The 115343-nt window shown below is 44.6% G+C and carries 101 protein-coding genes and 2 pseudogenes; 60 read left to right on the top strand and 43 right to left on the bottom strand.

Annotation, left to right across the window (positions count from 1 at the left end; genetic code table 11):
• The first annotated feature begins 64 nt into the window (after positions 1-64).
• Positions 65-1099, top strand: coding sequence for an alcohol dehydrogenase AdhP (adhP, locus tag BWI96_RS15700; RefSeq protein ID WP_106637496.1), 1035 nt, complete (start codon positions 65-67; stop codon positions 1097-1099).
• Positions 1100-1181: 82 nt separating this feature from the next.
• Here the strand turns inward: adhP and BWI96_RS15695 are convergent, their stop codons facing one another.
• Positions 1182-1571: a DoxX family protein gene (locus BWI96_RS15695; RefSeq protein ID WP_106637495.1), complete on the bottom strand. Its 390-nt coding sequence runs from the start codon at positions 1569-1571 to the stop codon at positions 1182-1184.
• Positions 1572-1690: 119 nt separating this feature from the next.
• Between BWI96_RS15695 and BWI96_RS15690 the strand changes: the two genes are divergently transcribed.
• The 5 genes from BWI96_RS15690 to BWI96_RS15665 all read left to right on the top strand — a co-directional run bounded on the left by BWI96_RS15690 (position 1691) and on the right by BWI96_RS15665 (position 7018).
• A complete protein-coding gene (locus BWI96_RS15690; protein ID WP_106637494.1) occupies positions 1691-2029 on the top strand; it encodes a helix-turn-helix domain-containing protein in 339 nt (112 codons plus the stop codon).
• 391 nt (positions 2030-2420) lie between these two features.
• Complete coding sequence (locus BWI96_RS15685) at positions 2421-3716, top strand: metallophosphoesterase (RefSeq protein ID WP_106637493.1); 1296 nt, start codon at positions 2421-2423, stop codon at positions 3714-3716.
• 307 nt (positions 3717-4023) lie between these two features.
• Positions 4024-4905 carry a dienelactone hydrolase family protein gene (locus BWI96_RS15675; protein ID WP_106637491.1) on the top strand — a complete coding sequence of 294 codons (882 nt, stop codon included), beginning with the start codon at positions 4024-4026 and terminating at the stop codon, positions 4903-4905.
• A gap of 569 nt (positions 4906-5474) precedes the next feature.
• Positions 5475-5678, top strand: coding sequence for a hypothetical protein (locus BWI96_RS15670; RefSeq protein ID WP_157830389.1), 204 nt, complete (start codon positions 5475-5477; stop codon positions 5676-5678).
• 245 nt (positions 5679-5923) lie between these two features.
• Positions 5924-7018 (top strand): ferredoxin--NADP reductase, encoded by a 1095-nt coding sequence (locus tag BWI96_RS15665; protein ID WP_106637489.1) that lies wholly within the window; start codon positions 5924-5926, stop codon positions 7016-7018.
• A 63-nt stretch (positions 7019-7081) separates the two neighbouring features.
• Here the strand turns inward: BWI96_RS15665 and BWI96_RS15660 are convergent, their stop codons facing one another.
• Together BWI96_RS15660 and BWI96_RS15655 are read right to left on the bottom strand one after the other, a co-directional pair.
• Positions 7082-7843, bottom strand: a complete 762-nt coding sequence (locus BWI96_RS15660; RefSeq protein WP_106637488.1) for a GLPGLI family protein — start codon at positions 7841-7843, stop codon at positions 7082-7084.
• Between the two features lie 28 nt (positions 7844-7871).
• Complete coding sequence (locus BWI96_RS15655; protein WP_106637487.1) at positions 7872-10700, bottom strand: outer membrane beta-barrel protein; 2829 nt, start codon at positions 10698-10700, stop codon at positions 7872-7874.
• A 295-nt stretch (positions 10701-10995) separates the two neighbouring features.
• Between BWI96_RS15655 and BWI96_RS15650 the strand changes: the two genes are divergently transcribed.
• Positions 10996-11262: a hypothetical protein gene (locus BWI96_RS15650; RefSeq protein WP_106637486.1), complete on the top strand. Its 267-nt coding sequence runs from the start codon at positions 10996-10998 to the stop codon at positions 11260-11262.
• Positions 11199-11567: an outer membrane beta-barrel protein gene (locus tag BWI96_RS15645; RefSeq protein ID WP_106637485.1), complete on the top strand. Its 369-nt coding sequence runs from the start codon at positions 11199-11201 to the stop codon at positions 11565-11567. Before BWI96_RS15650 ends, BWI96_RS15645 begins: the two co-directional genes overlap by 64 nt.
• A gap of 51 nt (positions 11568-11618) precedes the next feature.
• Here BWI96_RS15645 and BWI96_RS15640 read toward each other — a convergent pair whose 3' ends face one another.
• The gene (locus BWI96_RS15640; protein ID WP_106637484.1) at positions 11619-13523 is read right to left on the bottom strand and encodes an ATP-dependent DNA helicase RecQ; all 1905 of its coding nucleotides are present in this window, start codon (positions 13521-13523) and stop codon (positions 11619-11621) included.
• A gap of 237 nt (positions 13524-13760) precedes the next feature.
• Here BWI96_RS15640 and BWI96_RS15635 point away from each other — a divergent pair, with 237 nt between their 5' ends.
• The 7 genes from BWI96_RS15635 to gpmI all read left to right on the top strand — a co-directional run bounded on the left by BWI96_RS15635 (position 13761) and on the right by gpmI (position 22758).
• The gene (locus tag BWI96_RS15635) at positions 13761-16391 is read left to right on the top strand and encodes a T9SS type A sorting domain-containing protein (protein ID WP_157830388.1); all 2631 of its coding nucleotides are present in this window, start codon (positions 13761-13763) and stop codon (positions 16389-16391) included.
• Positions 16392-16430: 39 nt separating this feature from the next.
• Entirely contained in the window at positions 16431-17735 is a 1305-nt protein-coding gene (gene dacB / locus BWI96_RS15630; RefSeq protein WP_157830387.1) for a D-alanyl-D-alanine carboxypeptidase/D-alanyl-D-alanine-endopeptidase, read from the top strand.
• Positions 17736-17837: 102 nt separating this feature from the next.
• Positions 17838-18509: a uridine kinase gene (gene udk / locus BWI96_RS15625; protein WP_106637481.1), complete on the top strand. Its 672-nt coding sequence runs from the start codon at positions 17838-17840 to the stop codon at positions 18507-18509.
• Positions 18510-18665: 156 nt separating this feature from the next.
• The gene (gene eno / locus BWI96_RS15620; RefSeq protein WP_106637480.1) at positions 18666-19946 is read left to right on the top strand and encodes a phosphopyruvate hydratase; all 1281 of its coding nucleotides are present in this window, start codon (positions 18666-18668) and stop codon (positions 19944-19946) included.
• Positions 19947-20055: 109 nt separating this feature from the next.
• Positions 20056-20352, top strand: a complete 297-nt coding sequence (locus BWI96_RS15615) for a septum formation initiator family protein (RefSeq protein WP_106637479.1) — start codon at positions 20056-20058, stop codon at positions 20350-20352.
• Between the two features lie 125 nt (positions 20353-20477).
• Entirely contained in the window at positions 20478-20981 is a 504-nt protein-coding gene (locus tag BWI96_RS15610) for a low molecular weight protein-tyrosine-phosphatase (RefSeq protein WP_106637478.1), read from the top strand.
• A 250-nt stretch (positions 20982-21231) separates the two neighbouring features.
• Positions 21232-22758 carry a 2,3-bisphosphoglycerate-independent phosphoglycerate mutase gene (gene gpmI, locus BWI96_RS15605; protein WP_106637521.1) on the top strand — a complete coding sequence of 509 codons (1527 nt, stop codon included), beginning with the start codon at positions 21232-21234 and terminating at the stop codon, positions 22756-22758.
• A 123-nt stretch (positions 22759-22881) separates the two neighbouring features.
• Here gpmI and BWI96_RS23405 read toward each other — a convergent pair whose 3' ends face one another.
• From BWI96_RS23405 to BWI96_RS15595, 3 genes are read right to left on the bottom strand one after another with little or no spacing between them, the layout of a single operon-like run.
• Entirely contained in the window at positions 22882-23145 is a 264-nt protein-coding gene (locus BWI96_RS23405; protein ID WP_369804188.1) for a hypothetical protein, read from the bottom strand.
• Positions 23146-23201: 56 nt separating this feature from the next.
• A complete protein-coding gene (gene gldG, locus BWI96_RS15600; protein ID WP_369804187.1) occupies positions 23202-24545 on the bottom strand; it encodes a gliding motility-associated ABC transporter substrate-binding protein GldG in 1344 nt (447 codons plus the stop codon).
• Between the two features lie 9 nt (positions 24546-24554).
• Positions 24555-24878 (bottom strand): hypothetical protein, encoded by a 324-nt coding sequence (locus BWI96_RS15595; RefSeq protein WP_106637477.1) that lies wholly within the window; start codon positions 24876-24878, stop codon positions 24555-24557.
• Positions 24879-25206: 328 nt separating this feature from the next.
• Between BWI96_RS15595 and BWI96_RS15590 the strand changes: the two genes are divergently transcribed.
• From BWI96_RS15590 to BWI96_RS15580, 3 genes are read left to right on the top strand one after another with little or no spacing between them, the layout of a single operon-like run.
• Positions 25207-25716: an RNA polymerase sigma factor gene (locus BWI96_RS15590; protein WP_106637476.1), complete on the top strand. Its 510-nt coding sequence runs from the start codon at positions 25207-25209 to the stop codon at positions 25714-25716.
• A gap of 18 nt (positions 25717-25734) precedes the next feature.
• A complete protein-coding gene (locus BWI96_RS15585) occupies positions 25735-26649 on the top strand; it encodes a HEAT repeat domain-containing protein (RefSeq protein WP_106637475.1) in 915 nt (304 codons plus the stop codon).
• Between the two features lie 4 nt (positions 26650-26653).
• The gene (locus BWI96_RS15580) at positions 26654-27664 is read left to right on the top strand and encodes a hypothetical protein (RefSeq protein ID WP_106637474.1); all 1011 of its coding nucleotides are present in this window, start codon (positions 26654-26656) and stop codon (positions 27662-27664) included.
• Between the two features lie 45 nt (positions 27665-27709).
• Here the strand turns inward: BWI96_RS15580 and BWI96_RS15575 are convergent, their stop codons facing one another.
• Positions 27710-28237, bottom strand: a complete 528-nt coding sequence (locus BWI96_RS15575; RefSeq protein WP_106637473.1) for an NADPH-dependent FMN reductase — start codon at positions 28235-28237, stop codon at positions 27710-27712.
• Between the two features lie 643 nt (positions 28238-28880).
• Here BWI96_RS15575 and BWI96_RS23400 point away from each other — a divergent pair.
• Positions 28881-29006 (top strand): hypothetical protein, encoded by a 126-nt coding sequence (locus tag BWI96_RS23400; protein WP_369804186.1) that lies wholly within the window; start codon positions 28881-28883, stop codon positions 29004-29006.
• Positions 28997-29581, top strand: coding sequence for a DNA alkylation repair protein (locus BWI96_RS15570; protein WP_369804185.1), 585 nt, complete (start codon positions 28997-28999; stop codon positions 29579-29581). The genes BWI96_RS23400 and BWI96_RS15570 overlap by 10 nt, the downstream gene beginning before the upstream one ends.
• A gap of 591 nt (positions 29582-30172) precedes the next feature.
• Here the strand turns inward: BWI96_RS15570 and fbaA are convergent.
• A complete protein-coding gene (gene fbaA / locus BWI96_RS15565; protein WP_106637472.1) occupies positions 30173-31258 on the bottom strand; it encodes a class II fructose-bisphosphate aldolase in 1086 nt (361 codons plus the stop codon).
• Between the two features lie 439 nt (positions 31259-31697).
• Here fbaA and accD point away from each other — a divergent pair, with 439 nt between their 5' ends.
• Both accD and BWI96_RS15555 read left to right on the top strand, forming a co-directional pair.
• Entirely contained in the window at positions 31698-32552 is an 855-nt protein-coding gene (gene accD, locus BWI96_RS15560; protein ID WP_106637471.1) for an acetyl-CoA carboxylase, carboxyltransferase subunit beta, read from the top strand.
• A gap of 172 nt (positions 32553-32724) precedes the next feature.
• The gene (locus BWI96_RS15555) at positions 32725-35289 is read left to right on the top strand and encodes a family 20 glycosylhydrolase (RefSeq protein ID WP_106637470.1); all 2565 of its coding nucleotides are present in this window, start codon (positions 32725-32727) and stop codon (positions 35287-35289) included.
• A gap of 52 nt (positions 35290-35341) precedes the next feature.
• Here BWI96_RS15555 and BWI96_RS15550 read toward each other — a convergent pair whose 3' ends face one another.
• From BWI96_RS15550 to pruA, 3 genes are all read right to left on the bottom strand, one after another.
• Positions 35342-36607 carry a T9SS type A sorting domain-containing protein gene (locus tag BWI96_RS15550; RefSeq protein ID WP_106637469.1) on the bottom strand — a complete coding sequence of 422 codons (1266 nt, stop codon included), beginning with the start codon at positions 36605-36607 and terminating at the stop codon, positions 35342-35344.
• A gap of 82 nt (positions 36608-36689) precedes the next feature.
• Entirely contained in the window at positions 36690-37538 is an 849-nt protein-coding gene (gene mazG / locus BWI96_RS15545; protein WP_232793760.1) for a nucleoside triphosphate pyrophosphohydrolase, read from the bottom strand.
• A 103-nt stretch (positions 37539-37641) separates the two neighbouring features.
• The gene (pruA, locus tag BWI96_RS15540; RefSeq protein WP_106637468.1) at positions 37642-39273 is read right to left on the bottom strand and encodes an L-glutamate gamma-semialdehyde dehydrogenase; all 1632 of its coding nucleotides are present in this window, start codon (positions 39271-39273) and stop codon (positions 37642-37644) included.
• Positions 39274-39620: 347 nt separating this feature from the next.
• Between pruA and BWI96_RS15535 the strand changes: the two genes are divergently transcribed.
• The 4 genes from BWI96_RS15535 to BWI96_RS15520 all read left to right on the top strand — a co-directional run bounded on the left by BWI96_RS15535 (position 39621) and on the right by BWI96_RS15520 (position 42088).
• Positions 39621-40244: a sigma-70 family RNA polymerase sigma factor gene (locus BWI96_RS15535; RefSeq protein ID WP_106637467.1), complete on the top strand. Its 624-nt coding sequence runs from the start codon at positions 39621-39623 to the stop codon at positions 40242-40244.
• Positions 40245-40496: 252 nt separating this feature from the next.
• Positions 40497-40796 carry a phosphohydrolase gene (locus tag BWI96_RS15530; RefSeq protein ID WP_106637466.1) on the top strand — a complete coding sequence of 100 codons (300 nt, stop codon included), beginning with the start codon at positions 40497-40499 and terminating at the stop codon, positions 40794-40796.
• Positions 40797-40945: 149 nt separating this feature from the next.
• A complete protein-coding gene (gene gmk, locus BWI96_RS15525) occupies positions 40946-41518 on the top strand; it encodes a guanylate kinase (protein ID WP_106637465.1) in 573 nt (190 codons plus the stop codon).
• Positions 41519-41593: 75 nt separating this feature from the next.
• Entirely contained in the window at positions 41594-42088 is a 495-nt protein-coding gene (locus tag BWI96_RS15520; RefSeq protein WP_106637464.1) for a hypothetical protein, read from the top strand.
• A gap of 153 nt (positions 42089-42241) precedes the next feature.
• Here the strand turns inward: BWI96_RS15520 and BWI96_RS15515 are convergent.
• Both BWI96_RS15515 and BWI96_RS15510 read right to left on the bottom strand, forming a co-directional pair.
• Positions 42242-43296: pseudogene (locus tag BWI96_RS15515) on the bottom strand (UDP-glucose--hexose-1-phosphate uridylyltransferase).
• A gap of 29 nt (positions 43297-43325) precedes the next feature.
• On the bottom strand, positions 43326-44504 hold the full coding sequence (locus BWI96_RS15510) for a galactokinase (protein WP_106637463.1): 1179 nt from the start codon (positions 44502-44504) through the stop codon (positions 43326-43328).
• A gap of 175 nt (positions 44505-44679) precedes the next feature.
• On the opposite strand from BWI96_RS15510, the gene BWI96_RS15505 reads away from it, so the two are divergent.
• The 3 genes from BWI96_RS15505 to BWI96_RS15495 all read left to right on the top strand — a co-directional run bounded on the left by BWI96_RS15505 (position 44680) and on the right by BWI96_RS15495 (position 46657).
• The gene (locus tag BWI96_RS15505; RefSeq protein WP_106637462.1) at positions 44680-45690 is read left to right on the top strand and encodes a LacI family DNA-binding transcriptional regulator; all 1011 of its coding nucleotides are present in this window, start codon (positions 44680-44682) and stop codon (positions 45688-45690) included.
• Positions 45691-45796: 106 nt separating this feature from the next.
• Positions 45797-46294: a GAF domain-containing protein gene (locus tag BWI96_RS15500; protein WP_106637461.1), complete on the top strand. Its 498-nt coding sequence runs from the start codon at positions 45797-45799 to the stop codon at positions 46292-46294.
• Positions 46295-46432: 138 nt separating this feature from the next.
• Complete coding sequence (locus BWI96_RS15495; RefSeq protein ID WP_106637460.1) at positions 46433-46657, top strand: hypothetical protein; 225 nt, start codon at positions 46433-46435, stop codon at positions 46655-46657.
• A 160-nt stretch (positions 46658-46817) separates the two neighbouring features.
• On the opposite strand, the gene BWI96_RS15490 is transcribed toward BWI96_RS15495, so the two are convergent.
• Positions 46818-47267 (bottom strand): hypothetical protein, encoded by a 450-nt coding sequence (locus BWI96_RS15490; RefSeq protein ID WP_106637459.1) that lies wholly within the window; start codon positions 47265-47267, stop codon positions 46818-46820.
• Between the two features lie 4 nt (positions 47268-47271).
• Complete coding sequence (upp, locus tag BWI96_RS15485) at positions 47272-47916, bottom strand: uracil phosphoribosyltransferase (RefSeq protein WP_106637458.1); 645 nt, start codon at positions 47914-47916, stop codon at positions 47272-47274.
• Between the two features lie 103 nt (positions 47917-48019).
• On the opposite strand from upp, the gene BWI96_RS15480 reads away from it, so the two are divergent.
• The 7 genes from BWI96_RS15480 to BWI96_RS15450 all read left to right on the top strand — a co-directional run bounded on the left by BWI96_RS15480 (position 48020) and on the right by BWI96_RS15450 (position 56197).
• Complete coding sequence (locus tag BWI96_RS15480; protein ID WP_106637457.1) at positions 48020-49732, top strand: capsule assembly Wzi family protein; 1713 nt, start codon at positions 48020-48022, stop codon at positions 49730-49732.
• Positions 49733-50094: 362 nt separating this feature from the next.
• Positions 50095-51531: an MOP flippase family protein gene (locus tag BWI96_RS15475; RefSeq protein ID WP_106637456.1), complete on the top strand. Its 1437-nt coding sequence runs from the start codon at positions 50095-50097 to the stop codon at positions 51529-51531.
• Positions 51532-51568: 37 nt separating this feature from the next.
• Positions 51569-52678 carry an acyltransferase gene (locus tag BWI96_RS15470; RefSeq protein ID WP_106637455.1) on the top strand — a complete coding sequence of 370 codons (1110 nt, stop codon included), beginning with the start codon at positions 51569-51571 and terminating at the stop codon, positions 52676-52678.
• A gap of 23 nt (positions 52679-52701) precedes the next feature.
• Positions 52702-53499, top strand: coding sequence for a glycosyltransferase (locus BWI96_RS15465; RefSeq protein ID WP_106637454.1), 798 nt, complete (start codon positions 52702-52704; stop codon positions 53497-53499).
• A 24-nt stretch (positions 53500-53523) separates the two neighbouring features.
• On the top strand, positions 53524-54288 hold the full coding sequence (locus BWI96_RS15460; protein WP_106637453.1) for a glycosyltransferase: 765 nt from the start codon (positions 53524-53526) through the stop codon (positions 54286-54288).
• A 60-nt stretch (positions 54289-54348) separates the two neighbouring features.
• The gene (locus BWI96_RS15455; protein ID WP_106637452.1) at positions 54349-55542 is read left to right on the top strand and encodes a glycosyltransferase; all 1194 of its coding nucleotides are present in this window, start codon (positions 54349-54351) and stop codon (positions 55540-55542) included.
• 7 nt (positions 55543-55549) lie between these two features.
• A complete protein-coding gene (locus tag BWI96_RS15450) occupies positions 55550-56197 on the top strand; it encodes a DapH/DapD/GlmU-related protein (protein WP_106637451.1) in 648 nt (215 codons plus the stop codon).
• On the opposite strand, the gene BWI96_RS15445 is transcribed toward BWI96_RS15450, so the two are convergent.
• On the bottom strand, positions 56160-57356 hold the full coding sequence (locus BWI96_RS15445; protein ID WP_106637450.1) for a glycosyltransferase: 1197 nt from the start codon (positions 57354-57356) through the stop codon (positions 56160-56162). The two genes, BWI96_RS15450 and BWI96_RS15445, sit on opposite strands and share 38 nt — an antisense overlap.
• A gap of 756 nt (positions 57357-58112) precedes the next feature.
• On the opposite strand from BWI96_RS15445, the gene BWI96_RS15440 reads away from it, so the two are divergent.
• The 8 genes from BWI96_RS15440 (at position 58113) to BWI96_RS15415 (ending at position 65615) form a co-directional block, all read left to right on the top strand.
• Positions 58113-58502, top strand: coding sequence for a response regulator transcription factor (locus BWI96_RS15440; RefSeq protein WP_106637449.1), 390 nt, complete (start codon positions 58113-58115; stop codon positions 58500-58502).
• 66 nt (positions 58503-58568) lie between these two features.
• Positions 58569-59750: a sugar transferase gene (locus BWI96_RS15435; RefSeq protein ID WP_106637448.1), complete on the top strand. Its 1182-nt coding sequence runs from the start codon at positions 58569-58571 to the stop codon at positions 59748-59750.
• Positions 59751-59831: 81 nt separating this feature from the next.
• Entirely contained in the window at positions 59832-60548 is a 717-nt protein-coding gene (locus BWI96_RS15430; RefSeq protein ID WP_106637447.1) for a TolC family protein, read from the top strand.
• A 73-nt stretch (positions 60549-60621) separates the two neighbouring features.
• Entirely contained in the window at positions 60622-61281 is a 660-nt protein-coding gene (locus tag BWI96_RS22520) for a Wzz/FepE/Etk N-terminal domain-containing protein (RefSeq protein ID WP_232793759.1), read from the top strand.
• 41 nt (positions 61282-61322) lie between these two features.
• The gene (locus BWI96_RS15425; RefSeq protein WP_232793758.1) at positions 61323-62771 is read left to right on the top strand and encodes a hypothetical protein; all 1449 of its coding nucleotides are present in this window, start codon (positions 61323-61325) and stop codon (positions 62769-62771) included.
• Between the two features lie 12 nt (positions 62772-62783).
• The gene (locus BWI96_RS15420) at positions 62784-63950 is read left to right on the top strand and encodes a glycosyltransferase (RefSeq protein ID WP_106637446.1); all 1167 of its coding nucleotides are present in this window, start codon (positions 62784-62786) and stop codon (positions 63948-63950) included.
• Positions 63951-63959: 9 nt separating this feature from the next.
• Positions 63960-64109, top strand: coding sequence for a hypothetical protein (locus tag BWI96_RS21955; protein ID WP_198555269.1), 150 nt, complete (start codon positions 63960-63962; stop codon positions 64107-64109).
• Complete coding sequence (locus tag BWI96_RS15415) at positions 64110-65615, top strand: O-antigen ligase (protein ID WP_232793757.1); 1506 nt, start codon at positions 64110-64112, stop codon at positions 65613-65615.
• A gap of 2 nt (positions 65616-65617) precedes the next feature.
• Here the strand turns inward: BWI96_RS15415 and BWI96_RS15410 are convergent, their stop codons facing one another.
• Positions 65618-66529 (bottom strand): glycosyltransferase family 2 protein, encoded by a 912-nt coding sequence (locus BWI96_RS15410; protein ID WP_106637445.1) that lies wholly within the window; start codon positions 66527-66529, stop codon positions 65618-65620.
• A gap of 61 nt (positions 66530-66590) precedes the next feature.
• Positions 66591-67427, bottom strand: a complete 837-nt coding sequence (locus BWI96_RS15405; protein ID WP_106637444.1) for a glycosyltransferase family 2 protein — start codon at positions 67425-67427, stop codon at positions 66591-66593.
• A gap of 227 nt (positions 67428-67654) precedes the next feature.
• Here BWI96_RS15405 and BWI96_RS15400 point away from each other — a divergent pair, with 227 nt between their 5' ends.
• Positions 67655-71089: a carbohydrate-binding protein gene (locus BWI96_RS15400; RefSeq protein ID WP_106637443.1), complete on the top strand. Its 3435-nt coding sequence runs from the start codon at positions 67655-67657 to the stop codon at positions 71087-71089.
• Positions 71090-71144: 55 nt separating this feature from the next.
• Here the strand turns inward: BWI96_RS15400 and BWI96_RS15395 are convergent, their stop codons facing one another.
• Entirely contained in the window at positions 71145-72332 is a 1188-nt protein-coding gene (locus BWI96_RS15395) for a glycosyltransferase family 2 protein (protein WP_106637442.1), read from the bottom strand.
• Positions 72333-72527: 195 nt separating this feature from the next.
• On the opposite strand from BWI96_RS15395, the gene BWI96_RS15390 reads away from it, so the two are divergent.
• From BWI96_RS15390 to BWI96_RS15380, 3 genes are all read left to right on the top strand, one after another.
• A complete protein-coding gene (locus BWI96_RS15390) occupies positions 72528-72776 on the top strand; it encodes a hypothetical protein (RefSeq protein ID WP_157830385.1) in 249 nt (82 codons plus the stop codon).
• Between the two features lie 146 nt (positions 72777-72922).
• Positions 72923-73993 (top strand): NAD-dependent epimerase/dehydratase family protein, encoded by a 1071-nt coding sequence (locus tag BWI96_RS15385; RefSeq protein ID WP_106637440.1) that lies wholly within the window; start codon positions 72923-72925, stop codon positions 73991-73993.
• A 165-nt stretch (positions 73994-74158) separates the two neighbouring features.
• Entirely contained in the window at positions 74159-74923 is a 765-nt protein-coding gene (locus BWI96_RS15380; protein WP_106637439.1) for a glycosyltransferase family 2 protein, read from the top strand.
• 111 nt (positions 74924-75034) lie between these two features.
• Here BWI96_RS15380 and BWI96_RS15375 read toward each other — a convergent pair whose 3' ends face one another.
• The 5 genes from BWI96_RS15375 to BWI96_RS15355 form a co-directional block, all read right to left on the bottom strand.
• The gene (locus tag BWI96_RS15375) at positions 75035-76690 is read right to left on the bottom strand and encodes a glycosyltransferase family 39 protein (RefSeq protein WP_106637438.1); all 1656 of its coding nucleotides are present in this window, start codon (positions 76688-76690) and stop codon (positions 75035-75037) included.
• 136 nt (positions 76691-76826) lie between these two features.
• Positions 76827-77930: a nitrilase-related carbon-nitrogen hydrolase gene (locus tag BWI96_RS15370; protein ID WP_106637437.1), complete on the bottom strand. Its 1104-nt coding sequence runs from the start codon at positions 77928-77930 to the stop codon at positions 76827-76829.
• Between the two features lie 207 nt (positions 77931-78137).
• Positions 78138-79070: a type II CAAX prenyl endopeptidase Rce1 family protein gene (locus BWI96_RS15365; protein ID WP_106637436.1), complete on the bottom strand. Its 933-nt coding sequence runs from the start codon at positions 79068-79070 to the stop codon at positions 78138-78140.
• A 73-nt stretch (positions 79071-79143) separates the two neighbouring features.
• Entirely contained in the window at positions 79144-79371 is a 228-nt protein-coding gene (gene rpmB / locus BWI96_RS15360) for a 50S ribosomal protein L28 (RefSeq protein WP_106637435.1), read from the bottom strand.
• A 175-nt stretch (positions 79372-79546) separates the two neighbouring features.
• A complete protein-coding gene (locus BWI96_RS15355) occupies positions 79547-80635 on the bottom strand; it encodes a mechanosensitive ion channel family protein (RefSeq protein ID WP_232793756.1) in 1089 nt (362 codons plus the stop codon).
• Between the two features lie 253 nt (positions 80636-80888).
• Here BWI96_RS15355 and BWI96_RS15350 point away from each other — a divergent pair, with 253 nt between their 5' ends.
• Positions 80889-82556: a glycosyltransferase family 39 protein gene (locus BWI96_RS15350; protein ID WP_157830384.1), complete on the top strand. Its 1668-nt coding sequence runs from the start codon at positions 80889-80891 to the stop codon at positions 82554-82556.
• Positions 82557-82614: 58 nt separating this feature from the next.
• Here BWI96_RS15350 and BWI96_RS15345 read toward each other — a convergent pair whose 3' ends face one another.
• The 3 genes from BWI96_RS15345 to ileS all read right to left on the bottom strand — a co-directional run bounded on the left by BWI96_RS15345 (position 82615) and on the right by ileS (position 86914).
• On the bottom strand, positions 82615-82815 hold the full coding sequence (locus BWI96_RS15345) for a helix-turn-helix transcriptional regulator (RefSeq protein WP_106637433.1): 201 nt from the start codon (positions 82813-82815) through the stop codon (positions 82615-82617).
• Between the two features lie 19 nt (positions 82816-82834).
• Positions 82835-83350 (bottom strand): hypothetical protein, encoded by a 516-nt coding sequence (locus BWI96_RS15340; protein WP_106637432.1) that lies wholly within the window; start codon positions 83348-83350, stop codon positions 82835-82837.
• Positions 83351-83512: 162 nt separating this feature from the next.
• Entirely contained in the window at positions 83513-86914 is a 3402-nt protein-coding gene (gene ileS, locus BWI96_RS15335) for an isoleucine--tRNA ligase (protein WP_106637431.1), read from the bottom strand.
• Between the two features lie 462 nt (positions 86915-87376).
• Here ileS and BWI96_RS15330 point away from each other — a divergent pair, with 462 nt between their 5' ends.
• Complete coding sequence (locus BWI96_RS15330; protein WP_106637430.1) at positions 87377-88450, top strand: acyltransferase; 1074 nt, start codon at positions 87377-87379, stop codon at positions 88448-88450.
• Between the two features lie 138 nt (positions 88451-88588).
• On the opposite strand, the gene BWI96_RS15325 is transcribed toward BWI96_RS15330, so the two are convergent.
• Genes BWI96_RS15325 through recG form a run of 3 tightly spaced genes read right to left on the bottom strand, consistent with a single transcriptional unit; the run spans position 88589 to position 91308 of the window.
• Complete coding sequence (locus BWI96_RS15325) at positions 88589-88915, bottom strand: type II toxin-antitoxin system PemK/MazF family toxin (protein ID WP_106637429.1); 327 nt, start codon at positions 88913-88915, stop codon at positions 88589-88591.
• The gene (locus BWI96_RS15320; RefSeq protein WP_106637428.1) at positions 88903-89148 is read right to left on the bottom strand and encodes an AbrB/MazE/SpoVT family DNA-binding domain-containing protein; all 246 of its coding nucleotides are present in this window, start codon (positions 89146-89148) and stop codon (positions 88903-88905) included. Before BWI96_RS15320 ends, BWI96_RS15325 begins: the two co-directional genes overlap by 13 nt.
• Before the next feature lie 57 nt (positions 89149-89205).
• Entirely contained in the window at positions 89206-91308 is a 2103-nt protein-coding gene (gene recG, locus BWI96_RS15315; protein WP_106637517.1) for an ATP-dependent DNA helicase RecG, read from the bottom strand.
• 292 nt (positions 91309-91600) lie between these two features.
• Here recG and BWI96_RS15310 point away from each other — a divergent pair, with 292 nt between their 5' ends.
• Positions 91601-93970, top strand: a complete 2370-nt coding sequence (locus tag BWI96_RS15310; RefSeq protein WP_232793755.1) for a gliding motility-associated C-terminal domain-containing protein — start codon at positions 91601-91603, stop codon at positions 93968-93970.
• A 10-nt stretch (positions 93971-93980) separates the two neighbouring features.
• Entirely contained in the window at positions 93981-94760 is a 780-nt protein-coding gene (locus BWI96_RS15305; protein ID WP_106637427.1) for an amidohydrolase, read from the top strand.
• A 186-nt stretch (positions 94761-94946) separates the two neighbouring features.
• On the opposite strand, the gene gatC is transcribed toward BWI96_RS15305, so the two are convergent.
• On the bottom strand, positions 94947-95234 hold the full coding sequence (gatC, locus tag BWI96_RS15300; RefSeq protein WP_106637426.1) for an Asp-tRNA(Asn)/Glu-tRNA(Gln) amidotransferase subunit GatC: 288 nt from the start codon (positions 95232-95234) through the stop codon (positions 94947-94949).
• 76 nt (positions 95235-95310) lie between these two features.
• Entirely contained in the window at positions 95311-96096 is a 786-nt protein-coding gene (locus tag BWI96_RS15295; RefSeq protein ID WP_106637425.1) for a 1-acyl-sn-glycerol-3-phosphate acyltransferase, read from the bottom strand.
• A gap of 283 nt (positions 96097-96379) precedes the next feature.
• Between BWI96_RS15295 and BWI96_RS15290 the strand changes: the two genes are divergently transcribed.
• The 6 genes from BWI96_RS15290 (at position 96380) to BWI96_RS15265 (ending at position 103606) form a co-directional block, all read left to right on the top strand.
• Positions 96380-99013 carry a valine--tRNA ligase gene (locus BWI96_RS15290; protein WP_106637424.1) on the top strand — a complete coding sequence of 878 codons (2634 nt, stop codon included), beginning with the start codon at positions 96380-96382 and terminating at the stop codon, positions 99011-99013.
• A 162-nt stretch (positions 99014-99175) separates the two neighbouring features.
• The gene (locus tag BWI96_RS15285) at positions 99176-99799 is read left to right on the top strand and encodes a hypothetical protein (protein ID WP_106637423.1); all 624 of its coding nucleotides are present in this window, start codon (positions 99176-99178) and stop codon (positions 99797-99799) included.
• Positions 99765-100469, top strand: coding sequence for a YjjG family noncanonical pyrimidine nucleotidase (locus BWI96_RS15280; protein ID WP_106637422.1), 705 nt, complete (start codon positions 99765-99767; stop codon positions 100467-100469). The genes BWI96_RS15285 and BWI96_RS15280 overlap by 35 nt, the downstream gene beginning before the upstream one ends.
• A 13-nt stretch (positions 100470-100482) precedes the next feature.
• Complete coding sequence (locus BWI96_RS15275; protein WP_106637421.1) at positions 100483-101181, top strand: NUDIX domain-containing protein; 699 nt, start codon at positions 100483-100485, stop codon at positions 101179-101181.
• 93 nt (positions 101182-101274) lie between these two features.
• Positions 101275-102105, top strand: a complete 831-nt coding sequence (prs, locus tag BWI96_RS15270) for a ribose-phosphate diphosphokinase (RefSeq protein WP_106637420.1) — start codon at positions 101275-101277, stop codon at positions 102103-102105.
• Positions 102106-102112: 7 nt separating this feature from the next.
• On the top strand, positions 102113-103606 hold the full coding sequence (locus BWI96_RS15265; protein ID WP_106637419.1) for a nicotinate phosphoribosyltransferase: 1494 nt from the start codon (positions 102113-102115) through the stop codon (positions 103604-103606).
• On the opposite strand, the gene BWI96_RS15260 is transcribed toward BWI96_RS15265, so the two are convergent.
• The 8 genes and pseudogenes from BWI96_RS15260 to bshA form a co-directional block, all read right to left on the bottom strand.
• Positions 103603-103950: a hypothetical protein gene (locus tag BWI96_RS15260; protein ID WP_106637418.1), complete on the bottom strand. Its 348-nt coding sequence runs from the start codon at positions 103948-103950 to the stop codon at positions 103603-103605. The genes BWI96_RS15265 and BWI96_RS15260 overlap by 4 nt on opposite strands.
• Positions 103947-104630: a DUF433 domain-containing protein gene (locus tag BWI96_RS15255; protein WP_106637417.1), complete on the bottom strand. Its 684-nt coding sequence runs from the start codon at positions 104628-104630 to the stop codon at positions 103947-103949. The genes BWI96_RS15260 and BWI96_RS15255 overlap by 4 nt, the downstream gene beginning before the upstream one ends.
• A gap of 51 nt (positions 104631-104681) precedes the next feature.
• A complete protein-coding gene (locus BWI96_RS15250; protein WP_106637416.1) occupies positions 104682-105839 on the bottom strand; it encodes an AIR synthase-related protein in 1158 nt (385 codons plus the stop codon).
• A gap of 532 nt (positions 105840-106371) precedes the next feature.
• A complete protein-coding gene (gene lptB / locus BWI96_RS15245) occupies positions 106372-107106 on the bottom strand; it encodes an LPS export ABC transporter ATP-binding protein (RefSeq protein WP_106637415.1) in 735 nt (244 codons plus the stop codon).
• A 30-nt stretch (positions 107107-107136) separates the two neighbouring features.
• Positions 107137-108854, bottom strand: a pseudogene (gene recJ, locus BWI96_RS15240) (single-stranded-DNA-specific exonuclease RecJ).
• A gap of 128 nt (positions 108855-108982) precedes the next feature.
• Positions 108983-109639, bottom strand: a complete 657-nt coding sequence (locus BWI96_RS15235) for a sterol desaturase family protein (RefSeq protein WP_106637414.1) — start codon at positions 109637-109639, stop codon at positions 108983-108985.
• Between the two features lie 92 nt (positions 109640-109731).
• Positions 109732-111069: an NAD(P)/FAD-dependent oxidoreductase gene (locus BWI96_RS15230; RefSeq protein ID WP_106637413.1), complete on the bottom strand. Its 1338-nt coding sequence runs from the start codon at positions 111067-111069 to the stop codon at positions 109732-109734.
• Between the two features lie 45 nt (positions 111070-111114).
• The gene (gene bshA / locus BWI96_RS15225; protein WP_106637412.1) at positions 111115-112266 is read right to left on the bottom strand and encodes an N-acetyl-alpha-D-glucosaminyl L-malate synthase BshA; all 1152 of its coding nucleotides are present in this window, start codon (positions 112264-112266) and stop codon (positions 111115-111117) included.
• Between the two features lie 159 nt (positions 112267-112425).
• Here bshA and BWI96_RS23395 point away from each other — a divergent pair, with 159 nt between their 5' ends.
• Together BWI96_RS23395 and BWI96_RS23390 are read left to right on the top strand one after the other, a co-directional pair.
• Positions 112426-112797: a UbiA family prenyltransferase gene (locus BWI96_RS23395; protein ID WP_255400701.1), complete on the top strand. Its 372-nt coding sequence runs from the start codon at positions 112426-112428 to the stop codon at positions 112795-112797.
• Positions 112797-113300 carry a UbiA family prenyltransferase gene (locus BWI96_RS23390; protein ID WP_369804191.1) on the top strand — a complete coding sequence of 168 codons (504 nt, stop codon included), beginning with the start codon at positions 112797-112799 and terminating at the stop codon, positions 113298-113300. Before BWI96_RS23395 ends, BWI96_RS23390 begins: the two co-directional genes overlap by 1 nt.
• Here the strand turns inward: BWI96_RS23390 and BWI96_RS15215 are convergent.
• Together BWI96_RS15215 and BWI96_RS15210 are read right to left on the bottom strand one after the other, a co-directional pair.
• Positions 113297-114208 carry an LD-carboxypeptidase gene (locus BWI96_RS15215; protein WP_106637411.1) on the bottom strand — a complete coding sequence of 304 codons (912 nt, stop codon included), beginning with the start codon at positions 114206-114208 and terminating at the stop codon, positions 113297-113299. The two genes, BWI96_RS23390 and BWI96_RS15215, sit on opposite strands and share 4 nt — an antisense overlap.
• Positions 114209-114212: 4 nt before the next feature.
• The gene (locus tag BWI96_RS15210; protein WP_106637410.1) at positions 114213-114998 is read right to left on the bottom strand and encodes an SDR family oxidoreductase; all 786 of its coding nucleotides are present in this window, start codon (positions 114996-114998) and stop codon (positions 114213-114215) included.
• Positions 114999-115343 lie beyond the last annotated feature (345 nt).

Genomic DNA, 115343 nt, shown 5'->3' with positions numbered 1-115343 from the left:
TTACTTTGAGGATCGTTATTAAGTACTCTTATTGATTTCCACCATTCTTTAAACAGCCTTCTTTATGCTACCTACTACTATGAAAGCGGCGGTTGTTCGTGCCTTTGGTCAACCCCTAACTATCGAAGAAATGCCCGTTCGGCGACCCGGTCGTAACGAAATTCTGGTCAAAGTAATTGCCAGTGGCGTTTGCCATACCGATCTGCACGCTGCTGACGGCGACTGGCCCGTAAAGCCCAAGTTACCCCTCATTCCTGGCCATGAAGGCGTAGGATATGTAGTTGCTCTGGGGCCGGATGTGAAGAATGTAAAAGAGGGTGATGCCGTGGGTGTCCCCTGGTTATACAGTGCCTGTGGCTGCTGCGATCATTGTATTACGGGCTGGGAGACGCTTTGCGAAAGCCAGCAAAACGGAGGGTATAGCGTAGATGGAGGGTATGCCGAATACGTCATTGCGGATGCTCGTTACGTGGGGAAGCTGCCTTCCCACGTAAATTTCGTTGAAATGGCTCCGATTCTCTGTGCAGGTGTAACGGTGTACAAAGGCTTGAAAGAAACTGAAACCAAACCCGGTGAATGGGTCGCTATTTCGGGCATTGGTGGGTTGGGGCACGTAGCCGTGCAGTACGCTAAAGCCATGGGTATGCACGTAGCTGCTATTGATGTAGCCGACGATAAACTAGAATTAGCCAAACGCCTTGGAGCCGACTTAGTGGTTAATGCCAAGAATCAGGATCCCGGTGAATATTTACAGAAAGAAGCAGGAGGCATGCACGGCGTGCTGGTTACTGCTGTTTCTCCCATTGCGTTCCGGCAGGGAATTTCAGCTCTCCGCCGCAAAGGAACGATTGCCCTTAACGGGTTACCCCCCGGAAGCTTTGATTTACCTATTTTCGAAACGGTGCTTAAACGTATTACCGTTCGCGGTTCTATTGTGGGCACGCGGAAAGATTTGCAGGAAGCCATTGATTTTGCCGTCGAAGGTAAAGTCAAAGCTACGGTTCACACAACGCCGCTTGAATCCATCAATGAAGTGTTTGACCAGATGAAAAAAGGAGCTATCGAAGGTCGGATGGTCATGGAAATTGCTTCTGCTTAATGCTTTCTTCCCTCTTTTTTATAGAAGTACAAACAGGCGGCTTTCAGTCGCCTGACTTGTTTTATGAATACCTCTTATTTCATCAGGTAGTTTTTAGATAACGACCCCAAGCAACAAACAGGGCTAATAAAGCAAAAACGGCATTAAACCCAACGGAAGAAGTTTCTCCTCTGGTCACGTGAAAAACAATAGCACTTATCATTAAGGCGACCACTCCGGCGGCAGTGAAAGCTATAAGCTGAGGTTTAGTCTGGAATAAACCTGGTACAATCAAACCTAGTCCTCCTAACAAATCAATACAGGCCGTCAGTTTTACAAATTCAGGAGATACGTCTCCCGTCCACGGCCACATGGTTGCTAATTGATTGATCGGCTGAACCCATTTCATTGTCGCCGCCCAGATCAGGGTAACTGCCAGTAAGATTTGAACCATCCACAAACTCATCTTTAATAGCTTTGATTGTTTTTTCATGCCTAGTTATTTTAGAACAGGCTAAAATTAGGTATCATCGCTTTCCGTTAGATAGTACTATCCCATTGGATAGCACTATCCGATGGGATAGTAACGACTAATTACATTTATACCTTGACATGCTCAACGGAACCCCTTGTCCTAAAACCTATTTATCCATCAAGGATGCTTTGGAAGCACTGGAAGGTCGCTGGAAGTTATTGATCTTATTTGCTTTATCTGCCGGCCCCCGGCGGTTTAAGGAATTATCGAGAGACGTACAGGGAATTACGGATAAGACGCTTTCGAAGGAATTAAAGGCTTTAGAGCTAAATCAGTTAGTTAACCGGGAAGTCAAAGATACCTTTCCGCCAACGGTAGAATATTCCATTACTGAACACGGTCTTTCGCTGGAGAAATTAATGGATGAACTGCATTACTGGGGACTGGCTCACCGGGAGAAGATTATGGGGAAATGATTCTGGATTATTTATCTTATTTGAGTTGAAAGAGGCTTTGTTGCATGGCTCAGTAGTACAGACTGGGTAAAACCTGCCTATGATTGCACTCGTAACCTTGGAATCACCCAATAAAAGGTACTTAAGTTGTCTATGTCGACCCCATTGAGAAGCCTGTTTGGGTCTAAAATGTGTGTTTCCAGAGCTATGCAACAAAGCCCTTCTTAGGCTAAAATCTCTAGTTGCCGAAAGTTACCCTATTGGCAATTCATACTAGTCAATAACCGCAAGGTTAGCACCAATAGACCCTACAATCGGCAATCCAGCCGCTCATCCCAAAAACATAGGCTTTTGAACTATCTCGGCTGGTACGCTTGTTTCACTCTTTAGAACTGATTCTTACTACTTCCCGATGAATAGAAGTCTTACACTCCTCATAACATTAGCCGTGTTGCTGGTTGCTGACTGGTATGGCTTTCAAGCCGTGAAAACGGCTACCCAACACGCTTCGCCCGGCTGGCAACGCTTCGCCCGGATTTTGTACTGGAGTTTTCCAGTAGTAGCCTTATTCATGTTACTTACTTCGGTTACCCTGGGTAGCGATTTTTGGGGCAAGTTCAGACTTTTGCGGGGCTTTCTCTTTAGCTATATTCTGATTGGGTATCTGGGAAAGATTTTCATGATTCCCTTCTTACTACTCGACGATCTGGGTCGCGGGTTTCGCTGGGTTATGGCTCACTTCAATTCGTCTTCGCCCGTAGACAGCTCGGAAACGCAACAGGCCGTTATCGCTCCTGATCCACATCCACAAAAGGATACCATTACCCGAACAGAGTTTTTAAGCAAAGCGGCTTTGGCGGCTTCGGCCATTCCGGCAATTGGTTTTACGTACGGAATTGTTTCCGGTGCTCACGATTACCGCATCCGTCGCATCCCACTGGTGCTTAAAAACTTACCCCGCGAATTCGACGGACTACGGATAGCCCAGATTTCAGACATCCATTCGGGAAGCTTTTTCAATAAAACAGCCGTCAAAGGTGGAATTGAAATGTTGATGGGCGAAAAGCCCGATGTGGTCTTCTTTACAGGTGATTTAGTAAACGACCGGGCCATTGAGGTAAAAGATTACAAAGACGTTTTTGATAAAGTAAAGGCTCCTCTGGGCGTATTTTCAACGCTGGGTAATCATGACTATGGCGATTATACCCAGTGGAATAGCCTTCAGGAAAAACGTCAGAACCTTTTAGATCTCGAACGGGTCCATAAGGAAATGGGCTACGATTTATTACTTGACGAGCATCGTTTTCTGGAAATGAATGGCGAAAAGCTGGCCATCATTGGTATTCAAAACTGGGGTACGGGCGGTTTTGCTCAGTACGGTAACCTGAAAAAAGCCATTGCGGGTACGGAAGACGCTCCCGTGAAGCTGTTACTTTCCCACGATCCCAGCCATTGGGATGCTCAGGTCCGCACGCAATTCCCAGAGGTAGACGTGCAGTTTGCAGGTCACACGCATGGGATGCAATTTGGTGTAGAAACCAAGTACTTCCGCTGGAGTCCTGTTCAATATCGCTATAAACAATGGGCCGGTCTTTACGAAGAAGGCAATCAGAAATTATACGTAAACCGAGGTTACGGTTATATTGGTTACCCTGGTCGGGTTGGTATGCCCCCTGAGATTACCATTTTTGAGCTGAAAAAAGGGTAATGCTTTTTTGTTTAGTGTTTAGAGCTGGTACTGCCTCTGTTGCTTCCGGCCAACTTCTGTTATCATCAGAACTTTGGGTTATCGAAATTTATTGACTTATTAACTAGGTTACTCTTGCTGTCAGCTCTAAAGCTGATAGCAGACTTTAAAAAATAGCTGGCCTTTCTGCCAGCTATTTTTTTTGGGATACCAAACTCCAAACATCGAAACCAAAACTCCAAACTCCCACAGAACATCTTTTATACTTAGCAGTTTTATACTAGTAACACACCTCGTTGTCGAGGGCTTTCCTAAAAAATAGAAACGCATGAAAAAGCTACTCCTTGCCATTACTTTGGTTGCTAGTGGATTGAGCTCTTACGCTCAAAGTTGCTGCGAACAGGCTGACGCTGCTTGTCACGATACGAAAAAAGAAGCCATGCGTCCTGATGAAATGCAGTTGATGGCCTCTACGAAAGAATTCCAGGCGATGCACGCCGAACCCCGGCCTTTCACCTTCACCAGTAAAGCAGGTGGTGAAATGATTAAAATGGATGCACCCGACGGTCAGGCGGCCAGCGGGTTTTTAATTAAAGCGAAAAACCCTTCCAACAAGTATCTATTAGTATATCAGGAATGGTGGGGCCTCAATGATTACATTAAGCAGGAAGCCGAAAAATTCTATAATGAGCTGGAAGGTCAGGTAAACGTGCTGGCTTTGGATATGTATGACGGGAAAGTAGCCACCGCCCGCGAAGATGCCGGTAAATACATGAGTCAGGCGAAGCCGGAGCGTTTGGAGGCAATCATGAAAGCCGGAATTAATTACGGCGGGGCCAAAGCCAAATTCGCGTCTATCGGCTGGTGTTTTGGTGGGATGTTATCCCTGAAATCTGCAATGCTGGAAGGTTCTAAAGCCGTAGGCTGTGTGATGTATTATGGCCGCCCCGAGCAAGATATCGACAAACTGAAAACGTTGAAAACGGACGTGATTGGCTTTTTTGGTTCAAAGGATAAGGGCATTCCCCCTACCCTTGTAGAACAGTTTGAGAAAAACATGAAAATGGCAGGCAAACAAATTGACATCAATATGTATGATGCCGACCACGCCTTCGCCAACCCCAGTAACCCGATCTATGACGAAAAAGCTACCAAAGACGCCTTCGAAAAAGCCTCGGATTACCTCAAGAAAAAGCTTTTGAGCGAATAGATTTGAAGTTTTGAGCTAAATTATAGCTGCCGTGGCTAGTGTCCTCACAACCATTATTCTTTAGCAGACTGGCTGGTGAAGACACCAGCCAGGGGCGAAAAAAGCTTTTGAGCGAATAGGTTTGATGTTTTGAGCTAAATAAAGCTACCGTGGTTTGGTGTCCTCACAACCATTATTCTTTAGCAGACTGGCTGGTGAAGACACCAGCCAGGGGGAAAGGTCCATCCAGACCGGGGCCAATTCCGGCATTCTCCCCGGATTATCATCCGGGGCTATCCATATAGAACCCCTCCGGGGTTATGATTCCCTTTCCAACTGTCTATCTTACCTTTATGGGTTTTCTCTTTCCAAACTGAAAACTGAAAACTGAAAACTGAAAACTGAAAACTGAAAACTGAAAACTGAAAACTGAAAACTGAAAACTGAAAACTGAAAACTGCAGCGGCGGCCGCTCAAAACTGAAAACTCAAAACTCAAAACCGTAGCGACGGTCGCTCAAAACTCAAAAACGACAATAAGAAATAAAACAGGCGTAACTTGCGTTAATACTTTATAAACTAGACAATCTGATGAAAAAGCTTCTTCTCACACTCTTGATTGGAGCCATGGTGTTACCCGAATACGCCTCGGCATCTACCTATTCATCCGGTACGACGGTTCAGATGGAACAGGCCAGTGCCCGCCGACGCAAATCCTATCGTAAGAAAAAAGGATTCATGTGGGGATTGTTCAAAAAGAAAAACAAAGGCTGCGGCTGCCCTAGCTATAAATAAAGTTATTATGTTTTGAGTTTAGGGTTACAGAGTTTTACTACGATTCATTAACTCAAAACAACAAAACGTTTACATTTTTAACTGAAGACCGTAAACCAAGAACTGTAAACTTCTAAACCCGTCCCGGATGGACGGGTTTTTTCGTAGGCTCTCTTACCTTTGTAACACTTTCCTAAGGAAAGCATCCGATTTAGTCTTTTTTCCTTATTAATAACCAGTAAAAGCCCTGGTTATGATCCGATACAATGAGCAAGTATTTTCATTTAACGGTTAAAGAAGTCGTTCGTGAAACGGAAGATACCGTTACCATACATTTCTGGCATCCGCCGCATGCAACCATTCCATACAAGGCTGGTCAATTCCTGACGTTAATCGTAACCGTTGAAGGGAAGAAACTTCGCCGGGCTTACTCGATGTCCAGCTCTCCAACGAAAGATGCGTCCATTGCGGTGACGGTGAAGCGTCTGCCTAACGGACAGGTTTCGAATTACCTCAACGATCACGTAAAAGCGGGGGATGTCATCGAAGTCATGGAGCCCATGGGTCATTTCGTCTATGAACCTAAGCCTGCTAAAAGTAAATCGTTGTTTTCTTTTGGGGGTGGCGACAAAGGACGTCATTTAGTCTTTTTCGGAGCAGGCAGTGGCGTAACGCCTTTGATGTCAATGCTAAAAACGGCATTACCCGCCGAGCCTCAGGCGAAGGTTACGCTTTTCTACGGCAGTCGCACCGAAACGAATATCATCTTCCGCGATCAGCTTTCGCAGTTACAGGAAGAATACGGCAACCGTCTGGAAGTAATTCACATCTTAAGTCAGCCCAAAAGCTGGTCTGAACGTACGGGTCGTATCAATCAGCAGGCGGCCATTCGTCTACTCGATGAAACGGGTATTAAAGTTCCCGCTGCGGAGTATTACCTCTGTGGCCCCGACGGTATGATGGAAGAAGTTCAGAACGCCTTAACGATTCTGAAAGTCCCCAAAGAACAAGTACATAAAGAAAGTTTTGCACCTTCAAAAGACACCCATGGCGAAGTGGTAGAAGAGGAAGATGACAGCAAACTCAAAGCTCGCGAAGTAACTATTATTTACGAAGGAGCGGAATATAAAGTAGAGGTAAAACCACACCAGACCATTCTGGAAGCGGGCCTTGAAATGGATATTGACCTGCCCTATTCCTGTCAGGCGGGTATGTGCACGGCCTGCATGGGTCGTTGTCAGTCGGGCAAAGTAATGATGGACGAAGAAGACGGCCTTACCCCTCAGGAAATTGCCTCGGGTTTTGTGTTAACCTGCGTGGCACACCCGCTCAGCGATGGAGTCGTGGTAGAAATCGAATAATTACGAAAAAGAGCAAAGTCAAATGGCTTTGCTCTTTTTGTATCCTTAACTGAATTTACTGACTTAATTCCACAGGTTAACTCCCCAGTAAGGATTTCGCCTGGCTCCTATGCTGTCTTTGATATGCTCTTTAATGATGCGATCGTGATCGGCCATATTGATTTTCTTCCCTTTCATTTTCGGTAAAGCTAGCTCTTTAGGATCGACTTTCTTCATTTCGACTTTAGTAGCCGTGATCACGCTCACGCCATCGTTATAATCCAGTTCCAGAATAATTCCGGGTAAACCGTACATCCGCTCAGGGCCTACTGATACAGGAATATCGTCGGCAAACCAGGCAATAATCTTCTGGTTTTTCACAAGGTCTTCCGTTTCTGCCTTCATGCAAATGTGGCCCGCGATGTCTTTCAACTGGTTCAACACTTTCCACTTGGGGGCTTTTAGGGAATCCTGAATGATATAGGTTTTACCCGCAAATTCCTGAAGCTCTGTTAAGGTTTGCTTTTCGAAATTTCGCTGAATAACGTAATCAGACTGCCGCCAGGACCATCGACCGTCATCCGTCTCCCCTTGTTCTCCGATGTAGGTGTAGAGGCTTTGATCGGGTGTAAACGTCAATTTCATTTTCTGCTTATCCCCCTCTTCATTCCCCCACATCATCTTCGCCCGATCTTTTTCTTCCTGACTCAAATAAGGGAGTTTAGCGACCATTTTCGTATAACTCGTACTTCGCTCGTAAGTCACGGTTCCCTCCAGTTCCTGAGCCTGTGCATACGTACACATGACCATGAGCCAACCGAATACAACCAGTAATTTCTTTTTCATCGACAGATTTGGTTAATGTGTAATCTGATTAAAATCCATTATTGCGACGCATATTCGCCTTCACACCCCGCATGTTGTAGGTGTAGCTTAGCATGAAATAACGGGTAATCGTTTCCACCCGCGTCTGCGTGAAGTAGTTACCCGAAGCTCCCTGCGTAATGCCCAAGTTTCTGCGGAACAAGTCATATGCCGAAAGACGTACTTCTGACTTCTTAGCCTTACCCAGTAACTTATATACCGCCAGATTCAGAATCGGAATGTTCTGATTTAAACCGAAACGATCATTCTTATAAAGCCGGTAGTCAAACGTAGCATTGAAGTACGCCTCCCAGGGCAGTTTTACGTTCATTTGACCGCTATAACTCTGATTCCAGATTTTTTGATTCTGGGTAGTATTAATCGAATACCTCACATTGCTATAACTCCAATTGGCATTCCCATAGAACGTAAACTTCTCGCTTGGCGTTAATTCCAGATTCGTACCCCAATTATAGCTATTGTTATTCGTCCGGTTTTCTATGTCGTTAATCAGGGTATAATTACGATTAAAGTTAATGTTGGTGTTGAAACTGATGTTGGCCTTATTTTTCTTGAGCGGAAAACCTACATTCAGATACGTTCCAAATCGCTGTCCTCCCGATACGTTAGCTGGGCGGGTTCTGGTGACCAGCAGAGAATCAATGGTCTGGTTATAAACGACTTGATTTACTGCATAGTTGTAATTGATATTGCCAAAGAACCGTGTAAACGAAGAAGGATTAAAATACTGATATCCCGCGTAGGCTTCATGGTTGACCGTTGGTTTCAAATTAGGATTTCCCTGCGAGATGTACAAAGGATTCGAGTAGTCGATAATCGGCTGCAAATCCCGAATGGAAGGCTGCTCCACGTTTCCGGCGTACTCGGCGTATAAGTACCGATTGTTTTTCATGTCCATATTGAAACTTACACCCGGCACCACGATGGTATAATTCCGGTTGACTTCCATGACGTTCGGAGAGCTCTGATCGGCTGAAAATTTACCAGCGATATTCATATTGATAGCCGCAAACCCTGCACTGATATTGGTGCCTTTGTAATTATAACGAAGCCCCGAACCCGCCCGGTTATGCATAATTTGGTTCGTGTAATAACGGCTCAGAGAATCATTACGAAGATTTCCTTCCAATTGGTTAAACACGTCACGGTCTACTTTATCACTACGAACACCGAAGTTGTAGAAACTCTCCCAGAATACCCGCTTACTAATGGGCTGTACGTATGATAAACTGCTACGAATCTGATTCTGACGGTTGCGGTTGGCATTAAGCAGATTGAGTTGGCGGGAAAATAAAGGTGTACCCGTGGTTGGGTCAAAGAACTCGTTCAGCGAACGCTGTTCTGCATCCGAATTGCCGTTATTTAATAGATAAGAAACACTGGCAGCGAAGCTCTTGCCTTTGGTTTTGAACTTCCGGCGGTACAAGGCCGAGCCGGAAAGATTCAACGTCAGGGCTGAGTTACCGTTATCCTGAGTAGTTCGGTTGGTTAACTGCGTAGCCGAACGACGGTTTTGCTGCGATAAGTCCTGTGAGTAAGAAGAATTGTTAATTGTTCCGTTTGCCAGGACGATCAGCGTATTAAGCGAATCCAGATTATCCTCGTAACGTACCTGAACTTTGTGGTTATCATTCTGGGTATGTTCGTTGGAACGGCTGTCGGTTTCAAAGGCGTTATCCGACAAAATACTCTGGCGGTTAATGATTTGATTGGTCCAGTTGCGACGCTGATTGAAGTAATAATTCGACGTAAACTTCCGCTTTTTAGTTTCGAAATTATAGTTAACCCCACCCGAATACGTATTATTAAAACCACGGTCATTACCGCCGCCGCCGTTCATAATGATAATGTTCCCCCCCTGCATGATGATTCCATCACCGCTGTTACCGCCACTGGTGATACCGCCCCCAAAACCAAAATCGGTTTCATCCCAGCGGAACAGCGAGCTACCATAAAAATCCTGACGATCATCCCAGGACATACCCGACTGATTGATGTTATTGCCCGAAGCCACGACAGCGAACTGCTGCTTATCGTTGAATTTATTATAGTTTCCCCGCACATCTACCCGCTGGTCAGTACCTACACCAGCTTTAATTTTACCAAAGCCGCCTTTTTTGAATTCTTCTTTCAAAGCCAGGTTCACCGTTTTTTCCTTCTTGCCATCGTCAATACCGGTGGCTTTTGCCTGCTCGGTTTTGCTGGTATAGACCTGCACTTTATCAATGGCTTCGGCATTCAGGTTCTTGGTAGCCGTCTTGGGATCGCCGCCGAAGAAATTTTTTCCATCCACCGTCACCCGTTTTACTTCCTGTCCCTGAGCCCGGATGCTTCCATCCTGCTCGACCTGGAAGCCGGGTAATCGACGTAATAAATCTTCCACCGTTGATCCGGGTGGCACTTTGAAGGAACTGGCATTATATTCTATCGTATCGCCCCGAATATTCAGCGGAGCTTTCGCCGTTTTCACCACGACTTCAAAAAGCTCTTTGGAAATAGGCTTCATTTTCAAATCACCTAAATCCGTTACGGCTCCTTCGGCGGGAGTTACTTCCGTCTGAAAGGGTAAGTAACCCGTGTAGGACATTTTCAGAAGGTACGTGCCACGTTTGGCATTTTTTAATTCAAAACGACCATTTTCATCCGCCCGGGCATAACTTACCAGAGCCGAATCTTTGGGCGTTAATAACATAACGGTGGTAAAAGGCAGGGCTGTGCTGGTGGTATCTACGGCTCGCCCCTTGATGGATAATCGGGTTTGAGCTTCAACCATACAGGCACAAAGAATGAAGCAGGCACTCAGTAGAAGGTGTCGCATGCGGAAAGGATAGGTTGTGAAGGACAGCGTACTCGTTATTTGAAACGAATATATTAGTTTATTAACTAAAAGATTCGTTAAAATGTGTTAATAATTTCTTATCTATTGTATCAGGCACTGGCTAAAGACGCTAAGAAGGAGTTTAGTGTTGCATTTAACCAAAAGAATATTTTCTATTAAGTACAGATCAAGGCTTACGTCAGCTACAGGTGAAAATAATGATTTTTATATTTTTCTATCCTCTGATTAATACTTTTTCGTACATACTTCCGTCAACCAATCTTTATCTTTCTTTATGAAGTTTTTTTCGAAAGTAGTTGCTCTATTTCTGTTTTCAGTGAGCATTCAACATGTACAGGCTCAGTTACAGGTAGGCGTGCATGGTGCCTATGCAATTCCTACCCCTAAAGAAGTAGGGGCCAAAAACAGTTTCGGCGGAGGAATACAGGCCCGGTATTTCCTTTCACCCAACCTGGCAGCGGGGTTGGAGGCGAGCTTATTGACCTCAAAGCTACGCTGGATTATGGCTGGGCCGGCACTTACACGGTTAAGGAGAGGTTAATTCCATTTACACCCAAAATCGAATATTTTTTTATCGATGGTCCGCTTCGGCCTTATGTAGGGTTGAAAGCAGGTTTATACTTAGCAAGCGTTTCGGTCAATAAGCAATCGGAGTCTGAATCATTTTTTGGCTTTGCTCCTAAGATGGGGGTTCAGTATAAGCTCCCACAAAATCTGGCTGTTTTTCTGGAAGGAGATTATAATTTACTACTGAACAAAAAAGGAGCTCGTGATTTAGGGGGAGATACCTTTGGTTCAAAGTTCATTCAGTTTAACCTAGGCATTGCTTATACCTTAGATTTATAACTCAGGAAAAAGCATCTATAAAAACGAGGCCGTTCATGAACGGCCTCGTTTTTATTTTAGATACAAATTACCCAAAGCGTCATAGCCAATGAGTTCATCACTAACCAATTCACGAACGGTTAACAGAAATCCATTTTCGTTTTTAGGAGCAAAATGACTGACTAATTGCTGAATTGTAATGGCTCCGTTGGCTAAATAGTCGAGAATTCTTTGTTTTTCCTGCGAATCTCCCGTTCTAGCTTGCCGGGCTTTCTTTCGGGCCAGGCAATGATCGCAAATGCCGCATTCGTAATCCGTTTTTTCATCGAAATATTCCAGTAAAACCTGGGTTCGGCAACGGTTGGTATGGTAAGCGTAATTAATAACGGAATGTACCTTATCTAAGTCCCGATCTTTTCGGGCCGCAATATCCTTTTTGGAAAGTGGTAAAGCCGCTGCGTCATAACGAGCCGTTAAAAACGTGAGTTGAGGCTTCGTTTTTTGAGGATCATATTCAATAATGTTCATTTCTGCCAGCCGATACAGCAGGTTTCGTACTTCGGCTTCAGTTACCAGAAATACCTTGGCAATAGCGGTTTCCGAAATGATTACATAATCAGTGAAAATACCCCCGCCGTACATCCGAAGTAACAGCTTGGTAAAGGCATCAAAGCGTTCGTTCCGAACCTGGAAATCGTATAACTCCCGACTGTTAATCAGAAAATGTAAGCGTGAAGGATTATTATAGGATTCGCTCATCTGAATAAATCCTTCGCTTTCCAGCAACTTTAGAGCATAATACGTATCCGTCGTAGCCAGTCCGAACGTAGACTGAAAATCAGTCAAATCAAAATCATAGCTACTCCCCTCACCCACGCCAATGGCCAGCCGGAAGTAGTTAGCCAGGCACTGATACACCCGCCGCACAAAATCCAGATCAGGGTATTGCTGTTCGACTTGCTTGATGAGTTCTTTCCCATCCGCCGGGGCCACTAAAGCTACGGCATAGGCCTTTTCCCCATCGCGTCCAGCCCGGCCTGCTTCCTGAAAATAAGCTTCCAACGTGTCCGGTAAATCGACGTGAATAACCGTACGTACTTCGGGCTTGTCGATTCCCATTCCGAAGGCATTTGTCGCCACCATTACCCGTACCCGACCCTTTACCCAGGCATCCTGTCGCGTATGCCGATCCGACGTACTTAAGCCCGCATGGTAAAAGGTTGCCGAAATTCCCTGTCGCATTAACTCATTGGCGATCAACTGCGTCCGGCGGCGATTGCGAACGTAGATAACGGAACTTCCAGACACATTGTCCAGAATTTTCTTCAGTCGCACTTCCTTATCTTCCGTCATAATCACCGAATACGATAAATTAGGGCGAGCAAAGCTCTGCTGAAAAACCCGCTCGTTCTTTAACGTCAGTTTTTGAATAATATCGGCCTTCACTTCCCGCGTGGCCGTGGCGGTTAAGGCGATCAGTGGAACGTTTGGAAACATCTCCCGGAACTCGGCGATTTGGAGATAGGGCGGACGAAAATCATACCCCCAGGCAGAGACGCAATGGGCTTCATCGACAGCGATGAGGTTAATCTTCATCATTTTAGCCCGTACCCTGAATAGCTCCGTGCGAAGGCGTTCGGGCGAAACGTAGAGAAACTTGACGTCATTATAAATGCAGGCATCCAGTGTATGATCAATCTGACGGTAACTCATGCCCGAAAACACTGCCTGAGCATTAATGCCCCGTTTGCGAAGATTCTCGACCTGATCTTTCATTAGGGCAATTAATGGCGAAATAACCAAACAGAGGCCTTCCCGGGCCAAAGCCGGAACCTGAAAACACAGAGACTTTCCACCACCCGTCGGCATTAAAGCCAGCACATCGTGCCCCTCCAAAACGGACGTTACTATGTCCCGCTGCAAGGGCCGGAATTCGTCATATTCCCAAACCTGTTTTAGTATCTCGTCAATCGTCATACTTCTGATAAAATCAACGCTGGTGGCGTTTCAATCCATTATTGTGCTCAAAAATAACAAAACCTGAGTCGGGTTTCACGGCTGGCTGAGCTATTTCAAATTGCTTTAGTTATGAGTAGTTATTTAATCGGAATACACCTTTGTTCCGAACCCCTTTTAGTCCATGACTTTATTTTAAGGATTTCCTATTATTCCATACTGCATTTTGTATTTTTACTTGATTACGATCCTGTCGCTATGAAAAAACTTTTACTAATACCTTTTCTTTTGATTGGCAGTTTAACCTGGGCCCAGAAGGAATTGCCTCAACCGAAAAATATTCGCACTAAATCTTCTTCAGATCTGATTTTTTTACCCGCAGATAAGACGGTTTGTTACTCCACAGGGCAGGCCGATAGCCGCATTGGCCCCCCACCCGAATTTTTAAGAAAACGCGGAGGCCGCACCACCGCTACTACGTCCGAGTTTACGGTGGAATACGTGGGTTTTTCGGATAGTGCCCGCGTTGCTTTTCAACAAGCCGTTGAAATCTGGAAATCCATCATCATTTCGCCCGTGCCTATTCGCGTGTATGCCGTCTGGACGGATTTAGGAAGTGGCTCCAACGGCTCGATTATACTGGGTGGAGCTCGCCCCTATTCATACGTGACTGGATTTCAGGGAGCCACTAAAACCAACACCGCTTACCCCATTGCTCTGGCTGAAAAACTGGCCCGGCAGAGCCTGAACGGGAACCAGCCTGATATTTACTGTGAGTTTAACAGCAATAAAGCCGTAAACTGGTATCTGGGAACGGATGGAGCCACGAATGGTTCGGCAGGTCGGCAGGATTTTGTTACTGTAGTAACGCATGAGTTGGGGCATGGACTGGGTTTTACCAGCTCTTTTTATGCCAACAATAGCCTGGCCATGTGGGGAGATGATTCGAATTATGGCTATCCCCGTGTTTTTGATCATTACATCAAAAATGCGAACAATCAGCAACTGATTAATACGAGTGTTTTCAGTAATCCATCGACCCAGTTATACAGTCAGGTAACGGGACGAAATCTCTTTTTTGACAGCCCGATTGCTAATGCTCAGAACGGAGGTACCAAGCCTAAGTTATACGCTCCGACTTCTTACAGCGTAGGTTCCAGTATCTCACATTTGGACGAAACCACCTATCTAACGGGCACTTCCAATGCGTTAATGACGCCGAATTTGGCCCGTGGAGAAGTCAACCAGAACCCTGGCCCGATTGTACGAAACATGTTCACGGAAATGGGCTGGAAATCAACATCCATTCTGCATAATCGATTAACGGATTCGGAAGATTTACTCGGACAACCCATTGCATTTACGGCTCAGGTGGTCAGTGATACATCGGTCGTAGGCCCCGTCCGCCTTTCCTATACCATTAACGACACGACTCGGGCCAACGCCACTACGGTTCCCATGACTCAATCAGGAAACACCTATACGGCAAACCTCCCGGCTTCGAGTCAGGCCCGGACGATTCGTTACTGGATTTCAACGACGGAAGCGGGTTATCCTAACCGCACCTTTAGCAGTCCCGCCGAAGCTCCCAGCCGGGCTTTCTGGACATTCAAAATTGGTACTGATAATACGCCTCCCACCATCACGCACGCTCCGCAAACATCCATTTTATCTTCTACAGACTCGCTGATTGTTGATGCAGATGTATTTGATGATTTTAGTTTTGGCATTGATACCACTTACATTGAATATCGGGTGAATGGTGTGGCTCGCCCTTCAGTGCCAATGCCCCGGTTGGGTTATTACGTAACCAATGGTATTCGTTCCAATAACATTTACGCCGTAGGAGCCATGACCTTCGGAGCGGGGAGTTTGAAGGGCGGTGATAAGATTGAATACCGCATCGTAGCCCGTGATCGTTCGAAAGCCCGCAACGTGGGTTACGCTCCTTCGACGGGTTATTATACAGTGAACGTAGCGGGAATTTCGGCAGCCGTAACCGAGTATGTCAATGACTTTAACGCCACTACAGCCAGTAGCGATTTTACAGGTACGAATTTCAGCATCGCCACCCCTACGGGTTTCACCGACGGAGCCATTCACTCGGATCACCCTTACAAAGACGGGCCCGAATCTCAGGGTTATGAGGCTAATTACACTTATACCTTACTCAAACCCATTCGCCTGAGTGATCAGGATCCGTTCATTCGTTTCGATGAAATCTGTCTGGTTGAACCCGGCGAAGACGGTTCCGTTTTTGGCAGTAGCAGTTTCTATGATTACGTAGTGGTGGAAGGCTCCAGCGATGGCGGAAAAACCTGGAGGCCTTTTCAGGATGGCTGGGATGCCCGAGCTAATAATCAATGGTTAACGGGTTATAATTCCAAAACAGAGCAAGTTAATGTCAACGGAACAAACGTAACCAACTCCACTTTTGCCGGAACAGCAGGACTCTACAAAAGCCGCGAGATCAACATGGTTGGATCGGGTTACTTCAGCCCCGGCCAGCAGGTATTGGTTCGATTCCGCCTTTTTGCCGATCAGCTTTCACACGGCTGGGGCTGGGCCATTGATAACCTATACATTCAGAAGACAAAACCCATCATTACTTCGACCGAACCAACCCTTACGCAAACCACTATTCAGGTTTCCCCCAACCCCAGTCAGTACGGTCGTTTCCTGATCGATGCCGAGTTTCCGGCTTCGGTTAAATCGGTCGATATCAGTGTGACAAACATCATGGGACAAGCCGTTTATCAGAAAACCGCCAAGCAACCGGGGTCGTTACGGGAAAGACTGGAGCTAACTTCAATGCCCGCCGGAACGTATTTGTTACGCTTTGTTTCCGAATCTGAAGTCATTACCAAACGCATCGTTATTACTCAATAAATGAATCGGGGAAGTCAGTGGCTTCCCCTTTCTGTTCCTATGAAGTTACTAGTCATTATCAGTTCGGTAGTCCTCACGCTTTCGCTGACTTCCTGTTCCGTGAGCAAGCGAACCTCTTCCCTGAAAAACCTGGATTCACTCTGGACTTCGGTTACGTTTGGAAATCACCACGCTGGGCTTATGCTCTACGACCCCGACCGAAAGCAGACGCTTTATGCCCACAACGCCGAACGTTACTTTGTCCCCGCTTCCAATACCAAACTTTTTACTTTTTATGCCGGACTTAAAACGCTGGGCGATTCGGTAGAAGCTCTGCGGTACCTCGTTCGAAATGATTCTCTGATTTTTTGGGGAACGGGCGACCCGACATTACTAAACGTCAATGTTCCCAGCAGTAAAGCTCTGGAATTTTTAGCCCGCCGCCCGGAAAAGCTGTTTTACTGGCCGGGTCATTTCCCTCAAAGACCCTTTGGTAGCGGCTGGGCCTGGAATGATTACCAGGATTATTACCAGCCCGAAATCAGTGCCTTATCCGTCTATGGCAACGTGGTTCGTTTCTTGGCTTCCGATAAACTAGCGATTAACGTTATTCCCCAATCATTCATACTTGAAAAAGACACCAGCCATGCTACATTCCAGGTTCGTCGTGACTGGATGAGTAATCAGTTCACGGGTACTTCTGGTGTAGTGCCTGCTCATTTTGAACAGCACGTACCTTTTCAGACTTCGTCTGTATTAACCACTCAACTCGTAAGCGATACTTTGCATAAACGGGTAACTTTATTACCCTCATTTTCTACCAAAGTGTATCAAAGTCTTTCCTCCATTTCGGTGGATACGCTTTACAAACACATGCTGCAACCTTCCGATAACTTCGTGGCTGAGCAAATTCTCATGCTTGTTTGTTCGAAAATAGAGCAGCCTTTTCAAAGCAAAACCGCCATTGATTACGTCCTCAAAAATCACCTGACCGATTTACCTGATCGCCCCAACTGGGCCGATGGCTCCGGGCTTTCGCGGTATAACCTCTTTACGCCCAGAAGCATCATTCGTCTGTTGGAAAAAATGTACACCGAATATCCAACCGAGCGAATTTTCCCTTTACTAGCCATTGGCGGCCAGGCCGGATCCATAAAAAATGCGTATAAATCCGCCGACGGGAAGCCCTTCATTTTTGCCAAAACAGGTTCTTTATCAGGCATTTATAACCTGAGCGGATACTTACTGACTAAAAGTGGGAAGACGTTGTTATTCAGTTTTATGAACAATAACTTTAACCGCCCTACCAGCGAAATTCGCCGCGATATGGAACGAATTTTGACCCAGATTCGGGAAAAGTATTAAGTGCACGGAATCTGAAAATCAGGGTTATAAAACCAGCTTTTCAAATGCTGTCGCGTGGCTTATGTAAATGTTGCGTATTTTTGCACCGGAAATCCACAATACATGCAGTCGCAAAAACCTTTCATTGTTGGCATTACTGGTGGTAGTGCGTCAGGTAAAACGTTGTTTTTGAAAAGCCTTTTATCGGCTTTTCCACAGGAAGAAATCACCTTAATTTCTCAGGATAATTACTATCGCCCGCGGCACGAAATTCCACTGGACCGCCACGGGGTTCATAATTTTGACTTACCCGAGTCCATTGATTTTCAACAATATGCCCAGCATATTCACGACTTACGGGAAGGCAAGGACGTTCAGAAATTAGAATACACCTTTAATAATCCCGACCTTATTCCGGCGATGCTGACGTTCAAGTCTACGCCGATTATTGTGGTAGAAGGTATTTTCGTTTTCTATTTCGAAGAAATTGCGAACATGCTTGATTTGAAGGTATTCATTGATGCTAAAAATAAAATCAAGCTCAACCGCCGGATTCGCCGGGATTCGGAAGAGCGGGGTTACGACATTAATGATGTATTATATCGCTGGGAACACCACGTCAAACCAACGTACCAGAAGTATATCAAACCTTTCCGGGCTCAGGCCGATCTGGTTATTCCTAATAATGATCATTTTCAAAAGGGACTCGATATGCTGGTGCATTATTTGAAAATGCTGATTTCGAATCAGACAGGCCCAAATTCGGTGGACATGCCTTCCAATTCAGAGCATTAAAAAAGCTTCCTGGGAAAATTGATTTTTCAGGGCTTTCAGACCACTGGCAAAATGCGTTACTTTGCAACGCATTTTGCGGAGTAAAGAAAGAGCATCCGATTACCTTTCTTTCATTCCTTTTTTAGACAGGAAATAACCATAAACTTTTCTTTATCTATGAGTACGATTCAGTACGTACACGCCCGCCAGATTCTGGATTCGCGTGGAAATCCGACCGTTGAAGTTGACGTTCGCACTGAAAATGGCTTTTTAGGCCGTGCGGCGGTTCCCTCTGGAGCTTCTACGGGCGTACACGAGGCCGTTGAACTTCGCGATGACGATAAGTCAGTATACCTGGGTAAAGGTGTATTGAAAGCCGTTGAGAATGTCAACGAACTGATCTACCCTGAAATTCTTGGTATTTCTGTATTCGAGCAAAACATGATTGATAAAATCATGATTGAACTCGACGGTACGGCAAACAAAGGCAAATTGGGAGCTAACGCCATCTTAGGCGTATCTTTAGCCGTTGCTAAAGCGGCTGCTCAGGAAGCAGGTCTGCCCTTGTTCCGTTACATCGGCGGCGTAAACGCGAACACGTTGCCCGTTCCGATGATGAACATCATCAACGGTGGTGCTCACGCGGATAACGCTATTGACTTCCAGGAGTTCATGGTCGTTCCTGCTAAAGCAGAAACGTTCTCGCAATCCCTCCGTATGGGAACGGAAGTATTCCATGCCCTGAAAAGCGTATTAAAATCAAAAGGTTACTCTACGAACGTGGGTGATGAAGGTGGTTTCGCTCCTAACATCCAGTCAAACGTAGAGGCACTGGAAACGGTATTACAAGCCATCGAAAAAGCGGGTTACCGTCCAGGAGAAGACGTATTCATCGCTATGGATGCGGCTGTATCTGAGCTTTACAACGCTGAAACGGGTAAGTATATCTTCAAAAAATCAACGAAAGAAGAATTAACTTCTTCTGAGCTGGTTTCTTACTGGACAGAGTGGGTGAACAAATACCCCATCATCTCCATTGAAGATGGTATGGCCGAAGACGATTGGGCTGGCTGGAAAGCTCTGACTGACAGCATCGGTTCTAAAACGCAGTTAGTGGGTGACGATTTATTCGTAACAAACGTGAAGCGTCTGGAAATGGGTATCGAGCAGGGTGTAGCGAACGCCGTTCTGGTGAAAGTAAACCAAATTGGCTCGTTAACCGAAACGATTGATACTGTTAACTTAGGCAAGCGTAACAGCTATAAAAACATCATGTCTCACCGTTCAGGTGAAACGGAAGATGCAACTATCGCTGACTTAGCAGTTGCTCTGAATACGGGTCAAATCAAAACGGGTTCTGCTTCTCGTTCTGACCGTATGGCAAAATACAATCAATTAATCCGCATCGAGGAAGAATTAGGCGATTCAGCTTACTTCCCCGGTATTAAAGCGTTTTAATTAGAATACCTGAGAAGGGCTATGGATTTGAGCATTGGCTTAAACCCATAGCCCTTTTTTTCGTTTACAGAGTAAGTAACGCTTTCATTTTTAACTTTCTGAGCAGCCTATGTTTCGCGTCTGGCCTCCCAAATTTCCCGTCATAGCGATCACCATCTGGGTCGTTTTGATTGCCCTGAGTGATTATAATCCGCTGAAAAAATATCAGATGAGCCACGAGCTTTCGGAGCTGGAAGCTCAGAAAGAGTTCATGGAAAAGGAAATCGTCCGTGTCCATAAAGAGCGGCAGGAAATCACCGAATCCGACGCATCCCTGGAAACCTTCGCCCGCGAGAAGTACATGATGAAGAAAGATAACGAAGAAGTTTTCGTACTCGTAGACGAAGAGGGGAATCCTGTAGAATAAGTTGGCAATGTTTTGAGTTTAGGGTTTTGAGTTATTATGCTCGCAATAATCAGTATGGTTAAAGCCTTTAGTCTCAACATCTATTTGCTAACTCAAAACCCAAAACTCTAAACCTAGAAACGCTTATGGTTAAAGTCCTTTTTGTTTGTTTAGGTAATATTTGTCGGTCTCCGCTAGCGGAGGCTTTGTTTAAGAAAGCAGTAGAAGATCGCGGCCTTACGGATCAGATTTACTGCGATTCGGCAGCGACGAGTACCTACGAGATTGGGAATCGTCCTGATCGCCGGACGTGTGCTAATGCTGAATCACACGGACTAAAGCTAGACCACCGGGCCAAGCAATTGCGAAAATCAGACTTTACGGATTTTGACTATATCATCGGCATGGATGACTCGAATTTCGATAACATTCACGCCATGTCGCACCGATTCAGTGGGTCGTATCCTTCGCACGAACAGGTTTTTCTATTGCGAAAATTTGATCCCTTTGTGGAGGTTTCACGCGGTATTCCTTCCCTGCCCGATCCGTATTACGAACCAGATGAGGCTTTTGAAGAGGTCTACCAGATTGCCAAACGCAGTACCGAAAAACTGCTGGACTGGATCATTAAGAAACACCATTTAGAGTAGAGACGTCGATTGTATCGCGTCTTTTTTTGTTTGAGTAGAGGTGCTCTCGGCAGTCGCTCGGTTTTGCCGAGTGACTGCTGGGTTGGATTACCACGATTTCTAGCCCAGACGCGACTAATCGCGTCTCTACGGGTTGGGGTTTCTAATGCTTTTTTAGCCTTTTCTAAACTTCTGCTTCGATTCTAACGGCTTCGGTTTAACTTTGTCTGTACCAACATTGTACCTGATTCATTCTCATTCCCGAAATATCGTGAGCAAAAAAGTTCTGTTAGTTATCCTCGACGGTTGGGGCATTGCCAAACAAGGCGAGGAAGATCGTTCGGCCATCATTGCCGCTCAGACCCCCTTTTACGATTCGTTATTCGCGAATTATCCACACTCTACGCTGGTGACTTTCGGTCCCGAAGTAGGTTTGCCCGAAGGTCAGTTTGGTAATTCCGAAGTAGGTCACATGAACCTCGGAGCGGGTCGTACCGTCAAACAAAGTCTGGTTCGTCTCAATGACGCTATCGAGCAAGATACCCTTCGCCACGAACCTGTACTGGTAGAAGCTCTCGAATTTGCTAAGGCTAATCATAAACCCGTTCACTTCCTGGGTCTGGTTTCTGATGGGGGCGTTCACGCTCACATCAATCACCTCAAGGCTCTTTGCAATGTGGCGAAAGACAATGGTCTGGAGAACGTATTCATCCACGCCTTCACCGATGGACGCGACACCGATCCTAAATCTGGTGTAAAGTATTTGTCTGACTTACAGGCCTTCCTTCCTACTTCAGTGGGTAAAATTGCCAGCGTAACCGGACGGTATTATTCCATGGATCGTGATAATCGCTGGGAACGTATCAAACTGGCTTACGATGTGATGGTGAAAGGGATTGGTCAACCCGTTGAGGCCAGCCAGTTAATTTCTACGCTTGAAACGTCGTATTTGCAAGGGGTTACCGATGAGTTCATCCAGCCCATCGTTATTACCGAAAACAACCTGCCCGTTGCAACCATTCAGGAAGGTGATGTAGTGATTTGCTTCAACTACCGTACCGATCGTCCACAGGAAATTACCAAAGCTCTTACGCAGGAAAACTTCCCGGAATATGGCATGAGCAAGTTAGATATTCGTTACCTGACGATGACGAATTATAACAAGTCATTCACGGGTGTAAACGTCATTTTCGATGATTCGAACCTGCCTTATACGTTAGGAGAAATCATTTCCAAAGCGGGCAGAACGCAGATTCGTATCGCTGAAACCGAGAAATATCCGCACGTAACCTTTTTCTTCTCAGGAGGCCGTAACGAACCCTTCGAAGGCGAAAACCGAATTCTGTGCCCTTCGCCTAAAGTGGCTACGTACGATCTCAAACCCGAAATGTCGGTATATGACGTTCGTAATGCCCTGGTTCCTGAACTGGAAAAAGGATCGGCAGATTTCGTGTGTCTAAACTTTGCCAACCCTGACATGGTAGGCCATACGGGTAGCTTTGAAGCCGTAGTAGCCGCTTGTGAATCAGTTGACGTATCGCTGAATGCCGTAGTGACGGCAGCTCGTAACAGTCACTATTCCGTTATTGTATTAGCAGACCACGGTAATGCCGATTACATGATTAACGACGACGGAAGTCCAAACACTCAGCACAGTCTGAACCTGGTTCCCTGTATTCTGCTGGATGACGACCATAAATCCATTAAAAACGGAAAGCTCGGCGACATCGCACCAACGATTCTGGCCTTAATGGGCATCGAAAAACCCGAAATCATGACTGGCGACGTTTTGGTTTAGTTGTTGTTAGTTATACAAATAAAAGCCGTCCGAATAAGAAATTCAGACGGCTTTTTATCTATTAAGTCAGGTTATTATCCAGGAACTAATAACCAACAACTATTAACCCCTAAACATTAACCATTAACTGAACTGCTTCTGTCGCCAGAAATACCAGCCACCGCCTAACAGAACAATGAAGACTAGTGGACCTAACAAGTTTAATACTTGCCAGACCATTTTGTTTTCTTCTATTTCTACTTTGTCCAGCGGCCGTAACTTGAATTCTTTCGTTCGGGCCGTAATTACTCCGTTGTCATCGAGCAGATAATCCACTGCATTCAGGATAAAATCTTTATTGGCATAGATGTGGCGATCGGGGCTGAAGCGGTCAAAACCCAAGGGCAAAGGTACCTGACGTTTCGGATCGAAATCGTTGAGAGCTAAATCCCCGTCAGCTACTACTACAATTTTGGACGGTTTATCCTGAACGGCAAACCCTTTCGAGCGAGGGTCTCGGGTAATAATCGATTGCGGAATAATGACGAAAACTTACCCTCCAGCAAATAGGCCACCGCTTTGGGCCCACCCGTATACTGCGTTGGATCAGGTTTGCGGCCCGCTTCGTTGTAAGGAATAACGGCCGGAGCCCGTAGGGTTTGGGTATAGGCGGAGGTAAATACCAGCGGCGTTTTTCGAATGCCTTCCGCCGCTACGGTATCGAGTGAACCTACGTAACGCCCGTATAAAGCATCCAGATTACGGGTAATGGGTGATTTACCGTACGAATTCAGCAAAGGATAAAACCGCCAGGGCATGAGCTGAATGTTAGCCTTATCGCCCATCGTTCCGACGTTTAGCGGAATTTGAGCCGAGAGCATATCCTTCACGACTACCGAGTTAGCCCGGAGCCCATAACGGAATAATAACTCATCAATTTTCAGATTCGTTGGCTGAGCATACACACCTTCGCGTCCTACCGAATCGGTCTGCACAGCATCCATGAAGAACAGAGCTTTACCTCCGTGCACAATAAACTGATCGAGCTTTAACTGATCGTCCTCCGAAAACTCCTGATCGGGTTTGATGACCAGTACCGCATCCAGCCCATCTAGATTAGGCGAGGTTTGCAGGTTCACCTGAAAAATATCGTAGTTCTTTTGCAGAGCCACAATCAAATCCGAAATCCGCACGGGATTCAGTTTTTTGGAGAGTGTAGATAATAACCCAATCCGCTTTTTTTCTTTCTGGGTTAACTCCCGCAAAGCCGTAGCCAGCGAGTATTCCACGTTTTCAGCCGAAAGATTCAGATTTTCCTGAGCCGACTGCGAGATATTTCCTTTCAGTAATTGAACCGAAGTCTCCTTATTCTGAAAGGTTAATAAAGCTCCCGGCCACACCAGCTTCTGCGAGCGACTGTCTTGGCCCCCTTCTACTACATTCGTAGGGATTAAACCTTTCTCAGTCAAGGCTTCGTATAAGGCATTTCGCTTCTTGGCATCTGTTTCAGCCGAAGGATCAATAAATCGATAATCGAGGTGACCACCGGAATGAGCTTTAAATTCTTCCAGCGTTTCTCGAATGGATTCCCGCAGATGCCGAAAACCAGGGTTCAAATCACCGTCGAGGTATACTTTCACGTACACCTCGTCATCGAGCTGGTCAAGTATATTTCGGGTGGCATCCGAAAGACTGTAGCGGCGGTCTTCCGTTAAATCGAGACGGAAATAGAAAAAACCGGCCAGCACATTCAGGGCTACCACTCCAATCACTAATAGCAGGGGACGCAGGTACTTGGATTTCATCATATTCTAGGCTCAGAACAAGCTGAGATAGTCACTAAAAACAAAAGTCCGGTTTCTTGAGAATCCGGTTAATTCTTTCAATATGCCTAATTTCTCAAAATCAGCGGTTAACTCTCCCGCAGCTTTAGGGCTCAAATGACAGATCGTCTGTACATCTTTCACCCGAATAACCGGATTTTGAAATAAAGCTGACATCAGCGTTAGCCCTGATGTGAATTTGCGGCCTAGTGTAGTTCGGATTTCAATTTCGTATTTTTCTTTTAACCCTAAGATTTTACCTAACGTATCGCAAGCCGTTTTACTAGTCTTTTCTATTCCAACGAGAAAATATTTCAACCATTGTAACAGATCATTTTTATCTCTAACCCTGGTCAGGTTATCGTAGTATAGGGCTTTATTTTCCTCAAAAAAGGAAAATGACTTGTCCGAGTAACCCGCTGATAAGAGGTATAAAGTAAAATATAGCTGGCTATATTTTACTTTAAGCCCGTAAAGTAAAATATAAAATTCTATAGTTTACCTTAAGGCCTAAATCATAGGAGGTCAATTTCATGGTAGAGTGCTGCTCGCAAGCCTTCTAAAAATTTTCTTTCCCTAACTTGTAACCTTTCGCTTTTCCCGAAGTACCCTTTTACAAAATCAACCATCTGTTAACCCCGCTTCCATGACCGACGAACAGGCCATGCAGGCCGTAAGTGAAGGAGACCTCGACAAAGCCGCCATTTTGTACGAACGTTACAAAAAGTCGTTGCTGAATTTCTTTCTCTATCGGCAATCATCCCGGGATATTGCCCGCGATCTCACCCAGCAGGTATTCCTGCGGTTGTTGCGGTATCGGCATACCTTCCGGGAAGGGGCAGTTTTTCGAACCTGGATCTATGAGTTGGCCCGAAACATCTATAACGACCATCTGAAAACGCTGCGGCATCACACGAACGAATTTCCTGATATCCTGCTGGAAGAAGATGAAAGCGAAGCCTATCACCAGCGGTTACATCAGGCTCTGGAGCTTCTCCCTGATTCATACCGGGAAGTGTTGCTGCTCAGCCGCTTTCAGAATATGAGTTACGAAGAAATCGGGCAGGTACTGGGCCTTTCCGTAGCTAATGTAAAGGTGCGGGCCTTTCGGGGACTCCAGAAATTACGTGAATTGTATTTCCAGATCAATGATTAATTATTCCCTGTTCATGTCATGGAAAAAGATACTTTATTAATTGACTATCTGCTGGGCAGGTTATCCGAACCCGAGCGATTGGCTTTTGAAGAGATGCTTGCCAGCGATTTACCCCTCCGCCAGGAAGCCGAAAGTCTCGAAAAAATCTGGCGGGATGTTCAGCGTTACGAGGTAGAACCAGATGCAGGATTAGACACGGCTTTTTACGCTTTGCTGGATCGGGAAAAGGAGAATCAGACGCTTGAAAGTCAGCATCAACAGGAGGCAAACGTTATTCCGCTTCCTAAAAAGCGAGTTTACTGGCCTTATGCCGCCGTTCTGGCTGCTTTTGGAATCATGTTCTGGCTGGGACGAATGACAGTAGCTCCCGAAATCAAGACGCAGACCGTAACCATCGAAAAGCCCTCTTATCGACCTTTGGAAACACCACCTGCGGAGGAAGTGGCTCAGCTAGAGCCCTCTACCAAAGAGGAAACGAAAGACGTTTCCATCAAAAAAGTACAACAGGAAGTAGCCACGCTCCGCAAAGAATTAAAAGTTACCCAGGAATTAGTGGTGCTCGGCTTACTCCGAAAAGAGTCAGCAGCCGAGCGGTTGAAAGGACTGCAATACGCCAGTAATATGCCCTCTCTCCCACCCGATTTATTACAAGCACTGGCTCAAACCCTTCGCAAGGATGAAAACATTAACGTTCGCCTGGCCACGCTGGAAACGTTAAAGAGTTACGGCAAAAATCCATCGGTTCGGAAAGCCTTACTGGCCCGGCTGAATGCCGCCTCGGAGTTACCCGAACAGATAAGCGTAATGGAAACGCTTGTCATCAACAAAGAAACAGCGGCCTTACCTCGCCTGAAACAACTAGCAGAAGACGAAGCCGCTGACCCCATCATTCGCAAACAAGCTCAACAGAGTATTCAACTACTAACGATCTAACGTCATGAAAAAGGTTTTCATACTTACACTGCTTCTTTCGGCATATTCGGCATTGGCTCAGGAAGAAAAAGAGACCAAAACATACCGTATGCCTCTTAAAACGAAGAAAGTTTCTTTTCTGATCAGTAATGCAGAAGTAGCCATTCAGGGATACGAGGGCACTGATATTGTTATTGAAGCCAAGGGCATTACGCCCCCACCTAAAGAAGCGGAAGGGCTAAAGGCTGTGGGGGCCGGAGGTACGGATAATACCGGTATTAACCTTTCCTCGCAAACGGAAAATGGGGTAACTATTTTTAAAACGGCTCTTCGGCAGGACGAGGTCTCGTATGTCATTCGTCTACCTAAAAACACTGATTTACTCTGGAAATCGGGTAATAATTTCTTTGCCAATGATGACGAATTAACAATTACGGGTATTGAGGGAGAAATTGAAGTTCGTACGGCCTCTACGAATATCAATCTGAAAGACATCACAGGTCCGGTTATTGCTTATTCAACGATGGGAAAAATCAGTGCTCAATTTAGTAAGGTAAATCAGAATAAGCCGATTTCCCTGTCTACGAGTCATGAGGCCATTGATGTAAGTCTCCCATCGGACACCAAGGCCTCCGTCATTCTGGATGCTTCGCAGGGTAATGCTTTCACAGATTTTGACCTACTGCCTTTGCCTGAAAAAGAAGCCAAACAAAGTGAGTCCCAAAGTGTAGATGGGTTAGTCGTAGTGGGTTCTGGTTCCAGAAGAAAAGACAGTGAAAATCTAGCCAAAGGAGCAACTAGTTCTAAAAATAATTCGGCTTCTAATTCATCTGCCTCTTCCATAAGCATTAGCACGAAAGATGTAAACATTCAAACGGATAATAATCAAATTCTTAGCTTCGCCAGTGCAAAGCCATTTACCATTAACAACATTTATATCAACGGTAACGCAACCAAAGGTATCATTAATGCTCCCGGCGTTTCAATTACCTTAAAATCTTCGATGGGTAATATCTACCTCCGAAAGCGAAAATAATCAGCTTAATGAAAAAGAGCAGGCTACTAAGTCTGCTCTTTTTCGTTAAGGAAGTTTCACCAGCATTTCAATTTGTTGCTTCAGTAAGGTTTTGATAAACTCATCCTGAATCTCACCTTCTACCCAGTTCTTTTTCAGAAAAGGAATCTTAACCCGTAAGCCTAAAACCGTGGCGTTCATAAAACTTAGGATATCCGTCAGGTGACTCATACCCAAGGGATTTCCACTTCCCCCATCCGAAATACCGACCAAGGCTACCATCTTGCCGCTCAGCTTGCTGGGATAGTGAAAGCCGTCTATAAAAGCCTTCAGCACGCCGGGAAACGAACCATTATATTCAGGCAAAACAAAGACCAGTTTGCTGGCTCCTTCCACCAGATCACGCACAGCATTGAAGGCATCGTGCTTGCCAAAATTCCCGTAAAGGGCCGATTCAATAAAATCAACGGGCAAATCTGCTAGGTCTACTACGCGGGCATCCGCCCCTGCCGCCTGTATTTGCTGACGGTAATATTCAGCCACCTGCCTACTACGGGAGTTTTTCTGATTGGTCGAGGAAACGATGGTAATCATGGATACTATTATCTTTTCTGAGTGTCAATTCAATACCTATTTCTAGGGTAGCAGGAATGCTTGATACTAATAAATAATAATCAGCAACCTGCATTTGAAATTTAAAGTTGCAGTCTTTCTCTAAACTTTTCTATAGCAATTTATTCTATCATTGTTCGCAACTAAGTAACCGCTCTTTCGGATTTATAATCCGAAAGCTATCTGTCAGGGATTTGTAATCCTACGCAGCAACCATAACCGCCTCTACCCAGACGCGACTTCATCGCGTGTCTAAATTTTTTATCCCTATTAAACCACTACCCACTTTTATGCTGGTAGCCTGAGGGACGCCATGAGTCCTACTGGTAGCGAAGTTACCTCAAATCCTAATAAGGTTCTTCGCTTTGCTCTGAATGACAGGGAGGGGTGCTTGCAGTTGTTAATATCTCTTTTCTTTACCTGATCAATCTCTCGAACGCAAGAGCAGATCTTGCCTAATAATGAATCGAAAGTTGAGGAAATAAAGGTAATAGTGGCTGGCAGCATGAGCTATGCGATCAGCAAAAAAGCGGGTAGTGTCTTTGTCGAACTATATCCCTAGTCCGAGAAAGAAATTGCTTGCAGATAACGTTTACCTTTGCTTTTCCTTCATTCTACCTCCATCATGTCTCATCAGGACGTTATTCAATCACTTCAGATTCAGGCTAATCCTGAAAAAGCTGCCTTCGTCGCTCGTTACTTCAAAACCGGGCCGGGCGAATATGGGGAAAATGATCGTTTTTGGGATTAGCCGTCGGCGAAGTTCGGAGCATTGCCAAGAAGTTTCGCTTTTTGCCTCTGGAAGAAGTTTCTCAACTCATCCAAAGCCCTTACCATGAATGCCGGGCCGCGGCCCTGTTCATTTGGGTAGATCAATATAAAAAGGGAGACTTGAGTCAGAAACTGGAAGTTTTCGAAGCATATTTAGCTCATTTGGAATACGTCAATAACTGGGATCTCGTCGATGTTTCTGCCCGGGATATTGTCGGGGCTTTTCTTCACACCCAGGATCGGCAGTTACTTTACGATTTCGCCCGTTCCGAGCGAATTTGGACGGTTCGCGTCGCTATCATCGCTACCTTATATTTTATCAAAAAGAAAGAATACAGCGATACACTGGCGATTGCTGAATCTCTGCTTTCTCACAAACATGATCTGATTCACAAAGCCTGCGGCTGGATGCTCCGTGAAGTAGGTCAGCAGGATCTGGAAGTGTTACGGGAATTTTTAAACGAACATACCCTTGCCATGCCCCGCACCATGCTTCGGTATGCCCTTGAAAAATTACCCGAATCCGAACGACAGTATTATTTAAAGCTGAAGTAATGCAGGACACTAAGTAGTTGATAGTCAACTTAACCTTAGCATTTCCTGCGGAACTTAGCAGAATAGTAGCTTTTGGTATAAAACGTCGTTTGAAACGCTATCAACGAAACTGGAAATTACGGTGGTGAAATAATAAATGTAGAGACGTCCATTCATGGCGTCTTGCTGAGGATGGAATTCCAAACAGTGGATAACCAATATCGCCTTTTACCCAGAAGCGATAAAGTCGCGTCTCTACATTTCTAAACCCTAATAAAACTGCTCTTTCGGATTCATAATCCGAAAGCTATCTGTCAAGGGTTTATAATCTCAAGCAGCAAAACGGGCAGAGAACCCTTCCCTATCATTTAGAACGAAGAACTCACTGGGGTTTGAGTTGAGAAACCTGCTGCCAGCAGAAAAGCTGGCAGCAGGAGCTATGTAACGGAAACGCTTCCCAGTCACTCTTACCTTTATTTTCTCAACTTTCGCCTCATTGTCAGTCAAGTAACAACGAAAAATCAAAAAACGCTGACAGAACTAAATCTGCCAGCGTTCTCTAAAGAGTTAAGGTTCAGTAACTCAACACACCAAACCCAAAACTCCAAACTACTATAAGTATTGGTTTACGTTAACCGCGTTCAGATCTTCGAAAGCCGCTTTCAGACGAGCAATGAAAGACTTCTCACCTTCGCGTAACCATACGCGGGGATCGTAGAACTTCTTGTTCGGAGAATCTTCACCCGTTGGGTTACCAATCTGAGCCTGTAGGTAGTCTTCTTTGGATTTGTAGAAACCTAAGATACCATCCCAGTATGCCCACTGTAAATCCGTATCAATGTTCATTTTGATAGCACCGTAGCTGATTGCTTCGCGGATTTCTTCGCGAGAAGAACCTGAACCACCGTGGAATACGAAGTTCACGGGTTTCTCAGCTTCCAGATTATACTTCTCACGAATGTATTTCTGAGAGTTATTCAGGATTACGGGTTGCAGTTTCACGTTACCGGGTTTGTATACACCGTGAACGTTACCAAAAGCTGCTGCTACCGTGAAGCGAGGAGAAATAGCATTCAGTTTCTCGTAAGAATAAGCTACTTCTTCAGGCTGCGTGTACAGACGAGAAGAATCAACGTCAGAGTTATCCACGCCGTCTTCTTCACCACCCGTTACCCCTAATTCAATTTCCAGAGTCATGCCAATTTTTGACATACGCTCGTGGTATTTTGAAGAGATTTCGATGTTTTCTTCCAGAGGCTCTTCTGATAAATCGAGCATGTGAGAAGAGAACAGAGGCTTGCCATTTTGCTCGTAGAATTTCTCCCCTGCTTCCAGCACGCCATCAATCCAGGGAAGGATTTTCTTGGCACAGTGGTCCGTGTGAAGAACTACCGCAACTCCATATTTTTCAGCCAGCAGGTGGATGTGCTGAGCACCTGAGATCGCACCCGCAATAGCGGCTTGTTCGTTTTCGTTTTTCAGGCCTTTACCCGCGTAGAACTGCGATCCGCCGTGCGAAAACTGAATGATTACAGGGGAATTCAGATCACGAGCCGTCTCCAGAACCGCGTTTACGGTGCTGCTTGAAATTACGTTTACGGCTGGAAGTGCAAATTGATGTTTTTTGGCGAGTTCGAATAACTCCTGCACAGCGTCTCCAGAAAGAACACCTGGAGCAATTTTAGTTGCATTGGCCATACCAATCGTTGAAATGAGAGATTATGATATAATTTTTACTCGTATCAAAGGAAGTCTTGAATCACTGGTTTTAGAGTAGGTGCACTCTTCCATTATTGACTCTTAACATCTCATGCTGATGAAGAAGAGGTGCTGCTTTCCGATTCTGAAGAATTGAAAATCAACTGTTGCAAACTTATGCATTTTTCCAGGGATCATCAGTACATCTCTATAAATAAGCTGGATTATGGGGTAGTTCGTTCAATTTTAGGTCTAAAAAATCCAATATTCTGTAAAAATTGGATTAATGCTGCCTTGAAAAGTACAAATTCTCGGTCTATCCCACGCATACAAGTCAGGAATGATCTATCTTTGATGTCCTAAATCAAGTGCTGAATGGCTTGACTTGAGGATACCCTCCTCCCTTAACCTTTCAGACTTCAAAACAAGAAGCAGAAATATGTCTTGGTTCACCCGGAAAGACAAGGGTATTCAAACGCCCACTGAAGCCAAACGGGAAGCCCCCGACGGGCTCTGGTACAAGTGCCCCGAGTGCGGTAACATCATGCATACCCGCGAGCACAAAATGCAGGCTTACACCTGCTCGAAATGTAATTACCACGAAAAAGTAGGTTCTCAGGAATACTTTGAACTACTCTTCGACGATACCCTTTATACTGAACTCGACGCCACGATGACCTCGGGCGATCCGCTTCATTTCAAGGATACCAAAGCGTATCCCGATCGTATCAAAGCCACGGAGAAAAAAACAGGTCTGAAGGATGCCGTTCGCACGGGTCACGGCAAAATCAATGGTATTGATCTGGTGGTTGCCTGTATGGACTTTGGCTTCATCGGTGGTTCGATGGGTTCTGTAGTAGGTGAGAAAATTGCCCGGGCGATGGATTACTCCCTCAAAAACCGGATTCCCTTCCTGATGATCTCAAAATCGGGCGGTGCCCGGATGATGGAGGCAGGTTTCTCGCTGATGCAGATGGCCAAAACTTCGGCTAAAATTGCCCTGCTCGACGAAGCAAAGATTCCTTATATCTCCTTATTAACGGATCCTACAACGGGAGGCGTGACGGCATCTTTTGCGATGCTAGGCGATTTCAATATCTCCGAACCTGGTGCCTTAATTGGTTTTGCAGGTCCCCGCGTCATTCGGGAAACCATCGGTAAGGATCTTCCTAAAGGTTTCCAAAGTGCTGAATTCGTTCAGGAACACGGTTTCCTTGATTTCATCGTGGATCGTAAAGAATTAAAAGATCGGCTGAGTAAGTTACTTGAAATAATTTGGGTACAGCCTTCTTAACGTACTAGTGAATGCATGAAAAGCCTGGGTGGAAATCCAGGCTTTTTTTGTGGGTACTTAGATGGGATGAGCACATTCTAAGGGTTAACCTCTATTATTCTATTTTAAATCTTTCAAGTCTAGTATCTTTAGCCACTTGCTTAATCGTAAACATTGATAATCCTGTTGCTTTATGCGTCGTAGCTTACTTGCCGCTTTTCTTCTGCTAAGCGTCTGGGTATGCCTGAGCTGTAAATCTTCCGAAAAAACTTCGGGAGAATCGAGCGTGGCCATTTCCTGGAAACTCCTTACTAATTTCCCGAAAGATACCACAGGCTTTCAGGCCCAGTTTGTCTTAACCAATAAAGGTGAAGAAACCTTAACCAATAAAGGATGGACGCTGTATTTCAGCATGTCGCCCCGAACGATTCTGGCTTCAACTACCCCCGTTCCCGGCACCGTCGAGCACATTAATGGCGACTGGTACAAACTCACGCCCACTGAAAGCTTTGAGTTAAAACCCGGAGCTTCCATAACTATTCCTTACGCGGGGACAATCCCCATCAATAAAATGATCGACGCTCCGGTCGGACTTTATTTTGTTTTTGGAGAAGGCGAAAACGAACGCATCGAAACGGTAACGGAATATACCCCAGAGCCGATGACGGAAAAAGAACAGATCCTTCGTGGTCCGAACGACCAGATGCCTTTGCCCACAGCGGCGTATCATTACCAGCAGAATTCGGCTTTATCTTTACTCTCTCCCGAGCAGTTACCCGCTCTAACGCCGATGCCCGTTCAGGTAACCAAAGGTCAGGGCAATGTGAGTCTGAGCAGCCAATGGCCCATTTATTACGCTAAAGAATTACAAAAAGAAGCTACTTTCCTCAATAACCGTCTGCAATCCTTAACGGGTACTTCCTACCCACTGAAAGAAGCGACGACGGCGGCAAGCAAAGGAATTTTACTAAAGATTGCCCCCGTTACGGTAAACGGTATTTCGAAAGAAGCCTATCAATTGAATGTGAGTAATGAAGGCATTACCATTACGGGTAATGATCCCGCTGGCGTATTTTATGGCGTTCAGAGCTTACTGGCTTTGGCTCCTGTCGCGGCTTATAACAAACCTGCGGCTTCGCTTACGTTACCCGCTCTGCAAATTCAGGATGCCCCACGTTTTGGCTTCCGCAGCGTTCATCTGGACGTTTCGCGTAACTTCCAAACCAAGGAAAGCGTCCTGCGAATGCTGGATTTATTAGCTTTCTATAAAATTAACAATCTGCTCTTCTACATTACTGAAGATGAAGGCTGGCGTTTGGAAATCAACGGATTACCTGAGCTTACCGAAGTGGGCTCACACCGCCAGCATGTGAAGAATATCAAGGATAATGCCTTACCTCCGGCTTATGGTTCTGGCCCAACCGCAAACGCCAAGGACACGTACGGAAGCGGTTACTATACCCGCAAAGATTTCATTGAAATTCTTCAATATGCGAATGATCGTCACATTCGTATTATTCCTGAAATAGGCTTTCCCGGCCACTCGCGTGCGGCTATTAAGTCGATGGAAGCTCGTTACGAGCGTTTCATGAAAGAAGGCAATAAAAAGGCGGCGGAAGAATTTCGTCTGATTGATCCTGATGATAAATCCGTATACATCTCGGCTCAGGCGTATTCAGATAACGTGATTTGCGTAGTTCGTCCTTCGGCGGCTCATTTCTTTGAAACGGTGGTGAATGATGTCGTTAAAATATACGACGAAGCCGGTCTGAAACTCAACGCTCTGCACGTCGGTGGTGATGAAGTTCCGATGGGTGTCTGGACGAAATCTCCCCTGGTGGATGCTTTTCTGAAACAACATCCTGAAGTGAAAGGCCCCCGGTATCTACAGAGTTATTTCTTCGGTCAGATGTTACCCAAGCTGAAAAAGCATAATTTGGAAGTACACGGCTGGGAAGAAATAGGCTTGAATGTGGACGCGAACGGTACATACGTAGCAAACCCCGAGTTTGCCGGGAAAGGGGTCATTCCTTACATCTGGAATAACGTCTTCGACCTGGATTTGGGGTACCGCATGGCAAATGGAGGTTACCCCATTGTGCTCTGTAACGTTACGAACCTGTACATGGATTTGGCTTACAACAATGACCCCGCCGAGCCCGGTCTGTACTGGGGCGGTTATGTGGGGCCTCGCAATGCCTGGACGTTCGCTCCTTACGATTATTTTAAAACGACGTATGTGAATTCGCTGGGTAAGCCTCTGGATTTTTCAGGCAAAGAGAAGCTTCAGAAACGTCAGAATATTTTAGGACTGGAAGCTCAGCTCTGGACGGAAACCGTTCGCGGTCGGGACATGATGGAGTATTACGTTTTACCCAAACTGATGGGTTTTGCAGAAACAGCCTGGTCAGCGGAACGGAAATGGGAAACCATTGAAAATAAAGCCCTCCGCGAGCAAGCTATTTCAGAAGGCTGGAACGTTTTTGCAAATAACCTGGCTCAACGCGAGTTACCTCGTCTGCGTTACCTGAACGGGGGCTATAACTACCGCGTTCCCACGCCCGGAGCAATTCTGGAAAAGGGTATGCTAAAAGCCAATACGGAATACCCAGGCCTGCAAATTCGCTATACCACAGACGGTTCCGAACCTACCGTACAATCGAGCTTATATTCAGCTCCGGTAGCCGTTAAAGGCCCCATAAAGTTGAAGTGTTTTGATACAACGGGGAAAGCCAGTCGTAGCGTTACGGTTCAGTAAGCTGATTTTATAAAGTAAAAGCGGTTAGAGTCCTCCCTCTAACCGCTTTTTGTTAAGGAATAATAATTCGCTGGCTGGAAGTCTGATTCCCGACACTAGCTCGAAGCACATACATACCACTTTCCAGCATGGCCATGGGTGAAAGTAGGGTCTGTTCGCTGGTGAGTTGATCTACTTTCAAAGGAACGGGTTGCCCGGATTTTGAAAACAACTCGTAACTCATTTGTTGAATGGCTTGAACGTAAATGGCTTTAGCAGAAACGGCGGGATTACCCATCACCTGCCATTCAAATGTCGGCCTATTCCTTACAACAGATACCGTCCGACAGATGTATTGGGTTCCGTCTTCATCCACTTGCCGGAGGCGGTAATAACTTGTTCCGCTTAATGGATCTTCATCCACCGCTGAATACTCATTCCGCTGCGTCGTCGTACCGGATGCCTCATAGGTTCCGATTACTTCAAAAAACTCGGCATCTTTACTCCGCTCTACTACGAAAGATTTAGCATTTTTCTCCTGACTGGTAGCCCAGTTCATTCTCACTTTAGTCCCAACAGGAGTGGCTTTGAAATACACTAATTCCACAGGCATTGGGCCCATGCTTCCCTTAATTTTCAGATTATCAAAAGTGACGGTGCCATTACTGTTGTTCCAGATGAACTTGAAATCAGTAGGCATAACGCCCGTAGATAATTCACTGGCTTCATCAAATTCCAGTGAATTATCTACCCAGATGTCCATTTTATTAGCTTCCAGCGTGCCAATCCGGCCTTCGTCATCGTTGTAAGAGGTCGAAGCATTAGAGACGTTCATAATCCAGGTAACCGTTTTCGTACCCGAATAAGGGCCTTTGTTTACTGAACCGCCTTCCTGTACATGTAATTGAAAAGAGTTACCCAGGGTATTAAAGTGAAAACCTAAACGAGCAAAGACCGAAGCATTCGCGGGCAAGCTGCCGTTGTCATTGAGATTACCCACATAGAGGTAATTGTAGGGCGTTGTCGCGTTGGAAGTTTCAGTAATGTTGGCCGAAATCGTGAACTGAATGTAAAGAATCGTTGGCGTTTGAGTAAACAGATTGTCCGTTTTAGAGAACCGAACCTGACTTCCGGCGGCCTTATTAAGCGTTAACTTTTGCGAAGAAAGATCAATCGTGGAGGAGCCATTGGCAATGAGCTCCGTGAATTTATTGGGGCCACCGCCTTTGTAATCAGCAGCATTGGAAGAGCTACTAAAGTCCTGCTCAAAGTACGTAGTTACTTGAGCATAGGTTAGGTTTACCCCGCAGAGCAGAAGAAAGGAATAAAGATATTTCATAAATAAGGTTGGTTGTTTAACATTCAAACGTCCAACCTTATTCAGAAATTAACAAGTATATATACTTAGAAAGTAGCAAATGTTATTTAACGGTAGTGCCTAAGCTCTTGGCTTCGTTCCAATAGATGTCCATTTCAGCCAGCGTCATATCCTTCAGCACTTTACCATCTGCTTTAGCTTTTTCTTCCAGATACTGAAAGCGGGAAATGAACTTCTTGTTGGTGCGTTCTAGGGCTGTTTCGGGATTAATGTTAATGAAACGGGCGTAGTTCACTAGCGAAAATAGAACATCGCCAAATTCACCTTCCGCCTTTTCGCAATCATGCGAGGTTCCGGCTTTAAACTCGTCCTGAAACTCTTCCATTTCCTCCCGCACTTTTTCCCACACCTGTTCTTTTTCTTCCCAGTCGAAACCCGCTCCACGGGCTTTTTCCTGAATCCGCATGGCTTTCACCAAAGCGGGAAGAGAAGAAGGTACACCACCCAGCACAGATTTGTTACCTTCCTTAATTTTCAGTTGTTCCCAGTTTTGCTTTACCTGTTCTTCGGTGTCGGCCTGAGCATCTCCATAAATATGAGGGTGGCGGTGCACGAGCTTGTCACACAGGCTATTCATCACATCAGTAATGTCGAAATTACCCGTTTCTGAGGCGATTTTAGCGTAAAATACCAGATGCAGTAAGACATCACCGAGCTCTTTCTTAATCTCGGGTAAATCTTTCTCCAGAATCGCGTCCGAAAGCTCGTAGGTTTCCTCGATAGTCAGGTGCCGGAGTGTATCCATCGTCTGCTTCCGATCCCAGGGACAATTCTCCCGAAGCTCATCCATGATCGTTAATACCCGATCAAAAGCCATAAGCTGCTGCTTACGACGACTCGATAACTCCTCAAAAACCCGAGGCTGCTGCGAAGCGTGAAGTTCTTTTTGCATGAATGGGAAGTGTTTTGAGTTTACAGTTTTCCGTTGTCAATTTTCAGGGTTAATAATGTTAACCCAAAACTGATAACGGAAAACTGACAACTGTAAACTATACTTATTCTGCCAGGAAGGGATAACGATAATCCGTAGCAGGGATAAAGCCTTCTTTAATGGTACGAGCGGATACCCAACGCAGCAGGTTTTGCATGGAACCCGCTTTGTCGTTCGTTCCCGAGCCGCGAGCTCCGCCAAAAGGCTGCTGACCTACTACGGCTCCCGTACACTTGTCGTTAATGTAGAAGTTACCAGCCGAGTTAACCAGCTTACGGGTAGCCAGATCAACGGCGTAACGATCCTGAGCGAATACGGCTCCGGTAAGAGCGTAAGGAGACGTGCGGTCAATGAGTGACAGCGTTTCCTCAAACTGGGCAGCTTCGTATAAATAAATCGTCAGAACAGGTCCGAAAATTTCCTGCTCCATTGTTTCTGAATGCGGATCGTTCGTCAGGATGATGGTAGGATCTATAAACCAGCCTTTTGAGTCATCATACGTTCCACCCCAGATAATTTCGTTCGCAGGATTTTCTTTAGCCCGATCAATAAAACCCGTGATTTTCTGGAAAGCACGCTGGTCAATCACTGCGTTTACAAAGTTGGAGAAGTCTTCTGTTCCACCCACCTTGAACGTTTCGAGCATAGCTTTCATTTCCGCCCAAACGGAGTCCCAGAGGCTTACCGGAATATATGCCCGTGAAGCGGCTGAGCATTTCTGGCCCTGAAATTCGAAAGCAGCCCGTAATAAATTAGCGGCATACGCTTTAACATCGGCTGATTCGTGAGCGATCATGAAATCCTTACCGCCTGTTTCACCCACAATGCGGGGATAGTAACGGTAGTTATCCATGTTCGAGCCAATGTTTTTCCAGATGCTTTTGAACACCGCCGTGCTACCCGTAAAGTGGATACCGGCAAATTCTGGATGACTAAATACCAAATCACCAATCATCGGACCATCGCCCTGAATCAGGTTAATTACGCCGGCGGGAACACCCGCTTCTTTCAGCACCTGCATCAATACGTAGGCTGAATACATTTGCGTGGGAGCAGGTTTCCAAACGACTACGTTACCCATCATCGCTGCCGATACGGGCAGGTTGCCTGAGATAGCCGTGAAGTTAAAGGGAGTTAAGGCGTATACGAAACCTTCCAGTGGACGGTATTCTACCTTGTTCCAGATCGTTGCGTCGGGCGAAATGGGTTGATTGCGGTAAATTTCTGTTGCGAAGGCAACGTTGAAACGCAGGAAGTCTACCCACTCACAAGCCGCGTCGATTTCCGCCTGAAACGCGTTTTTCGACTGACCCAGCATGGTAGATGCGTTTAATAAATAGCGGTACTTAGTAGCGGAAAGCTCAGCCGCTTTCAGGAAAATAGACAAGCGATGTTCCCAGGATAATACCGACCAGGCATGACGGGCTTCGAGAGCCACCTCAATTGCCTCCGTTACGTGCTGAGGATCGCATTCGTAGAAATGACCCAACACGTGCTGATGATCGTGTGGAGACGTCATGGCTACTTTTTTATCCGTACGAATTTCCTGATTCCCAATGTAAAGAGGCATATCAATCTGCTTCGACCGTAGTTCAGCCAGCGTATCTTTCAGTTTCTGACGCTCGGGAGAACCGGGAGCATAGCCATAAATGGGTTCGTTTTTAGGAATCGGGACGTTATAAATTCCGTTGGACATAAGGATTTATAGATGAAGTTTATTTTAGAACTGGCGTTTGACAATTGATTATTAAATAAGTCTGATCTACACTACGTTAACCAACCCTTTATGCAGTCAAATAATTCAATATCTTTGCGAAGGTACGGCTTTTCTATGGAATCTGATGGGAAAGACCGGGCCCTTCCTTCCCCAAAAGTAGCACTCATACCTGCTGCTGATTCCCTCATAGGGAATTCCTTCAGGGTTCAGGCATAGTTTTCTAGTGTGTTAACCTTTATTATCAGCCATTTTGTCAGCAGAACCCCGATGGCAGGCTTTTGTACCGTAATAATATTTTAGCTTTAGCCCGAAAAATAAGCACAGCCATGACAGCCGACGAATATATCGCCGTCCGGCAATATACAGAGACCGAAAAGTACAACATCTTCGACGGAGAGCTTATGCCGCACATCCAGTCGATGTATAACTTTGCCTTTCGGTTAACTCAAGATGAGGACGACGCCAATGACCTGGTTCAGGATACCTATCTGAAAGCGTTTCGGTTCATTAACTCTTTTGAGCGAGGAACCAACGCAAAAGCCTGGCTTTTCCGGATCCTGAAAAACAGTTTTATTAACGATTATCGCCGCAAGTCAAAGGAGCCTAGTAAGGTTGACTACCAGGAGGTAGAAACCTATTATGATTCCGAAGAAATGGCTGGTACCAGCCAGACTACTGACTTACGGGCTGAAACTGTCCAGGAGTTATTGGGAGATGAAGTGACCAATGCCCTGAACGCATTACCCGTCGATTTCCGTACGGTACTGATCCTCTGCGATGTAGAAGGATTTACCTACGAGGAAATGGCGAAAATTCTGGATATTCCTATCGGCACGGTGCGTTCACGTTTGCACCGGGCTCGGATGTTACTCAAAGAAAAGCTGAAAACATATGCTTCGTCGATGGGTTATGACACGAGTGGAGAGTCGGAAGATGAAGATTCCTTATAAGTTGGAAACTTTTAGCAGATTAATCTGCTATAGCATGGACTGCCCGCAAGCAGTCCTATTTTTCTGCTTACCAAAGAATCATCGTTTAGATTACTCTCCTTCAGTTTATTAAGAGAAAGAAATATAGTTTTAAAGAATTATCTGTAAATCAGGAACCAAAAAAGTGTAGTGTTGATTGTGGCCTAAGTTTTCCACGTTTACTAGGTGGTGTTTACGCCAACAAAAGCACCCGCTAATTATTTAGATGTTATCATGACTCCCATGACACCCGAATCCAGTTCATCTGCTGAAGCAGAGAAGGTGGTTAAGAAAGAGCACTGTGAGAATCACGCCGAATGCATGAAACTCATTCAGATGGTTTTGGACGGCGAAGCCGGTTCCGAGGAAATTGAACACGTTCGCCAGAATTTGGGCAAATGCTTACCCTGTTCCAACGGTTATAACCTCCAGAAAGCAATCAAGGAGGCCTTACAGTTTCGTGTCGAACACAAACCTGTCCCGCAAAATCTGGCTGATTGTATCAAGAGCAAAATACACGCCCTGGAAAAATAGACCCTTTACGGATAGACTACTTCTCTCACTTTTAAGAAGTTACGTTTTTTATACCTGATTTTAAATCATCTGATTTATTTTTGAGGCTACAATGACCTCGGGGTACGCTCCGAGGTTATTCATTAACAGACCTTAACTAATTCACTGGTTTGAACGGTAAAGCCATTATATTCTGTGCTCCTTCCGGTTCCGGAAAGACGACACTTGTCAAACATTTGCTGGCCTCCCAGCCCGATCAATTCGGCTTTTCTATCTCGGCCTGTACCCGCGACAAACGTGGCCGGGCCGAAGAACACGGAAAAGATTATTATTTCCTGAGCATTGACGAATTCAAACAGAAGATCGACGAAGATGCCTTCGCCGAATGGGAAGAAGTATATCCCGGCGGCTATTATGGCACGCTTAAATCGGAAATTGAACGCGTCTGGGCGGACGGAAAAGTGATTTTATTTGACGTAGACGTAAAAGGCGGACTGAAGCTGAAACAATACTTCGGCGATAGAGCTCTGTCGATTTTCGTGAAAGTACCCTCCATGGAAGTACTCGAACAACGCCTGCGTTCACGCGGTACCGAAACCGAAGACAGCATTTCTAAACGTCTCTATAAAGTGCGTTTCGAGATGTCTTTCCAGGATCAGTTTGACGTTATTCTAATAAACGACGATCTGGAAACCTCCACCACGGAAACTAATCGCCTGGTTTCGGAATTCATAGGAAAGTAGTTGATTGTTGCTAGGTAGTAGTTGTTTAGATTCCCTTTTCAACAACTATCAACAACCAACCTATAACTAAAAAATATGCGAATCGATTTTGATCAGATGCCTGACCATGCCCGGCTCTGGGTATATCAGGCCAACCGTACGCTCTCTGCCACCGAGCAGGAAGTGATTCAGAGTCAGTTACAGGCTTCTTTTGAAGAATGGGCCGCTCATGGTCAGCCTTTAACGAACGCCGTCACGGTTCTTCAGGGGAGATTTGTATTATTAGCGGTGGACGAAAAAGCTTACGCCGCCAGCGGTTGCTCGATTGATGCCTCTACAAGAATCATCGGTCAGATTGGTCAGCAGGCGGGCATTGACTTCTTTGATCGTTCCATTGTTTTCAAAACTGAAGACGGCATTGACTCGGTGGATGGTCTAAAAGGAAAGTCCGCCGTAAAAGCCGGAACGATTCAACACGACACGATTATTTTCAACAATCAGGTAAAAACCGTAGGCGAATTTCGTGCCAACTGGGAATTACCCGCCTCCGAAAGCTGGATGAAGCGATTCTTTGTTGGCGTAGTTAGTTAAGAGTTATTTGTTTTGAGTTTCGAGTTGATAGAAAAGTTAATCCTCCACTACTGGCTTTTTCGCTGGTAGTCTTTGTTGGGTTTATTAAAAAAGAAGAAACTCCGAAGACTTTACATTCCTCGGAGTTTCTCTTTTTTTAATAACCAACAACTACTAACTAACGACTGAATCCTTATAATGCGTTTTTGGTAATTCACGTAGGCGTTTTGCACTTTGTTCGGGGGTAATGTCCCGCTGAGGATTTGCCAGCATTTCGTAACCTACCATAAATTTCTTTACCGTTGCCGAGCGTAATAAGGGCGGCAGAAATACAAAATGCCAGTGCCATTCGGGGTGAGCTTCACCATCTGTGGGAGCCTGATGAATACCAGCCGAATACGGGAAAGAAACTTCAAAGAGATTATCATAAAGAATCGTTAGCTCCCGATAAGCCTCTGCTAACCCATCGCGTTCAGCGTCGGTCATATCCAGAATCGAAGCCATTGCCCGACGAGGAATAATCATGGCTTCATAAGGCCAGACGGCCCAAAAGGGAATCAGGGCTACGAAGTGTTCATTTTCGAAAAGAATCCGCTCTTTTTTTACCAATTCCTTTTCCAGATAATCACTCAGCAACGTTCTGCCATACTTTTCAAAGTACTTCTTCTGATTAATCTGCTTACGATACGGTTCGTCAGGAATGCTGTATTGAGCCCAGATTTGACCGTGTGGGTGGGGATTTGAACAGCCCATGACAAAACCTTTGTTCTCAAAGATCTGAACGTGGTTAATCTCCGGCTTTGCTCCTAATTCTTCGTACTCCTGACACCAGGCATCTACGACCAGACGAATGTCTTCCGACGCCATTTCTGGAATGGTTAGGTCGTGACGAGGCGAAAAACAGATCACCTTACAAAGACCCGATTCACTCCGAGCCTGAAACAATTCCCCGTCCGAAACTTCCCCATAGGGTGTATCCTGAATCAGGCTGAGAAATCATTCGTAAAGACGTATACATTCTTATAATCAGGGTTTTTCTCGCCATTCGAACGCGTATTGGTCGGGCATAGGTAACAGGTCGGGTCGTACTCAGGACGTTTGTCTTCGACCGATTTTTCCACCTGTCCCTGCCAGGGGCGTTTGGTACGGTGTGGCGAAACCAGCACCCAACTATCCGTTAAAGGATTATAACGACGATGTGGATGTTCATCAAACTGAAAATCACTCATGATAGAGTTTTGGGTTTAGAGTTAGGATGTTAAGCCTGTTCACTGGTTACTTCAATGCGGGAGGTACCTTTTTTGATGACTACTTTGTGAGTAACCAAATCCAGATTCAGACCCTCTTTATAAGCCTGGGTCATCTCGGTAATAAACTGATCTGCGTCTTCTTTCTTGACGAGGTTAATCGTACAGCCTCCGAAGCCGCCACCCATCATACGAGCACCTAATACCGAAGGATTATTCCGCGTTTGATCCACCAGAAAATCCAGTTCTTCACAACTCACGGCGTAATCGTGCTGAAGTCCGTCATGCGTTTCATACATTTTCTGACCGAATGCCTCCAGATCGTTCGCCTGCAAATCCTTACACGCTTCCACCACTCGTTGAATTTCACCAACCATATACTTACAGCGTTTGAAGGTGATGGGATCAAATTCCGCTTCGTGCTCCAGCAGCAATGCCATATCTACATCCCGAAGGCTTTGAATGCTGGGTTTATGAGCCTGTAAAATGGCTACCCCCCGCTCGCACTCCTGCCGACGGGTATTATATTCCGATGTTCCGAGGGAGTGTTTCACACCGGTATCGCATAAAACCAGTACGTGCTCTTCCTGCGTGAAAGGGAAGTACTCGTATTCCAGAGAACGACAATCCAACCGAATTACGGAGTCGGTTTCTCCCATTAAGGAAGCAAACATATCCATAATCCCACAGTTCAGCCCTACAAACTGATTTTCAGCTCGCTGGCATAACTGCACCAGGGTCATTTTAGGAATCCCCAGCTTGAAGATTTCATTCAGGGCGAAAGCCAGTCCAGCCTCCAGAGCAGCCGAGGACGATACCCCTGCTCCTACCGGAATATTTCCCCCAAAGACCAGATCAAATCCGTTTATCTCATACCCTAGCTTCTGAATCTGATCAATAACACCCTTCAGGTAATACGTCCACTTCTCGTCGGATTTTGTTAGGTTATCCGTCGTAAATGTCTCTTCCCGGTTAAGGTTATAGGCTATGGTTCGGCAAGTTTGATCGGGTCGGGGGCTAATCGCAAAAATCATTTCACGGTCAATGGCGGCGGGTAACACGAAACCCATGTTATAATCCGTGTGTTCGCCAATGAGGTTAATACGTCCCGGAGAACGTACCAGTAAAGCAGGTTCAGAACCAAAAGAATTTTTAAACGTTTCTAGTATCGCCGTCAGAAGAGAGTTCATGCGGATCGTTTGTGATTAGATTTTGCGAATTACTAGTTTCAAAAGAACAAGCTTTTTAGCAGATTTGGAGGAGCTTCAAGGCTTAATTCTTTGCTAACGGAACCTAGTTTGCCCAGCCTGAGGCATTGCAAAGGATTGCACAAGTATTTTATTTTGTGGACTGACAGTGGAAAAGATGCCTAAACACCAAGCGACCATCAAGGAAATTGCCCAACAGTTAGGCGTATCCATATCAACGGTCTCGCGAGCCCTTCAAAATAATCCCCGAATCGGGCTACGTACCCGCGAACGCGTTTGGGAACTAGCCAAGCAATTGCATTACCGACCCAATCCGGCAGCACTGGTACTTAAGAAAAAACAGACGCACACCATTGGCGTGGTATTACCTTTTTTAAAGGAAGAATTTTTCTCGACGGCCATTACCGCCATCGAAGATGCTTTGCAGGGATATAATGTAGTGATTTCGCAATCGAGAGATAGCCTGGAGCGGGAAAAGGGAGCCCTAACTACTTTCCTGAGCAGCCGGGTTGATGGCGTTATTGCTTCCATTTCAGCTGAAACGCATCATTACCTGCATTTTAAAGAATTGGAAAACTTTGGGATACCAGTCGTGTTTTTTGACCGCGTGCCTCGAAATGTACCAGCTCATAAAATCCGTAGTAACATTACACAAGCGGCGAAGGAGATGGTGGATTTTCTGGCTCATAAAGGACTGGAACGCATTGCCTTACTCAACGGCCCACCCCAACTGGAAGTAGCCGAAGAGCGGCAGCGGGGTTACTTACAGGCCATGAAGGAACGAAACCTGCCCATTCTGCCTCAGCTCATTTGCTCTTCGGATTTATCCAGAGAAGATACGCAGACGAAAGTTCATTACCTGCTCAGTCACGACCCCAAGCCGCAGGCCATTATTACGTTTAACGATTACGTTTCCCTGCACGCCATTGAAAAGGCTCGGGCTGAAGGTATCATTCCCAATCAGGAAGTTTACTTTGCTAGTTTTGCCAATCTACCGATGATGGAATACGTTCATTTTCCGCCCATTGCCTCAGTCGAGCAGTTTGCCTACACCATGGGACAAAAAGCAGCCGAATTATTACTCCAGCTCATTCAGAATCCGGGTGATACGCCTTATCAGGAAATTTGGGTGAAAACGGAATTGGTGGTCCGGGAGTCGGGCGTTTGATTTTTAAGTTTGCCAATGTTGATCGGATATAAAACTTTGAAAGTTTCTTTCCGACTAGCCATTACCTAGTTTCATTCTTTAATTCATTATTTACTCTATTTCATCAATGGCTGAAAGCTTGTTTGTTCCTGAGAATTCTTCTCGCAAAGAGATTTACGATAGCCTGATTCCGCAAATTGAAGCCCTAGTTAGCGGGGAAGACGATTTCATTGCGAACCTTTCCAACATTGCTGCGGCTCTCAAACAAACTTTTAATTTTTTCTGGGTAGGTTTTTACCTACGAAAAAACAACCAATTGGTTCTCGGCCCTTTCCAGGGATCCATTGCCTGTACTCGCATTGATTTCGACAAAGGCGTTTGCGGGCATGCCTATACAACCCAGCAAACGGTTCTCGTACCTGACGTTGACGCTTTTCCAGGCCACATCGCCTGTGCCTCAGAATCACGCTCAGAGATTGTATTACCTGCGTTTGATGTAAATCAGGAGGTCTTTTTAGTACTGGATGTGGACAGCAATAAGCTCGATGATTTCCACGAAGAGGACCGCGAAGGGCTCGAAAAATTGATGCGGATTATTGAAAAACTCGCCCGAACGAATTACTAGTTTTCCGTTTGCAAGGGTTTAGCGTTTTGTGTTTAGGGTTTAGAGTTGGACAGCGAAAACTCTAATACAAGGTAGCAAGACGTTTTGATATGCAGCCCCTAACCCCAGAGTGGTTGAATATGAATAGTTCCGGTCTGGATGGACCTAGGCTGGATAGCCCCGGATGCTAATCCGGGGTTTTCGTCCGATTATTCCGCAACAGAGGCGTTTTTTGTTACCCCTACAATTCTTCAAATCTCTACTCCCCTGGCTGGTGAGGACACAGCCATTACCAAAGGCGTAGTGGTTGGTGAGGACACCAACCAGGGCGGAGAAATGAAAGAGGTAACCCCATCGGGGTTCAATATGGATAGCCCTGGGTGACAACCCGGGGATTTAGTTTATCTTCAATCTCCCAACTAGACGTAATGAATCGCGTCTCACTCCCCCTGGCTGGTGTCCTCACCAGCCATTACTAAAGACCTAGTGGTTGGTGAAGACACCAACCAGGGAGAAAAATAATACCCTAAGACAGGATATTATCTTAGTCCAAAATTAGCTTCCGTAAGTCAGCGAGGTTATAAATCGCCCAGCAGAAAATTACCGCCCAGAAAACGGCGAACACCAGCATCCAACTCATAATTCGAAGGGGCGAAGCTTTAAACGATACGGCCAATAAAGTTCCTCCAATGGGCGTAAATAGCAGGGGCGTCAGGCAGGCAATGCCGGCTATACCGAACTTGCGGTAAATCGTAACGGCCCGCCGCGATGATTTCGTAAAACGCTTCCGGGGCGTCTTTCTGATTTGCTCCCAGCCAAATCGAATGATTCGCCCTAAGAAAGTAAAAATAATAACGCTGAGCATCATTCCCCCAACCGTGCAGAGAATGGTCTCCGTCAGGGTTAGATTCAACGCCAACCCCGCCAGCGGCCCACCGACAAACTTGAGCATCGAGGCCAGAATAACGGGAATGTATACACTAAAACTCTCCATGATTTTACAGCTTCTCTCCAAAGGCCAGGTCGCCGGCATCGCCCAGGCCGGGAATGATGTAATAATTATGATTCAGTCGCTCGTCCACGTCCCCTACCCACAAACGACATTCGGGCATTCGGGTCTGTACGTGCTTGATTCCTTCCGGCGAGGCAATTACGGCAGCAATGTGTGTGCGGGCCGGAATACCGTACCGGAGTAATGAGCGATACGACGTTTCCAGTGACTTACCCGTAGCCAGCATGGGATCAACCAGAATAAGCGTCTTACCCGTAATGTCAGGACAGGAAATATATTCCAGCTCCACCGTAAAATCTTCCCCTTCGGTATGATTCCCCCGATAAGCTCCAATAAAGGCATTTTCAGCCCGATCAAAGGCATTTAAAAAGCCCTGATGAAAAGGTAGACTCGCCCGAAGTACAGCCGCCAGAACGGGCTGTTGGGTTAATAAAAAGGTTTTTGTTTGTCCTAGAGGCGTTTGTACCGTAGTTTTCGAGTACGTAAGCGTCTTGGAAATTTCGTAAGCCAATAGCTCACCTAAACGTTCGAGATTCCGCCGAAAACGTAAGGGATCTTTTTGAATGTGAACATCACGCAATTCAGCAATGAAATGATTGGCGATGGAAGATTGCTCGGTCAGGACAAACATGTAAAAATGAATTTCAGAATCTCTTCGTAATTTGCACGGCCTTACGGCTCTTTACAAAGTAAGCAATAAAACGTCAAACCCACAGGGTTCGCGTCTTTCGCCTATGGCAAGATTTATCTTATTCCTTAGTATTTTCGGATTTCAGGCAGTAACCTTGTTTGGACAAAGCGTATTTGCCCCCCTGAATGCCGATTATTACCACCTTGTGGATCGGTATGAAATCAAGAGCGGAAAAAACGCCCCTGGTTATCAGAGTACGGTGAAGCCCTACCTCCGAAAGTACATTATTCAATTGCTCGACACCCTTAGTGCGGATCAATATCGATTACTTTCCGAAGCCGATAAATTTAATATTCAGTATTTGAGGGAAGATAGCTGGGAATGGTCTCAGGCTTCTGGCACGGCCACCAGTGATAAGCCCTTTCTCAAACATCTGTATGAGAAGAAAAATGACCTTTACAGTATTGTTAACGACGACGTAGAGCTGCACGTAAATCCCGTTTTTTACGGGCTGGTGGGCGGCGGTCAGGATGTCTACAAGTATTCGTATATTAATACACGGGGGATTGAAATACGCGGTTCCGTTGGTAATAAGCTGGGTTTCTACACCTATTTTACGGAAAACCAGATGCGTCTTCCAGGGTATTTTCAGGAACGTATCCAGAATTTTAATTCCGTCCCCAGCGAAGCTGCCTGGAAGATTTTCCGCAGCAATAACACCGCTCAGTTTCCCTACGAAACCAGTAGCGACTTCTTTACCGCCCGGGGTTATATCACATTCGATCCTATTAAGCAGATTAATCTGCAATTTGGGCACGACAAAGTTTTTATAGGAAATGGGTTCCGCTCCATGATTCTTTCTGATAATAGCGGGCCTTATCTATTCCTCAAACTTTCCACAAAAATTGGTCCCTTCCAATACATTAATCTTTTCAGTGAACTCAATAATCAACAGGATACTTTATTAACCTACGGCACGCTGCCCGCCAAAAAATTCATGGCCATGCACCACTTGGGGCTTAATATTGGCAAGCATCTGAACATTGGCCTTTTTGAAACCATTATTCATAGCCGTGACCGAACGCAGGGTTACTTTGATTTAGGATACCTCAATCCCGTTATTTTCTACCGAGCCATTGAAGCTCAGAAATACAGTGCGGATAACTCTCTGCTGGGTTTAGATGCCCGCTATAACTTCCTGAAACAGTTTCAGATTTACGGACAGCTCAACTTAGATGAATTTAACCTTCAAAAGCTTCGGCAACAGAAAGGTTGGTGGGGTAATAAAATCGGGTATCAGATTGGAGCCAAATACATTGATGCCTTCGACATAGAAAACCTTGACGTGCAGATTGAACTCAACGGAGCTCGGCCTTATACTTACCAACACGTATCGGATCGGACGAACTATGTTAATTCCAACCAGTCGCTGGCTCACCCTTTTGGAGGTAACTTCCGGGAGTTTGTCTCCACGATTCGTTACCAGCCTCTGCCCCGTCTAAACCTTACCGGAATCTTCGTTGGAGCTCATTATGGACTGGATTTGATAGGGAGGAATTACGGAGGTAATCCTCTGTTAAGCTACAATAACCGTCCTGCCGACCGCGAATTTGGTAACTTCATTGGACAGGGAGTGGGGACGAATCTTCTATACGGAGAGCTTGTTGCGAGTTACCAGCTTCGTCATAATGTTTTCCTGGATTTTCGGCAAATTTACCGTAAACAGAATTCCATTCTTGACCAGTTTGATCGTCAGACGGTATTTTCCTCTTTCTCCGTCCGAATTAATACGGCTCAACGTTTGCTGACGTTCTGACATTCTATTACTTTTGAAAAGCTATTAGAATTGTAAAAATACTTAATCTGGCCGCCATCATGATTAATATCTATCTAGTCCACCCTTGCCGGACTTTTTTTAGACCCAATCATTATTCCGGGCAGACCATCCGCATGAATCACTCTCATTGGTAAAATGAAAGGAGAATACCGTTGTGCGGACGTATTGATTTACTAACAGTCTAGACAACCTATACGTATAGGTCATTGCGTATTGCGTTTAGACTGTATGATTACCCCCTATTAGTTACTACGTACCCCCCATTGCTCTATTTATTCATACCATACCTTCCTTTAATTAATAACTTAAGTTAGAAAATTAAACCCATTACCAGTAGCTAAATGAGTAATAAAAAGAGTGCAATTGAGGGTGGGAAATGGATTACCATTTCAACCGTAGTTTCTACTGTTTTTCAATTTTTACAGGTAACCATTCTGGCTCGGGTGTTAGACCCGGCTGTTTTTGGTGTGGTTAGTGTTAGCACCTTAATTATTAATCTCTTCTATATTTTCAGTAATTTAGGTTTCTCCAATTCTATTATCTACAAGCAGGAGTCTGACCGTAAAGTATTATCCAGTCTTTACTTTGTAGGCTTAATTTTAGGCTTTGTTATTTTCCTGATTGTTTACTTTAGTTCACCTTTAATTGTTGCCTATTATAAAGAGCCTAAGCTTGACCGAGTCATTAAACTGGCTTCTTTATATTTTTTAATCATATACTTCGGCCAAATCTATTTATTCCTTTTACAGAAAGAATTAAAGTTCCGATCTATTGCCATTATGGAAATCGTCGGAGCATTAACGGGCACTACTGTGGCTATTACCCTGGCCTATAATGGTTTTGAGGAACTTTCGTTGATTTATGGGCAACTGGCTATGCACATTTTACGAACAGCTCTACAAATCATCTATGGAATGAATCTTTTTAAACCCCAGCTATACCTGAGTTTTTCATCTATTAAAGAACACTTAAAGTTCGGCATATACAACGTAGGAGACGGACTATTAGGCTTTGTTCAGGGTAATTCAGATAACATTATTGTTGGAGGTTTATTAGGCGTCAAGGCTTTAGGCTTTTATACCATTGCTTATCAATTAGCGGTATTCCCCATTACTAAACTCAATCCCATCATTCTTCAGGTAGCCTACCCTATTCTGGCAAAAATGAAAGACGATGCGGAAGAACTAAAAAAATCATATCTACAGATTCTAGATATGGTTAGTTATTTCAATATTCCATTGCTAGTGGGATTATATATCACTGCCGATAGTGTAGTGCCTTTGTTGTACGGTTCCGGCTGGGAAGAAACCATTCCGCTTATTCGTATTTTCGTTTTCGTAAGCATTTTCTTCTGCTTGTCTCACCCTTTATTTACACTGGCTTTTACGAAAGGTAAACCTAACCTTCTGTTCTATATTAACCTGGCTACCCTTATTGTCAAAGTCCCGCTGCTGTATCTATTAGGTAATAAATGGCAGGTAACCGGTATAGCTTTTGCCTTTTTAATTAGTACCATCATTAACCTAATCATAAATTTCTACGTAGTTCATTACCTCATTGGAAATTTCTTTGGCAGTTTCCTTAAAAATATCGCTAAACCACTCAGCTTTGGGTTACTTATGGTGGGGGCTATTAGTTTATATAAATACTTTGTTGGTTCGGAAGGGGTTATTCATACAGTCATTGAAATAATCATTGGAGGGGGTATCTATCTGTTACTAACTTTCAAATATAAAATGTCACTTAAAGAGATACTTGCGTATCGAAAATCTGCCTAAGTATTTCATAGCTGTCCGCCATCTTTATTGAAAATTTATGAAATACAGATTCTCCGTTCTTGATATTTTCAGGGGGTTGTTTGCCAGTTTCGTGGTTCTGTTCCACATGGCATTTTTTACCAATACACCTGTTATTAATAACCCTATCGTCGAGAACTCCGACGTATTTGTTGATTTCTTTTTTGTACTAAGTGGCTTTGTCATTACCTACCGGTATCAGTTAATGGCGACAACGGAGGAGTTCGGAACGTTTATGAAAAAGCGTTTTTTCAGGATCTACCCTCTGCATTTTGTCATGCTCTTTGTCACCTTACTTATGGAGCTGGACAAAGAATATATGTCCCATTACATCCATGTGAATAAGCTTGATAATCCGAATAATAACGTACTTACCTTTTTCACTTCCTTATTTCTGGTCAATTCCATTAAACTATTTAACATCAGTGATGTTAGCTGGAATATCCCCAGTTGGTCTATCAGTGCAGAGGTTATTTCTTATATCGTGTTTGGTTTAGTAATGATTACCATAGCCCGGTTAAGCCTCCAGCGGTACAAGTCCATTATTTATTTGTTGACAGCTTTAGTTGCCTTGGGCCTGCTGGCTTTCATTACCGGAAGTTTCCAGATCAATTATTCTTTTAATTATGGCTTTTTAAGAGGGTTGATTGGCTTTTTTACCGGAGCTTTCTGTTACATGATATTTAGTAAAACGGTATCGAGCTTATCGCATATTAATCCATTACTATTCACTTTTGCGGAAATAATTATTGTTTTTGCCATATTCATTAGTATCTACTGGGGAGAAACTTTAAAGTACTATGGCTTTGTGTATGAGATTATATTTTTATTAGCTATTTATATTTTTTCCTTTGAAAAAGGCAAGTTATCCAGTATCTTAAATTCATCTACGCTGTTACATCGTGTAGGTACCTATAGTTACTCTATTTATTTAACTCATGCTGTACTATTGAGTATTTTCAATATCGTATTTATTCGAATTCTTAAATTTTCTCCTGAAGATTATAGCTACCTCTTTATTCTTAATCTCATTCTCATCTACTATTGTTCTCAATGGACCTATAAGAATATTGAAATTAAGTTTAAAGATGGGTTTTCGGTCTTCAAGACTGCCAAATCTAGTTTATAATACGAGTTTTAAATCGTTATTAGATGAAAGACGCATCACTACGACAATTTAAGGATGTTACTTTATTAGTAACGCACTACAACCGAAGCCGTTCGCTTGCCAATCTTTTACAAGGTTTTCAGGATCTTAAATGTAGCTTTGGTGATATTGTCGTTTCGGATGATGGTAGTAAGCCTGAACATCAGGAAGTACTCCAGGAATTAAGCAAGCAATATTCCTTTCGGCTCATTACTACACCCAAAAACAGAGGTTTAGCTAATAATATTAATAAAGGACAGGATGAGGTTAAAACTCCTTTTACGCTCTATGTACAAGAGGATTTTGTTGCCAAGCCTGCTTTCGTTGAGCATTTTCCTGATGCACTGGAATTCATGCGGGAAGATCCCGAACTAGATATTGTTCGCCTGTATGCGTATTTTCCCTACCCCTATATGCTGCCCTTTAAAAAGGGCTTTTCAAAAATGATTTTTAGACCTGAGCTTTGGCATGACGATCATTTAAAGTTCTATTATTACAGTGATCACCCTCACTTAAGACGTAGTAATTTTTTTGAAAAATTTGGTCGATATCAGGAAGGAACGAATAGTGATGCTGCTGAGTTTTCAATGTGTTTATCGTTTTTAAAACATCGGGCAAAAGGATTGTTTTATAACGATTTCACTAGCATTTTTGACCAGGTCAACACTTCCTCGGAACCCAGCACCGCTACATTTCGGTCGGACTGGAAACAACGTCCGAACCCATTCATCTTAGCCTTACGCTGGGGTTATCTAAAGTATCGTTTTCTTAAAAATACACTTCAGTTAATGAGGTTTAAATAAGCACCACATTTTCCTCAGGAGGTCATGGAATATTCTTTTTCAGATGTTACTTTATTGGTGACACATTACAATAGAAGTCATTCTTTAGAGCACTTATTGAATTCTTTTCAAAAGTTGCAGGTCAGCTTTGGGGGTATTGTCATTTCAGACGACGGGAGTAAGCCAGAGCACCTCTCAAAACTTCGTCAGTTACAAAAAGAATTTGCATTTGACCTTATCACCACTGAGAAAAATAAAGGCTTAGGCAATAACATTAACAAGGGACAAGATGCCGTCAAAACGCCCTATACCTTGTACGTGCAGGAGGATTTTGAACCTACTGATAAATTTCCGGATCGTTTTGCGGACGCTCTCCGCTTCATGAATCAGGATGACGCGTTAGACATCGTTCGGTTTTACGCCTACATTCCTTATCCATACATGCGTCCCAAGGGGCAGGGTTTTTCAGAAATGATATTTCCCGCCTGGGCTACCAACTATAAGAAAATCTACTATTACAGCGATCATCCCCATTTGCGACGTAGTAATTTCTTGGAGAAGTTTGGCCGTTACCCGGAAGGTATGAAAGGAGATAAAACGGAATATGAAATGTGTATTTCATTTCTAAAAAACAAGGGTAAAGGTCTATTTTACAATGACTTTCAGTCTCTATTTATTCAGAAAAATTCGGAAGCCGAGCCCAGTACCATGACCCGAAGCTCCATTAGCCAAAGTGAGAATCCTGTCATTAGCCTCGTTCGGGACATTTATCGTCAGTTAAAGTATAATTACGACATTTACATTCGGTAGGGTCCTTGATTATTATCCACCTAAATCAATACTAGCGACCCACTTACTTTTGAGTTAGCTATGAACTTTGTGATCATTGCCCGGCAGCCCTGGGAGGAAAAAAATATGGGAAGTAACATTCGGGATATGGCCAGGGCCTTGGCTCCTAAGCACCGTGTTCTGTTTGTAAACCAGCCTCTTGACTGGGCTGCCTTGTACCGCAGTGATGGTCGCCTTCAGGAACGTAAACAATTTACTGGCCAAAATGGAGGCAAAGCCCTCACAGAAGTAGAGCCTAATCTTTGGGTTTGGTCCCCTACGTGCGTTCTGGGCTCCTTCAACTGGTTACCCGATAATGCCATTTATGACTTTTTTAATCGCTGGAACAGTAAAAAATTAGCCACAGGTATTCGTAAGGTCCTCGCTGATTTGAAATGGGATTCGTTTGTTCTGCTCAATGATAACGATATGATTCAGGGTTTTTACCTGAAAGAATTCCTGGAGCCCGATTCTTACGTGTATTACCTGCGGGATAATTTTCTGGCCGTGAATTACTGGAAAAAGCATGGAGAGCGACTCGAGCCGGCTTTAATGAGTAAAGTGGATATAGTGGCTAGTAACTCGGGTTACTTGGCCAATCAGGCTTCCCAGTACAATCCGCATTCGGTATACATTGGTCAGGGGTGCGATTTAGAGTTGTTTAACCCCAACGAGGTCACTGCAACTCCCACAGACCTGGCCCGTATTCCTCAGCCTCGCATTGGCTACGCAGGAGCTTTGACTAGTCTTCGTCTGGATGGAGCCCTCCTTGAAACGATTGCCCGAGAGCGTCCCAACTGGCAGATTGTGCTCATTGGTTCACCCGATGATTCATTTCCCCGAGCTCAACTTGAAGCTCTGGATAACATCACCTTTTTAGGGTCAAAACCTCCACATGAAATTCCGGCGTATCTGGCTCACATGGATGTTTTAATTAATCCTCAGGTTTTCAACGAAGTCACGATTGGTAACTATCCTCGTAAAATCGATGAATACCTGGCGATGGGTAAACCCGTGGTAGCGGTGCAAACAGAAACCATGGAACTCTTTAAAGAACACGTCTTTTTAGCTAACTCCCCTCAAACGTTCATTAGCTGTATTGAGCAGGCTTTGTCAGGTCAACACTTATCAACGGCTTCGGAACGTATCGCCTTTGCTCTGGATCATACCTGGGAAAATTCTCTTCAGTTAATGATTGACGCTATCCATCAATTTAAAACTGCTTCTGCCCAATAGTCTCATCATGGATATAAAAGCTTACTTAGATACTAACCCGGCTATTAAACAATGGGTGCACTGGTTATTAATTCCTAGGCATGAAGCCCGTCCTCGTCGGTGGGTAAGCTGGTTTTTAAACCCTTTTATTCATAAAAAACACCGTCTAGCTAAGATCAGGTCTTCGGCCCGGATGGATGTATTACCTTTCAAGGCCTTTAGTCTCGGAGCTTACAGCACCATCGAAGATTTCTGCGTGGTTAACAATGGCGTAGGAGATGTCATTATTGGAGACCATTGCACTGTAGGTATTTCTTCAGTAGTTATTGGTCCTGTTCACCTTCACTCAGACGTAATTCTGGCCCAGCACGTAGTGCTTTCAGGTCTGAACCATACGTATGAAGACGTTAAGCAACCCATTCATCGCCAATCTGTTACGGTTCAGCCCATTGTTGTTGAAGAAGGCTGCTGGATTGGGGCAAATGCCGTTATAACGGCTGGAGTTACCATTGGCAGGAATTCGGTAGTAGCGGGTGGAAGTGTAGTAACGAAAGATGTTCCTCCGTACTCAGTCGTGGGAGGAAATCCGGCGAAGTTATTAAAGCAATATGATTCAGCCAGTGGACAGTGGCAACGGGTTACGAAACCAGCTTCCAGTCCACAATCTGCTCAATAATAGAACGAAATTCTTTAGCCCGGTGAGCCCAGGAGTTTCCACGAGCCATTTCAATTCGTTGTTTAACCTCAACGGGATCTGTACTTTCTAAAGCTTTTTGCAGACTTTTACTAAAAGCTTCGGCAGTCGACTCAATCGAGACGATGTCTTCAAAATCCTTCAGTATTGAAAAGGGTGTCGTTACTACGGGTAAGCCAGCGGCCAGATATTCGTTGATTTTCAGGGGATAAATCGTATACGTATGTTCATTACACACGAAGGGAATCATCGCAGCATCCCATTCGGATAAAGCCTGTGGTAATTCTTCTGGCCGCTTCGACGGTGTAAAAATGACATTCGAATACCCGGAGAGACGCTCTTTCAGAGTGTCATCATTGACTGGGCCGAGAAACTCAAAGCGATGCTGGGGCATATCCTGCACACATCGTTCTACCAGCTCACCATCGATGCGGTTATCAGCAGTACCCAAATACCCGATAGTCTTATTCTCAGACTTTGGTTTCTGACTTTTCAAAAGATGAGCCTTGTAGAATAAATCGAAATTAGCCCCATTTTTTACACAAAAAGTTCGGGGCTGCTCTTGGGATTTAAACTGTTGAAGAGCTTCGGAAGTCGTTACTACCGCATCCACTGCTTTCAGATACTTTTTTTCGTACCGGGCTCCATGCTTACCCATCCAGGCTTCCGCTGAAATTTCGTCAAAACAGTAATAAATGGTCGCAACCTCTCCTAACTTATGTAAAAGCGGTAAGCCCTGCACGGGATTAAAGGCATTGATCATCAGGGGTGATTGCATCCCTAGCTCTTTCATCACTTCCCGAAGACCATTGGCCAGACGCTTGGTATTAATCTGGAGGAACGTGTCATGGTACGAATCACTCATCCAGTTCACAGGAGCCATTACCGGGGGCAGCCATACGTAAAGTTCCCTATTTTCTTCTACTTTAGTTAATACCCCCTTACGGTTGACCAGCTTTTGCATAGGGACATTTCTGCGACCCGTCACCCCCATCACCATGTCTTTGAGTGTATATTGGTAATCCACATAAAGAACTCGATAATAGTTTGATAACTCGGTTAATAGCTGAACGGCTGAATTTTGAAATTCGCCCTGCCACGGAGTCTGTCCAATACAAATGATACTATCCAACGCTTTCATTGATATTCATAAGATGAGAAATACCCATCTTCATAAGGAGATTATTTCCTAATGTTATCAAAAAACCACTTAGGAATTTTAGGATAAGAACAACATTTATTCCAGGGGGCGGCAAGAATAAAGTTTTATTATTTATCAAAAATAGATAAGATTTAATGATCGTTTTCGATGAACTGCTCAAAACTCTCATCAACTGACCTATTACTGACGTTTAGTACTTTACAAATTGAGTCCAAAAATAATTTAAAGTGGTTAAATATTAAGCATTGAGATATAAAGCATTTTGATTTTAATCTTTACTATTTAAGAATTACATGATGGTACATAAAAAAACCTATAAATAAGCATTAATATTCATATTATTACCTTGAGTCAATATTACTATCAGACCTATCAAGATTTCTAACATACATAATGATGAATGATAAGCTTTTTTTTGTAAAATATAGTATTTTTTTATGTTTTTCAAATAAAATATATAAATACACTAATCTAAAGTGAAAAATCTTTTAAGGTATAAGCACGTAAGTCTGGCATTATAATTTACCTTTAAATATTCTTTGCTGAGAGATGAGATTTATAGAGAAAATATACTCAATAGAATTATTTAGTATACTCTATCTGCTAGACCTAACCGAGTCATTTTGAATCACTTATTTTTCATAGTAAAGGCCTTATGTTCGCAACAAAAGGAATTTACTTAACATGTAATTTTCCGTATTTTCGTTATTACTGTCATTATAACACCGCCAATTTATGAATTCAGTTGAAAACCCGACCGTACTTATTCTGGACGACGAACCTATGACCCGGAAAGTACTTCAACTTGCCCTGAACAAAGATTTCAATACTGTTATTAAAGATGATGGGATGGCCGGTATGTCATGGATCGAAACGGGTGCTCCCGTAGATCTTATTGTGGCAGATCTTAACATGCCTCATTTAAACGGAAAGGAATTTTTAAAAGTCCTCCGTTCAAGTAATATGTATGGACATATTCCCGTCATCATCCTTTCAGGAAGTGAAGAAAGTAATGATCGGATTCAGTGTCTAGAATTAGGGGCTGATGATTTTATGACCAAGCCCTTTAATCCCATGGAAATCACTGCAAAAGTAAAAGCCGTACTTCGTCGCGTCTACAGATAATTTCTACGGGAACCGATGTTCCTTCTCTGCAAAGCCCAAGCATAACGCCATTGAAACGACACCACAATGTCTGTTGTCTCCTCTGTACCTCTGCGTATATTATACGTGGAACAAGATTCAGAAGCTAGTCTGAACTTTATCAAGAAGTTTGGTCAGAATCTGAACATCAATCCATTAGAAGAAACCCATGAGGCTCTAGCGGCCCTTAAGGATCATTATCCGGCCGATGCCGTGATTCTTAGCTACACGCCAGAGGCTCGTACGTTCCTGAAAGAAATTCGTTCCACGCCCTGGCTCCAGTCCCTGCCAGTGTTGGTAACCGTACCCAAGCTAAGTGCAGAACTGGCCCAAGAGGCTCAGCAAGCTGGTGCTAATGACATTTTCCCCTCAGATTTTAGCAAGGGTGATTTGTTATTGCGACTGCATTATTTTCTGCGTAAAAACCAGCTTAAAGCATTACAACCTAGCGAAACGCCCCGTTTTAATGTAAAAATTCCCTGGTGGAAACGGCTAATTGACATTTCTGCCACGGGTGCTGCTTTGATCTTACTGTCTCCTTTGTTACTAGTCGTCATCCTGCTAATCAGGCTGGACTCCAAAGGACCCATCATTTATAAATCCAAACGCGTAGGTACCGGTTATAAAGTATTTAACCTGCTTAAGTTCCGAACCATGCGAACGGATGCGGATAAAATGGTGAAGGATATGGCCGCCTTCAACATGTACAATAAAGAGGTAGAAAACACGACCTCGACTCAGAATCACAGCTTGTGTGCCGAGTGTAAAGCTTCGGGTTATACGGCCTGCCCTCAAATGCTATACCTTGACAATGAGCACGTTTGCGAAAAGGTATATCTCCAGCGGAAACACAACAAAGCCGCATTCATGAAGTTTGGGAATGATCCCCGTATTACCCGCATTGGGGGTTTCCTCCGTAATACCAGCATCGACGAGTTACCTCAGCTCATCAATATTTTCCGAGGCGATATGTCTCTGGTGGGTAATCGGCCACTACCGCTTTACGAAGCTGAAAAACTGACTTCCGACGAATATATTCTTCGTTTTGCCGGACCGGCTGGACTGACCGGGCTTTGGCAGGTAACTAAACGAGGAAAAGGTAAACAGGATATGTCCGAAGAAGAACGTATGCAACTCGACATTGAGTACGCTCGCAATTTCTCGTTTGCTATGGACATGAAAATTATTTTTAAAACATTTCCGGCCCTATTTCAGTCCGAGAATGTATAATCCTAATAGACTGCCCACTCGTTTCTTATTCAATCATCATCACCCATGGCGAGAGCAGGAAATGCATATATCATCCGTTCTATGATAAAAAAGTTCTTCTTTGTTCTCGCTATCTTTCTTTCCGTTTTTCAACAAACGCGAGCACAAGAATCGCAGAATTCCATGATGCAGGATATCTCTTATCCCTATTTGGAAAAACTGATTGCAGTTGCCCGGGAGAAGTATCCTAAAAGTAAAATGTATAATTCCAGGATCGACGCGGCCAATGCGGTCATTAAGAAAAATCGTCTTTCCTACTTTGACGCTTTATCCTTCACCTACCTCTACAGTCCCAATAACAGCGTAACACTGATTAACCAAAATCCAAGCCAGCCTAGCGGTAGCACCCGCAATTTGTTAAATGGCTATCAATTGGGGCTTGTGGTAAATGCTGGGGCTTTGCTTCAGAAACCAGCTCTTGTGAAGCAGGCCAAAGCCGAGCAGGAAGTAGTCGTGTATGAAAGAGACGCTTTTGATTTGACGCTTAAGGCCGACGTAGAGCAGAGGTATTACATTTATGTTCAACGAAAAGCCATTTTAAGAACGAAAATTCAGGCTTTACTGGATGTAGAAAGCATGCTTAAGGACGTGAAATACAAGTATGAAAAGGGTCAGGAAACGCTGGAAAGCTATAACAAAATGCTATTGATGATTTCAGATCATACCCAGGGTAAAATGACGGCTGAAAGCGAAATGCTGGTGGCTAAAAGTCGCCTCGAAGAGTTAGTAGGAGAAAAACTTGAAAACATAAAACTTTAACTAGCTCAACTTAGCCCTTTGCCCGGTCTGAGTTTTTACAGGCGTTAAAGGTTCCTTAACGATCAATGAATCTATGACTGAATTCGTACAGTTTCTAAAGTTTTTGTATAGCAAGAAACTAATCTTAATACTAGTCCCTCTCGTTACTACTATTGCCAGTTATTTTCTAGTAAAAAAATTACCCGATCAGTATAAATCAGAAGCTCGGATCTCGACGGGTCTGGTGGATAAAACTGATCAGGGGTTTTCCTTACGTACTGACGAACAGCAATCGGAGATCAGCCAGAAGTTTAATAACATCATTCAAAGCATGTTATTGAAAAAGACACTGGATCCCATTGGTTATCAGCTCATCCTGCATGATCTAAAAGCTAAATCGGCAGAAGAATCCTATCGAAAGCCCAGTTCTTTATTAAAAGATTTAAGCCCTCAGCAACGGAGCCGGGCTATTGCTATTTTTACCCAAAAACTTGCAACCCGGGATGAGCTTTCTCCGCAGAAAAAAGAAGAGGTTGAGCTTCAGGACTTACTGGAGTCCATGAAATATGATAATGAGTCATTAACGAAAAAATTTACTGTCTATCGTGTGGGTGACAGTGACTTCATCAAGGTAGAATTTGAAGGCGAAAACCCGTATCTGACTGAGTTTGCAGTAAATGCCCTGTGTAATGAATTTATTACCGCTTCTCCAATCGTCTTCAGAGTAGTAATACCCGATCCATTGAGTTTTTAGAAGCATTCATGAATGAAAAGATGTCGAATTTAAGTCGGCGTATGAATGAACTTAAAAACTTTAAAATTCAGAATAGAGTATTAAACCTTAACGAACAGGCTCGAAATTTATACGGAGAAATCACTGATTTTGAGACTAAAAAAGAAGTGGCAGTCAAAGATGTGGTGGCTTACACGGCGGCTTTAAAGAACATTGATAATAAGTTTAACCCCGCTGACCGACAGTATCTTGAAAACGCGATGACGGCTATCAATCAAAAAGTCATTGATGTCAAACAGCAGTTACGGGCCGCTAACGATATTTACTATTCAAGCAACTTTGACCCTAAATTCAAGCAACGGGTTGACTCTTTACAAAACCAGTTAAATATACAAATCAGTGCGGCAACGGATAGTTACATCTACAATCCATTAGTAGCCAAAGGAGATTTAATCACCCAGAAATTAAGTCTGGAAATCCAACGGGAAATAGCTCAGAACAGTATTAAATCCTTACAGGATCAACTTGACAAGTTAAATAGCCGTCTGGATTCTATGGTTCCTAATGAGGCTCGGGTTCAGGAGTATGAAACAAGTATTGATGTAGCCAGTAAAGAATACATCGAAGCATTGCAACGGTACAATGAAGCAAAAATGCTTTCTCAGTATACGCTTCAGCTTCGCATTCTTGAAAAAGCTTTACCAGGAACAGCAGCCCCTTCGAAAAAAATTATCCTAGTTGCTTTATCAGGAATTGTCAGTTTCGTTCTCTGCGTTTTTGTCTTCTTTATTATCTATTACCTGGACAAATCCATTCAGGATCCCTTGTCACTGGCCAATGCCACCGATAGCCCGGTTTTAGGTCGACTCAATGTGCTGACTGATCCGGCTTCGCTGAATCAGTCCTGGCAGAATCAATCGGATAATAAGAACGTCCAGCAGTACAAAGACTTACTTCGAGCCGTTCGTTTTGAACTGGATAATGAACTAAAGGACAAACATATTCTGGCCATTACCAGCCTTACTCAGGGAGAAGGGAAAACGCTGATTACATTGAGCTTATCCCAGGCCTTCTCCATGATCGGGAAAAAAGTATTAGTCATCGATGGTAACTTCCTGAATCCATCCATTAGTCAAAGCTCCGGCTCTACCTTATTTTTGGAAGACTACCTGACGGGACAAACCGCCTTACCTGTGGCAACGGACCCTCACTCCATTCAGTTTCTGAGTAATAAGGGTTTGGATTATTCATTACTGGAAATTGCCAGCGAAACAACCGTTCAGCAGAAAATGCAGGAGCTTAGCCGTAACTTTGATGTAATCCTCATCGAGACGCCCTCGCTGGAAAGTCTCAACAAAGCCAAGGAATGGATTGCGGTTTCTGATAAAGTGGTGGCCGTATACAAGTCCGGTGAAACCATTACCGCGAAAAAGGCTCCCGCCGTTACCTACTTAACGAGTCTGAAAAATTCCTTTACGGGATGGATTCTAAATAAAACGACGATCGCTTAACCGCCTAACCCGATGACTGTGTTCTATTATTTATGGGCCATCGTCCAGATTTGCATTGGCTATAACCTGGTATTTCCGCTGGTGCTCTGGGTCATTTATCTTTTAAAAGGAAAACCTACCTTACCGAATCGTTCGACTGCTCCTGAAGCCGATTACGCGATTATTGTAACTGCCTACGAACAGACCACGCTATTGCCTAAAGTAGTAGATTCGTTGCTAGCTTTACACTACTCGAATTATCTGATTTATATCGTTGCGGATAAGTGCGATATTAGTAATCTACACTTTCCTGATCCACGGGTTATTTTACTTCGTCCGGAGCAGGTTCTTGCGAGTAATACGCGGTCTCATTTTTATGCCATTCGCCATTTCCGAAGACCGCACGAACGGCTCACGATTATTGACAGTGATAACCTCGTGGACCCTCAATACCTGAATGAACTCAATGTTTACTTCGATCAGGGTTTTCAGGCTGTTCAGGGTATTCGCGAAGCAAAAAACATGAATACCACCCTGGCCTGTCTGGATGCGGGGAGAGACATTTATTACCACTTTTACGACGGAAAAGTACTTTTTGGCGTGGGTTCTTCAGCTACCCTGGCTGGTTCAGGCATGGCTTTTACCGTGCGTTTATACCGGGAATGTCTGGAACATCTCGACGTAAGCGGAGCCGGTTTTGACAAGGTGTTACAATACGCCATAATTAGCCGGGGTTACCGAATTGCGTTCACGGATAAAGCTATTGTTTACGACGAAAAAACGGCTAAATCGGATCAGCTGGTCAAACAACGAGCCCGCTGGATTAACACCTGGTTCAAGTATTTCACCTACGGTTTCAAGCTTATTGGCAAAGGCATTCGCTCGTTTAACTGGAATCAGTTTGTATTTGGGTTTATTCTGCTCAGACCACCACTTTTTATATTCCTGGTGCTGTCAGTTATATTCATGCTGGTTAATTTGCTGATTGCTCCTTTAGCTTCCCTAAGCTGGCTGATTAGCTTGATATTATTTGTGGTAGGCTTCCTGCTGGCTTTGATTAGCTCCGAAACGGATCCCCGGATTTACCGTTCTCTGGTGAATATTCCCAGCTTTATGATGTATCAAATCCTGGCTTTACTGAAAGCCAGGAAAGCCAATAAGTATTCAGTAGCTACCAAACACGAAGGCTCCGAATCTTAACGTGATGTTATGAAGATATATCCTGAACGAACAACGGAGGAGGACTTGCCTGATTCAACGGAAAACCTCACGCCTATTCAAATCATTACCCGCAAGGTAGCCATCTGGGTGGCTCTGGCCAGTGTATTTGTCTTTTTCTTTAAACTCCTGTTTTTTTAGGTGAGCGAAGTTCCCTATCCCATATCGTCTTCTGAAAGCACCCGCCCCACGCTTCGTTCCTGGCTTCGACAAAAGCTCTGGATTGAAAAGTTCTATAATGTTCCGGGCATTTCCATTTTGCTGGTTTTATCACTGGCAATGGGCTGGCTTACGGTTACCTATGGAATAGTAGCAGGAGCAGGTATTATTGCCACGCTCATTGGTATTCCCTGCGTTTACGCCATTGTGGCCAAGCCCTCTTTTGGCATACTAGTCTTATTGGCTTTTGCGTATCTGCTTTTTTACCTGATGCGATTTGGGCTCAATTTTCCATTGGGTACGTTGATGGATGGCATTCAGCTCATGCTCATTCTGGGCTTTTTCATCTACCAGCGAGCCAAGCCCGACTGGAGTGTTTTTCAGGGCCGTATCAGTACGATGATCTGGGTCTGGATTGCCTTTAATTTTCTGGAAATTGTTAACCCTGCGGCGGAATCCCGTCTGGCCTGGGTGTATACGGTTCGGTCGGTAGCTTTCGTAATGTTGATGTACTTCGTGTTTAAGTATCAAATTCGCACGGTACAACTCATACGTACTATTCTTAAAATGTGGCTATTATTGGCAGCATACGCCGCCGGCTACGCCTTCAAACAGGAGTATATCGGCTTTTCAGCCGCAGAAGAAGAGTGGTTACATTCTGATCCGAACATCGCCAACCTTTTATTTATCGGAGGGCACTGGCGTAAGTATTCGATTCTTTCCGACCCCGTGGCTTTTTCCTATAACATGGTGATTGCGGCACTCATCTGCGTAGCCCTGATTTCTGGAAATTTAAAAACCTGGAAGAAATACGTGCTAGGAGTATTAATCGTCTTTTATATGGCGGCTATGCTATTTTCCGGAACGCGGGGAGCCTACGTATTAGTACCGGCTGGTCTGGCTATGTTTGGAATCTTAAACTACACCCCAAGGGTATTACAATTTAGTATTGTTGCGGCCATACTCATGGTCATTCTGATTTTTATTCCCACCTCCAATCAGACGCTTTATCGGTTCCAGTCGGCCTTCAAGCCTTCGGAAGATGCTTCGTTTAATTTACGAAAGGCTAATCAGAAACGTATCCAGCCGTATATTCTCTCCCACCCGATTGGTGGTGGTTTAGGAGCTACGGGCGTATGGGGACAACGCTTCGCTCCGAATTCGTACCTGGCTAATTTTCCACCGGATAGCGGTTATGTTCGCGTAGCAGTAGAGATGGGTTGGATTGGCCTGTTCCTTTTCTGTCTACTTATGTTTCAGATCATTCGAACGGGTATTATCAATTATTACGCAATCCGAAATCCGGAGCTGAAAATGTATTGTCTGGCCATGACTCTTTCGGTCTTTGCTCTTAATATTGGCAATTACCCCCAGGAAGCCATCGTCCAGTTTCCTTCGAGCATATACATCTACCTGATGGCCGCCCTGATTGATGTAACCCGGCGACTGGATCAGGAAGAGCAGAAAAAGCTTCTGGCTGCGGCTTAAATCTATACCGCTGAAGTACTGGGTGAGTGTAAATTCCAGGAAACTCCTTTCATAAAGGCTTTGGCATGAGCCATTTTTCCCTGAATAAGATACGTCAGCAAGTGTTTAGGCAATACGGCAAATGCAAAAAATCCGTAAAAAACCATTCGTTGAAACCAGCTTCCGTGCCGACGGATATATAAGATACGGTTACGAGTCAGGTAATAGGTTTTTAAAGGATTGGCTGGACCCACTGAAACCGATTCTTTATGTAAAATGTGCGTGGTTCCGACGTAATAAATCAAAAACCCACCGTCTTTAATTCGTTGTGACCAGTCCAGCTCTTCATAATACAGGAAGAACCGTTCAGCAAATCGGCCTACCTTTTCGATAACTTCCCGCTTGACCAGCATAGCACAGCCGTGGGCAAAACTGGTAACCCCCGACTGATCAAATTTAGCCTCGTCTTTTTCATTCAATCCAATGGGAGTAGCCGTACCAGTATAGGGATTCATGGGATTGTACCCCGCGTATTGAACGATGTCAGGGTAATCAAAAAACTTGATTTTAGGGCAAGTAACTCCAATACGGGGATCCGTTGCGAAAGGCTTGAGCAGATCATCTAATAAGGACGGAGGCATTTCCGTATCATTATTCACAATGAAGAAATAATCGCCATTAGCCGCTGCCATACCGATGTTATTTCCACCAGTAAACCCCAGGTTTTCTTCACTTCGCACGATGCGGGTACCTGGGTAATCACTCACGTCTAAAACGGTGCTCAGCACCTGCTTGGAAGCGTTATCTACAATAACGATTTCGTAATTAGGATACGTGAGGAAACGACTAGATTCCAGAAATTGGCGAGTAACCTCTGCCTGATTGTAATTGATCGTTACAATTGAAACCTTTGGCAGGCTTGCACTTGAACTCATAAATAGCTGGCGGTTTTGTAGAATTGGGCGGATTTTTTAGGCCTTAATGAGTAGTTGATAATTATTTCTGAGCCAACCTTCTGAACTCTACCGCAATACGCTTTTTAAAAGCTTTTAGAACACCTCCATCACGGTTCAATACCCGGTCGTCCGTCCAAACATGAGCCCCCTTGGTTACGTGCTTAAGTTTGCCTTTATCGAGTAAGGTCATCGCCATCCAGCCATCTTCACATACGCCCTGAGCGGCCACCGTTCCCTGATGCCCGGCATCCACCCGGAACCCACCTACGTCCAGCCCATCACTGCGACGAAACGCAAAGTTAAAACCCAGTACATTGATGTATTCAAAACCCTTCCAGCGGCGAAGTTTGAATCCGGCATGAGAAACGGTTTCGTGTAACATTAAAGCCGCTCTCGAATTAACCGCACTAGGCAAAAATGAATACGTCCCGTACGTACAGGAAAATTCAGGCGTCGTCAGGGGTTCTACCAAGCTATCAATCCAGGTAGGTGGGTAAATGCAGTCACAGTCGGCATTAAGCAGGTATTTCCCACGGGCTGCTTCCAAACCCGCCTGCCGGGCATGGCCTATTCCCTGCTGCGTTACGAGAATGGATTTAACCCCACAAGCATCTAGTAAAGCCTGGGTGCGATCCTTAGAATTATTGTTGGCAATAATCAGCTCCGTCCGAAAGCGAGTTTTCTGATTAGCCAGCGAAGATAGCGTATTGAGAATGGTTCGTTCCTCATTATACGCAGGAATAGCAATGGTCACCTCGGGATCTTCAACCTGAAACTTGGAAAGTCGGGTCTTTAGATCGTCAAGGAGTGAAGGGTCGGGTTTTTCGGCAGAGTAGCTAAAACGGTGCTGCAACAACCAGGCAGGAAGTAGATGCATACACAAATATTAAATAAATGAACGACAAAAGAGAAAATAACAAACAAATTATAAAATAAAATGTATTATATTTTGAATTATATTGCATGACATTTGTTAACGATTATCTCTGCTCTATCTATGAATATTCGAATTATTCACCGCGTCAAAAAAATGGCTGAAACGTAGAAAATTTAGAAAGCTTTTAAAAGATTTTCTAGCGACTATTGTCCGCCAACAAAGTTGAGATGAAATCACCCTTACTTCTTGCAGCAGTGCTCTGTGGAGCACTTGGCATTTCCTATGGAGCTTCTTCAGCTCCTTCTCCCCACCTTTACAAGCCTTTACCAGCGAAGATTGAGGCTGAAAATTATGATGCCATGCTAGGCGTGCAGACCGAGACCACCAGTGATGTGGGTGGCGGTTTGAATGTAAGCTGGATCGACGATAATGACTGGATGGATTACCAGGTCAATGTTCCTTCTGCTGGCGTATATGCTTTCAGTTTTCGGGTTGCCAATAGTTATGGGAATGGAAAAATCGAGTTACAAAACGCTTCGGGTAGTGTGCTCTCTACGCTCAGCGTACCCCAAACAGGTGGCTGGCAAGGCTGGACGACCATCAGTACAAGCGTTTCTTTACCCGCTGGTAATCAAACCATTCGAATTTTTGCTAGACAGGGAGCCTGGAATTTTAACTGGTTTGAAGTAAAAGCCTGTAGACCCATCCCCGCTAAGATCGAAGCGGAAGATTATGATGCCATGCTGGGCGTGCAGACGGAAACCACCAGCGATGTGGGTGGCGGTCTTAACGTAGGCCGAATTGACAGTAACGACTGGCTGGATTATAACATCAAAGTACCCTCTGCGGGAAATTATACCCTTAATTTTCGGATAGCCAATAGTTATGGGAACGGGAAATTTGAAGTTCAGAATGGCAATGGAACCGTTTTAAAAACCATAAGTGTACCCCAAACGGGTGGCTGGCAAGTCTGGTCTACTATCACCACAACGGTAGCCCTACCTGAGGGCAGTCAGAAGCTACGTTTGTTCATCAAACAAGGTGACTGGAATTTCAACTGGTTGGAAATTAAAACAGGTACTTCGAATTCGGTTCTCTCACCGTCCGTTGTTTCCTTCCCTGCCATTCCCGAGAAAAAGGTAGGTGATCAGCCTTTCGTGCTTAATGCTACTAGTAACAACAACGAATCGCCCATTACCTATACCTCGGCAAATCCCGATATTATCTCGGTTTCGAACGCTACTGGTCAGTGGAAAGCTAATGTTGTGGCTGCTGGAACGACTTCTATCACGGCTTCGCAAGCCGCGAGTAAGAATTATACAGCAGCGGGAAACGAGACTGTTAATGTTCTTGTAAAAGCTAACCAAACTGCCCCCACTAGTCCTTCGACTACAACTCCTGCTTATGAAGTAGTAGGGACTAAAATCACACTTGATCCCAAACGTTGGTATCAGTTGAATAACGTCAGCAATGGGCTTGAGGGCTTATTTGATGGCATTACGGATGTGGCTGTCAATACAGGTTGGGGAAAAATTCTGAATAACTTTGACGCTTATTATCCTCTTCAGGATGGAGAAAGAATGACGATTCAGAGTATTCGGTTCTACGATGGAGAAGGCTCCTTGAAGGATAATCCGGTAACCATATCCATTATTGATGAGAACTGGAAACGTATCCCCATCGCTACCTTCACGGGGGAACGTTACAATGAGTGGGTAGGCCCTTACCCCGATCGTTATTCTACGTTCACCCTTGATACCCCTATTCCCAATGCCCGTTATCTGGTTCTGAATGCCTGGTATCAATATCCCAACGAAATGGAAATCTACGGAACCTATCAGGCTGCCACTAATCAGCCTACAGCAGCTCCGCAAAAATCCGTGAAGCTGAAGGATATGTTCGGAATCAATGCCTTTGAATGGGATTTTGAAGATGGCCAAAATCCAACGGTCATCAATGAAACGAAGCTCAAGGCCGTTAAAAATTTCTCAGGTATTCGTCATTACATGGACTGGGAAAAACTGGAGTCAACCGAAGGGAAATATACCTTTAACCCAGTACACAGCGGTGGCTGGAATTATGATATCATCTACGAACGCTGCAAGGCCGAGGGTATCGAAGTATTAGCCTGTCTTAAAACCATCCCAAACTGGATGCAGGAAACCTACCCCGATGATGAACGTGATTCGGAGAACATTCCGCTTCGTTACGGTAAAGACCTGACCAATCCCACTTCCTATATTGAACAGGCTAAAGTAGGTTTCCAGTACGCAGCCCGTTACGGAAGTAATACCAACGTTGACCCATCTTTAATGAGCGTAAACAGCTCTCAACGCTGGAATAACGACGGCATTAATACGGTAAAAATTGGTCTGAACCTCATCAAGTACATTGAGTGCGAAAACGAACGTGACAAATGGTGGAAAGGTCGCAAAGCTTACCAGACCAGCCGTGAATACGCCGCCAACCTTTCGGCTTTTTACGATGGTCATAAAAACACCATGGGCCCCGGCGTTGGTATTAAAAACGCAGATCCTAATATGAAGGTGGTAGTGGCTGGTTTGGCAGCAGCTTCGGTGGATTACATCAAGGGAATGATTGACTGGTGCAAAGAATACCGGGGTTACAAAGCGGACGGCAGCGTTAACCTTTGCTGGGACGTGATTAATTATCACCTGTATTCGGACGACGGTGCTATGATGCAAAACGGCATGGCTTCCCGTGGAGCCGCCCCCGAAGTAACCCGAGTCCGTCAGATTGCGTCTGATTTTAATACCTTAGCTCATCAGCAATCACAGGGGATGCCCGTTTGGGTAACCGAAACAGGTTATGACCTGAATCAGGGTAGCCCGCTAAAAGCCATTGCCATTGGAAATAAGACGGCTATTCAAACGCAGGCAGACTGGATCTTACGTACCTCCTTACTTTATGCCCGGGCAGGTATTGAAAAAGTGTTCCTGTATCAGATGTACGACGATAATTTCCTTTCGCCAACGCAGTTTGGTTCAATGGGCTTGATTAATACCGATCAGACTCGTAAACCAGCAGCCGATTACATTCATCAGGTCCATGAAAAATTTGGGGAATTCAGTTACCAGTCTACGCTTCAGAATGACCCTATTGTGGACCATTACAAGTATAACAATCAGTCCATGTACATGCTGGTAGTGCCCGACGAAAAAGAACGGACGGCTAGCTATGTGCTCAATCTTAACGGAGCAAGCACTGCGAAGCTTTACAAACCCGTGATCGGTAGCGATTCCATGCAGGTAACAACACTGACAGCTACGGCGGGTAAGGTAACCATTCCGGTTTCTGAAACCCCGGTGTTTGTCGTCCCTGGTCCTACCACTTCAACGGCGGGTCGGGTAGCTGCGGAAGCTGCGGCCCCAGTGTTGAGCTCATCGTTAAGCAGTTTGAAGGTGTTCCCGGTTCCCGCTGTTGACTTTGTGGAGGTTTCGCTGGAAAATGATAACGCTCTTCCGGTGGAATTCTACCTCTATGACTCTGGCTTGGGCCGTAGCATTAAACAACAACTGCATAAGAAAGAAGGCTATAGCTTCCATCAAAAATTGGATGTTTCCTCACTGAATAAAGGTGTTTACTTACTTGAAATTCGGCAGGGGCAGGAACGTGTGATTAAGAAGTTTGTCAAAATGTAACAGAAAAGAAAAGGCTCCGAAGTTCGGAGCCTTTTCTTTTCTACATAAACGGACCTTATTGAGCCCTCCGCACCTTTTCCCAGATTCCCGAAGACAGTCCGTTTTTATAACGGAAATAGCCTAGAATCGCACACCAGTTCATAAAGGAAAAGTAATAGGGCACAAATAATGCCTTAATGCGAAGCTTTCGATTTTCGAAATAGTAACCCAACATAGCCGCCGCGTAAAAACCAACCTGAGCAATGAATAATGCTGGGTAAAACCAGCCTTCAGTCATCAATGCCAGTAATAGGTTGATCAGAAAAATCAGCGGTAAGGCAAATGGAGCTACCGCCCAACGCATCAGTCGGTGAGAAATGTACTGGAACGAAAGCCAGCCATAGCGGAAAATATTGAGCAAGTGCGGCAAGCGGGCAATGGACTGGAAACCACCCGCTGCAATGCGAACTTTACGTTTTTTCTCGTCTCCAATTGAAAACGAAGGTCGCTCCAGAGCATACGCTTCGGGATCGTAAACCACGCGAAAGCCACGACTGGCGATTCGCAGGGAGATCATAAAATCGTCGAGCAAAGTATCTTTTTCGACGTGCTCATAAAGCTCCGTTCGGATGGCAAATAATTCGCCAGCGGCTCCTACAACACTATATAAGTCGGTATCGAGTTTTTTCAGAAAAGATTCGTATTTCCAGTATAACCCTTCTCCAGCTCCCGCCGCTGCCTCATTATCAAAGGTCTGAATCCGTTTTTCTCCCGAAACGGCCCCAACTTCTGCATCAGCAAAATGCCGGACAATATTAGGGATAGCATCGGGATTCAGATTGGTATTGGCATCGGTATAAATCACCAGTGGGGAGTGTACTTGCTGCATGGCCAGGTTAATGGCTTCGATTTTTCCCCGCCGCTGGGCCCCGCCCATTACCGAAATTCGCTCGTTACTACCGTATTGTTGCTGTAACCATTCGGTACTGCCATCCGTCGAACCTTCGGTGACGAAAAGAATTTTTAATAAATGAGCCGGGTAATTCAGGGTTAATGAATTCTGTACTTTCTCAGCCAAGCAATTCATTTCATTATACGCCGGAATCACGAGGGTTACTTCGGGCTGGTAGTTGGCGTTAAAGCGACTTTTTTTCTTTCCCCGGATTTTTACCAGAAACCAGAGAAAAATGCCATACCCCAAATAGGTATAAAACACCAGGAAAATCAGCAACCAGAACAGGCTTTCGAGAAAAAGTTGGATCATAATGTTGGCGGACAAACTAAGAGGAGTAAAGATAATTGAGGATGCACTACAGCGAACGATTTTCGTATAATTCTCCCACTTTTTTAAAACTCAAAGTTAATTCATAGGTTTATTGAACAGGAAAATCCAATAATGTGTTTGTCCTGAATCATTTGCTAGCTATTTTTGCAGCCAGTCCCTGACATCATTCTCCTTATGAAGCGAGTACAAACGATATTATCCGTTCTTATGCTAGGTAGCCTGCTGGCTTCCTGCTCCTATCAAAACGCGAATACCATCGACCAGCCTGACGTTCGTAAGAACAACAAAACTGTTTACGGCGTTTCTCCTGATAGTGCTGCGGCACAGTTGAAACAAAATTGGCCTGATAAAGAAGGTGTTGCTCAGCGTGCCGAAGATATTCGTCTTAAATTATTGTCAGAGAAGGGATCTACTCATAATTAATTCCTTTTTTGAGAACACTTATACATGAAAAGCGGTACTTGATATATTCAGTGCCGCTTTTTTTGCATTAAGTATTAATTTAGCGTTGGGATTGCTTGATCTTCAATAGTCTGTTTACTTAAATCATTTTTTTAAACCTTTAACACATGAACATTGCTTTAGTAACGGGTTCTGCCGGGTTGATTGGAAGTGAGTCAGTTTCTTTCTTCGCAGATAAATTTGATATGGTTGTCGGTGTTGATAATAACATGCGGCAATATTTCTTTGGAACGGATGGTAACACCGAATGGAACCGAAACCGCATTCAAGAAAAATATTCCAACTACGTTCACCGTACCGCTGATATTCGCTCTGTTGAAGAGCTGGAAGTAATTTTTAAGGAATTTGGTGCAGACATTAAGCTGATTGTACACACGGCTGCTCAACCCAGCCACGACTGGGCTGCCCGCGAGCCTTTCACGGATTTCTCGGTAAACGCTACGGGTACGCTTAATCTACTGGAAATGACTCGTTTACACTGTCCAGAAGCCGTTTTCATTTTTACTTCTACGAACAAAGTTTACGGAGATAACCCTAACTTCCTTCCCTTAGTAGAAACCGAAACTCGTTGGGAAATCGCGGAAGATCATGCCTATTATGAGAATGGCATCGATGAAAATTTAAGCATTGACCATACCAAACACTCCTTATTTGGAGCTTCAAAAGTAGCGGCTGACGTACTCGTACAGGAATACGGTCGGTATTTTGGTCTGAAAACGGGTATCTTCCGTGGAGGCTGTCTGACAGGACCCAACCACTCGGGAGCACAGCTACACGGATTTCTATCTTACCTGATGAAATGTGCCATTACGGGTAACTCTTATACCATTTTCGGGTACAAAGGCAAGCAGGTTCGGGATAATATCCACGCTCATGATCTGGTGAATATGTTCTGGCACTTCTATCAGAATCCACGAGCAGGCGAAGTGTACAACGCCGGTGGGGGTCGTTTTGCCAACGTTTCCATGCTGGAGGCCATCAAAGTATGTGAGGAAATCACCGGTAACACCATGAATTATACGTATTCAGACACCAACCGCATCGGTGATCACATCTGGTACGTTTCCGATTTATCGAAATTTAAAGCTCATTATCCCGGCTGGAACTGGACGTACGACATTACGTCGACGCTTTCAGAGATCCACGATGGAATCGCTGAACGTCTGCGTCACGCCTAGTTTGAATTTTTAGAATAACAGAAAAAACGCCGGGCTTTAAAGTCCGGCGTTTCTGTTGTTAAACCCTGAGTTACTCCACTGATTAATATCGAAATAGTGCCAGGAAATTCTATCTTTGCTATTCATTTATCAATTATCGTCCATTCGTCCAATCCTTCCCTTTTTATGAAACTCAGTGTTGTTATTCCAGCTTACAACGAACAAGATTCTATTTCTGAAACCTTGCTGTCGTTGTATAAAACATTAGCTCGGGAAGGAATTGAACACGAGATTTTCGTCACTAACGATAATTCAAAAGACAATACCTTACAGGTTTTACAGCAGTTATCCCTGCAAATTCCAACGCTCCATTATGAAACCAATCTGGGCCCCAATGGCTTTGGGTATGCCGTTCGGTATGGTCTGGAGCGTTTTTCAGGCGATTGCGTAGCGGTTATGATGGCTGATATGTCGGACGACCCCGAGGATTTGGTGCGATATTATTATAAAATGCGGGAAACCGATGCTGACGCCGTTTTCGGCTCCCGCTGGATAAAAGGAGGCAAAGTCATTGATTACCCAGCCTTAAAAAAGACGATTAACCGGGTAGCCAATCTGATCATTCGAATGATGATTGGCATTAAGTATAACGATACAACCAACGCTTTTAAACTCTACAAACGTGAAACGATTGAAGGAATTAAACCCTTTCTTTCTCCGCACTTTAACCTCACGGTTGAGCTACCGCTGAAAGCTTACGTTCGGGGGTATTCTTTCGAAATTATTCCCAATTCTTGGACGAACCGGAAATACGGTGAATCGAAGCTTAAAATTAAGGAAATGGGTAGTCGTTATTTCTTCATTCTACTCTACTGCATGATCGAGAAATTCTTTTCCCGCGGTGATTTCATGAAGAAAAAAACAGCTAAAACGACCTCGGTAAGCCGTTAAGTTTTTAGTTTTCTGATAAGTTATAACAGAGAAGGCCGGTGATGATTAGTCACCGGCCTTCTCTGTTATACTAAGATTTTTACTGTTATTAGTTAATAATGAACAAAACGATTACTTCCTTTTATAAAAGACAAAGCCATTTTCGGAGCCTATTTTTTGCAGTTGTGACATGGTATCGGTTTCAGCTTCAAAGTAGTTTTTAGTAATGACATATACAGGTTTATCTACCTCAGGACTACGTAAAGCCCAATCATCCTGCCAACTACTTAAGTGGCGACCGGGCTGCTGACGAGCGTAAAAATAGGGAGCATAACTCCGGTAACGATAGGTAACAATGTAACAATCTTCCCCCTGCCGGGCTTCCAGAAAACGGATGGCTGCCGCCTGTGAAATGCCTTCAATTCGGTTAATAAAGAAGCCGAGTGTTAGCGTAATAAAAACTGCTGTTCCCAGAAACAATGTCGTAACGCCTTTGGAGTATTGCTGACGATTAAAGAAGTATAATCCAGCAGCCAGAACCATCGCCAGCACTACGCCAGGTGTGGCTTCCCAGCCCGTCCAGGTAATTTTGGCATCCAGGTTAGCTACGGCGAACGTATCGTTAGCAATTTTCGATTGAATCCAGTCAATGTGATTAGAAAGGATGGGTAAAGCGATGGTTAATAGCACGAAAATGCCACCCGAAACGATTAGACTTACCTTCATCCAGGTACTGAACCTCACACGTCCTTCCCACATTCGTTGCAACGTTAGGGCTGCCAGGTACGTCAGTGGGAAGTAACACATCGAAGAATAATGCACGATCTTCGATTTGACTATTGTAAACAGGATCAACACCACCCAAAATAGAATTACCATCCACTTCTGATAATCTCGCTGATAATCGGTTTCTCCGGGCTGACTTCGGAAGCTCAGGGCTCGCAGAGCAAACGTACTGGCGGGAAAACAGCCAAAAAATAGAATGACGAAGTGATACCCCGGAAAACCACCGTGACCAGCGTCGGGGGTAGAGAACAAGCGGTAACTGTATTTAATGAACTCCTGAAGATACCAGAATCCATTTTTGTAGGTTTCAATGCCGTACCAGATGGCCGTTACCACCGACGTCATTAATGCAAAAATGATGAATTGTAAAGGGCTGATGTAGAACTTAAAGCCGTTCAGAACGAAGTATACGCCCAACGTCAGTGAAACGATAATGAATGCAACGGGGCCTTTGGTAAGCATACCAATGCCGAGTAAGAATCCGCCCAGCAATAAATAAAACCACTGTCCTCTAGGTAATCGAATGCTAAAGCGGTCTTTTTTCCAGCGGAAGAAGATCACTCCGTTTAAGCCCAGGAAAATCCAGAGGTTAAACCACGGATCGATAATCCCGGAGCGAAAATATAAATGCGGCAGAATAGAACCGAAGTAACAAGCTACCCACAGCAGGCCAAAACGGCGGTTGAAAAGCTGCTCGCCCAGATGGTATAATAAAATCAGCGTAATGATTCCACAAATGGCATTAGGCAAACGAGCGGCAAACTCTCCTACCCCAAAGACGTTCATGGCTAGGGCCTGAAGCCAGAAAAAGAAGGGTGGCTTTTCCCAGAAAGGCTGAAAATCAATGTGTACACGTAGGTAATCCTTGAGAACAATCATCTCCCGGGCAGCTTCGGCGAAGTTGATTTCATCCCAGTCGAACAAATGGACATTCCCTAAAAAAGGGATGAAAAACACACCTGCCACGAGGGCAATGAGAATTGAAGTGGTAATACGATTCATACGGAAGGATATCCCTGAACGGGATAGCTGTTACCTTGCTGAGTTTAAGATCGGTCAGTACGTACCTGGACTAAACCGCAAAAGTAGGCTTCCCCGAGGGTTTTCCAGAATGAATCCGTGCTTATTTACGCTGGCTTTATAACCACAAACAGGACAAACTAGCCCCCTGGGTGTTTTTTCCTTCGTAGAACGTCGTATCCTGCACCATTAGTGTCTCCCCATCTGAACCTAGGTTCCAGAGTTCGCCGTGCAGAAAGACTCCCATACCGCTTTTGATATTCGCCTCTTTATTGGCTCTGCCAACGAAGCTGTATTTCTGCCAGGCCTCCTCTTCGGTGATTTTCGAAACATCGTCCCGGGCATCGGCGGGCGTCAGGTACTCTTTATAACCCGACCAGGGAACCCGGAAAAAGTTATTCATGGTAATGATCGCAGGAACGGCCACTATGGCTGGTTTTTTTCCGCGAATGGTAGTATAAGCTTCTGAAAACCAGGAATCCTGATTGATTAATACCGCCAGATTTCCGGCAGGTGTTTCAGTAACAGATAAGTCAGTGATTTTTCCGGGCGTAATAAACTTACGCTCCGTTTCACTTAAATGTGTTTTGCGAACCAATCCCCCCAGCGAGCCATCGGGTAAAAACACCCCCGAAACGTTGTACAGCGAACCTTGCTCTTCAAACATCAATTTCTCCTCGCGAATAGAAGGTTCAGGCAACGGAATCGTTCCGGCAACAATGGTTACATCATAGGTGCTGGCCAGATGTGAAAAAGTCTGCTGATAAATCGTAGCCATGTCCATCGCTTTCATGGATAACAAGGCATAACTGGCCTGATCCTTAATGCCCGGTGGAGCCTGCATCCGTGACGATAGAAACGAGAAATAATTACTGTATTTGAGCGTTTTCATGGCCTCATCAAGGCGAGACGTCGTGTATACTTCGCGTTTTTCACCGGCCACGACTAACCATAATCCGATATTTTCGGGTAAGATCACAATGCTTTTGCGATTCAGCCAGCCTTTGCGGCGAGCTTCAGCAAAATAGCCATTGAGTTTCTGGAAGAAGGCCTCTTCGCTGGAATAATCAACGGCTAGCATGTAAGGTTGAATTCCAATCAGGTTTCCCCGACCTGAATCGCGGCCTACTTCTGCAAACGATCGATACTGCACGTCTGCGGGGGGCAGGGCAATGTGCCGATTTTTATTCGACCAGATGACATAAGTGGCCCAGGCCACCATACTTACTCCGGCTATGATCAGTGTACTTTTTTCAACATATAACTTCGTTGAATTCTATCGTTAAGGAGCTCTGTTACTATAAGTTGACAATCAGACAATAAAACTCACTGAAGTTTAAAGATCTTTTTTAATTACCAAAATTATCCCTGATTCTGTGGATTATTTGTCGATAATCAAGTCAAAAATTCTTTTCATCCTCAACTATACCTACCAAAGCTTTTGTAAAAAAGCTCCCATTTCCATCAGCCAGGCTACACCTAGGTGAATGGCAATTCCTCCCCAGATCGTACGGCTTTCGTAAGCCAGAATTCCCAGAATGTACCCGCCGAAAATGGACCCAATGGTTTCGCCAAGCGGTTTACCAAAATGAATGCAGGCATACACCGCAACCATTGGTAACACGGCTCCGCGTCCTAGAATCTGGGCCATTCCAATAATCAGAAACCCACGGATGAGTAATTCTGTCGAAATAAAGTCAAAACCGTAACAGCATTCAAAAATAAGAGCAGTTACCCAATTAGGTACCTTCAACGCTTCGGCCGCTCCCCATCCTTTATAAACGGGATAGGTTTGCAGAAAACTCGGTTGAAAAGAAGCCCAACCAATTAATGGAACCATAAGGAGTAACATTAACCCGTACATTTTCAAGCTGGCTCCATCGGGCCGAAAACCGTAAAAGTAAGAAGATTGCCGATCCACCCAACGGTAGAAAATATAAAGGGGTAACCAAATGGTCAGGGCTGAACTCAGGTTAGAAAAGCAGTAATGAGCAAAACTATAGATATGCTCAAAAACCGGAAACTCGGTAAGCTTTTGGTAACCCGTATAATCCTGCCACCAGGCCATAATAAACAGGCCAAATACACTGAAAAGCCAGAATTTTTGGGTTTTTAGAATCGTCTGCTTTCCGTGCGAAAACAGCCAGAAAGCCGCTACGCTTAGGTAGACCGTCACATCAAGCACAAAAAACAAAACCAGACGAATCCAGCTACCGCGATAACTATCGATAATACTATCTTCCAGATCAATCGTATAATTCAGCGTAATCCAGGCGGCCATGTAGAGGGCCGTTACCCCGTATAACGAGGGTTTAAAGTCTTCCCGGATAAAATCAGTCAGATAGGTAATCAGTTTTCGCATGGGTTTGTCATTCTCAAACGAAAAAAGGCCTTGACACGAAAATGCCAAGGCCTTTTTTCTTCTAATTAATAAATTAGAATTGAGCTCCTACTTCTTTCAGAACGGCTTCAATGCCTTTCTTATTGATCGTGCGGATTGCTTGCGTAGAAAGTTTGATCTGAACCCACTCACCTGTAGAAGGGATGAAGAATTTCTTCGTCTGCAGGTTTGGATAGAACTTACGCTTCGTTTTGTTGTTGGCATGCGAGACGTTGAAACCCGTCTGCGTTTTCTTGCCCGTGATTTGACAAACCCGTGCCATAGTAATACAATTTTATGAGTTATCGATGTACCGGGGACCGGCTTAATTTCTTGAGAATCAGCTTTATTCAAGCAGTTCTGTAAAACGAGTCGCAAAGATAACTTTTTATTGGGAATCAGCAAAATACACTTTTGATATTTCAGGTAAAATGCTGAAATAATCGTTACTTTTTATTCTACTGCATCCGGGCGGATGAATCTGTGTCTTTTTCCATCCCTGAAATATAGAGATACTGCGTAGGTAAGGCAAAGGCAAGGCCACGTTTCTGAAGCTCTTCATAAATACGGATATTCACCCGCTGGTGTACATTCATATAAACCGTATAATCGGCATCAAGCACAAAATAAACAATCTCATATTCAAGGCCATAGCTTCCATAATTCATGAAATGAGCCCGGTCAAACCTAACAGGACTTTGCTCCTCCACTACCTGTTTTAGCAGGGCCGATACTTCGGCCAGCCGCTCCACTGGCGTTTTATAATCCAGTTGAATTTTAAAAACCACCCGCCGCTGTTGCATATTCTTGTAATTGTGAATACGCGAGCCCGTTAAATCACTGTTAGCAAAAACCAGCATCTCGCCAGAAAGACTTTTGATACGTGTGGTTTTCAGCCCAATGTAATCCACCACGCCCATTTTGGTATCGATGATGATGAAGTCACCCACTTCAAACGGACGGTCAAAGAAAATCACGAAGTAATTAAAGACGTCGCCAAGAATATTCTGAGCCGCCAGAGCGATAGCAATACCCCCAATCCCCAGACCGGCAATGATCGTTGAGACGTTATACCCCAGGTTATCGATGAGAAAGACAATGCCAAGTATCCAGATGATACTATTAATGATGAGCATTAAGCCGCCCATTTGCTTGACTTTTTCCTCCCCCTGAGCCTGTCGACGCAGATTTGCCTGAAGAAGTAATAAAATGGCCGATGAAAGAATCCGAATGACGAGAATGGTAATAATAATCGTCGTGGCAATGGTAACGATTTTATCTACTTTTCGGGAAAGCCGGAGAAAATCCAGAGCGAAATAAATCACCGCAAAGTTCAGAGCTGGTATCCCGAAACGATCCATACTATCGACGAGGTAATCGTCAAAATAGCTCTTGGTACGGCTGGTCAGAATCTTCAGTTTGGCAATAATGTACTTTTTGAAAAGCCTTACCAGCAGCAGACCTAGCATGATTATCCCCAGGGTAATGAGGTAATCCTGAACGGTGTTTCGCCAATAAACTTTTTGCAGGAAATCCAGATTAATCATACGTTGAAATGTCGTTTCTGAAGTAAATAGAGCCTTGGGTTTGAGTTAAGATTCGCACCCATTACAACCTTTGCGTGATTCAGGTTGAGTAAAACAAGCGAAAATATCCCGAAAGATACCGTGCCAGTTCCCGTAAAATTGGCTCTGGCCAAATCCCTTTTCCAAGATTTTAGAGGTCGATTATCCTGAAACCCGGCTCGGGGTCTTACTTTTGAAGCTCATTTCTTTTCTCAGATTTTTTACTTTCAGTCGTATGACCGCTGGCCTTCGTTCGCCGCTGGAGCCAACCCTTCAACGTCATTTTAGCTGGTTACTTGTTCTCGGGATTATTCTGAATGCCCTCGGCCTTTTTACGCCCATCCTGGAAACGGACGGAACGCTTTACGCTACCATTGCTAAAAACATGGCTCAGGCCAACGATTTCATTAACCTGACCCTTGAAGGCGACGACTGGCTCGACAAGCCCCACTTTCCATTCTGGGTTACGGCCATTAGTTATAAAATTTTCGGGTATACCTCTTTTGGCTATAAACTGCCGCCTTTCCTCTTTTGGCTGGCTGGTGCTTACTACACCTATCAACTTGCCCGGTTACTTTATTCCACTACCGTGGCTCAGTTAGCCGTACTTTTTTACCTGACTGCCGAGCACCTACTGATCTCCAACGTCGATGTACGGGCGGAACCTTACCTAACAGGAATGGGCATTGCCAGCGTTTATTTCTTTTACAAAGCCTATCGGAATCACACGCTCTGGCCTATTCTCTGGGGTTCGCTCTGGACGGCGGCGGCCATTATGACTAAGGGGCTTTTCGTGATTATTATTATCGGAGCTGGTTTTGTGATTGAATGGGTTGTCAAAGGCGACTGGAAGCAATTTATCTCACCCAAATGGTATCTGGCGATTTTCCTGACTGCTCTTTTTTCAATGCCAGAGCTTTACACCTTATATGTGCAGTTTGACTTACATCCAGAGAAGGTAGTTTTTGGTAAAACGGGCGTTTCTGGGCTTTACTTTTTCTTCTGGGAAAGTCAGTTTGGGCGGTTTATGAATACGGGTCCCATCAAAGGCAGTGGCGATCCGCTGTTTTATACCCACACGCTCCTCTGGGCTTTTCTGCCTTGGTCGGCCTTATTATATGTGGCTATTTTCACGCGGTTATTTAATAAAAACGGCTGGAAAGATCGTGAATACGTGGTAGTGGGAACATCCGTGTTTTCCTTTATTATCTTCTCGGCTTCTAAATTTCAGTTACCGCATTACCTGAACATCCTGTTTCCCTTCTTTAGTATTCTGACTGCTTTTTATCTAGCTCAGATCACCAAGGAAACGACGACAAAACGGGTCATTTACTTTCAGTACTTCGTTGCTATCATCCTTTTTTTGAGCACCTTGTTAGGAATTTACCTCATTAATATCAATCATGCTTTAGTGGTAGGAATCGTTGTGGCTGTTGTCGCAGGAGGTCTATTATATTTCTTTCCGGCCAAAAGCATTACCAACGTCGTCGTGTTATGCTTTATGGCTTCGGTGCTGATGAACGGAATTTACAGTGCGGTGTTGTACCCCGACATTATTCGGTATCAGTCTGGGAACACCGCGGCAGATTATATTAATGAACACCCGGAAATAAAGGGCGTTACCGTCATTCGTAATAATCCCATCAATTTTGCTCTGGAGTTTTACGCGAACGTGCCCCATACGGCAACGATACTGGAAGAGTTACCTTCAATTCCCGCTGAAACCCCACTCTTCATCGAAACTTCATACCTTGATCTGTTACGTGAACGAGGCTATGAAGTAACCATTCTGAAACGCTTTCCACATTACCACATCAGTAAGCTAACCATGAAGTTTATTAACACGAAAACCCGTCCGGCGGAGCTACAGGAAACCGCATTGGTTGCAGTAGTGAAGAAGTAACCCTACGATGATGTGCACAAAAGCCAGCCCGACAAGCTTGTCGAGCTGGCTTTTTCAGTTAATCACCTTCTTCGAGTTCAAAAATACTCTCAAGCGGTTTACCGAAATACTGGGCTATTTTGAGAGCCAGCACCGTAGAAGGCACGTATTTATTCGCTTCAATGGCATTAATTGTTTGGCGGGACACCTGCACGGCTTCCGCCAGCGTAGCCTGTGTAATGTCTTTAATCGCTCGCTCTACGCGAATGGTATTTTTCATGCGTGTTTCCTCTTTTATCTCAAATCATGGGCGTCACTCGTTTTCCTTTAAAAAGAAAAGGTTGAATGTATAAAACCCAGTTAAAGCGGACGATGAAAATGATCAACGTCGTAAAGACATTGTAGATCAAAACGTCGAGGTATTTGAAACTATATACCATCAAGGTTGCCAGAATAATAAAAACAGTATTTAATAACACCCCCCATTGCAATGATTCAAGGCGTACCTGAGCCACCCATTCATCTTCGACTTTTTCTTTTGAAAAAGCCACGAATAGTAACCCTAGCGTAAGACCAATGGTAATGATTTCGTCCAGAATATTGTTGCTAACGAAATTTTGAATGCCTAAGTCTTCTTCATCATCGATTATCACCAGCCACTTAGGGATTTTAACTTCAAAATAGCTTGCATAGGGTTCAAATTGTTCCATAAAATTTGAGCGGCTCACATAAATGATACCTAAAATCAGAAATGGAATGGCTAACCACCAGCCCAGTGGCTTGCACCAGTGAGGAAAAAGGAAACGAGTTTTCATTGCATTAGATAGTTGTTAAAGAGGAAAGTTATTTTTACCAAATGTAAAATAAACTTTACTTAATGGAAAAATATTTTGTCAACTATTTTTTGCTATAAACAAAAAACGCTGGCAAGATTATAGCCTTGCCAGCGTTTTCATAACTATTGATTAGTGAATCAATTAGCTTACCACTTCCACCTTCACATTCAGTTCTACCTCGTCCAGATCAACTGTGACGGCATCTGTTAGGGTTTCAAGTACATTTAGACTCAGAGCCTGTACTTCCGTACAGATGTATTCACGATTGGCTTCCAGGGCTGCTTTTACCAGTTCTTCCGTCGTTGAAACGGAGATGGATATTTTGTCAGCTACTTCGAAACCGCTGTCTTTCCGCAGGTTCTGAATCCGGTTGACAAACTCGCGAGCGATACCTTCGTGGCGTAATTCTTCCGAAATACTTACGTCTAGAGCCACCGTCAAACCATTTTCCTGAGCCGTCAGGAAGCCGGGTAAATCTTCGGTCAGAATTTCTACATCAGCAACCGTGATTTCATGAGCTCCGCCTACCGTCAGCGTTCCGGCTTTTTCGAGTTCGGCAATATCAGCCGTACTCATGGCCTGAATCCCAGCGGCTACTTCTTTCATTTTCGGTCCAAATTTGGGTCCGAGAGCTTTGAAGTTAGGCTTCACTTTTTTGTTCAGTACGCCTGAAGCATCGTCCAGCAGTTCTACTGCCTTCACGTTTACCTCGGCCTTAATCAGCTCTTCTACCCGGGCCAGACGCTGTTTGGTGTACTCGTTAAGTACAGGTACCAGCACCCGCGAAAGCGGCTGACGTACTTTGATTTTATTAACCTTCCGAATCGAGTGAACCAGCGAAGACACCCGCTGAGCCAGCTCCATGGAAGCTTCCAGTTCTGGATCGATGTAGTTATGATTTGCCGCCTGTAAGTCCGTCAAGTGAACAGAAGCCACTACCGAATCGCGATTACCAATCGTTAGATTCCGATATAACCAGTCGGAATAGAACGGAGCAATCGGCGACATTAACTGAGCTACTTTCAGCAGACACTCCTGCAACGTTTCGAAGGCAGCTCGTTTATCAGCCGTTAATTCACCTTTCCAGAAACGTCGGCGTGACAGACGAACGTACCAGTTAGATAAGTGATCAGACACAAAATCCTGAACTGCCCTTCCAGCTTTGGTAGGTTCGTAATCAGCGTAAAAACCATCCACATCCTTAATAAGCGAGTTGAGTTTTGAAAGAATCCAGCGATCCATTTCGCTTAACTGCTCGTAAGGCACGCGGTTGGCCTCATCCGCCGTATATCCATCCAGATTCGCGTACAGAGCGAAGAAATTATAGGTATTGGTCAGCGTGCCGAAAAACTTATTACGCACTTCCGTTACGCCACCTTCCAGATTAAACCGCAGGTTATCCCAGGGGTTTGAGTTCGTAATCATGTACCAGCGAATCGGATCGGTACCGTATTTGCCTAAAGCTTCAAAGGGATTGATTACGTTACCCTTCCGCTTGGACATTTTCTCGCCGTCTTTGTCCAGTACCAAACCCGTCGAAACAACGTTCTTGAAGGCGACTGAATTATTCAGCATCCCCGAGATTGCGTGCAGAGTAAAGAACCAGCCCCGCGTCTGATCAACTCCTTCGGAGATGAAATCAGCAGGATAGCTCTTTTCAAAAATATCCTGATTTTCAAAGGGATAATGCCACTGAGCATAAGGCATCGCTCCCGAATCAAACCACACATCAATCAGATCGGACTCCCGCTTCATTACTTTACCAGACGCCGAAACGAAGTAGATATCATCGACATAAGGACGGTGTAAATCAAAATCTCCTGTACCCACTTTCGCCAGATAACTTTCGTTGGATGCTTTCTGCTCGGCGGTTAAGGCTGGACTTGCTAATGCATTCGTTAAAGCCGCTTTCAGCTCTTCAATGGAACCGATGCAAACTTCTTCACCGTCTTCACTACGCCAGATCGGCAGGGGCGTTCCCCAATAACGACTCCGGCTTAAGTTCCAGTCCACCAGATTTTCCAGCCAGTTCCCAAAACGACCCGTTCCCGTGCTCTCGGGTTTCCAGTTAATCGTTTTGTTCAAAGCAACGAGTTCGTCTTTTTTAGCCGTTGTTCTGATAAACCAACTATCCAGCGGATAATATAATACGGGTTTATCCGTCCGCCAGCAGTGCGGATACGTGTGGTCAAACTTCTGAACGTTGAAGGCTTTGTTCTCCGTTTTCAGTAAGATCCCGATGCGTTCATCCACTGAAAGGTATTTATCCCGACCCTGCTTTTCACGTTCGGCCTCCTTTTCAGCATCTGATAAGTATTGTTCTTTGACAAACTCTTCGGCGAAATCCGTTACCTCTTTGACAAAACGACCGCGTTTATCTACCAGAGGAACATCCTTACCCATTTCGTCCTTTACCATGATCGCCGGAATGCCATTCTGCTGGGCTACCCGGAAATCGTCCGCTCCGAAAGTAGGAGCTGTGTGAACGACACCCGTACCGTCTTCTGTCGTTACGAAATCACCTAAAATTACCCGGAATGCCGGAGTTTCAGGCTGTACGTAAGGCATTAACTGTTCGTATTCGATACCTTCGAGGTGTTCCCCCTTCAGATCCATCAGCACTTTCCAGGGAATTACTTTATCCCCAGCCTGATAAGCGAATAGATCACCCTCTTTTCCTTTTTCAGGAAAATAAGCAGCTACCCGGTCTTTTGCACAAACCACGTTAACTGGCAGGTGCGTATAAGGGTTATAAGTCTGAATGAGCTGATAAGTGATGTTCTTCCCAACGGTCAGAGCCGAGTTAGAAGGTAATGTCCAGGGTGTAGTGGTCCAGGCCAGAATATAGATTTCATCACTGTCGGCAGCATCGAATAAATAACCCGATTTACCCGTCAGTTTTACTTTAAACTGAGCCACGATGGAAACATCTTTTACTTCCTTATACGTACCAGGCTGGTTCAGCTCGTGCGAGCTCAGTCCCGTACCCGCCGCAGGCGAGTAAGGCTGGATGGTATATCCTTTGTAAAGTAAACCCTGTTCGTGCAAACGCTTGAGCAGATGCCAGACGCTTTCAATGTATTCGTTGTGGTAAGTCACGTAGGGACTGTCCAGATCAACCCAATAACCCATTTTTTCGGTCAGGTCATTCCATTGATCGGTATACCGCATGACGGTTTCCCGGCATTTACGGTTGTATTCCTCTACGCTGATTTTCTTACCAATATCTTCTTTCGTAATACCCAGCTCTTTTTCTACCTGTAATTCAATGGGCAGACCGTGCGTATCCCAGCCACCTTTGCGTTTTACCTGACGCCCTTTCAGCGTTTGGTAACGGCAGAAAATATCTTTAATGGACCGAGCCATTACGTGGTGGATACCTGGCGTACCATTAGCCGACGGTGGTCCTTCGTAAAACGTAAAGCTGGGTTTACCTTCCCGCAGTTCAATGGATTGCTCGAAAATCCGGTTCTCTTTCCAGAACTGCCGGATTTCATCGGCAACGGCGGCATAATCGAGGTTTTTGTATTCGGGGAAATTCATGATGCTATGGTATGGAAACAAAAGACTAGAATCTATAATATCAACAATGACGCCGATGTACTTCGTTCCACGCTTCAGTGGAAGACGATAGATTTACAAAAATAGGACTTTCGGGCGAGAAAAGATAGCAGTAAGCTTCCACAGCCCAGTGCTTTCCGTCTTCCTCTGCCTCTGTGATTCTACTTTTCTGTTAATGAAGCAGCTTTACATCGGATGTTTTCCGAAAGCTTGTTACTTCTGGTTTTCAACGGTATGTATACCTGGTGTTATTCGGGTAAGGCGAGCTTTACAAATCCGCTTCGCCAGTAGTGGTAATAGAAGTAATGGGCAAGCAGGGTTCAAACGTGGTTTAGTAAGGTACGCTAGGACATACCATTTTCTATTAAGATTCCTGGATACCTTTGCCAACCATCGAGGTAACAACCCCACACTAGCAGCCTTATTGTCGAGACAGCGTAGTTTATGCAAATACGAAAGATCATTCCAGAAAACTTAGTTCTGCTGGACAGCTTACGCGGGCTGACTGCTCTTTACGTACTCATTGCTCATGCTCTGTTATTGCTGACGGCGGGAGATGCAGACGGCTTTATGAGTATGCTTTCATCGATTTTTCAGTATGCCCACCAGGCCGTTTTATTTTTTTTTATCTTATCCGGCTTTGTTATTCACTGGAGTACGGACAAGCGGTTTTGTCGGGAAAAAACGTTTGATCTGAAAGCCTATTTATTGCGAAGAATCCGGCGGATCTACCCTCCTTTACTAGCGGCACTGGCCTTTACCTTTTTGCTGGACCAGCTGGGGCTATTTTTAAAATTCCCGATTTACCACTCTCAAACCGCTTACGCTTCCATTAACGCTCTCATCCAGACCGACCATCGCTTACAGACCCTCCTTGGTAATCTGCTTTTTGTACAGAATGTGTACACGCCTACCTGGGGCACCAATGGTCCGTTGTGGTCGCTCACTTACGAGTGGTGGTTCTATATATTGTACATTCCTGTATACGGGCTTTTCCGAAAAAATAAGTCTTTCACCTCTGCATTTATTCTGGTACTTTGGATACTCAATCGGGAGTTTCCTTTTAAGCCTGCTCTCTTTACTATCGTTTTTGATTACTTTATTATCTGGTATTTGGGAGTCCTGCTGGCAGATTATTTGCGTTCGAAAGACTTAAAGACTCCCTTTGTTGTCTCCTACGTAATCATCCTTTTCACTTTGTCCCTGACTAGGTATTCTGGCAGTGTTGGAAGCGACTTGCTGATTTCCCTTGGGATAATCCTTTTTCTATACCTCGTGCTTTGTAGCAATGCTTTTATTGGTTTGGGGAAGGCTCGAAAGCTAGGCGATTTTTCTTATACCCTTTATCTGATTCACGTACCTATTCTCTGTTTTCTATCGGGCGTAGTCATGCATGCACGTCAGGGCTATCTTCCGGCAAATGGACTTTATGTAACAGCAGGTATTCTGTTTTGTTTAAGCATGGCCTGGCTCTTTCACTTTATTAGTGAAAAGCCTTTTACGGCACGAAGGGTCTAATATACACTTCTCTTGCTACCTTACAGGGAGTATTACTTTTCAGCCCCTATATCACTCCTGTATCTGATATGTAAGAGGATGAATTACAGATCAGATCTATTTCCTATTTATCTCTATATTATTAGTTCATACGAGGCATCACCAGGCAAATAACTCCTGTAATACCGTACAAACTTCTTTACTCGTTTGGGTATCCAGTTCACCTAATTGCTTATTTAATCTAGATTTATCCACAGCTCTTATCTGATCCAAAGCAATTTGTCCTTCTCTGCCTTGTAACATAGAGTGAACCCGGGTTGGGTATTTTTTGATAGTGCTAGTTAATGGAGCAACTAAAACTGTATTCAGAGATTTGTTCACTACGTCGGGAGAAATCACTACGCAAGGGCGTGTTTTCGAAATTTCACTCCCCTGCGTCGGATTCAGGTTTACTAACCAAATTGAAAAACGTTTTACCAATTCCATTCCTTCTCGTCAAAATCATTACTCATTCCTTCGAACAAATCTTCTTCTGAAGTATCGTCCTGAGCTTCTTTAAAGCGTGCTTCCCAATCATGGCGAGGACGAATGGCTTTCAATAAAATTCCATCAGTAGTTAGTTCTACCTCTACCTCTTTTTCAATGCCTAAACTTTGTAGCATTGCTTTAGGTAGTAAAATTCCCTGTGAGTTACCTATTTTACGAACGGTCTGTATCATAATTCTCTTCCTGTTATTACAAAATTATAACAATTTAATTATGATTAGATTCATACCTTAACTAATTCTCGCCCAGTTACTTTCATTCTCCCGTAAATGATTGAGTTGCTCACGGATGGCCTGGTTTTTCGGTAATACCAGTTCGGCATCTTCGTTTAGGATTTCCTGAGCCGATTCCCGGGCGGCTTTCAGGATTTCGCCGTCTTTTGATAAATCGGCCAGTAATAAATCCACTACACCGCTTTGCTGGGTTCCGGCCATATCGCCAGGACCACGAAGACGCAAATCCGTATCTGCAATGACGAAGCCGTCGTTGGTTTCGGTCATTACTTTCATTCGCGTACGGGTTTCGGTGCTGAGCTTAAGGCCCGTCATCAAAATACAGTAACTCTGATCAGCCCCCCGGCCAACCCGGCCCCGAAGCTGGTGCAACTGCGAAAGGCCAAAGCGTTCAGCACTTTCAATAATCATCACTGAGGCATTAGGTACGTTAACCCCTACTTCGATTACGGTCGTGGCAACCATAATCATTGTTTCCCGACTCACGAATCGCTGCATTTCAAAATCCTTGTCCTTCGCGGGCATTTTGCCATGCACGATACTAATCTGATATTCCGGAAAAGCCCGACTGACGCTTTCAAAACCATCCATCAAATCCTTGAAATCCAGCTTTTCGGATTCTTCAATTAATGGATAAACGATATATACCTGCCGACCTTTCTGTAACTCATTTCTTACAAAACCAAACACTTCCAGCCGATGCTGATCGGATTTCCAGCGGGTAACTATTGGCTTTCTTCCGGGAGGTAACTCATCAATTTGCGAAAGATCCAGATCACCGTACAAAGTCATCGCCAACGTCCGGGGAATGGGCGTGGCCGTCATCACCAGAATGTGAGGATATACGACTTCATTTTTCTGCCAGAGTTTGGCCCGCTGAGCTACGCCGAACCGATGCTGTTCGTCAATCACCACTAAACCTAAGTTCTTAAACTGAACGATGTCTTCGAGCAAAGCGTGCGTTCCTACTACAATCTGAATCGAGCCGTCCAGCAAACCCTCGTGTAATACTCTCCGTTCTTTCTTGGGCGTTGATCCGGTTAATTTACCCATTCCCAGACCCATTGCCTCAGCAAAGGGTAATAAACCCTTAAAATGCTGATCGGCCAGGATTTCCGTAGGAGCCATTAAGCAGGCCTGAGCTCCGTTCTCGATAGCCAGTAACATACAGATGAAAGCAACAATCGTTTTTCCTGACCCTACATCTCCCTGCAACAGACGGTTCATTTGCTTCCCCGAACGCATATCTTCGAAAATCTCCCGAATTACCCGTTTTTGAGCTCCGGTCAGGTCAAAAGGTAAATGAGCATCATAAAACTCCCGAATAAGCTGCGTTCCCGAAAAAATCTGTCCGGGGTATTCCGTCCGACGAAGAATTTTCTGTTTTATTAACCGTAACTGATTGTAGAATAACTCTTCAAATTTCAGTCGGCGTTTGGCCTGATGGATGTGTTGCTCATTACCCGGCACATGGATTCCCCACAAGGCCTGAATTTTCGAAGCCAACCGATATTTCTCAATCAGAAAGGGCGGTAAGGTTTCCCGGATATGGTGTCCGGCCAGTTCCAGAATCTGTCGCTGCCATTTGGCAATGGCTTTAGCATCAATGTAGCGTTTACGAAGCTTTTCTGTAAGGTTATACACGGGCTGCCAATGACCCCCTTTTTCGTTTTCAGTCGTCAGCACCTCCATTTCAGGATGAACCATCTGGAATTTACCGTTAAAGCTCGTCGGCTTGCCGTAGATTACGTACTGTCCATCCCGGTGCAGGGATTTTTCCATGAACGAAATGCCCTGAAACCAGGCCAACTCCATCGTTCCAGAACCATCGCTAAACTGAGCAACTAACCGGGCTTTATGGCCTTCCCCGATTACCTCCCAGGTACGCAGGCGACCTTTGATCTGAGCCCCGGGTAAATCTTCCCTTAACTCCGAAATCCGATAAAAACGAGTGCGGTCTTCGTAGCGAAAAGGGTAGTGCTGTAAAAGATCGCCGAAGGTAAAAATATTCAGTTCTGTATTCAGCAAAGCTCCTTTTTGCGGACCTACGCCTTTGAGAAATTCAATCTTGGTATCAAAAAAATTGGTTGTTCGCTCCATAGTATACTCGTCTGCTCCGCCGACCCGACCCGAGGTCATTCCCTCGTCTCTCTTCACTTTTTACCTTTTACAAAAATACAATTCAGAACAGGTTTTTAATCTCAATATAACTCTTCTCCTTCGATAATTACGTGAGTAACAGCTACGACTGATTAAATAAGGTTTCGATCTGTTGGAATTTAGGTACTTTGCCATAGTAACTTCGTAACAACCCGTTCTGACAATCCATTTCCTACTCCAATGAAGTCCGGACTGGTAACGTTTTACTGACGCGTTGAACAAACTCGGGCGTATGAAACAATTTTTTATTTTCCTTGGAATAAGTTTACTGTTATGGCTTACGCCGCAGGCCTGGGCCAATCATATCGTGGGTGGTAACTTCGAAATGGTTGCCACGGCATCAACGCCCGGTAAATACAATCTTTACCTGAATCTCTTCTTTGATGAAGTCGGTGGGGTAAATACGGGTAAAGAGCAGTCTATTGTTGTTTCTATTTTTCGGAAAAGTGATAACAATCGTATGCTCAATATCCGAATGTATTTGGAGTCGACAACGCCTTTACAATATACTAATCCGAGCTGTGCAGAAGCCCGTAGTCTGGAAACTTCCATTCTCCGGTATGCGGCCCCGCTGGATCTGTCGCCCGATAATTATGCCGATGCTCAAGGCTATTATGTGGCCTGGGAGCGGTGCTGTCGCAATACCTCAATAGATAATATTCTGACGCCTGGTCGTTCGGGTATTGTTTTCTACCTGGAATTTCCGGCCTTGCGTCTAAATGGACAAAATTTTCTGGATTCTTCGCCTGCATTTGCTCATCCTAACGGCGAATACATTTGCATCAATAGGCCTTTCACGCTCAATTTCGGGGCGACGGATGCTGATGGCGATGAACTACGCTATAGCATGGTTACGCCTTACATGGGTTATTCTTCTCAGGGCCAGCCCAATCCCGCCTTACCGCAATCGAGTCCCTATCCGCCGTTGCAATGGGCGGCGGGATTTAGCGATCAGGCGGCTATTCCGGGAGCTCCGGCTCTGGGAGTAAATGCTTCAACTGGCGTTTTAAGCGTAACAGCTACGCAACGAGGGCTATTTGTGTTTAGCGTTCAGGTGGACGAATACCGTAACGGACAAAAAATTGGCTCCGTCCGGCGGGATTTTCAGCTACTCGTGGTGGACTGCCCAGATAATACTCTGCCCGATCCAGTTATTACGTTGAAGGATAAGCCTAATCAACCCGTAAAAGAATTGGAAATCTGCGAAAATGGCTTTCTGGATTTAACTGCTCAGGAAATGGCGAATGCCTCGTATCAGTGGCAGAAAGACGGTATCAACATTCCGGGAGCAACGACATACACCTATCAGGCCAGTTCGCCAGGCGTGTACAAAATCGTAGTTAGTTCGACTACGGTTTGTGCGGCATCCAAAACTTCGCAATCCGTAACGCTACGCTTAAAAACAGGAGCCAGCCCAGACATTACATCCAATGTCCCACTGCCGGGCTGCGAATCTCAACCTATCGTACTTTCAACCGTCAGGGGAAATTACACATATGCTTGGTCAAAAGATGGACAGGCTCTTTCACAGACCACCTCATCTCTCCCGATTAATGAATCAGGTTTATATGCTGTGAGAGTCCAGAATCTGGATGACCTCTGTTATTACACACCGTCAAAACAAGTCGAAATTTACCCAACGCCTAACGCGGAATATAGCAGTTTGCCCGGCTCTGGTCAGTTCTGCGTTTCTGATTCGGTGGCTTTGGTTGCGGTAACAGGATCGGGTTATACCTACCAATGGTTTTTAAACGGTCAGCCCATTGCGGGAGCTACTCAGAACCAGTATGTCGTGAAAGCTTCTGGAAACTACTCATTTGAAGTTAAAATCGGATCCTGTTCGGCTACTTCTACAGTGTTTCCGGTCAATCTTTATCCCGAACCTACAGTTAGTATGCAGGCCATTCCACTGATTTGCCAAGTCAATGGTGCACGGATACTCCTGAATGGTAGCCCCGTAGGAGGTGTTTTTTCGGGGCGTGGCGTGGTAGGTAATGAATTTATTCCTTCTCAGTCGGGCGTAGGTTCTTTTCCAGTTACGTATACGGTCACTAATTCGTACGGCTGTAAAGCTTCGGCTGAGCAAATCGCTGTGGTCGCTTCGGCTCCCACGGTATTGCTGCCTAATGAGGTAGGAATCATTCGGGGGAATTCCATCATACTTCAGCCTCAAACGCAGGACAATCTGTTGTATGAGTGGACACCACCCACGTACCTAAGTTCTACAACGGTCAAGAATCCGACTGCCTCCCCCCTTCAAACGACGAAGTATACCCTTAAAGTAACGGGAGCCTCGGGTTGTGCGGTTGAGGACCAGATCTTAGTTACGGTGTGGGAACCCATTACTATTCCCAATGGTATTACCCCAAACGGTGATGGCAAGAATGATACATGGGAAATGCCGGGCATTGAATATTACCCCGATGCCGAAGTACAGATTTTTAATCGCTGGGGTACGGAGTTGTTTTTTTCCAAAGGCTACCGCACTACTTTTGACGGAACCTACCAGGGAAAAAAATTGCCTGTTGCCACTTATTATTACGTCATTAAGCCCAATAATGGTCGCCCGACGATCAGCGGCTCACTAACGATTGTGTATTAATTTCTGTTTTATGACTGCTCCTCTTACCGTTACGCTCGTTCAGGCGGATTTGCATTGGGAAAACCCCACGGCCAATAGGGCGATGTTCGAAGAAATGCTTTCTGAACTAACCGAACCTACGGACTTGATTGTTTTGCCCGAAATGTTCACCACGGGTTTCACCATGAATCCGGCCCCAGTGGCGGAGGTCATGAACCTGACAACAACTCGCTGGATGAAGCAAATAGCTGCTCAGTATCAGGCGGTGGTAACGGGAAGTTTTGTAGTGCAGGAAAATGGGAAGTATTATAACCGTCTGGTCTGGATGCAGCCCGATGGAACGTATGATTACTACGACAAGCGGCACTTGTTCCGCATGGGTAATGAACACGAAGTCTACACAGCAGGTAATCGACGGATTATCAAAAACTGGAAAGGCTGGAATATCTGCCCGCTGATTTGTTATGATCTGCGATTTCCGGTATGGAGTCGAAATGTGGATAACCAGTATGACGTATTGATTTATACTGCCAATTGGCCCGCCGTTCGGGAATCCGTGTGGAAAAGTCTGTTAACGGCCCGGGCCATTGAAAATCAGTGCTATGTAGTCGGAGTTAACCGCATTGGTGAAGATGGTAACGGTTTGGCTCACTCGGGAGCATCTGGATTAATTAACTCCCGTGGGGAGTGGATAAGTTATCCACAATCCAATGCACTTATCCACACTCACACGATCAACTACGAAGAGTTATCCACGTTTCGGGAAAGGTTTCCGGTATCGCTGGATGGTGATAAGTTCCAGATTTTTTGAATGTAAAGACGCGACTTTGGACTAGCCCCAAGAAGTTGGACGGTTGTTTTACGCCATGGTTGGTGTCCTCACCAACCATTATGCTTAGTAATGGCTGGTGAGGACACCAGCCATGGGAGGAAACGTTATTAATAACAAACCGCCTCTACCCAGACGCGATGAAGTCGCGTCTCTACAATTGTTCGGTTATTCCAATACTTTTGGTACCCGAAAGTAGTTTTCATCCCGCTTGGGGGCATTCCGTAAGCCTTGCTCATGCGTAATGGTTTGCAGAGCTTTATCTTCCCGTAAAGCATTCACTTCCAGTGTCATGTGCGTTAAGGGTTCCACATTGGAAGTGTCTAGCTCATTCAATTGTTCCATCCAGGTTAATACACTGCTTAGAGTATTAGTCAGCTTTTCTTCCTCCTCAGGAATGATGCTTAAACGGGCCAGCTTGGCAATTTTATGAAGGGTATCTTTTTCGACCTGCATGCTAGTGTTTGGGTTTAGGGTTGGGGGTTTAGAGTTTTCAACGTCTTTGCAATAGTCCGTGGTAGCAAAAAATACGCTAAATCACCGTCAGTCGTTTGAATTCATTTTGGTGGGCCTTTGGATTAGCGGTGTATTCGTCCAAGGTTTTTTGGATGATATCAAATACCTGCTGCCGTAAGTTTTCCACATCTGCCTCTGTCATCCCTTTTGTTTCGATGGGTTTATGAATCACCGCTTTCACCGACCCGGGGTACAGACGCATGTTTTTCTTATCGGGTAATAACTGATAGTTGTTCAGTAAAGAAATCGGAATCAAAGGTACCTGCTCCCGAATCGCCATGCGAAAGGCTCCATCCTTAAAGGAAGGATGCATTTGCGGTGGATTACTCGTGCGGATACCTCCTTCGGGGTAAATCACCATGCTTCTCCCCGACTCCAGTGCCCGATACGATCGCTGTAAAGATTTCGAACGACTTTTGGGATCATTGCGGTCTACCTGAATGTGGAGTTTCGAAAACATATAGCCAAACAAAGGAGCTTTCTTCAAGACATCTTTTCCCAGAAAAGCGAAATACGTATCCACAATCAACATCATAGAGGCTACATCCAGGTATGAAAAGTGATTCGCCGCAAAAACATACGCCTGATTGGGATCGGGTTTCCCTGCTTCATAACGCACCCGAATAGGCATTCCGACCAGCGGAAAAAATAAATGAGCCCACACCCGATTACACCGGTGAGCCATGGGTTTCCAGGCTTCTTTTTGTAGAAAGATAAACTGAAACGGAAATATCAACAGGAACGTAAATACAAACCAGAAGGCCGCCCAAATGGAATAAACATTCACGAAAAAACGACTCATGTGGCGTTGAAACTAGGTAAATGAATGGTTAGGTGCTCTCATGACTGGGGTTCAGCCACGGGCTAGTTCACAAAAATAATGCATCTGCCTTCAAATCACGTTTTTCCGAACTAGGGATTGTATAAAATGTGTTATGATTTTAATGTTACCCGAAGCTATAGTAACTGTTTCTATTCCGCTGGTAGTGGGTCAAATACGCTAGCTATTACCGCCACGGCTTTCTATTACCTATCTTTGCATTCCAATTTCTGTTTAGGGCGATTTTCCCCGAAAGATGACTACCATGAGCACGATTTCTAAAACGTATTCACCCAACGAGGTTGAAGACAAGTGGTATGCCTACTGGCTCCAGCACAAGCTTTTTGCGTCCAAGCCTAATCCTGAAAAAGAGCCTTATACGGTCGTGATTCCTCCACCAAACGTCACTGGCGTTTTGCACATGGGTCACATGCTTAACAATACCATTCAGGATATTCTGGTCCGCAAAGCTCGCATGGAAGGCAAAGAGGCGGTGTGGGTAGCCGGTACGGATCATGCTTCCATTGCTACGGAAGCGAAAGTCGTTGCCATGCTCAAGGAGCGGGGAATTGCCAAGACGGATCTCAGCCGCGATGAATTTCTTTCCTATGCGTTTGAGTGGAAGGACAAATACGGCGGTATTATTCTCGAGCAATTAAAAAAACTCGGAGCTTCCTGTGATTGGGATCGTACGCGGTTTACCATGGATGAGAAGTATTACGAGTCGGTAATTGACGTTTTCGTTCGTTTGTATAATAAAGGCCTGATTTACCGTGGTGTTCGGATGGTAAACTGGGACCCTCAGGGAAAAACGGCCTTATCGGATGAAGAGGTAATCTTCAAGGAAGTACAATCGAAGTTTGTTCACATTCAGTATCCCGTTGTGGGTGAAGAAGGCACTTCTATTACCATTGCCACCGTTCGTCCCGAGACGATCATGGCTGATGCGGCCATCTGCGTTCACCCTGATGATGAGCGTTATACGCACCTGCACGGCAAGAAAGTTCGCATTCCTTTGATTGACCGCGAAATTCCGATCATTCTGGATGAATACGTAACGATGGATTTCGGAACGGGAGCTTTAAAAGTAACGCCCGCCCACGATTTAAATGACTACGAACTCGGTCAGAAACACCGTCTGCCCGTCATTGATATTCTTAGTGACGACGGAACGCTCAACGAAAAAGCTCAGCTCTTCGTAGGGATGGATCGTTTTGCGGCCCGCAAAGCCATTATCAAGGAACTCGAAGAAAAGGGTTACCTGGAGAAAATCGAAGAGTATAAATCCAACGTAGGAACGTCCGAACGAACGGGTGCGGTAATCGAACCTAAACTGTCAATGCAGTGGTGGTTGAAAATGGACGACATGGCCAAACCAGCCTTGGATTCCGTCATGAACGATGAAGTAGCCCTGATTCCGGCCAAGTTTAAGAATACCTACCGGGTGTGGATGGAGAATATCCGCGACTGGTGTATTTCTCGTCAGCTTTGGTGGGGGCAGCAGATTCCGGCGTTCTACTTACAGGATGGTACCATCATCGTAGCCAAAAATAAACGCGAAGCTCTGCGGAAAGCTCAGCACGAAATGCAGCTTTTTGCTCTTACGGAACAGGATTTAGAGCAAGATCCCGATGTACTGGATACCTGGTTCTCGTCCTGGCTATGGCCTTTTGGTGTATTTGATGCTTTATCAGACCCTGATAACAAGGATATTAAATTCTATTACCCCACCAGCGATCTGGTTACGGGCCCCGACATTCTATTCTTCTGGGTAGCCCGGATGATCATGGCGGGTTATGAGTTCATGGGCGAGCGTCCGTTCAAAAACGTTTACCTGACGGGTATTGTACGCGATGCGAAAGGTCGGAAGATGTCCAAATCGCTGGGGAACTCCCCTGATCCGCTGGATTTGATTGCCAAATTCGGTGCTGATGGCGTTCGGACAGGTCTGTTATTCTCAGCTCCGGCGGGTAACGATTTGTTATTCGATGAAAAGCTTTGCGAACAGGGCCGGAATTTCTGTAATAAAGTATGGAATGCCTTCCGTCTGATTAAAGGCTGGGAAATTTCTACGGAATCAGCTCCCGCTTCGAATCAACAAGCCTTTGCCTGGTTTGAGTCAAAGTTGAACGCAACGCTGGCCGAAATTCTGGATCATTTTAGCAAATTTCGTATTTCGGACGCTCTGCATGCCGCTTATAAGCTGATCTGGGATGAATTCTGCTCGAACTATCTGGAGATTATCAAGCCTGAGTTCGGTAAGCCCATTGATGCAGAAACTTATGAAACGACCGTTGCTTTCTTCGAAAAACTAATGGCCCTGATGCACCCCTTCATGCCATTTATTACCGAAGAAATCTGGCAAAGTCTGCGGGAACGTGCCGAAGGAGAAAGCCTTTGCCGAACGGATTACCCCACCGTAGGTGCTATTGATCCAGCCATTGTAGCAGATTTTGATACGCTTTTTGAAGTAGTAACCAAAGTCCGGGAAACCCGTAACTCAAAAGGTCTTTCGCCGAAAGAAACCTTACCTCTTGCCGTTCGTACGGAGCATGGGGATCGGTATCAGAAGATTGACCCCATTATTCAGAAATTAGCAAATACCACTCCCATAGAATTCGTAACTGAAGATGTGGCAGGCGTTTCACCATTTCTGATTAAAACTGATAAAATCTTCATCGCTCTAGGGGAGAAAATCGACGTTGAAGCCGAACGCGAACGATTAACTAAGGAAATCGAGTATAACGAAGGTTTTATGAAATCGGTGGATGCCAAGCTTTCCAATGAACGTTTCGTCGCGAATGCAAAACCGGAAATTGTAGAAAAAGAACGTCAGAAAAAAGCAGATGCAGAGTCGAAAATCGTGGCTCTTCGTGAAGCATTGGCAAATCTTTCCTAGTGATTGGTTGATAGTTAGTAGTTCATAGGTTTGCATCCCGGAAGGTTAACCTTCCGGGATGTTTATTTTTATCCATACTCCTCCCCAAACCATCAACTCACTTGCCGCGGCATTACTTTTATAGGATAGATTAGTAAGGCTAAAACCATAGTCCATTCATCAATGATCAAATACCGCTTATACCCCACCCTCATTCAGACATTTTCGCTGTTTCATCACGAAGCACGAAATGCAAATGGAGAGTTATACGTAAGCGAACAGGAGTTACTGGATCGGATTAATCGGGTTCCGCAACCAACCACGCCTGCTCAACAGCGAGGGGTTAATTTCGAAACAGCCCTGATTTCTGGTCGTGGTGAAGAACAGTTTCCAACGGAGATTATTCAAACCATGCGGAAGCAGTTACCCATGCGGTATAAAACCCAGTTTTTCGTTCGCACAGCTATTAAAGACGTGGAGTTCTACGGCATGGTGGATGTGGTTGGGGGTGATCGGGCGATTGACATTAAAACCACCGCCCGTTATCAGGCTCCCAAGTTTGCTCACCATTTTCAAAACTTATATCTCTTCGGGCTGAAGAGCTGGAATATTAAGCAACTGGATTATTTGATTACTGATTTCCAGAACGTGTACACCGAAAGTTACCATTACGATTCCTACGATTTTCAGCCTTTACTGGATGAGTTGGAATTATTTACCGAGTTTTTAGAACAACACCGTAAGCAGATTACGGATAAGAAAATATTTAACAATGCCCAGAACGGCTTACAAACATCTCTTTTTTGACCTCGACCATACTCTCTGGGATTTTGAGCGAAATACGAACGAAACGCTGGTAGAATTATTCGAAGCATTTGATCTTCATAAACGCGGTATTCCCACGGCTCAGGCTTTTCAGGAAACGTTCCATAAGGTAAATGCCGAGCTATGGCATTTGCATGACAGTCGCCAGATTTCGCAGGAAGAGCTGCGTTACCGTCGTTTCAGACAGGTAATCAATCAGCTGGGCTGTGAAGAAGATAACAGTTGTGACGAATGGAGTGAATGGTATTTATCCCGTTGCCCCTACAAACCCCATTTATTGCCCGGGGCACTGGAGTTACTTGATTACCTGGCTCCCCGGTATGAAATGCACATCATTACCAATGGTTTTGGTGATGTACAGTACACCAAAATGGACAATAGTGGTTTAACGGGTTATTTCAGAGAAGTGGTAACCAGCAAAACGGCTAATGCTAAGAAACCCGAACCCGCCATGTTTCACTTTGCGATGGAAAAAGCGGGATGCATCGCAGGCGATGCCCTAATGATTGGAGACAACCCCGAAGCCGATGTAGCCGGAGCATTAGGAGTTGGCATGCACGCGGCGTATTTTCGTCCCGAGCAATCGCTCTACCCACCCTGCGAAGCTACCTATCAACTGCGTTCATTACTGGAGCTGAAGCAGTGGTTATAATGCTATTGATTTCATGGCCGATTCTTTCCAATACCCCGACCCAACTATTCGTCTGACGGTTGATGCCGTTGTTTTTGGCTATCATTCCGAGCAATTACACGTCTTATTAATTCGTCGGAAATATGAGCCTTTTATTAATCAATGGGCTTTACCCGGCGGCTTTGTGACGGAACAGGAAAGTCTCGAACAGGCCGTAGAACGCGAGCTTTCGGAAGAAACGGGTTTAACTATTAGTTACCTTGAACAGCTTTTCAGCTTCGGAAATCCTCAAAGAGATCCTCGCTTTCGAGTTGTTTCGGTGGCCTATATGGCTATCATTCGTTCGGGAAATCATGAGCTTCGAGCTTCCACTGACGCAATAGATGCTCAATGGTTTGACGTTAACCAATTGCCATCCCTAGCTTTTGATCATGCTCAGATTCTGGAAAAAGCCATCCAGCGTCTTCGCTCCAAACTGCGTTACCAACCCATTGGCTTTGATTTATTACCCGAAAAATTCCTCTTCGGAGAGTTGGAAAAACTCTACAGTATCATTCTTAACCAGCCTTTGGATCGCCGAAACTTTCGAAAAAAGATGCTTAGCTTCGGAATTTTAGAAGAACTATCTAATAAAGTTTCTGAAGGTCGTGGTCGCCCGGCTTCCCTTTATCGCTTTGATACTACTCGTTATCAGGAACTTGAGCTTAATGGATTCTATTTTGACATTCCCTAGGATTTTATTTTGCGTAATTTTTACACAAATATTTAGCATTTTTCTTGCAGAGCTTATTTACCGTATTCATATTTGCGTAAAATAAACGCAAATATGAAAGTCATTAATCTTGATCAAACCTTTCAGCCTTACGGTTCTGGCCTTGCTTATGCAGCATTTACTTTTAATGGTGGTGAACCTCATATTCGTTTACTGGAACCCGTAACGAACGAATCGGTGCTGATTACCACTCGGGTTCGAAGCTTTAATGATATGGGTTTATTAATTGTTGCCGTAGATGCTCTGCGGCGAGCGGGCGTAACCGACTTATCTTTATTTCTACCCTATTTTCCCGCCGCCCGCCAGGATCGCTGCATGCAACAAGGCGAAGCTCTAACTGTAAAAGTCTACGCAGATTTGATTAATAACCTCAACTTTAAGGAAGTAACTATTTTCGATCCTCACTCAGACGTTACTCCAGCCTTGTTAGATCGGGTAAAAGTGATGACCAATGAGGCTTTTGTTGAGCAATGTATAGCTTCTCTAACCTCGTACGTACTGGTTTCTCCCGATGCTGGAGCCTTAAAAAAGACGTATAAAATAGCCCAGCATTTGGGCGTAGATTACATCGAGTGCAGTAAAAAGCGTAATCCAGCCAACGGTCAACTTAGCGATGTCCACATTTACGCTCCGCCTCTGCAAGGGCAGACCTGCGTGGTAGTCGATGACATTTGTGACGGCGGAGCAACGTTTCTGCAATTAGCTAGGGCTTTACGCCAGCAGGGAGCGGGTTCGTTAATTCTGGTGGTAAATCATGGCATTTTCAGCCAGGGATTTGAAGCGTTGAAAACCTATTACGATCAAATATTCAGCACCGATTCCTTCCAGACTTTCGCGACTCCTGAGCTTACTCAAATCTCCCTTTCTTCAACGCTTCTTAACTAATACAACCATGAATCCTATTCATCTTTCTGACGGATATAAAGTAGATCACCGTAGTCAATACCCTACTGATACCGAATTGGTTTACAGCAATTTAACTCCTCGAAAAAGCCGACTTGATGGTTTTGATACCGTCGTTTTCTTCGGCATGCAATACTTTATCAAGAAATATTTGATGGAAGAATTTAACGAACAATTCTTTCAAAAGCCGAAAGCAGAAGTACTACGAAAATACCAGAGACGTATCGAAAATTACCTAGGCAAAGGAGCTGTTACTTTCGATCATATCGAAGCCCTGCACGACTTGGGTTACTTACCACTGGAAATTCGGGCCTTACCCGAGGGAACACTTACGCCTTTCCGGGTTCCAATGTTTACGATTCAGAATACGAAGCCTGAATTCTTCTGGTTAACCAATTTCCTTGAAACCCTATTATCCTGTATTCTGTGGTTACCCTGCACCAGTGCGACCACTGCTTTCCATTACCGAACCCTTCTGGAACAATACGCGGCAAAGACGGGCGGCGATACTTCTTTCGTTCCCTGGCAGGGGCATGATTTCAGTTTTCGGGGTATGGCTGGCCTGGAAGCGGCAGAAATGAGCGGAGCAGCTCATCTACTGAGCTTTACAGGAACCGATACCATTCCAGCCATCGACTTTCTAGAAACCTATTATTTAGCAAATGTGGACCGGGAACTAGTGGGCGGCAGTGTCCCAGCTACTGAACATAGCGTCATGTGTATGGGTACGCAAAGTGGAGAAATTGATACCTTCAAACGGCTCATTAACGATATTTATCCACAAGGCGTCGTAAGTATCGTTAGTGACACTTGGGATTTTTGGCAAGTAATCACGGAATTCATGCCTCGGCTTAAAAGAGACATCATTAGTCGAAATGGAAAAGTAGTTATTCGCCCCGACAGCGGCGATCCAGTAAAAATTCTATGTGGTGACCCCCAAGCAGAGCCGGGGACACCAGAATACAAAGGGGCCGTCGAATGCCTTTGGGAAACATTTGGAGGAAACATAACCGAAAAAGGGTTTCGCCTCTTGGATCCGCATATCGGACTGATTTACGGGGACAGTATCACGCTGGAGCGTTGTCAGACCATTTGTCAGCAACTGGCGGATAAGGGATTTGCCAGTACCAACGTTGTCTTCGGTATCGGCAGTTATACTTATCAATACGTTACCCGCGATACCTTCGGTTTTGCAATGAAAGCGACCTATGGGGTAGTGAAGGGGGAAGGTCGGGCCATTTTTAAAGATCCCAAAACCGATGATGGCACTAAACGCAGTGCTAAAGGACTAATCAAAGTAACGGGAGAAAACGGAATGGTAACAGGCTTGGTGGATCAGGTCAGTGCAGAAGAAGCCATGACGGGCTTACTAGAAACCATTTACAAAAACGGCCAATTGCTGAAAGAACAGAGCTTGCAGGAAATTCGATTACGATTGGATCAGCAACGGGAAAAACAGCAGTTAATCCAGCACTATTGCTAAGCAAGATTCCGTAAACGACTCGCATTCAGATCACACCGATAGATAAAGGATTCCGTTTGCTTACGGCATTTCTTAATAACCTCAGCCCATTTTCGCTGACGCACTTCAGGCTCGTCCAGATACCAGACGCCTTCTACGGGTAGTGAAACAAAAACCACGTTCAGCCCTAATCCGACGAAAACAGCTTTTAAAGAAGAAGTCCGATGGACGTTTAACTCGGGATAAATGATCAACCCCTTGACTTTAGCCAGCGAATCCTCATTGCGAAGAATGCTTAGTTTTTGTTCTTCCATAAAATGAGCCGGAAAGAACGGTACTAAATTCTCATCAAGGTAGACCTTCATTGAATGGGACGGTTAATAAAATACAAGGCTTCTTCTACCTGCTGAGGAGTAATCTGATACAGAGAGGCAATGGTACTTTCTTCTTCGCCGCCCAGATGAATCCGATGTAAGGTTTCAGCCAGAATGTTGGTTCCCTGAATAATAGGTTGACCAAACTGTTTCTGGGGATCAATCACTACGGAGCGATCTTTTCCCAACGGCCAGAACTTCGCGGCGACTTTATCGGTATCAAATTCAATTTTACGGCAGAAACCTTCCATTACTTCTTTGATCTCGTATTGGAGCCGGGCATCTGCCGTAATTAGTATCTCATTACCTATTTCGACGAATAAAGTCTTACTATCGGTTAACAAAAACGAAGAAGCGAAGGGAAATGGCGTTTGTAAAAGCTTGGAACTGACTTCGTGGGCCTGTAAAATCTTAGCCGTTGAAATACCCAGTTCCCGCAATTTAAAAAACACGTAAAACTCAATCAGGGTCTGAAAGTTCACCACCCGCTCGCGGCCCTTACCCCAGGAATAAGAAACCTTGGTCGTGTTGGATAATCGTCCATTCCAAAATTCATCCAGCCAGCGACGCACGCGGGTGAGCGGTAATCTCAGAATCTGAGCGACATCCGGCACGGTATAAATTCCCATGTCCAGAGCGGGCTCTATGGATTGAATTTCTTCTGCTTGCATTGGTGCTGTGGTACTTTACGCGTCTTCTCTGCCGTCGTGTTGCTTACTTCGCTAGTAAACAAACTCGCCAAATTCACTCTTCACCGTTACTCGTTTTCCTTCAAACGCTTCCACCCGGCCAATCACCTGAGCTTCGATACCGAAAGACTGGGCAATCTCAATCACTCGCTGAGCCTGAGCTTCGGGCAGATACACTTCCAAACGGTGCCCCATGTTAAAGACTTTATACATCTCCGACCAGGCCGTTCCGCTTTCCTGCTGGATCATTTTAAACAGCGGAGGAATTGGGAAAAGGTTATCCTTGATAATATGAACATTATCAACGAAATGTAACACCTTCGTCTGAGCTCCACCGGAGCAATGCACCATGCCATTTGGGCGAATTTCTGCCAATAAAGCCTTGACAAACGGTGCATAGGTACGTGTAGGCGAAAGGATTAACTGCCCTACGTTTAAAGACGTACCTTCCACGGGTTCCGTTAATTTTTTAGAACCACTATAAATCAGATCCGAAGGAACTTCGGGATCAAAACTTTCGGGATATAAAGCCGCCAGATATTTATCCAGTACATCGTGACGAGCAGAGGTAAGGCCATTAGAGCCCATACCGCCGTTATATTGATCTTCGTAGTTCGACTGTCCAAATGAAGCCAACCCTACGACAACATCACCCGCCTGAATAGTATCGTTAGAAATCACATCGGAACGCTTCATCCGGGCCACCACAGTACTATTCACGGTAATGGTCCGAACCAGATCGCCTACGTCAGCGGTTTCGCCGCCTGTAGAGTAAATCTCAACGCCGTTTTCACGAAGCATGGCTAATACCTCTTCGGTACCATTAATAATCTGAGCAATTACTTCGCCGGGAATCCGGTTTTTATTTCGGTCAATGGAACTGGAAAGCAGAATAGGACCCGTGCAACCTACGCAAAGCAAGTCATCGGTATTCATTACGATGGAGTCCTGAGCGATACCCTTCCAGACCGAGATGTCTCCGGTTTCTTTCCAGTATAAATAAGCCAAGGAAGTTTTTGTACCCGCACCATCGGCGTGCATGATGGTACAATACTCGGGATCGCCCGTAAGTGTATCGGGAACGATCTTACAAAAAGCTTTAGGAAAAAGGCCTTTGTCGAGAGCGGCAATAGCCTGATGAACGTCTTCTTTGGAGGCCGAAACGCCCCGCTGTGCATAGCGATCTTGCATGGTGCAAAGGTAGGGCGATTTTGTGAAATGTGCCTAGCGTTTGGGCTTTTGAGTTTGGAGTTTTATAGGCAGAAGGTATTCTTCAAAAATTAGTTGAACTGAATTACCTTTTTCAGTACCATTATTGCTCTTGAGGGTTAATAACAATGGATGGGCTTTGAATAAATGCTGCCAGGCTTTCTGCTGGTGTTAAAGGGAGGACGGTTTTGTCTTTTATCTTGTCTGTGTGTTCTTGTGTTACTTTAAGGTAGTGTAGCTAGTGATACCAGTGAAAAATCTGGCCTCAGATACATAGGTAATTCCGTTTTCATTATCTACTGGACTTTGCGTAGACACTGCCAGCTTTTCTGCTGGTAATAAAGAGTTAGCCCTTGTGTTCTTGGCTTATTTTAAGGTAACATAACTAGTGATGCCAGCGGAAAAGCTGGCATCGGATACTCACAAGATTCGCTTAAATTTAGTAAGGTCTCTCCGTATGGTCGATGCCATCTTTTCCGCTGGCATTGCTTCATATGCTGAATAAGATAATTTCTTAAATCTTTCGCTTTAATTCGAAGTGCTTTCCTAAGTAAACCCGACGGACCACTGGATCAGCGGCTAGTTCTTCTGGCGTACCCGAACGAAGGATTTTTCCTTCGAACAATAAATAGGCCCGATCAGTGATGGATAAGGTTTCATCCACGTTGTGATCCGTGATTAATATCCCAATGTTGCGGTATTTTAACTTCGCTACAATTCCCTGAATCTCTTCTACAGCAATGGGGTCTACTCCGGCGAAGGGTTCATCCAGCAGAATGAATTTAGGATCTACCGCTAAGCTTCGGGCAATTTCAGTCCGGCGACGTTCTCCTCCAGATAGTACCTGCCCTTTATTTTTTCGAACGTGCGTCAAGCTCAATTCTTCGAGTAGCGATTCCATTTTCTCGTGCCGCTCGGCTTTGTTCATACCACCTCGAAGTTCCAGCACGGCCAGAATATTCTCTTCTACCGTCAGACTACGGAAAACGGAAGCCTCCTGAGCCAGGTAACCCACCCCCAGACGAGCCCGTTTGTACATCGGGAGATTGGTTACATCCAGATTATCCAGATATACTTTTCCACTGTTAGGTTTTACCAGACCCGTGGCCATGTAGAAAGACGTCGTCTTTCCAGCTCCGTTAGGACCTAACAAACCGACAATTTCTCCCTGAGCCACCTGATAACTCACATTATCATTGACAAGCCGCTGTCCGTATTTCTTAATCAGGTTTTCTGTGCGAAGAATCATTTTCGTATATCTAAGCTATTGGGCTACCCCTTACTTGCTGAATTTTATATCTTTAATCTGTAACTGTAAAGTTCGTTTCCCTTGAAATTCGTTGATTTCTACTTGATAGCATAAATCAAAGGGACGACCCGTTAGCAATTTCTCGTAAAAGTGTGCCATTCCAAAACCAATACAGGAAAAGATCTGTGATCCGCTTTGACGTACATCCATTTTCAAATGCTTCTCTTTCAGGATTCTCGGCGTACCGTATAGCTGAACCTGTTCGGCTACAAACACCGGCGTCATATTTTCGGGTCCGAAAGGCCCCATTTGACTAATAATACCGTAAAACTTATCACTAATGGCCGAAAGAGGTAATTTCATATCCACGTCTACCAGTGGACTTAGATGCTCCTCCTGAATTTTTCGCGAAACCACTTCTTCAAAACGCCGTTGGAAAGCAGGAACGTTTTCCACTTTCAGAGTTAAACCAGCCGCGTACATATGCCCGCCGTATTGTTCGAGTAAATCCGAGCAGGCTTCAATGGCTTCATACACGTCAAAACCCGGTACTGAACGAGCCGAACCCGCCGCCTTTTCATTGGATTCAGTCAGGATAATCGTAGGTCGATAATACTGTTCAATACATCGGCTCGCTACGATTCCTACTACTCCTTTATTCCAGTCATTCTTAAATAATACCGTAGACTTTGCTGATTTTAACCAATCATCTGTTTCAATCATCGTCAGGGCTTCCTGCGTGATTCGGGTATCAAACTGGCGACGGTCGGTATTATGAGTATTAATAATTCGGGCAAATTCTTCGGCTTCGTTTTCGTCCTCACACAGCAAAAGATTAACAGCATCATACGCATGCTTGATACGGCCTGCCGCATTAATCCGGGGGCTAATTCCAAACACAACGTTGGTAATATCCAGTGGGGGCTTGAGCGATGCGACTTAATGAGCGTTCGTAAGCCCGTTCGGGGAGCTGCGTTCAGCTGTTTTAATCCGTAATGAGCCAGAATTCGATTTTCTCCGGTAATGGGTACGATGTCCGCTGCGATACTAATAGCCAATAAATCCAGGTATTCAAACAAGCCCTCTGTGGGGATTTGATGGTATTGATTATACGCCTGTAATAACTTGAATCCAACGCCACATCCTGTTAATTCCTTGAATGGGTACGGACAATCTACCCGTTTGGGATCCAGCACAGCTTCTGCCTCAGGAATAACTTCACCCGGACGGTGGTGATCGCAGATGATAAAATCAATGCCTAAATTCTTAGCTTCCGCCACCAAGTCCACCGATTTGATCCCGCAGTCCAGTGTTACAATGAGCGTAAAGCCATTTTCGGCAGCGTAAGTAATTCCAGTCTTTTGAACGCCGTAGCCCTCTTTGTAACGATCCGGAATGTAAAATTCCAGATGATCGTAGAAGGTTTTCAGATACCCATAGAATAAGGCTACGGATGTAGTTCCATCTACATCATAATCGCCGTAAATTAGAATTTTTTCGCCCCGATTTAGAGCCAGTGTTAATCGCTCTACCGCCCGATCCATGTCTTTCATTAACATCGGATCGTGTAATTCGCTGAGCTGAGGTCTGAAAAATGATTTCGCACTATCAAATTCCCGAATGTTCCGCTGCCAGAGCAACGTAGCTAAAAAAGAATTTACATTAATCGCCTGAGCCAACGACTCGACGGTTTGTTTATCTTCAGAAGTTTCCGGGAGTTTCTGATAGGACCAACGCTTCTCAACCATACGTACAAAATAACGAAGAAACCAGACGGCAATCGTGCCTTTTAGAAATTTTAAGCCGTCTACTAAATAGCAAAACGAGTCGCTCTGGGAAAGAACGACTCGTTACTTATGAAAAGTTCAGGAAATGCTTAAAGCGTTTCCATCGCCTTACTTGTATCTTTCTTTTGATGCTTATCGTCCATGGTATTAAACACATAATCCCACAGGGGCGAAGAAACGCCAAAAACCACGTTACCATCTTTATAGTGGTGAATAGCGTGGTTAATCCACAAATGCTTCAGAAAATTTTTGGGAGGAGCATACGCGTGAACGCAGTAATGCACTAACAGATACCCTGCATAACCCCAGATGAATCCGGGGAAAAAGGCGTAGGCCGCTTCACCCATAATCAGGAAGAAAATCAGGAATAAGGTTCCGGCAATGATGGCTGCCAGAATCGGAGGCATAGCCAGGCGGCTTTTATCTTTTGGGTATTCGTGATGAACCCCGTGCGTGGTATACTGAAACTTCGCCCGAGCCGGGGTAGTTGGCTCAATGTGGTACACACTACGGTGCATCCAGTATTCAACAAAAGTAAAGGCAATTACGCCCGTGAAGAACAAAATGCCGATAGCCCAATTGGATAAATCCGTGTGGGTAAATGCATACCAGCCTAAAACGCCTCCAAGAATGAAGAACATGGAGACTGGAATGGAAATGTGCGTTCTGGATAAAGCTTCCAGAATTGGATTGTCGAAGAGTTGTTTACTGCCGTTGTTTTTCGGCTTAATTTTCTGTGGTTCCATGGCTACACAAAGACTAAATGGTGTAGAAAAATGTAGTACTATTACTAGCAAAGGTACGGCCAAAAGCCCTTTTTTCTACCGTAAATTTCGAATTATGAGGGATTGATCGGTGTAGGCTCGGCTTCCTGGGGCTGGGATTTCACGTCAGGCTCCTTCGATCGGATGATTAATCGTAGCGATTGATCGTAGGTAATGTAATTCCAAACCCAGTTGATAAGAATCATAAGTCGGTTTTTAACGCCTACGATGGACATTAAGTGAACAAACATCCAGGTTAACCACGCCAAAAATCCCTGAAATTTCCAGAAGGGTAAATCCACTACCGCCAGATTCCGTCCCACCGTCGCCATTGAGCCTAAATCTTTGTATTTATAAGGCTTCAAGGGTTCTTTTTTTAATAGCCTTACCAGATTATCACCCAAGAGTTTTCCCTGTTGAATGGCAGGCTGAGCCAACTGTGGGTGACCATTAGGAAATTTATCATCACCAGAAACCAAAGCAATGTCACCAATGGCAAAAATAGTATCGTAACCTTCTACCTGACAAAATTCGTTGGTCTTCATCCGACCACCTCTCCCTAAAACCTCACTGGGAATTCCTTCAAAAGTCGCTGCTTTTACTCCCGCCGTCCAGACCAGGTTATCCGTTCGGAGTTTGTTACCGTCAAGTAAATACACAAATTTTCCATCAAAATCAGTAACCCGGTTATTAAGCATGACATTAATACCCAATTTCCTCAGATACTGCTCCGATTTGACCTGAGATTCCCGCGACATCGGTCCAAGTAACTCAGCTCCTGATTCCACCAGGTAAATCTGCATTTGCCGGAAATCCAGTTCTGGATAATCCTTCGGCAAAATATGCATTTTCATTTCCGCCAGCGTTCCGGATAATTCCACACCTGTAGGTCCGCCCCCCACGACGACGACATTCATTAACCCCTGCCGTTCGTCCATGTCATCTGAAATCAAAGCCCGTTCGAAGTTTTCCAGCATGCGATTTCGCAGAGCCAGAGCTTCTCCCACAGATTTCATAGGTAAGGCCCGTTCAATGATATTCTTCATCCCGAAAAAATTCGTCTCCGCTCCCGCCGCAATCACGAGGTAATCGTAACTGATGTCACCCATGGTTGACGTATGCACCAGCCGATGGTCAGTATCAATATGTTCAACCTGCGTAACCCGAATATGAACATTGGCCAGGCTCTGAAATACTTTTCGCAAAGGAAAAGCAATAGAACTAGGCTCCAGCCCCGCCATGGCTACCTGATAAAACAGTGGCTGAAACTGATGGAAATTATTCTTATCCAGTAAAACGGTTTGTATGTCGGTGTATTTGGCTAGTTTACGAGCCAGGGCCAAGCCACCAAAGCCAGCACCGATGATTACTACCCGTTTTTGGGAAGTCTTGGGAATACCTGAATAATGCATACGCTTATAGGTTGAAAAAGATACTGTTAATCAGGGCTTATTCCACTATTTAGCTACCTCATACCCCGATACACTGGTTTGCTTAAGAATCTTTTCGTAGAAAAATTCATACCGCGGAAGAATAATATTAATGTCAAATTCTTTCGCTCGAGCCAAGGCATTAGCTCTGAAAATGGGTAATTGATCATCCTGCAGAATAATGGCTGCTTTTTCAGCCATATCTTCGTAATCACCAATAGCTGAAAGAAAGCCCGTTTTTCCCGGAATATTTACTTCAGGAATGCCTCCGGCATCAGAAGAAATAACCGGCACTTCACAAGCCATGGCTTCCAGTGCAGCCAAGCCAAAACTTTCTTTTTCGGACGGCATGACAAATATATCGGCAATGGAAAGCACTTCTTCAATGGCGTCAAGCTTACCCAAGAAACGGACATCTGCACTAATGCCCAGATCACGGGACAGTTTTTCCAAGCCTACCCGCTCGGGACCATCCCCAATTAATAATAACTTTACACAGGTCTGTTTCCGCAGAATAGCAAACATTTGAAGGATGTCTTCAATGCGTTTTACTTTCCGGAAATTAGAGGTGTGCACTAATATTTTTTCGCCATTGGGAGCAATAGCGGTCTTGAAGTGATCTTTTTTCTGCTTGCGGAAACGCTCCAGGTCAATAAAGTTAGGAATTACTTCAATATCCCGTTCAATAGGGAACTGATCGTAAGTATCCTGCTTTAAACTTTCAGAAACCGTTGTAACACCGTCTGAAGCATTAATACTGAAGGTTACTACGGGCTCAAAAGAGGGATCTTTACCAACTAAAGTAATGTCTGTTCCATGCAGGGTAGTAATGATAGGAATATGAATGCCTTGCGTTTTCAGGATTTGTTTGGCCATATAGGCCGCCGAAGCATGCGGAATAGCATAATGCACATGTAGCAAATCCAGGTTATGATTTTTGACCACTTCAACCATTTTACTGGAAAGGGCCAATTCATAGGGCGGGTGCTGAAAAAGAGGATACGAGGGAATAAAAACTTCGTGATAAAAGACGTTTTCATTGAAGAAATCTAACCTCGGGGGCTGGCTGTAGGTAATGAAGTGAACGCGATGCCCATTTTTGGCGAGTGCTTTTCCTAACTCAGTGGCTACTACTCCGCTTCCACCGAAGGTTGGATAGCACACAATGCCGATATTCATAGTGATAACATTTAGTCAGAGCTACAACAGAATGATTTAAGGGTTGGTTTCGTAGAAGCAAACTCTCGTCTATTAATTTTGAATCCACATTGGATAGTTTTTAAGCTACTTGTTTCCGTATCAAAAGGTTATCCTGAATTATTACAAGCGACTCGCGGTATGCGTCATAAACCCAAACCTACTAATAATCAAATTGTTGGTGGATTCCTGCGTCTGGTTCGTTGGCCAAATTTACTCATTCTGGCCATTACCCAATATTTAGTATATGCCTGTTTAATTCACCCGGAAACAGCCTGGTATGAAGGCTTTCGGGATAAACATTTATTCTGGTTAATCTTCTCTACTACCTGTATTGCGGCGGCGGGTTACATCATCAATGACTATTATGACATTAAAATTGACCTAATTAACAAACCCGATCAGGTTATCATTGGCCGTTATTTGAAAAGACGCTGGGCTATGGGCATTAACCTTTTTCTCAATTTCATGGGAATTGCTGCGGGAGGTTTAGTAGATAAAAAGGTTTTTTAATCAATACCTGTGCGTTCTTTTTCCTCTGGATTTACTCGAATCACCTCAAACGATTACCTTTCTGGGGTAACCTTATGGTCGCCTTTTTGACGGCTCTTTCTTTGATCATTCTGGCCGTGCACTATCAGATTAATGAACGTGAAGTATATATCTATGCCCTATTTGCTTTTGCCATTTCATTGATCCGGGAAATCATTAAAGACATGGAAGATGTGAAAGGAGACGCAAGCTTTGGTTGTCAAACTTTACCCATCCGCTGGGGATTGGTACGTACGAAGTATTTTCTGCTGGGCTTGATTGCTTTGTTTCTTTTTACACTTTTTTCCATGACTAAGCCGTTGCATGCTCCTACGCTGGCTTATATTTTCATGATTATCTCTATTCCAATCCTCTTTGTAGCATACCGGCTTTTCTACGCTGATACCAAGCAGGATTTCGCCTTCCTGAGCTCTCTTTGTAAATACATCATGATGGCGGGCGTATTAACGATGTTACTCGTTTAAAACTTTAGCTCAACAGAATTTTCATTAACACCAAACTGAACTGGTCGACCCACGGGCATCGCCAGATTTCTAGCTTCATGACCGATTGCAACGCCAAAAGCGATGGGATAATCATATTCCTGGGTCCAATGACGAATGATCTCGTAGGGGGTCATTCCAAAATCTTCAGCATTATCTTTCATATCTGAAAAACTGCCGATCAATAATCCTTTCAGTTGATCCAGTTTGCCAGCTCGCTTAAGCTGAACCATTAATCGATCCACCGAATAATGGTATTCATCGACATCTTCCAGAAATAATATCTTTCCTGCCGTATCCACGTCCGACTTTGAACCAATCAGGTGAGCTAATAGGCATAGGTTTCCTCCAAATAAAATCCCATCGGCATTCCCGACTCGATTAAGCGTATGCGGCTCAAACTGATAACTAGTAAGTTCTCCAAATAATACCTTGCGAAGCGACTCCAATGATGATCCCGTTTCATCCTGGAAAAACGTTTTAGGCATAGGTCCGTGAATACTTTGAATACCCAAGGTCAATGCATGGGACAAAACCGCAGTAATATCCGAAAAGCCAATGATCCATTTGGGATCATTTTTGAATCGGGTGAAGTCAACTTTGTCCAGGTAACGTGAAGAACCATACCCCCCACGAGCAGAGAAAATGGCTTTGATAGAAGAATCATCTAGAAACGTTTGAAAATCGTTCTGACGAATGGAATCAGTACCGGCGAAAGCAAACCATTCTTCATGTAAAGACTGGCCTGTTACAACTTCTACCCCCCATTGATGAAGAAGCTCTAGGGCTGGTTTAATGTAAACATCATTATCGATCTTACTAGCCAAACCAGTAATGGCAACCTTGTCTCCCCTTTTTAAGAAGGTAGGTTGGACGAAATCCTGTAACATAATTTTATAAACAGCCTAAACGACCACCGTCTACGGGCAGGTTAATTCCATTAATATAAGAAGCGGCAGGCGTACATAAAAAGGCGGCAGCGGCTCCAAATTCTTCAGGCGTACCAATCCGGCGAGCTGGAATTTCGTCGGCCATCTGTTGCCGAACTTCTTCTTCTGATTTACCAGTAGTCTGAGCTTTTGTTTTAATAATGGAAGCAAGGCGGCCTGTATCTGTCGATCCGGGAAGAACATTGTTAACCGTAATACCATACGGCCCTAGCTCATTAGCCAAAGTTTTTGACCAGTTAGCCACAGCAGCCCGAATGGTATTAGATACACCTAATCCTTCAAGTGGACTTTTAACAGAAGTAGAAATAATATTGATAATGCGACCATATCCTGATTGCTTCATACCGGGTACTAATAATTGCGTCAGTAACTGGTTGCAAATAACATGAGCAGAAAACGCTTTCTGAAGATCCTCTGGAGAAGCATTAAGCAAGGGACCTCCAGCAGGGCCACCCGTATTGTTAATAAGAATATGAAAAGAAGACGTTTGGAGATAACTCTTAACTACACTTTCTACTTGTAAATGATCAGAAAAATCAGCTACTAAATAAGTATGCGTTTGCTCACCGGAATTAGGTAAAAGTAAAACCTTTGACTGAAGACTTTTTTCATTACGAGCAATAAGGGTAACATTAGCTCCGAGTAAAGCCAATTCTACAGCAGTAGCCCAGCCGAGTCCTTGAGTGCTACCTCCAACCAAGGCATTTTTTCCAGTAAGATCTAAATTCATAACAATCCATTTTTGACAAGATTATGAATTTAAAAGAAAGAGTCCTAAAGGATAATGGAATAAAAGAACTTTTAATTACTGAATAGACTGAGGTAAAATACTAAGTATATGCTTTAAGAGTTATTAGATTGTATATGGATGGACTGGTATTTCGCAAGCAGTAAGTATGGGCAGTGAAATAAGGTAATTATACTCCAGCGGGAGTAACAGTTATAAGATAGAAGCAGCTAGGCTAGGAGTAAAAGTAAAAACGACTCCTGCATCCCGGCAGGAGTCGTTAGAATATAAGGGGGAGGCGATTACCTACTTTCCCGGGGGTAAACCCAGTATCATCGGCGGAGCGGG

Origin of the sequence: Siphonobacter sp. SORGH_AS_0500 (assembly GCF_002838835.1) — a bacterium.
Taxonomy (GTDB): Bacteria; Bacteroidota; Bacteroidia; order Cytophagales; family Spirosomataceae; genus Siphonobacter.
Note: the sequence above shows the minus strand (reverse complement) of the source record. Positions and strands in the feature narration are given on the sequence as shown.

Bases quoted from the DNA above. Each gene is read 5' to 3' on its own strand.
- adhP (WP_106637496.1), top strand. From the start codon at position 65: ATGCTACCTACTACTATGAAAGCGGCGGTTGTTCGTGCCTTTGGTCAA.
- BWI96_RS15695 (WP_106637495.1), bottom strand. From the start codon at position 1,571: ATGAAAAAACAATCAAAGCTATTAAAGATGAGTTTGTGGATGGTTCAA.
- BWI96_RS15690 (WP_106637494.1), top strand. From the start codon at position 1,691: ATGCTCAACGGAACCCCTTGTCCTAAAACCTATTTATCCATCAAGGAT.
- BWI96_RS15685 (WP_106637493.1), top strand. From the start codon at position 2,421: ATGAATAGAAGTCTTACACTCCTCATAACATTAGCCGTGTTGCTGGTT.
- BWI96_RS15675 (WP_106637491.1), top strand. From the start codon at position 4,024: ATGAAAAAGCTACTCCTTGCCATTACTTTGGTTGCTAGTGGATTGAGC.
- BWI96_RS15670 (WP_157830389.1), top strand. From the start codon at position 5,475: ATGAAAAAGCTTCTTCTCACACTCTTGATTGGAGCCATGGTGTTACCC.
- BWI96_RS15665 (WP_106637489.1), top strand. From the start codon at position 5,924: ATGAGCAAGTATTTTCATTTAACGGTTAAAGAAGTCGTTCGTGAAACG.
- BWI96_RS15660 (WP_106637488.1), bottom strand. From the start codon at position 7,843: ATGAAAAAGAAATTACTGGTTGTATTCGGTTGGCTCATGGTCATGTGT.
- BWI96_RS15655 (WP_106637487.1), bottom strand. From the start codon at position 10,700: ATGCGACACCTTCTACTGAGTGCCTGCTTCATTCTTTGTGCCTGTATG.
- BWI96_RS15650 (WP_106637486.1), top strand. From the start codon at position 10,996: ATGAAGTTTTTTTCGAAAGTAGTTGCTCTATTTCTGTTTTCAGTGAGC.
- BWI96_RS15640 (WP_106637484.1), bottom strand. From the start codon at position 13,523: ATGACGATTGACGAGATACTAAAACAGGTTTGGGAATATGACGAATTC.
- BWI96_RS15635 (WP_157830388.1), top strand. From the start codon at position 13,761: ATGAAAAAACTTTTACTAATACCTTTTCTTTTGATTGGCAGTTTAACC.
- dacB (WP_157830387.1), top strand. From the start codon at position 16,431: ATGAAGTTACTAGTCATTATCAGTTCGGTAGTCCTCACGCTTTCGCTG.
- udk (WP_106637481.1), top strand. From the start codon at position 17,838: ATGCAGTCGCAAAAACCTTTCATTGTTGGCATTACTGGTGGTAGTGCG.
- eno (WP_106637480.1), top strand. From the start codon at position 18,666: ATGAGTACGATTCAGTACGTACACGCCCGCCAGATTCTGGATTCGCGT.
- BWI96_RS15615 (WP_106637479.1), top strand. From the start codon at position 20,056: ATGTTTCGCGTCTGGCCTCCCAAATTTCCCGTCATAGCGATCACCATC.
- BWI96_RS15610 (WP_106637478.1), top strand. From the start codon at position 20,478: ATGGTTAAAGTCCTTTTTGTTTGTTTAGGTAATATTTGTCGGTCTCCG.
- gldG (WP_369804187.1), bottom strand. From the start codon at position 24,545: ATGATGAAATCCAAGTACCTGCGTCCCCTGCTATTAGTGATTGGAGTG.
- BWI96_RS15590 (WP_106637476.1), top strand. From the start codon at position 25,207: ATGACCGACGAACAGGCCATGCAGGCCGTAAGTGAAGGAGACCTCGAC.
- BWI96_RS15585 (WP_106637475.1), top strand. From the start codon at position 25,735: ATGGAAAAAGATACTTTATTAATTGACTATCTGCTGGGCAGGTTATCC.
- BWI96_RS15580 (WP_106637474.1), top strand. From the start codon at position 26,654: ATGAAAAAGGTTTTCATACTTACACTGCTTCTTTCGGCATATTCGGCA.
- BWI96_RS15575 (WP_106637473.1), bottom strand. From the start codon at position 28,237: ATGATTACCATCGTTTCCTCGACCAATCAGAAAAACTCCCGTAGTAGG.
- BWI96_RS23400 (WP_369804186.1), top strand. From the start codon at position 28,881: ATGTCTCATCAGGACGTTATTCAATCACTTCAGATTCAGGCTAATCCT.
- fbaA (WP_106637472.1), bottom strand. From the start codon at position 31,258: ATGGCCAATGCAACTAAAATTGCTCCAGGTGTTCTTTCTGGAGACGCT.
- accD (WP_106637471.1), top strand. From the start codon at position 31,698: ATGTCTTGGTTCACCCGGAAAGACAAGGGTATTCAAACGCCCACTGAA.
- BWI96_RS15555 (WP_106637470.1), top strand. From the start codon at position 32,725: ATGCGTCGTAGCTTACTTGCCGCTTTTCTTCTGCTAAGCGTCTGGGTA.
- BWI96_RS15550 (WP_106637469.1), bottom strand. From the start codon at position 36,607: ATGAAATATCTTTATTCCTTTCTTCTGCTCTGCGGGGTAAACCTAACC.
- mazG (WP_232793760.1), bottom strand. From the start codon at position 37,538: ATGCAAAAAGAACTTCACGCTTCGCAGCAGCCTCGGGTTTTTGAGGAG.
- pruA (WP_106637468.1), bottom strand. From the start codon at position 39,273: ATGTCCAACGGAATTTATAACGTCCCGATTCCTAAAAACGAACCCATT.
- BWI96_RS15535 (WP_106637467.1), top strand. From the start codon at position 39,621: ATGACAGCCGACGAATATATCGCCGTCCGGCAATATACAGAGACCGAA.
- BWI96_RS15530 (WP_106637466.1), top strand. From the start codon at position 40,497: ATGACTCCCATGACACCCGAATCCAGTTCATCTGCTGAAGCAGAGAAG.
- BWI96_RS15520 (WP_106637464.1), top strand. From the start codon at position 41,594: ATGCGAATCGATTTTGATCAGATGCCTGACCATGCCCGGCTCTGGGTA.
- BWI96_RS15510 (WP_106637463.1), bottom strand. From the start codon at position 44,504: ATGAACTCTCTTCTGACGGCGATACTAGAAACGTTTAAAAATTCTTTT.
- BWI96_RS15505 (WP_106637462.1), top strand. From the start codon at position 44,680: ATGCCTAAACACCAAGCGACCATCAAGGAAATTGCCCAACAGTTAGGC.
- BWI96_RS15500 (WP_106637461.1), top strand. From the start codon at position 45,797: ATGGCTGAAAGCTTGTTTGTTCCTGAGAATTCTTCTCGCAAAGAGATT.
- BWI96_RS15495 (WP_106637460.1), top strand. From the start codon at position 46,433: ATGGACCTAGGCTGGATAGCCCCGGATGCTAATCCGGGGTTTTCGTCC.
- BWI96_RS15490 (WP_106637459.1), bottom strand. From the start codon at position 47,267: ATGGAGAGTTTTAGTGTATACATTCCCGTTATTCTGGCCTCGATGCTC.
- upp (WP_106637458.1), bottom strand. From the start codon at position 47,916: ATGTTTGTCCTGACCGAGCAATCTTCCATCGCCAATCATTTCATTGCT.
- BWI96_RS15480 (WP_106637457.1), top strand. From the start codon at position 48,020: ATGGCAAGATTTATCTTATTCCTTAGTATTTTCGGATTTCAGGCAGTA.
- BWI96_RS15475 (WP_106637456.1), top strand. From the start codon at position 50,095: ATGAGTAATAAAAAGAGTGCAATTGAGGGTGGGAAATGGATTACCATT.
- BWI96_RS15470 (WP_106637455.1), top strand. From the start codon at position 51,569: ATGAAATACAGATTCTCCGTTCTTGATATTTTCAGGGGGTTGTTTGCC.
- BWI96_RS15465 (WP_106637454.1), top strand. From the start codon at position 52,702: ATGAAAGACGCATCACTACGACAATTTAAGGATGTTACTTTATTAGTA.
- BWI96_RS15460 (WP_106637453.1), top strand. From the start codon at position 53,524: ATGGAATATTCTTTTTCAGATGTTACTTTATTGGTGACACATTACAAT.
- BWI96_RS15455 (WP_106637452.1), top strand. From the start codon at position 54,349: ATGAACTTTGTGATCATTGCCCGGCAGCCCTGGGAGGAAAAAAATATG.
- BWI96_RS15450 (WP_106637451.1), top strand. From the start codon at position 55,550: ATGGATATAAAAGCTTACTTAGATACTAACCCGGCTATTAAACAATGG.
- BWI96_RS15445 (WP_106637450.1), bottom strand. From the start codon at position 57,356: ATGAAAGCGTTGGATAGTATCATTTGTATTGGACAGACTCCGTGGCAG.
- BWI96_RS15440 (WP_106637449.1), top strand. From the start codon at position 58,113: ATGAATTCAGTTGAAAACCCGACCGTACTTATTCTGGACGACGAACCT.
- BWI96_RS15435 (WP_106637448.1), top strand. From the start codon at position 58,569: ATGTCTGTTGTCTCCTCTGTACCTCTGCGTATATTATACGTGGAACAA.
- BWI96_RS15430 (WP_106637447.1), top strand. From the start codon at position 59,832: ATGATAAAAAAGTTCTTCTTTGTTCTCGCTATCTTTCTTTCCGTTTTT.
- BWI96_RS22520 (WP_232793759.1), top strand. From the start codon at position 60,622: ATGACTGAATTCGTACAGTTTCTAAAGTTTTTGTATAGCAAGAAACTA.
- BWI96_RS15425 (WP_232793758.1), top strand. From the start codon at position 61,323: ATGAATGAACTTAAAAACTTTAAAATTCAGAATAGAGTATTAAACCTT.
- BWI96_RS15420 (WP_106637446.1), top strand. From the start codon at position 62,784: ATGACTGTGTTCTATTATTTATGGGCCATCGTCCAGATTTGCATTGGC.
- BWI96_RS21955 (WP_198555269.1), top strand. From the start codon at position 63,960: ATGAAGATATATCCTGAACGAACAACGGAGGAGGACTTGCCTGATTCA.
- BWI96_RS15410 (WP_106637445.1), bottom strand. From the start codon at position 66,529: ATGAGTTCAAGTGCAAGCCTGCCAAAGGTTTCAATTGTAACGATCAAT.
- BWI96_RS15405 (WP_106637444.1), bottom strand. From the start codon at position 67,427: ATGCATCTACTTCCTGCCTGGTTGTTGCAGCACCGTTTTAGCTACTCT.
- BWI96_RS15400 (WP_106637443.1), top strand. From the start codon at position 67,655: ATGAAATCACCCTTACTTCTTGCAGCAGTGCTCTGTGGAGCACTTGGC.
- BWI96_RS15395 (WP_106637442.1), bottom strand. From the start codon at position 72,332: ATGATCCAACTTTTTCTCGAAAGCCTGTTCTGGTTGCTGATTTTCCTG.
- BWI96_RS15390 (WP_157830385.1), top strand. From the start codon at position 72,528: ATGAAGCGAGTACAAACGATATTATCCGTTCTTATGCTAGGTAGCCTG.
- BWI96_RS15385 (WP_106637440.1), top strand. From the start codon at position 72,923: ATGAACATTGCTTTAGTAACGGGTTCTGCCGGGTTGATTGGAAGTGAG.
- BWI96_RS15380 (WP_106637439.1), top strand. From the start codon at position 74,159: ATGAAACTCAGTGTTGTTATTCCAGCTTACAACGAACAAGATTCTATT.
- BWI96_RS15375 (WP_106637438.1), bottom strand. From the start codon at position 76,690: ATGAATCGTATTACCACTTCAATTCTCATTGCCCTCGTGGCAGGTGTG.
- BWI96_RS15370 (WP_106637437.1), bottom strand. From the start codon at position 77,930: ATGGTGGCCTGGGCCACTTATGTCATCTGGTCGAATAAAAATCGGCAC.
- BWI96_RS15365 (WP_106637436.1), bottom strand. From the start codon at position 79,070: ATGCGAAAACTGATTACCTATCTGACTGATTTTATCCGGGAAGACTTT.
- rpmB (WP_106637435.1), bottom strand. From the start codon at position 79,371: ATGGCACGGGTTTGTCAAATCACGGGCAAGAAAACGCAGACGGGTTTC.
- BWI96_RS15355 (WP_232793756.1), bottom strand. From the start codon at position 80,635: ATGATTAATCTGGATTTCCTGCAAAAAGTTTATTGGCGAAACACCGTT.
- BWI96_RS15350 (WP_157830384.1), top strand. From the start codon at position 80,889: ATGACCGCTGGCCTTCGTTCGCCGCTGGAGCCAACCCTTCAACGTCAT.
- BWI96_RS15345 (WP_106637433.1), bottom strand. From the start codon at position 82,815: ATGAAAAATACCATTCGCGTAGAGCGAGCGATTAAAGACATTACACAG.
- BWI96_RS15340 (WP_106637432.1), bottom strand. From the start codon at position 83,350: ATGAAAACTCGTTTCCTTTTTCCTCACTGGTGCAAGCCACTGGGCTGG.
- ileS (WP_106637431.1), bottom strand. From the start codon at position 86,914: ATGAATTTCCCCGAATACAAAAACCTCGATTATGCCGCCGTTGCCGAT.
- BWI96_RS15330 (WP_106637430.1), top strand. From the start codon at position 87,377: ATGCAAATACGAAAGATCATTCCAGAAAACTTAGTTCTGCTGGACAGC.
- BWI96_RS15325 (WP_106637429.1), bottom strand. From the start codon at position 88,915: ATGGAATTGGTAAAACGTTTTTCAATTTGGTTAGTAAACCTGAATCCG.
- BWI96_RS15320 (WP_106637428.1), bottom strand. From the start codon at position 89,148: ATGATACAGACCGTTCGTAAAATAGGTAACTCACAGGGAATTTTACTA.
- recG (WP_106637517.1), bottom strand. From the start codon at position 91,308: ATGGAGCGAACAACCAATTTTTTTGATACCAAGATTGAATTTCTCAAA.
- BWI96_RS15310 (WP_232793755.1), top strand. From the start codon at position 91,601: ATGAAACAATTTTTTATTTTCCTTGGAATAAGTTTACTGTTATGGCTT.
- BWI96_RS15305 (WP_106637427.1), top strand. From the start codon at position 93,981: ATGACTGCTCCTCTTACCGTTACGCTCGTTCAGGCGGATTTGCATTGG.
- gatC (WP_106637426.1), bottom strand. From the start codon at position 95,234: ATGCAGGTCGAAAAAGATACCCTTCATAAAATTGCCAAGCTGGCCCGT.
- BWI96_RS15295 (WP_106637425.1), bottom strand. From the start codon at position 96,096: ATGAGTCGTTTTTTCGTGAATGTTTATTCCATTTGGGCGGCCTTCTGG.
- BWI96_RS15290 (WP_106637424.1), top strand. From the start codon at position 96,380: ATGAGCACGATTTCTAAAACGTATTCACCCAACGAGGTTGAAGACAAG.
- BWI96_RS15285 (WP_106637423.1), top strand. From the start codon at position 99,176: ATGATCAAATACCGCTTATACCCCACCCTCATTCAGACATTTTCGCTG.
- BWI96_RS15280 (WP_106637422.1), top strand. From the start codon at position 99,765: ATGCCCAGAACGGCTTACAAACATCTCTTTTTTGACCTCGACCATACT.
- BWI96_RS15275 (WP_106637421.1), top strand. From the start codon at position 100,483: ATGGCCGATTCTTTCCAATACCCCGACCCAACTATTCGTCTGACGGTT.
- prs (WP_106637420.1), top strand. From the start codon at position 101,275: ATGAAAGTCATTAATCTTGATCAAACCTTTCAGCCTTACGGTTCTGGC.
- BWI96_RS15265 (WP_106637419.1), top strand. From the start codon at position 102,113: ATGAATCCTATTCATCTTTCTGACGGATATAAAGTAGATCACCGTAGT.
- BWI96_RS15260 (WP_106637418.1), bottom strand. From the start codon at position 103,950: ATGAAGGTCTACCTTGATGAGAATTTAGTACCGTTCTTTCCGGCTCAT.
- BWI96_RS15255 (WP_106637417.1), bottom strand. From the start codon at position 104,630: ATGCAAGCAGAAGAAATTCAATCCATAGAGCCCGCTCTGGACATGGGA.
- BWI96_RS15250 (WP_106637416.1), bottom strand. From the start codon at position 105,839: ATGCAAGATCGCTATGCACAGCGGGGCGTTTCGGCCTCCAAAGAAGAC.
- lptB (WP_106637415.1), bottom strand. From the start codon at position 107,106: ATGATTCTTCGCACAGAAAACCTGATTAAGAAATACGGACAGCGGCTT.
- BWI96_RS15235 (WP_106637414.1), bottom strand. From the start codon at position 109,639: ATGGAACCACAGAAAATTAAGCCGAAAAACAACGGCAGTAAACAACTC.
- BWI96_RS15230 (WP_106637413.1), bottom strand. From the start codon at position 111,069: ATGCATTATTCAGGTATTCCCAAGACTTCCCAAAAACGGGTAGTAATC.
- bshA (WP_106637412.1), bottom strand. From the start codon at position 112,266: ATGAATATCGGCATTGTGTGCTATCCAACCTTCGGTGGAAGCGGAGTA.
- BWI96_RS23395 (WP_255400701.1), top strand. From the start codon at position 112,426: ATGCGTCATAAACCCAAACCTACTAATAATCAAATTGTTGGTGGATTC.
- BWI96_RS15215 (WP_106637411.1), bottom strand. From the start codon at position 114,208: ATGTTACAGGATTTCGTCCAACCTACCTTCTTAAAAAGGGGAGACAAG.
- BWI96_RS15210 (WP_106637410.1), bottom strand. From the start codon at position 114,998: ATGAATTTAGATCTTACTGGAAAAAATGCCTTGGTTGGAGGTAGCACT.